The 115,343-nt window shown below is 61.8% G+C and carries 103 protein-coding genes, 2 tRNA genes and 1 pseudogene (1 of these 106 cut by a window edge); 75 read left to right on the top strand and 31 right to left on the bottom strand.

The features are described from left to right. Positions 1-50: 50 nt before the first annotated feature. The 11 genes from PI93_RS11540 (at position 51) to phoR (ending at position 12,766) form a co-directional block, all read left to right on the top strand. A complete protein-coding gene (locus PI93_RS11540; RefSeq protein WP_039368932.1) occupies positions 51-701 on the top strand; it encodes an RlmE family RNA methyltransferase in 651 nt (216 codons plus the stop codon). 119 nt (positions 702-820) lie between these two features. After that, complete coding sequence (gene ftsH / locus PI93_RS11545; RefSeq protein WP_039368931.1) at positions 821-2,695, top strand: ATP-dependent zinc metalloprotease FtsH; 1,875 nt, start codon at positions 821-823, stop codon at positions 2,693-2,695. A gap of 470 nt (positions 2,696-3,165) precedes the next feature. Then, complete coding sequence (folP, locus tag PI93_RS11550; protein WP_236105871.1) at positions 3,166-3,945, top strand: dihydropteroate synthase; 780 nt, start codon at positions 3,166-3,168, stop codon at positions 3,943-3,945. 189 nt (positions 3,946-4,134) lie between these two features. Next, entirely contained in the window at positions 4,135-5,478 is a 1,344-nt protein-coding gene (gene glmM, locus PI93_RS11555; protein WP_039368929.1) for a phosphoglucosamine mutase, read from the top strand. 496 nt (positions 5,479-5,974) lie between these two features. After that, a complete protein-coding gene (pstS, locus tag PI93_RS11560) occupies positions 5,975-7,009 on the top strand; it encodes a phosphate ABC transporter substrate-binding protein PstS (protein WP_039368927.1) in 1,035 nt (344 codons plus the stop codon). 136 nt (positions 7,010-7,145) lie between these two features. After that, positions 7,146-8,120 (top strand): phosphate ABC transporter permease PstC, encoded by a 975-nt coding sequence (gene pstC / locus PI93_RS11565; RefSeq protein WP_039368924.1) that lies wholly within the window; start codon positions 7,146-7,148, stop codon positions 8,118-8,120. After that, a complete protein-coding gene (gene pstA, locus PI93_RS11570; protein WP_039368922.1) occupies positions 8,121-9,017 on the top strand; it encodes a phosphate ABC transporter permease PstA in 897 nt (298 codons plus the stop codon). Between the two features lie 60 nt (positions 9,018-9,077). Next, positions 9,078-9,860 carry a phosphate ABC transporter ATP-binding protein PstB gene (gene pstB, locus PI93_RS11575; protein WP_039368919.1) on the top strand — a complete coding sequence of 261 codons (783 nt, stop codon included), beginning with the start codon at positions 9,078-9,080 and terminating at the stop codon, positions 9,858-9,860. A gap of 22 nt (positions 9,861-9,882) precedes the next feature. Next, positions 9,883-10,590, top strand: coding sequence for a phosphate signaling complex protein PhoU (gene phoU / locus PI93_RS11580; protein ID WP_039368915.1), 708 nt, complete (start codon positions 9,883-9,885; stop codon positions 10,588-10,590). Positions 10,591-10,626: 36 nt separating this feature from the next. Next, on the top strand, positions 10,627-11,328 hold the full coding sequence (gene phoB / locus PI93_RS11585) for a phosphate regulon transcriptional regulator PhoB (RefSeq protein WP_010805263.1): 702 nt from the start codon (positions 10,627-10,629) through the stop codon (positions 11,326-11,328). 97 nt (positions 11,329-11,425) lie between these two features. Next, the gene (gene phoR, locus PI93_RS11590) at positions 11,426-12,766 is read left to right on the top strand and encodes a phosphate regulon sensor histidine kinase PhoR (RefSeq protein WP_039368907.1); all 1,341 of its coding nucleotides are present in this window, start codon (positions 11,426-11,428) and stop codon (positions 12,764-12,766) included. Between the two features lie 52 nt (positions 12,767-12,818). On the opposite strand, the gene ppk1 is transcribed toward phoR, so the two are convergent. Then, positions 12,819-14,933 carry a polyphosphate kinase 1 gene (gene ppk1 / locus PI93_RS11595; protein ID WP_052240579.1) on the bottom strand — a complete coding sequence of 705 codons (2,115 nt, stop codon included), beginning with the start codon at positions 14,931-14,933 and terminating at the stop codon, positions 12,819-12,821. 152 nt (positions 14,934-15,085) lie between these two features. Here ppk1 and ppx point away from each other — a divergent pair, with 152 nt between their 5' ends. Further along, the gene (gene ppx / locus PI93_RS11600; RefSeq protein WP_039368900.1) at positions 15,086-16,615 is read left to right on the top strand and encodes an exopolyphosphatase; all 1,530 of its coding nucleotides are present in this window, start codon (positions 15,086-15,088) and stop codon (positions 16,613-16,615) included. Between the two features lie 141 nt (positions 16,616-16,756). Here the strand turns inward: ppx and PI93_RS11605 are convergent, their stop codons facing one another. Together PI93_RS11605 and PI93_RS11610 are read right to left on the bottom strand one after the other, a co-directional pair. Beyond that, on the bottom strand, positions 16,757-17,584 hold the full coding sequence (locus PI93_RS11605) for a GNAT family N-acetyltransferase (RefSeq protein WP_039368897.1): 828 nt from the start codon (positions 17,582-17,584) through the stop codon (positions 16,757-16,759). A 188-nt stretch (positions 17,585-17,772) separates the two neighbouring features. Then, positions 17,773-18,249, bottom strand: a complete 477-nt coding sequence (locus PI93_RS11610; protein ID WP_039369071.1) for a SixA phosphatase family protein — start codon at positions 18,247-18,249, stop codon at positions 17,773-17,775. A gap of 179 nt (positions 18,250-18,428) precedes the next feature. Here PI93_RS11610 and PI93_RS11615 point away from each other — a divergent pair. Next, positions 18,429-18,505: transfer RNA gene (locus PI93_RS11615), tRNA-Pro, on the top strand. 112 nt (positions 18,506-18,617) lie between these two features. Here PI93_RS11615 and PI93_RS11620 read toward each other — a convergent pair. The 6 genes from PI93_RS11620 to PI93_RS11645 form a co-directional block, all read right to left on the bottom strand. Further along, positions 18,618-19,229, bottom strand: coding sequence for a site-specific integrase (locus tag PI93_RS11620; protein ID WP_039368894.1), 612 nt, complete (start codon positions 19,227-19,229; stop codon positions 18,618-18,620). Positions 19,230-19,398: 169 nt separating this feature from the next. Next, positions 19,399-19,848: a DoxX family protein gene (locus tag PI93_RS11625; RefSeq protein WP_052240578.1), complete on the bottom strand. Its 450-nt coding sequence runs from the start codon at positions 19,846-19,848 to the stop codon at positions 19,399-19,401. Positions 19,849-19,922: 74 nt separating this feature from the next. Continuing rightward, complete coding sequence (locus tag PI93_RS11630) at positions 19,923-20,972, bottom strand: porin (RefSeq protein ID WP_039368892.1); 1,050 nt, start codon at positions 20,970-20,972, stop codon at positions 19,923-19,925. Between the two features lie 101 nt (positions 20,973-21,073). Then, on the bottom strand, positions 21,074-22,291 hold the full coding sequence (locus PI93_RS11635) for an MFS transporter (protein WP_039368889.1): 1,218 nt from the start codon (positions 22,289-22,291) through the stop codon (positions 21,074-21,076). 102 nt (positions 22,292-22,393) lie between these two features. After that, positions 22,394-23,383 (bottom strand): fumarylacetoacetate hydrolase family protein, encoded by a 990-nt coding sequence (locus PI93_RS11640; RefSeq protein ID WP_039368886.1) that lies wholly within the window; start codon positions 23,381-23,383, stop codon positions 22,394-22,396. Continuing rightward, a complete protein-coding gene (locus PI93_RS11645) occupies positions 23,380-24,177 on the bottom strand; it encodes a cyclase family protein (RefSeq protein ID WP_039368883.1) in 798 nt (265 codons plus the stop codon). The genes PI93_RS11640 and PI93_RS11645 overlap by 4 nt, the downstream gene beginning before the upstream one ends. A gap of 141 nt (positions 24,178-24,318) precedes the next feature. Here PI93_RS11645 and PI93_RS11650 point away from each other — a divergent pair, with 141 nt between their 5' ends. Continuing rightward, positions 24,319-24,987, top strand: coding sequence for a GntR family transcriptional regulator (locus PI93_RS11650; RefSeq protein WP_039368880.1), 669 nt, complete (start codon positions 24,319-24,321; stop codon positions 24,985-24,987). 155 nt (positions 24,988-25,142) lie between these two features. On the opposite strand, the gene PI93_RS11655 is transcribed toward PI93_RS11650, so the two are convergent. Further along, positions 25,143-25,574: a MarR family winged helix-turn-helix transcriptional regulator gene (locus PI93_RS11655; protein WP_039369066.1), complete on the bottom strand. Its 432-nt coding sequence runs from the start codon at positions 25,572-25,574 to the stop codon at positions 25,143-25,145. Positions 25,575-26,063: 489 nt separating this feature from the next. Here PI93_RS11655 and PI93_RS11660 point away from each other — a divergent pair, with 489 nt between their 5' ends. Both PI93_RS11660 and PI93_RS11665 read left to right on the top strand, forming a co-directional pair. After that, a complete protein-coding gene (locus PI93_RS11660; RefSeq protein WP_052240576.1) occupies positions 26,064-27,443 on the top strand; it encodes an MFS transporter in 1,380 nt (459 codons plus the stop codon). An 11-nt stretch (positions 27,444-27,454) separates the two neighbouring features. Further along, positions 27,455-28,024, top strand: coding sequence for an isochorismatase family protein (locus tag PI93_RS11665; protein WP_039368874.1), 570 nt, complete (start codon positions 27,455-27,457; stop codon positions 28,022-28,024). A 32-nt stretch (positions 28,025-28,056) separates the two neighbouring features. Here PI93_RS11665 and PI93_RS11670 read toward each other — a convergent pair. Next, positions 28,057-28,269, bottom strand: a pseudogene (locus PI93_RS11670) (IS3 family transposase); the annotation flags it as partial. 165 nt (positions 28,270-28,434) lie between these two features. Between PI93_RS11670 and PI93_RS11675 the strand changes: the two are divergent. Then, positions 28,435-29,268, top strand: a complete 834-nt coding sequence (locus tag PI93_RS11675; RefSeq protein ID WP_080759122.1) for an FCD domain-containing protein — start codon at positions 28,435-28,437, stop codon at positions 29,266-29,268. A gap of 85 nt (positions 29,269-29,353) precedes the next feature. Here PI93_RS11675 and PI93_RS11680 read toward each other — a convergent pair whose 3' ends face one another. Together PI93_RS11680 and PI93_RS11685 are read right to left on the bottom strand one after the other, a co-directional pair. Beyond that, entirely contained in the window at positions 29,354-30,535 is a 1,182-nt protein-coding gene (locus tag PI93_RS11680; RefSeq protein WP_052240575.1) for a porin, read from the bottom strand. A gap of 104 nt (positions 30,536-30,639) precedes the next feature. After that, complete coding sequence (locus PI93_RS11685) at positions 30,640-31,572, bottom strand: alpha/beta hydrolase (protein ID WP_052240574.1); 933 nt, start codon at positions 31,570-31,572, stop codon at positions 30,640-30,642. A gap of 189 nt (positions 31,573-31,761) precedes the next feature. Between PI93_RS11685 and PI93_RS11690 the strand changes: the two genes are divergently transcribed. From PI93_RS11690 to PI93_RS11730, 9 genes are all read left to right on the top strand, one after another. Next, a complete protein-coding gene (locus PI93_RS11690) occupies positions 31,762-32,760 on the top strand; it encodes an NAD-dependent epimerase/dehydratase family protein (protein ID WP_052240573.1) in 999 nt (332 codons plus the stop codon). Between the two features lie 3 nt (positions 32,761-32,763). Then, positions 32,764-33,174: a RidA family protein gene (locus PI93_RS11695; protein ID WP_039368871.1), complete on the top strand. Its 411-nt coding sequence runs from the start codon at positions 32,764-32,766 to the stop codon at positions 33,172-33,174. A 47-nt stretch (positions 33,175-33,221) separates the two neighbouring features. Beyond that, on the top strand, positions 33,222-34,577 hold the full coding sequence (locus PI93_RS11700; protein WP_080759121.1) for an MFS transporter: 1,356 nt from the start codon (positions 33,222-33,224) through the stop codon (positions 34,575-34,577). 36 nt (positions 34,578-34,613) lie between these two features. Beyond that, a complete protein-coding gene (locus tag PI93_RS11705) occupies positions 34,614-35,366 on the top strand; it encodes an SDR family NAD(P)-dependent oxidoreductase (RefSeq protein ID WP_052240572.1) in 753 nt (250 codons plus the stop codon). Between the two features lie 534 nt (positions 35,367-35,900). Further along, a complete protein-coding gene (locus PI93_RS11710; protein ID WP_039368869.1) occupies positions 35,901-36,977 on the top strand; it encodes a porin in 1,077 nt (358 codons plus the stop codon). 168 nt (positions 36,978-37,145) lie between these two features. Next, positions 37,146-38,480: an MFS transporter gene (locus PI93_RS11715; RefSeq protein WP_080759119.1), complete on the top strand. Its 1,335-nt coding sequence runs from the start codon at positions 37,146-37,148 to the stop codon at positions 38,478-38,480. 204 nt (positions 38,481-38,684) lie between these two features. Beyond that, positions 38,685-39,485 carry a 2-keto-4-pentenoate hydratase gene (locus PI93_RS11720; RefSeq protein WP_039368862.1) on the top strand — a complete coding sequence of 267 codons (801 nt, stop codon included), beginning with the start codon at positions 38,685-38,687 and terminating at the stop codon, positions 39,483-39,485. Between the two features lie 116 nt (positions 39,486-39,601). Further along, positions 39,602-40,375, top strand: a complete 774-nt coding sequence (locus tag PI93_RS11725; protein ID WP_080759118.1) for an alpha/beta fold hydrolase — start codon at positions 39,602-39,604, stop codon at positions 40,373-40,375. A gap of 205 nt (positions 40,376-40,580) precedes the next feature. Then, a complete protein-coding gene (locus PI93_RS11730; protein ID WP_052240570.1) occupies positions 40,581-41,294 on the top strand; it encodes a GntR family transcriptional regulator in 714 nt (237 codons plus the stop codon). Positions 41,295-41,324: 30 nt separating this feature from the next. Here PI93_RS11730 and PI93_RS11735 read toward each other — a convergent pair whose 3' ends face one another. Then, positions 41,325-42,029 carry a GntR family transcriptional regulator gene (locus PI93_RS11735; RefSeq protein ID WP_158453292.1) on the bottom strand — a complete coding sequence of 235 codons (705 nt, stop codon included), beginning with the start codon at positions 42,027-42,029 and terminating at the stop codon, positions 41,325-41,327. Between the two features lie 281 nt (positions 42,030-42,310). Between PI93_RS11735 and PI93_RS11740 the strand changes: the two genes are divergently transcribed. The 6 genes from PI93_RS11740 (at position 42,311) to PI93_RS11765 (ending at position 47,947) form a co-directional block, all read left to right on the top strand. Beyond that, a complete protein-coding gene (locus PI93_RS11740) occupies positions 42,311-43,552 on the top strand; it encodes a Rieske 2Fe-2S domain-containing protein (protein ID WP_224786234.1) in 1,242 nt (413 codons plus the stop codon). Positions 43,553-43,613: 61 nt separating this feature from the next. After that, positions 43,614-44,837, top strand: coding sequence for an NAD(P)/FAD-dependent oxidoreductase (locus tag PI93_RS11745; protein WP_158453293.1), 1,224 nt, complete (start codon positions 43,614-43,616; stop codon positions 44,835-44,837). 63 nt (positions 44,838-44,900) lie between these two features. Beyond that, entirely contained in the window at positions 44,901-45,323 is a 423-nt protein-coding gene (locus PI93_RS11750) for a VOC family protein (RefSeq protein WP_039368854.1), read from the top strand. An 8-nt stretch (positions 45,324-45,331) separates the two neighbouring features. After that, positions 45,332-46,273 (top strand): 2-hydroxyacid dehydrogenase, encoded by a 942-nt coding sequence (locus tag PI93_RS11755; protein ID WP_039368851.1) that lies wholly within the window; start codon positions 45,332-45,334, stop codon positions 46,271-46,273. A gap of 18 nt (positions 46,274-46,291) precedes the next feature. Next, the gene (locus PI93_RS11760; RefSeq protein ID WP_039368850.1) at positions 46,292-46,609 is read left to right on the top strand and encodes a non-heme iron oxygenase ferredoxin subunit; all 318 of its coding nucleotides are present in this window, start codon (positions 46,292-46,294) and stop codon (positions 46,607-46,609) included. 3 nt (positions 46,610-46,612) lie between these two features. Next, entirely contained in the window at positions 46,613-47,947 is a 1,335-nt protein-coding gene (locus PI93_RS11765) for a Rieske 2Fe-2S domain-containing protein (RefSeq protein ID WP_236105591.1), read from the top strand. On the opposite strand, the gene PI93_RS11770 is transcribed toward PI93_RS11765, so the two are convergent. Further along, positions 47,911-48,900 carry a LysR substrate-binding domain-containing protein gene (locus tag PI93_RS11770; protein WP_052240567.1) on the bottom strand — a complete coding sequence of 330 codons (990 nt, stop codon included), beginning with the start codon at positions 48,898-48,900 and terminating at the stop codon, positions 47,911-47,913. The genes PI93_RS11765 and PI93_RS11770 overlap by 37 nt on opposite strands. Before the next feature lie 269 nt (positions 48,901-49,169). Here PI93_RS11770 and PI93_RS11775 point away from each other — a divergent pair, with 269 nt between their 5' ends. The 10 genes from PI93_RS11775 (at position 49,170) to PI93_RS11820 (ending at position 57,979) form a co-directional block, all read left to right on the top strand. Next, the gene (locus PI93_RS11775) at positions 49,170-50,156 is read left to right on the top strand and encodes a DODA-type extradiol aromatic ring-opening family dioxygenase (protein WP_039368845.1); all 987 of its coding nucleotides are present in this window, start codon (positions 49,170-49,172) and stop codon (positions 50,154-50,156) included. 89 nt (positions 50,157-50,245) lie between these two features. Further along, positions 50,246-51,070: an aspartate dehydrogenase gene (locus PI93_RS11780; RefSeq protein ID WP_039368844.1), complete on the top strand. Its 825-nt coding sequence runs from the start codon at positions 50,246-50,248 to the stop codon at positions 51,068-51,070. Between the two features lie 9 nt (positions 51,071-51,079). Beyond that, positions 51,080-51,379 (top strand): hypothetical protein, encoded by a 300-nt coding sequence (locus PI93_RS11785; RefSeq protein WP_144400436.1) that lies wholly within the window; start codon positions 51,080-51,082, stop codon positions 51,377-51,379. Continuing rightward, positions 51,363-52,181 carry a DODA-type extradiol aromatic ring-opening family dioxygenase gene (locus tag PI93_RS11790; RefSeq protein WP_039368838.1) on the top strand — a complete coding sequence of 273 codons (819 nt, stop codon included), beginning with the start codon at positions 51,363-51,365 and terminating at the stop codon, positions 52,179-52,181. Before PI93_RS11785 ends, PI93_RS11790 begins: the two co-directional genes overlap by 17 nt. A 55-nt stretch (positions 52,182-52,236) precedes the next feature. Then, on the top strand, positions 52,237-53,085 hold the full coding sequence (locus PI93_RS11795; RefSeq protein ID WP_052240565.1) for an alpha/beta fold hydrolase: 849 nt from the start codon (positions 52,237-52,239) through the stop codon (positions 53,083-53,085). Positions 53,086-53,312: 227 nt separating this feature from the next. Further along, complete coding sequence (locus tag PI93_RS11800) at positions 53,313-53,960, top strand: hypothetical protein (protein WP_144400437.1); 648 nt, start codon at positions 53,313-53,315, stop codon at positions 53,958-53,960. 432 nt (positions 53,961-54,392) lie between these two features. Further along, positions 54,393-55,022 carry a hypothetical protein gene (locus PI93_RS11805; protein ID WP_052240564.1) on the top strand — a complete coding sequence of 210 codons (630 nt, stop codon included), beginning with the start codon at positions 54,393-54,395 and terminating at the stop codon, positions 55,020-55,022. A 486-nt stretch (positions 55,023-55,508) separates the two neighbouring features. Then, positions 55,509-56,684, top strand: a complete 1,176-nt coding sequence (locus PI93_RS11810; RefSeq protein WP_039368835.1) for a porin — start codon at positions 55,509-55,511, stop codon at positions 56,682-56,684. Positions 56,685-57,145: 461 nt separating this feature from the next. After that, positions 57,146-57,358 (top strand): 30S ribosomal protein S21, encoded by a 213-nt coding sequence (rpsU, locus tag PI93_RS11815; RefSeq protein WP_010806331.1) that lies wholly within the window; start codon positions 57,146-57,148, stop codon positions 57,356-57,358. A gap of 147 nt (positions 57,359-57,505) precedes the next feature. Further along, positions 57,506-57,979, top strand: coding sequence for a WbuC family cupin fold metalloprotein (locus PI93_RS11820; RefSeq protein WP_039368823.1), 474 nt, complete (start codon positions 57,506-57,508; stop codon positions 57,977-57,979). 57 nt (positions 57,980-58,036) lie between these two features. Here the strand turns inward: PI93_RS11820 and PI93_RS11825 are convergent, their stop codons facing one another. The 4 genes from PI93_RS11825 to PI93_RS11840 form a co-directional block, all read right to left on the bottom strand. Continuing rightward, positions 58,037-59,035: a hypothetical protein gene (locus PI93_RS11825; RefSeq protein ID WP_144400438.1), complete on the bottom strand. Its 999-nt coding sequence runs from the start codon at positions 59,033-59,035 to the stop codon at positions 58,037-58,039. A gap of 474 nt (positions 59,036-59,509) precedes the next feature. Then, positions 59,510-60,376, bottom strand: coding sequence for a CsgG/HfaB family protein (locus PI93_RS11830; protein ID WP_052240563.1), 867 nt, complete (start codon positions 60,374-60,376; stop codon positions 59,510-59,512). Positions 60,377-60,776: 400 nt separating this feature from the next. Further along, positions 60,777-60,851 (bottom strand) — tRNA-Arg (locus tag PI93_RS11835). A gap of 366 nt (positions 60,852-61,217) precedes the next feature. Then, positions 61,218-62,075, bottom strand: coding sequence for an alpha/beta hydrolase (locus PI93_RS11840; protein ID WP_039368816.1), 858 nt, complete (start codon positions 62,073-62,075; stop codon positions 61,218-61,220). 125 nt (positions 62,076-62,200) lie between these two features. Between PI93_RS11840 and PI93_RS11845 the strand changes: the two genes are divergently transcribed. The 5 genes from PI93_RS11845 (at position 62,201) to PI93_RS11865 (ending at position 67,186) form a co-directional block, all read left to right on the top strand. Beyond that, on the top strand, positions 62,201-62,983 hold the full coding sequence (locus tag PI93_RS11845) for an AraC family transcriptional regulator (protein WP_039368813.1): 783 nt from the start codon (positions 62,201-62,203) through the stop codon (positions 62,981-62,983). A 111-nt stretch (positions 62,984-63,094) separates the two neighbouring features. After that, on the top strand, positions 63,095-63,559 hold the full coding sequence (locus PI93_RS11850; RefSeq protein WP_052240562.1) for a RidA family protein: 465 nt from the start codon (positions 63,095-63,097) through the stop codon (positions 63,557-63,559). Then, positions 63,556-64,947, top strand: coding sequence for an adenylosuccinate synthetase (locus PI93_RS11855; RefSeq protein ID WP_039368809.1), 1,392 nt, complete (start codon positions 63,556-63,558; stop codon positions 64,945-64,947). The genes PI93_RS11850 and PI93_RS11855 overlap by 4 nt, the downstream gene beginning before the upstream one ends. Next, entirely contained in the window at positions 64,937-65,557 is a 621-nt protein-coding gene (locus tag PI93_RS11860) for a pyridoxamine 5'-phosphate oxidase family protein (RefSeq protein WP_201278437.1), read from the top strand. Before PI93_RS11855 ends, PI93_RS11860 begins: the two co-directional genes overlap by 11 nt. Before the next feature lie 255 nt (positions 65,558-65,812). Further along, positions 65,813-67,186: an MFS transporter gene (locus tag PI93_RS11865; RefSeq protein WP_039368806.1), complete on the top strand. Its 1,374-nt coding sequence runs from the start codon at positions 65,813-65,815 to the stop codon at positions 67,184-67,186. Positions 67,187-67,323: 137 nt separating this feature from the next. Here the strand turns inward: PI93_RS11865 and PI93_RS11870 are convergent, their stop codons facing one another. Further along, the gene (locus PI93_RS11870; protein WP_039368803.1) at positions 67,324-68,169 is read right to left on the bottom strand and encodes an MBL fold metallo-hydrolase; all 846 of its coding nucleotides are present in this window, start codon (positions 68,167-68,169) and stop codon (positions 67,324-67,326) included. A gap of 49 nt (positions 68,170-68,218) precedes the next feature. Beyond that, the gene (locus PI93_RS11875) at positions 68,219-68,764 is read right to left on the bottom strand and encodes a hypothetical protein (protein WP_039368800.1); all 546 of its coding nucleotides are present in this window, start codon (positions 68,762-68,764) and stop codon (positions 68,219-68,221) included. Between the two features lie 166 nt (positions 68,765-68,930). Between PI93_RS11875 and PI93_RS11880 the strand changes: the two genes are divergently transcribed. From PI93_RS11880 to PI93_RS11950, 15 genes are all read left to right on the top strand, one after another. Then, positions 68,931-69,824, top strand: coding sequence for a LysR substrate-binding domain-containing protein (locus tag PI93_RS11880; RefSeq protein ID WP_039369014.1), 894 nt, complete (start codon positions 68,931-68,933; stop codon positions 69,822-69,824). A gap of 542 nt (positions 69,825-70,366) precedes the next feature. Continuing rightward, positions 70,367-71,551, top strand: coding sequence for a porin (locus PI93_RS11885; RefSeq protein WP_052240561.1), 1,185 nt, complete (start codon positions 70,367-70,369; stop codon positions 71,549-71,551). Positions 71,552-71,730: 179 nt separating this feature from the next. Further along, positions 71,731-72,528, top strand: coding sequence for a GntR family transcriptional regulator (locus tag PI93_RS11890; RefSeq protein ID WP_039368796.1), 798 nt, complete (start codon positions 71,731-71,733; stop codon positions 72,526-72,528). Between the two features lie 20 nt (positions 72,529-72,548). Further along, positions 72,549-73,760, top strand: a complete 1,212-nt coding sequence (locus tag PI93_RS11895; RefSeq protein ID WP_039368794.1) for an ABC transporter substrate-binding protein — start codon at positions 72,549-72,551, stop codon at positions 73,758-73,760. 4 nt (positions 73,761-73,764) lie between these two features. Further along, on the top strand, positions 73,765-74,637 hold the full coding sequence (locus PI93_RS11900; RefSeq protein WP_039368791.1) for a branched-chain amino acid ABC transporter permease: 873 nt from the start codon (positions 73,765-73,767) through the stop codon (positions 74,635-74,637). 16 nt (positions 74,638-74,653) lie between these two features. Continuing rightward, the gene (locus PI93_RS11905) at positions 74,654-75,670 is read left to right on the top strand and encodes a branched-chain amino acid ABC transporter permease (protein WP_052240560.1); all 1,017 of its coding nucleotides are present in this window, start codon (positions 74,654-74,656) and stop codon (positions 75,668-75,670) included. After that, complete coding sequence (locus tag PI93_RS11910) at positions 75,663-76,421, top strand: ABC transporter ATP-binding protein (protein WP_039368787.1); 759 nt, start codon at positions 75,663-75,665, stop codon at positions 76,419-76,421. The genes PI93_RS11905 and PI93_RS11910 overlap by 8 nt, the downstream gene beginning before the upstream one ends. Further along, positions 76,418-77,128, top strand: coding sequence for an ABC transporter ATP-binding protein (locus tag PI93_RS11915; RefSeq protein ID WP_039368784.1), 711 nt, complete (start codon positions 76,418-76,420; stop codon positions 77,126-77,128). Before PI93_RS11910 ends, PI93_RS11915 begins: the two co-directional genes overlap by 4 nt. Before the next feature lie 4 nt (positions 77,129-77,132). Next, positions 77,133-78,401 carry a 3-isopropylmalate dehydratase large subunit gene (locus PI93_RS11920; protein WP_039368781.1) on the top strand — a complete coding sequence of 423 codons (1,269 nt, stop codon included), beginning with the start codon at positions 77,133-77,135 and terminating at the stop codon, positions 78,399-78,401. Positions 78,402-78,424: 23 nt separating this feature from the next. After that, positions 78,425-78,973 carry a LeuD/DmdB family oxidoreductase small subunit gene (locus tag PI93_RS11925; RefSeq protein ID WP_039368776.1) on the top strand — a complete coding sequence of 183 codons (549 nt, stop codon included), beginning with the start codon at positions 78,425-78,427 and terminating at the stop codon, positions 78,971-78,973. Continuing rightward, positions 78,967-80,661: a hydantoinase B/oxoprolinase family protein gene (locus PI93_RS11930; protein WP_039368773.1), complete on the top strand. Its 1,695-nt coding sequence runs from the start codon at positions 78,967-78,969 to the stop codon at positions 80,659-80,661. The genes PI93_RS11925 and PI93_RS11930 overlap by 7 nt, the downstream gene beginning before the upstream one ends. Beyond that, on the top strand, positions 80,658-82,730 hold the full coding sequence (locus tag PI93_RS11935) for a hydantoinase/oxoprolinase family protein (protein ID WP_039368768.1): 2,073 nt from the start codon (positions 80,658-80,660) through the stop codon (positions 82,728-82,730). Before PI93_RS11930 ends, PI93_RS11935 begins: the two co-directional genes overlap by 4 nt. 22 nt (positions 82,731-82,752) lie before the next feature. Beyond that, a complete protein-coding gene (locus tag PI93_RS11940; protein WP_039368766.1) occupies positions 82,753-83,370 on the top strand; it encodes a cysteine hydrolase family protein in 618 nt (205 codons plus the stop codon). Continuing rightward, the gene (locus PI93_RS11945; RefSeq protein WP_052240559.1) at positions 83,367-84,791 is read left to right on the top strand and encodes an FAD-dependent oxidoreductase; all 1,425 of its coding nucleotides are present in this window, start codon (positions 83,367-83,369) and stop codon (positions 84,789-84,791) included. The genes PI93_RS11940 and PI93_RS11945 overlap by 4 nt, the downstream gene beginning before the upstream one ends. Continuing rightward, positions 84,788-85,651, top strand: coding sequence for an isocitrate lyase/PEP mutase family protein (locus PI93_RS11950; protein WP_039368763.1), 864 nt, complete (start codon positions 84,788-84,790; stop codon positions 85,649-85,651). Before PI93_RS11945 ends, PI93_RS11950 begins: the two co-directional genes overlap by 4 nt. Positions 85,652-85,764: 113 nt before the next feature. Here PI93_RS11950 and PI93_RS11955 read toward each other — a convergent pair whose 3' ends face one another. Continuing rightward, positions 85,765-86,988, bottom strand: coding sequence for a CaiB/BaiF CoA transferase family protein (locus PI93_RS11955; RefSeq protein WP_039368760.1), 1,224 nt, complete (start codon positions 86,986-86,988; stop codon positions 85,765-85,767). Between the two features lie 242 nt (positions 86,989-87,230). Between PI93_RS11955 and alaS the strand changes: the two genes are divergently transcribed. The 5 genes from alaS to PI93_RS11980 all read left to right on the top strand — a co-directional run bounded on the left by alaS (position 87,231) and on the right by PI93_RS11980 (position 93,851). After that, the gene (gene alaS, locus PI93_RS11960; RefSeq protein WP_039368757.1) at positions 87,231-89,855 is read left to right on the top strand and encodes an alanine--tRNA ligase; all 2,625 of its coding nucleotides are present in this window, start codon (positions 87,231-87,233) and stop codon (positions 89,853-89,855) included. 369 nt (positions 89,856-90,224) lie between these two features. Then, positions 90,225-91,469: a YbfB/YjiJ family MFS transporter gene (locus tag PI93_RS11965; protein ID WP_052240586.1), complete on the top strand. Its 1,245-nt coding sequence runs from the start codon at positions 90,225-90,227 to the stop codon at positions 91,467-91,469. A 93-nt stretch (positions 91,470-91,562) separates the two neighbouring features. Then, positions 91,563-92,333: a class II aldolase/adducin family protein gene (locus PI93_RS11970; protein ID WP_039368754.1), complete on the top strand. Its 771-nt coding sequence runs from the start codon at positions 91,563-91,565 to the stop codon at positions 92,331-92,333. 98 nt (positions 92,334-92,431) lie between these two features. Beyond that, positions 92,432-92,626, top strand: coding sequence for a 4-oxalocrotonate tautomerase (locus tag PI93_RS11975; protein WP_039368751.1), 195 nt, complete (start codon positions 92,432-92,434; stop codon positions 92,624-92,626). A 91-nt stretch (positions 92,627-92,717) separates the two neighbouring features. Next, on the top strand, positions 92,718-93,851 hold the full coding sequence (locus tag PI93_RS11980; RefSeq protein ID WP_080759114.1) for a threonine aldolase family protein: 1,134 nt from the start codon (positions 92,718-92,720) through the stop codon (positions 93,849-93,851). A 31-nt stretch (positions 93,852-93,882) separates the two neighbouring features. On the opposite strand, the gene PI93_RS11985 is transcribed toward PI93_RS11980, so the two are convergent. Next, a complete protein-coding gene (locus PI93_RS11985) occupies positions 93,883-95,190 on the bottom strand; it encodes a chloride channel protein (protein ID WP_052240585.1) in 1,308 nt (435 codons plus the stop codon). A 225-nt stretch (positions 95,191-95,415) separates the two neighbouring features. On the opposite strand from PI93_RS11985, the gene PI93_RS11990 reads away from it, so the two are divergent. Next, the gene (locus tag PI93_RS11990) at positions 95,416-95,946 is read left to right on the top strand and encodes an NUDIX domain-containing protein (RefSeq protein ID WP_039368748.1); all 531 of its coding nucleotides are present in this window, start codon (positions 95,416-95,418) and stop codon (positions 95,944-95,946) included. Between the two features lie 105 nt (positions 95,947-96,051). Then, positions 96,052-96,279 carry a sulfurtransferase TusA family protein gene (locus PI93_RS11995; RefSeq protein WP_010806302.1) on the top strand — a complete coding sequence of 76 codons (228 nt, stop codon included), beginning with the start codon at positions 96,052-96,054 and terminating at the stop codon, positions 96,277-96,279. A gap of 85 nt (positions 96,280-96,364) precedes the next feature. Here PI93_RS11995 and galU read toward each other — a convergent pair whose 3' ends face one another. Further along, the gene (gene galU / locus PI93_RS12000; RefSeq protein WP_039368745.1) at positions 96,365-97,249 is read right to left on the bottom strand and encodes a UTP--glucose-1-phosphate uridylyltransferase GalU; all 885 of its coding nucleotides are present in this window, start codon (positions 97,247-97,249) and stop codon (positions 96,365-96,367) included. Between the two features lie 29 nt (positions 97,250-97,278). Further along, positions 97,279-100,140, bottom strand: a complete 2,862-nt coding sequence (locus tag PI93_RS12005; protein WP_039368742.1) for a valine--tRNA ligase — start codon at positions 100,138-100,140, stop codon at positions 97,279-97,281. Between the two features lie 111 nt (positions 100,141-100,251). Between PI93_RS12005 and PI93_RS12010 the strand changes: the two genes are divergently transcribed. Next, complete coding sequence (locus tag PI93_RS12010) at positions 100,252-102,573, top strand: UvrD-helicase domain-containing protein (RefSeq protein ID WP_039368739.1); 2,322 nt, start codon at positions 100,252-100,254, stop codon at positions 102,571-102,573. A 115-nt stretch (positions 102,574-102,688) separates the two neighbouring features. On the opposite strand, the gene PI93_RS12015 is transcribed toward PI93_RS12010, so the two are convergent. The 3 genes from PI93_RS12015 to PI93_RS12025 all read right to left on the bottom strand — a co-directional run bounded on the left by PI93_RS12015 (position 102,689) and on the right by PI93_RS12025 (position 105,001). Beyond that, positions 102,689-103,498: a BPSS1780 family membrane protein gene (locus PI93_RS12015; protein ID WP_039368736.1), complete on the bottom strand. Its 810-nt coding sequence runs from the start codon at positions 103,496-103,498 to the stop codon at positions 102,689-102,691. Positions 103,499-103,529: 31 nt separating this feature from the next. Then, a complete protein-coding gene (locus tag PI93_RS12020) occupies positions 103,530-104,501 on the bottom strand; it encodes a homoserine kinase (protein WP_039368733.1) in 972 nt (323 codons plus the stop codon). Positions 104,502-104,629: 128 nt separating this feature from the next. Then, entirely contained in the window at positions 104,630-105,001 is a 372-nt protein-coding gene (locus PI93_RS12025) for a hypothetical protein (protein WP_224786231.1), read from the bottom strand. A 356-nt stretch (positions 105,002-105,357) separates the two neighbouring features. Here PI93_RS12025 and PI93_RS12030 point away from each other — a divergent pair, with 356 nt between their 5' ends. Beyond that, positions 105,358-106,593: a YeeE/YedE family protein gene (locus PI93_RS12030; RefSeq protein WP_052240558.1), complete on the top strand. Its 1,236-nt coding sequence runs from the start codon at positions 105,358-105,360 to the stop codon at positions 106,591-106,593. A 105-nt stretch (positions 106,594-106,698) separates the two neighbouring features. Here the strand turns inward: PI93_RS12030 and PI93_RS12035 are convergent, their stop codons facing one another. Beyond that, positions 106,699-107,433 carry an LOG family protein gene (locus PI93_RS12035; RefSeq protein WP_039368723.1) on the bottom strand — a complete coding sequence of 245 codons (735 nt, stop codon included), beginning with the start codon at positions 107,431-107,433 and terminating at the stop codon, positions 106,699-106,701. On the opposite strand from PI93_RS12035, the gene polA reads away from it, so the two are divergent. The 4 genes from polA to PI93_RS12055 all read left to right on the top strand — a co-directional run bounded on the left by polA (position 107,434) and on the right by PI93_RS12055 (position 113,934). Further along, entirely contained in the window at positions 107,434-110,172 is a 2,739-nt protein-coding gene (gene polA, locus PI93_RS12040) for a DNA polymerase I (RefSeq protein ID WP_039368720.1), read from the top strand. A 209-nt stretch (positions 110,173-110,381) separates the two neighbouring features. Further along, positions 110,382-111,749 carry an NAD(P)/FAD-dependent oxidoreductase gene (locus PI93_RS12045; protein ID WP_039368990.1) on the top strand — a complete coding sequence of 456 codons (1,368 nt, stop codon included), beginning with the start codon at positions 110,382-110,384 and terminating at the stop codon, positions 111,747-111,749. Between the two features lie 231 nt (positions 111,750-111,980). Next, complete coding sequence (locus PI93_RS12050) at positions 111,981-112,856, top strand: dienelactone hydrolase family protein (RefSeq protein WP_039368716.1); 876 nt, start codon at positions 111,981-111,983, stop codon at positions 112,854-112,856. A 232-nt stretch (positions 112,857-113,088) separates the two neighbouring features. Further along, positions 113,089-113,934, top strand: a complete 846-nt coding sequence (locus PI93_RS12055; protein WP_236105589.1) for a ZIP family metal transporter — start codon at positions 113,089-113,091, stop codon at positions 113,932-113,934. Between the two features lie 116 nt (positions 113,935-114,050). Here PI93_RS12055 and PI93_RS12060 read toward each other — a convergent pair whose 3' ends face one another. Together PI93_RS12060 and PI93_RS12065 are read right to left on the bottom strand one after the other, a co-directional pair. Beyond that, positions 114,051-114,935, bottom strand: coding sequence for a sulfurtransferase (locus tag PI93_RS12060; protein ID WP_039371199.1), 885 nt, complete (start codon positions 114,933-114,935; stop codon positions 114,051-114,053). Positions 114,936-115,096: 161 nt separating this feature from the next. Next, positions 115,097-115,343, bottom strand: partial view of a DMT family transporter gene (locus tag PI93_RS12065; RefSeq protein WP_039371202.1) — the 3' portion only. 608 nt of this gene lie beyond the right edge of the window; the window shows 247 of its 855 coding nt (coding positions 609-855); its start codon lies beyond the right edge, outside the window; the stop codon is at positions 115,097-115,099.

Raw genomic sequence — 115,343 nt, forward strand, 5'->3', positions numbered from 1 at the left:
GGCGCGCAAGGGCGTATTATCCTGCAAATTCGCAGCGTTTTTGAAGAATTATGGCAAAAAACCGTTTCAGCCACGCGTGGCTGCACGATCACATCAACGATCCCTACGTCAAAATGGCGCAGCGCGAGGGCTATCGGGCCCGCGCGGCGTACAAACTCAAGGAGATCGACGAGCAGGACCGGCTGATCAAGCCGGGGCAGGTCATTGTCGACCTGGGCTCGACGCCCGGGAGCTGGAGTCAGTACGCGCGTAACAAGCTCGCGGGCGGCAAACGCTCCGAGGGCGGTATCGATGGCACGATCATTGCGCTGGATATCCTGCCGATGGACCCGATTGCCGACGTCCACTTCCTGCAGGGCGACTTCCGGGAGGATAGCGTGCTCGAGCAACTGGAAGAAATCGTGGCCGGCCGTAAAGTCGACCTTGTAGTTTCCGATATGGCCCCCAACTTGTCGGGTGTGGCGTCGGCCGATGCGGCGCGGATCGAGCATTTATGCGATCTTGCGCTGGATTTTGCTCAGCGACACCTGAAACCTGAAGGGGCGTTACTGGTCAAATGTTTTCACGGCAGCGGCTATAGCCAGATTGTCGAAAAATTCAAACACCAGTTCAAAACAGTGGCGCCACGTAAGCCCAAGGCGTCACGGGACAAATCTTCCGAAACGTTCATTCTCGGTCGCGGTCTGAAAAATCCGGGTTGATGCCCGTCAAACCGGCGCACTGGCGCTATGGTGGCGGTAAAGAATCACTATGGCGGTGCGCCTGCGAGTGGATTAGAATGAATTCCTGGCGCGAAGCGATTTCATGAAGGAGCAACGCTTTGAACAATAATATGTTTTCCAAAGCGGCGGTGTGGTTAGTCATCGCGCTGGTCTTGTTTACTGTGTTTAAACAGTTCGACAAGCCGCATGTCCAGGAGGGCGTGACGTACTCCCAGTTCATGGACGATGCCAAGAACGGCAAGATCAAGAATGTGGTGGTGCAGGGGCGTAATCTTCAGGTGACGCCAAGCGACGGCCAGAAATACTCCATCGTGTCGCCTGGCGACATCTGGATGGTGGGCGATCTCATGAAGTACGGCGTTCAGGTCTCGGGTAAGGCCGACGAAGAACCCAACGTGCTCATGACCGCGCTCTACTACCTCGGACCTACGTTGCTGATCATCGGCTTCTGGTTCTACATGATGCGGCAGATGCAGGGCGGGGGTAAGGGCGGTGCCTTCTCCTTCGGTAAATCCCGTGCGCGTCTCATCGATGAAAATGCCAATCCCGTCACGTTTGCCGACGTGGCAGGCTGCGACGAAGCCAAGTACGAAGTCGGCGAACTGGTCGACTTCCTGAAAGATCCTCAGAAATTCCAGAAGCTGGGCGGGCGCATTCCGCGTGGCGTGCTGCTCGTCGGCCCGCCGGGAACCGGTAAGACGCTGCTGGCCCGTGCTATCGCTGGCGAAGCCAAGGTGCCGTTCTTCAGCATTTCGGGTTCGGACTTCGTGGAAATGTTCGTCGGCGTGGGCGCTGCCCGTGTTCGCGACATGTTCGAAAACGCGAAGAAGCAGTCGCCCTGTATCGTGTTCATCGACGAAATCGACGCGGTCGGCCGTCATCGTGGCGCCGGTATGGGCGGCGGTAACGACGAGCGCGAGCAGACGCTGAACCAGATGCTCGTCGAGATGGACGGCTTCGAAGCCAACTCGGGCGTGATCGTGATCGCCGCGACCAACCGTTCGGACGTGCTCGACAAGGCGCTGCTGCGTCCGGGCCGTTTCGACCGTCAGGTCTACGTCGGTCTGCCGGACATCCGTGGTCGCGAGCAAATCCTGAAGGTGCACCTGCGCAAGGTGCCGATCTCGAACGACGTCGATGCTTCGGTCATCGCACGCGGTACGCCGGGCATGTCGGGTGCCGATCTGGCAAATCTGGTGAACGAAGCTGCACTGTTCGCGGCGCGCCGTAACAAGCGCATCGTCGAAATGCTCGACTTCGAAGACGCCAAGGACAAGATCTTCATGGGTCCGGAGCGCAAGTCGGCCGTGATGCGCGACGAGGAACGCCGTGCGACGGCATACCACGAGTCGGGCCATGCGGTGGTGGCGATGCTGCTGCCGGAAGCCGATCCGGTCCACAAGGTAACGATCATTCCGCGCGGTTGGGCATTGGGCCTGACGATGCAGTTGCCGGAGCACGACAAGTACTCGGAGTATCGCGACACGATGCTCACGCAGATCGCCATTCTGTTCGGCGGCCGCGCGGCAGAGGAAGTGTTCATCAACAAGATGTCGACGGGCGCTTCCAACGACTTCGAGCGGGCTACCAAGCTGGCTCGCGACATGGTTACCCGCTACGGCATGTCGGACGCACTGGGCCCGATGGTCTACGTCGACACGGAGCAGGACTCGATGTTCGGCCGGATGTCCGCCAAATCGGTGTCGGAAGCCACCCAGCAGAAGGTTGACGCTGAAGTTCGCCGCATTCTGGACGAGCAATACGCGCTGGCGAGAAAGCTGCTGGAAGACAACCGCGACAAGGTCGAGTCGATGACGTCTGCCCTGATGGAATGGGAAACGATCGACGGCGACCAGATTGGCGACATCATGGAGGGTCGTCCGCCGCGTCCGCCGAAGAACGGTTCGCAGAACGGTGGTGCGTCGGGGGGTAATCCGCCGCTCAAGCCTAGCAGCACCCCGGCGACCGTCTAAGCGCACACCAAGGCGGGCGAAAGCACTGCCATCCCGAAAAGGCCGGCCTCTCGCCGGCCTTTTTGCATTCTGGGCAGGTGGTTCCGGCGCACAAGGAAGGGGGAGGAGGCCCGTGCCGTATCCGGAACTCCCCCGTCACTGCGTCAGGACGTGCCGGAATTCGGTGTTACGGAGTGTTTCCGGCGTCGATCCGACGGGCGATTCCGGTAACATTACGGCCATACGCAGCGCTCGGTACCTCCGGGCGCGCAGGCCCTTCCCGGCGAACGGGCTGCAATCGCTGTCTCCGCTGTCCTACTACTGAGCTACGAGCTTTTCGAATGTCCTCCGAGCAGTCGCACCCCATCCCCGCTACGCCTTCCGATGCCGGCGACATCGTGGCGTCAGGCGTCGTATCCGATACCGCAGTCAAACCCGACTCGCTGGCATTCGGGCCACGTTTCCGGCTCGACGCACGGCGGGTCCATGTCATGGGCATTCTGAACGTGACCCCGGATTCGTTTTCCGACGGCGGCAAGTTCATCGCCCGCGACGCCGCACTGCGCCACGCCGAACAGTTGATCGCCGATGGTGCCGACATTCTCGACATTGGCGGCGAGTCGACGCGCCCGGGAGCCGAAGCGCTGCCGGAAGATGCCGAACTCGAGCGTGTGGTGCCGATTGTCGAAGCGTTGCGCGATTGCGGCGTACCGCTTTCGATCGATACCTATAAGCCAGGTGTCATGCGCGCGGTGCTTGCCGCCGGCGCGGACATGATCAACGACATCTGGGGATTCCAGCAGCCCGGTGCTATCGACGCGGTGCGCGACAGCGAGGCTGCGCTGTGCATCATGCACATGCTGCACGATCCCAAGACGATGCAGGATGCACCGATCTACACCGATGTCGTCACAGAAGTGGCGGCTTTCCTCGATGGCCGTGTCGACGCCATGCTTTCTGCGGGCGTTGCGCCTTCGCGTCTGTATCTGGACCCGGGATTCGGCTTCGGCAAGAATCTCGCGCATAATCTCGCCTTGCTAAAACATCTGAAAGTGCTCTCGCGCGATGATCTGCCGTTGCTCGTTGGCATGTCGCGAAAGCGGATGCTTGGCGAAATCACAGGGCGTCAGTCGCCGCAGGAGCGGCAGGTGGCAAGCGTTGCCGCCGCGATGTGCGCCGCGCAGCAGGGGGCGGCCATCGTCCGTGTGCACGATGTCGCCGAGACGGTCGATGCCCTCAAGGTCTGGCAAGCCGTGCGCGACGCCGAGTGACGCCGCGGCCAACGGCGCCGACAAACCACGGAGCCCTCCCAATCCGGGTGGGGACCATGCGGGGACGCACGCCGGGCAGAATGGCGTGCGCGAGCGACAACTGGCCAATAACGAGTATTCAAAGCGCAGAAAGACGCGCGCGTTCGGACCGTCAACCGGCGCGACGTATCAAATGGGAACGATGCAACGATGAAACGACGCTATTTTGGGACTGATGGGATTCGCGGTACGGTGGGCGAGAGCCCGATCACGCCGGAGTTCGTGCTGCGGCTCGGTTACGCGGCCGGTCGCGCCCTCGCCGGGAATCAGACGACGGGACGCCCGACCGTACTGATCGGCAAGGACACGCGCGTCTCGGGTTACATGCTGGAAGCCGCGCTGGAAGCCGGTTTCGCCGCAGCGGGCGTCGATACCATGCTGGCAGGCCCGATGCCGACGCCGGCGGTGGCGTATCTCACGCGGGCATTGCGTCTGGCCGCCGGGGTGGTGATCAGCGCGTCGCATAACCCGTACCACGACAACGGCATCAAGTTCTTCTCGGCCGACGGCAACAAGCTCCCGGACCAGACCGAACTGGAGATCGAAGCCGAGCTCGACAATCCCATGACGTGCGTGCGCTCCGAGCAGCTTGGCAAGGCGCGTCGTCTGGATGACGCAGCGGGCCGCTATATCGAGTTCTGCAAGAGCACATTCCCGAACGATTTCGACCTGCGCGGCATGAAGATCGTGGTCGACTGTGCCAACGGCGCGGCGTATCACATTGCCCCGCATGTGTTCCATGAACTGGGCGCGGAAGTCATTGCCATCGGCAACCAGCCGAACGGTTTCAATATCAATGAAGATTGCGGTGCGACGGCCCCTGACGCCCTGATGCGCGCCGTGCGGGCGAATCACGCGGATCTCGGCGTGGCGCTCGATGGTGACGCCGATCGCCTGCAGATCGTCGATGGGGCGGGGCGTCTCTACAACGGCGACGAACTGCTGTATCTGCTGGTCAAGGACCGGCTGGACAACGGCGGTGTCGCAGGCGCTGTGGGCACGCTGATGACCAACATGGCGGTGGAAGTCGCGCTCAAGGACCTGGGCGTGCCGTTCGTGCGCGCCAAGGTCGGTGACCGCTACGTGCTCGAACAACTGTATAAGCACGGTTGGCAGATCGGCGCGGAAGGCTCCGGCCACATCCTGTGTCTGGACAAGCACACCACGGGCGACGGCATTGTCTCGGCCTTGCAGGTGCTCGCCGCCATTCGCCGTGCGAACAACAAGCCGCTCGCGAAATTGCTCGACGGCGTGCGTCTCTTCCCGCAGCACATGATCAACGTGCGCACCCCGGCGGGGTACGACTGGCAGAACGATAGCCGTCTGGCCGCCGAGCGCGACGCCATCGAAGCCAAGCTGGGAAACACGGGACGCGTGCTTATCCGCGCCTCGGGAACCGAGCCGGTGCTGCGTGTGATGGTTGAGGCGCGCGAGGAATCGCAGGCTACCTCTTTCGCACAACAACTGGCGAACGTCGTCAAAACAGCGGCATGATCGGTCTTTGACGTATGCGGGCCGTCACTTTGCGTGTCCGGCCCGCAAACGCTTCCTCAGCGCGCAACGTTCCGAATCCGGCCTCGGATGGCGAACATTCTCACGGCATTGTCGCCGCGCGTCTTCCCCCCATTTCTGCTCGCCCCCTAGCTTCCCATCATGGGAATGACCGTCGCTGTCCATTCGCATTTGTGACATCGCTGCTCAGCGTTGTCGGAGCATTTCCGACACCTTTGCTGCCCTGTCACGGCGCTGACATGCGTACCGAACGGCCATATTGAGCCGCTAAAATTCCTTGGGAATGCTCCGAAACCCCCGCCAGTAAAGGATCTGGAGGAATCGGTTCGGCTGCCGGCAAGCGCATGCAATATGACGATTCCGAGGCGGCTTCGTGACACGAATATTGTGAGCTTTCTGAAATGACACATTACTGTCACATTCGGAATCTATTCTTCGAGCCATCCACACGCTGTACCACACCAACTCGGAGAGATCCATGAAGCTGATGAAGACTGCGATTGCCGGCCTGGCTGGCGTTTTGTTCGCCGCTGGCGCGATTGCGGGCGAGATTACGGGCGCAGGCAGCACGTTTGCCGCTCCGATCTACACCAAGTGGGCCGACGCTTATCAAAAGTCGACCTCCAACAAAGTCAACTACCAAGGCATCGGTTCGTCGGGCGGTATCAAGCAAATTCAGGCCAAGACCGTCGATTTCGCCGGTTCGGACGCCCCGCTGACGGATGAAGAGTTGGCCAAGCAGGGCCTGTTCCAATTCCCGACGGTGGTCGGCGGCATCGTGCCGGTGATCAACGTGCCGGGCGTGAAGCCGGGCGAGTTGGTGCTGTCGGGCGAACTGCTGGGCGATATCTACCTGGGCAAGATCAAGAAGTGGAACGACCCGGCCATCGCCAAGCTGAACCCGAAGGTCAAGCTGCCGGATACCGACATCGCCGTGGTCCGTCGCGCCGACGGTTCGGGCACGAGCTTCGTGTTCACGAACTACCTCTCGAAGGTCAACGCCGAATGGAAGAGCAAGGTTGGCGAAGGCACCACGGTCAACTGGCCGACGGGTACGGGTGGTAAGGGCAACGACGGCGTCGCCGCTTTCGTGCAACGTCTGCCGGGTGCCATCGGCTATGTCGAATCGGCCTACGCCAAGCAGAACAAGCTGACGTACACGGCGCTGACCAACGCGGAAGGCAAGGCTGTCGAGCCGACCGCTGAAACGTTCGCTGCTGCCGCTGCCAAGGCCGAATGGTCGAAGACGTTCTACCAGATCCTGACGAACGAGAAGGGCGACAAGTCGTGGCCGATCGTGGCGGCCACCTTCGTGCTCGTGCACCAGAAGGCTGACGCCGGCAAGGAAGCGCAAAGCGCCGACGTGCTCAAGTTCTTCGACTGGTCGTTCAAGAATGGTGTGAACACCGCCAAGGAACTGGACTACATCCCGCTGCCGGAAGATGTTCTGAAGCAGATCCGCGCTGGCTGGAAGGCGAAGGTTGCCGATTCGGCCAACAAGGCTGGCATCTAAAGCGCCTTGCAGGTACCGGGCAATGCATCGCTGCGTTGCCCGACACCTCAAAAACGGCAATATCCGCGCCGCCTGTTCCGACGCCCGAACTCTGATCTGGCAACGGCTGGCGGCGCGCTCACGCTGAGACGACATCATGGCAGAAGCCACCAGCCCCCTCGCAACACCGGGCGCGCAGCGCGCTCCGTCTTCCGTTGGCGACTTTCTCTTCGCGATGCTGACTCGCGGCGCCGCTCTCGTCACGTTGCTCCTGCTCGGTGGCATCATCGTGTCGCTGATCATCAGCGCACTGCCGTCGATTCAGAAGTTTGGCTTCGCCTTCCTGTGGACGAAGGACTGGGATCCTCCCGCAGAACAATTCGGCGCCCTCGTGCCCATTTACGGCACGATCATCACATCCGTGATCGCCCTCATCATTGCGGTGCCGGTGAGCTTCGGCATTGCCCTGTTTCTGACTGAACTCTCGCCCGTGTGGCTGCGCCGCCCGCTCGGCACGGCCATCGAGCTGCTCGCCGCCATCCCGAGTATCGTCTACGGGATGTGGGGCCTGCTGGTCTTCGCCCCGATCTTCAGCCAGTACTTCCAGAAGCCGCTGGGCGCGCTGCTCGGCAATGTGCCGATCATCGGTGCGTTGTTCCAGGGCCCGCCGCTCGGCATCGGTATTCTCCCCGCCGGCGTGATCCTCGCGATCATGATCATTCCGTACATTGCCTCGGTCATGCGCGACGTGTTCGAAGTCACGCCCGTGCTGCTCAAGGAGTCCGCCTACGGCATCGGTTGCACGACCTGGGAAGTGATGTGGCGCGTTGTGCTGCCCTTCACGAAGACGGGCGTGATCGGCGGCGTCATGCTGGGTCTGGGTCGCGCACTCGGCGAGACCATGGCCGTCACGTTCGTGATCGGTAATACGAACCTGCTCGACAACATCTCGCTGTACTCGCCGGGTAACAGCATTACCTCGGCACTCGCCAACGAGTTCGCCGAAGCCGGCCCCGGTCTGCATACGTCGGCCCTGATGGAACTCGGCCTGATCCTGTTCTTCATCACCTTTGTGGTGCTGGCGCTGTCCAAGCTCATGCTGCTGCGCCTCGAAAAGGGCGAAGGTAAATAAATGACCCAACAAGCGCTCGAATTGGAAACGCCCGCCGTGAAGCCCACCGACGCCTTTACGCGCGTGCGGTTGCAAGCCTACCGCCGCCGCAAGAACATCTTCGCGATCGCGATGTCGCTCGCGGCGATGGCCTTCGGCCTGATCTGGCTGCTGTGGATTCTCTACACCACGCTCTCGCTGGGCATCGGTGGCCTGTCGCTGTCGCTGTTCACCGAGATGACGCCGCCGCCGAACACGGCAGGCGGTGGCCTCGCCAACGCCATTGCGGGCAGTGTCGTGATGGTCGGTGTGGCCACGCTCGTCGGCACGCCGCTGGGCATTCTGGCCGGCGTGTATCTGGCGGAGTACGGCCAGAAGTCGTGGCTCGCCAGCATCACGCGTTTCATCAACGACATTCTGCTCTCGGCACCGTCGATCGTGATCGGTCTGTTCGTGTACGCGCTGGTCGTGGCGCAGATGGGGCACTTCTCGGCCTGGGCGGGCATCATCTCGCTCGCGCTGTTGCAGATCCCCATCGTGATCCGCACCACGGAGAACATGCTCAAGCTCGTGCCGAACAACCTGCGTGAAGCGGCCTTTGCACTGGGTACGCCGAAGTGGCGCATCATCGTCAAGATTACGTTGAAGGCGTCGATTGCCGGCATCGTGACGGGCGTGTTGCTGGCTGTGGCGCGTATCGCAGGTGAGACGGCGCCGCTGCTGTTCACGGCGCTGTCGAATCAGTTCTGGTCGATGAATCTGAACCAGCCGATGGCCAACCTGCCGGTCACGATTTTCAAATTTGCCATGAGCCCGTTTGCGGAGTGGCAGGCGCTTGCTTGGGCGGGCGTGTTCATCATCACCCTCGGGGTGCTGTTCCTGAACATTCTGGCGCGTTCGCTGTTCGCCAAGAAGTAACCGGCAATGCGAAACGACACCATGCTGAGACACGACGCAAACCTGACGGTTGAGACGAACATGACGAATCCGACGCAAGAAATCAAACTGCCCTCGAAGATTGAAGTCAAGAACCTGAACTTCTTCTACGACAAGTACCACGCCCTCAAGAACATCAACCTGCGCATTCCGGACCGCAAGGTCACGGCCTTCATCGGCCCGTCGGGTTGCGGCAAGTCGACGTTGCTGCGCACGTTCAACAAGATGTACGCCCTGTATCCGGAGCAACGCGCCGAGGGCGAGATCAACATGGACGGCGAAAACCTGCTCACCGCAAAGCAGGACATCGCGCTGCTGCGCGCGAAGGTCGGCATGGTGTTCCAGAAGCCGACGCCGTTCCCGATGTCGATCTACGACAACATCTCGTTCGGTGTGCGCCTGTTCGAAAAACTCTCGCGCTCGGAAATGGACGATCGCGTCGAGTGGGCACTGACCAAGGCGGCGCTGTGGAGCGAAGTCAAGGATAAGCTGCAACAGTCGGGCTACGGCCTGTCGGGCGGTCAGCAACAGCGTCTGTGCATTGCACGCGGTATCGCGATTCGTCCGGAAGTGCTTCTGCTCGACGAACCGTGCTCGGCGCTCGACCCGATTTCCACGGGCCGCATCGAAGAACTGATCGCGGAACTCAAGGACGACTACACGGTGGTGATCGTCACGCACAACATGCAGCAGGCGGCACGTTGCTCGGACTACACGGCCTATATGTATCTGGGCGAGCTGATCGAATTCGGCGAAACCGAAAAGATCTTTATCAAGCCGGACCGCAAAGAGACCGAAGACTACATCACCGGCCGTTTCGGTTGATGCCCACGAGGAAACCCGCGACATGAACGACAAACACCTTTCCAGCCAGTTCGACTCCGACCTGAACCAGGTTTGCTCGCGCGTCCTTGAAATGGGCGGCCTGGTCGAATCGCAGATCGTGACGGCCATGCAGGGCCTGAACACGTTCGACCGCAATCTGGTCGACGAAGTGATCGCCAACGAACACCGTCTGAACACCCTGGAAGTCGAGATCGACGACGAGTGCAGCAAGATCATTGCCCGCCGCCAGCCGACCGCGCGCGATCTGCGCCTGCTGCTCTCGATCTCGAAGACGATCACCAACCTCGAGCGCGCAGGCGACGAGGCCGAGAAGATCGCCAAGCGTACCCGTCATCTGCTCGAAGACGGCGCAGCACAAAGCGTGAACTTCGCGGAAATCAAGCTCTCGGGCGAGATGGCTGCGCAGTTGCTGCGTCGCACGCTGGACGCGTTTGCGCGTCTGGACATCGTGGCGGCAGCCGAAATCGTTCGCGACGACAAGGCCATCGACAATGAGTTTCGTGGCTTCGTGCGAAAATTGGTGACGTACATGATGGAAGACCCGCGCACCATCTCGGCTGGCCTCGATTTCCTGTTCATCGCCAAGGCGGTCGAGCGTATCGGCGATCACGCGAAGAACATCGCCGAGTTCATCATTTACATCGTCAAAGGCACTGACGTCCGACACATTTCGCGCGAAGATTTGCAGCGAAAAGTGCAGGGCGAATAAAAGGCCGGACATTACTGAAGGTTTGAGAGGGAACCGATGCCTAGCAGCATTCTGATCGTAGAAGACGAACCGGCGATTTCCGAGCTGATCTCCGTCAACCTGCAACACGCGGGTCATTACCCGATCCGGGCGTACAACGCGGAGCAGGCGCTCACGCTGATCAGCGACGTCCTGCCGGATCTCGTGCTGCTCGACTGGATGCTGCCGGGCAAGTCCGGTGTGACGTTCGCGCGCGAGCTGCGTGCGAACGAGCGTACCAAGCACGTGCCGATCATCATGCTCACCGCGCGTAGCGAAGAGCAGGACAAGGTGATGGGTCTCGAGATCGGCGCCGACGACTACGTGACCAAGCCGTTCTCGCCGAAGGAACTGATGGCGCGCATCAAGGCGGTATTGCGCCGCCGTGCGCCGCAGTTGACCGAGGACGTGGTCAGCGTGAACGGTCTGAAGCTCGATCCGGCCACGCATCGCGTGACGAGCCACCAATCGAGCGGCGACATCAAGCTCGATCTGGGGCCGACGGAATTCCGTCTGTTGCACTTCTTCATGACGCACCCGGAGCGCGTGCACAGCCGCTCGCAACTGCTCGATCAGGTGTGGGGCGATCATGTGTTCGTGGAGGAGCGCACGGTGGACGTGCACATCAAGCGTTTGCGCGCCGCGCTCAAGCCGGCAGGGCACGATGCTATGATCGAGACCGTACGCGGCAGCGGCTATCGTCTGACGAAGTCGGTCTGAGGCATCGCGCCTCGTCTCCGTCTCCGGCCGAGACCTGCCGAGCCAATGCCGCTCCTGCCCGATGGGTGGCGGGCGGCAATCCTCCTGTGCATCGTCTATGAATATCATCTGGGCCCGTGCGCTGGCGTTCCTGATCCTGCAAGCGGCCATTTCGGTGGCCGTTGGCTGGCTCTTTGGGGCGAGCGCAGGCTACGTCACCGCCATTGTCCTGCTGGTGATGCAGCTTTGTTTCAACGTCTACCATGCCCAGCGCCTCTGGCGTCTGCTCGACGCCCCGGTCTACGGCGAAGTGCCGAGCGCACTCGGGCTGTGGGGCGAAATCTACTATCGGCTGCACAAACTGGCCAAACGCTGGCATAACCAGGTCAAGCAGGTGGAACAACAGCACGCGCGTTTCATTCAGGCGATCCAGGCATCGCCCAACGGCGTGATCATGCTCGACGAGCAGAATCAGATCGAATGGTGCAATGCGATCGCCGAGGTGCACTTCGGCATCGATGCCAAGCGAGACCTGCGTCAACAGATCACCCATCTTCTGCGCACACCGGCCTTTGTGCACTACCTGTCCTCGGAGCGTTACGACGAAGCGCTGCTCATGCATCACATGGGTGAGAAGCGCAACAACGTGCTCTCCACGCAGGTGTTCCCCTATGGAGACAACCGCAAGCTCATCATCTCGCTCGATGTGACCGATCTGGAGCGCACCGACGCGATGCGCCGCGACTTCGTGGCGAACGTCTCGCACGAACTCAAGACACCGCTCACGGTGCTCTCCGGGTTTCTTGAGACGGTCGGTGAACTGCCGCTGTCCCCGGACGAGATCCAGCGCTATGTCGAGATCATGCGTCAGCAGGCCGGACGCATGCAGAATATCGTGAACGATCTGCTCACCCTGGCGAAGCTCGAAGGCAGCGGCAAACCGCCGCCAGACGACCGGATCGACATGGGTATGCAGATGCGCTCGCTGCGCGGCGACGCCGAGGGGCTCTCGCAGGGGCAGCATGTGATCGAGGTGAGAGGGGTCGAAGGACTCGATCTGCGCGGTGCCGAAGGCGAGTTGCATAGTGCGTTCAGCAATCTCGTGAGCAATGCGGTGCGCTATACGCCGCAAGGCGGCAAGATTCAGATCGAGTGGGCGGCCACGGACGATGGCGGCGCTCGCTTCGTGGTGATCGACTCCGGTTTGGGCATTCCGGCCGAACATATTCCGCGGCTCACCGAGCGCTTCTACCGCATCGACCGTAGCCGTTCGCGCGATACCGGCGGCACCGGTCTCGGCCTCGCGATCGTCAAGCATGTGTTGACGCGTCACCAGGCCGAACTGCGGGTGACGAGCGAGGAGGGGCGAGGTAGCACGTTTGCCATCCACTTCCCGCCTACGCGTGTGGTGCATCGCGCACCGATCGGGGTGGCGAGCGGCGTGACGGCGAACGAATAGATGGGCAAGCCGGACGAGATTTCCTGCTCGTCCGGCCTGTGCCTCCGGCCGCTCAGTTGCCGGTCTGCATGTGCTGTGCCACTTCCTGCATCAGGGCCATCTGACTGTTGAACGGCGTTTTACCGGGTTTGCGCCGCACGTAGCTGCCGTCCGAGCGCATCAGCCAGGCGGCCGTGTTGTCGCGCAGGTGAACCATCAGCCCTTCTCGAATCACGCGGGCCTTCAGGCGCTTGTCGCGCACCGGGAACGCCACTTCCACGCGGCGGAAGAAGTTGCGTTCCATCCAGTCGGCGCTGGAAAGCATGACTTGCTCGTCGCCGTTCGCGTAGAAGTAATAGATGCGATGGTGTTCGAGAAAGCGCCCCACGATCGAGCGGACGGTAATGTTCTCCGACAGTCCCGATACGCCGGCGCGCAATGCGCACACACCGCGCACGATCAGATCGATCTTCACGCCGGCGCGCGACGCCTTGTACAACTCGGCAATGATCGTTGGCTCGAGCAACGCATTCATTTTCGCGATGATGCGCGCCTTCTTGCCTGAGGCCGCCGCTTCCGTCTCGCGACGGATCGCCTCGAGCAGATGCGAATGCATGGTGAACGGCGACTGCCACAATGCGTGCAGATGTGTCTGACGGCCGATGCCGGTCAATTGCTGGAAGACGACGTGCACATCGGCACACAGGGCCTCGTCGGCCGTCATCAGGCCGAAGTCGGTGTACAGGCGGGCAGTGCGCGGGTGATAGTTGCCGGTGCCAAGGTGAACGTAACGCTTGAGGAACGTCTTCTTGCCCTGACGGGTGCGTCGCACCACCAGCAGCATCTTCGCATGGCACTTGTGGCCGACCACGCCGTACACGACGTGAGCACCGACGGCCTCGAGGCGGGCGGCCCAGTTGATGTTCGTCTGCTCGTCGAAGCGCGCCAGCAATTCCACCACCACCGTGACTTCCTTGCCGTTGCGCGCCGCTTCCATGAGGGCATCCATCAGCGAGGATTCGTTGCCGGTGCGATAGATCGTTTGCTTGATCGCCACGACATCGGGATCGCGTGCGGCCTGCAACAATAGTTCGAGCACGGGCTGGAAGCTGTCGTAGGGGTGATGCAGCAGCAAATCGCCCTGATCGATGAGATCGAAAATCGCGGGCGACGCGCTCATGCGCTTGGGCAGCGCAGGCACGAACGGTACGAACTTCAGGTCGGGGCGGTCGACCATCTCCGGCAACGGCATCAGGCGCACGAGATTGACCGGACCTTTCACGCGGTAGCAGTCCGAGTCGGACAGGCCGCACTCGGTCTGAAGGCGCCGCACCAGGCGTGCCGGGGCGCCGGCATCGACTTCGAGGCGGACGGCGTCGCCGAGATGGCGGGCCGGGAGTTCGCCTTGCAGCGCGGTACGAAGGTTGGTGATTTCGTCTTCGTCGACGAAAAGATCGCTGTTTCGCGTGACACGAAACTGGTGGCAGCCCTTGGCGGTCAGTCCCGGGAACAGTTCGCTGGCAAAGCGCAGCATAAGCGAGCTGAGCAGCACGAAGCTGTTCGGCAAGGGGGCGAGCGCCGCGGGCATGGGCACGAGACGGGGCAGGGCGCGCGGTGCCTGAACGATGGCGAGTTCGGCGTCGCGGCCGAAGGCGTCCTTGCCTTCGAGTTCGACGGCGAAGTTCAGGCTCTTGTTGAGTACGCGGGGGAACGGGTGAGCGGGATCGAGCCCGATGGGCGTGAGCACCGGTACGAGTTCGCGCAGGAAGTAGTCGCGGGCCCACTCGACCTGGGCGTCGTTCCACTGGCCGGAGGGGTGAAACGCGATGCCCTCGGCTTCCAGCAGGGGCAGGATGCTGTCGAACATGGCGTACTGCTTTTCGACGAGCGCTTGTGCCCGGGCGCACACTTGCGTGTAAACTTGCTGAAACGTCATGCCGTCGGGCGTGAGCATGCCCGGATTCTCGCGCATTTGCTCCTTCAGTCCGGCGACGCGGATCTCGAAGAATTCATCCATATTGCTACTCACGATACAGACGAAGCGCAGACGCTCTAATAGTGGCGTGGCCGGATCGGCCGCCTGGGCAAGCACACGTTCGTTAAACGCAAGGATGCCCAGCTCGCGATTGAGCAGCGGGTAATTCATAGTCGACGTGCGAAAGACATGGGATTGGCGTGAATTCTTCATCCGTATTGTTACAGTTATATGACATTCACATTTGTCAACGACGTGTCATATTCGATTTGTAACTTATTCGTCATTTATTTGTCGAGTGGACGTCATGCTTCTAAGGTGAAGCATCGTGCACTCCGGCACTCTTCGCTCAGGCGCATCCTCACATGAGTACCCCATCGCCCTTGCTTGCGGCCGTCGATCTCGGCTCGAACAGTTTTCGCCTGATCATCGGCCGTGTGGAGGAGACGTCCGCCGGTACGCAGATCTATCAGGTCGATGCACTGCGCGAGCCGGTCCGGCTTGCGGCTGGCCTGAACGCGGAGAAGTACCTGGACCATCCGTCGCAGCAGCGCGGCTGGGAGGTGCTCAAGCGTTTCGGGGAGCGCCTGCGCGGGTTTCATCCCGATCAGGTGCGCGCAGTCGCCACGAATACACTGCGTGTCGCAAAGAACGCGCAGGACTTTCTCGGTGAAGCACAACGCGCGCTCGGGTTTCCCATCGAAGTGATCGCCGGGCGGGAAGAGGCGCGTCTGATTTATGCCGGCGCGGCGCACTCGGTGCCCACGTGCCCCGGCAACCGGCTGGTGGTGGACATTGGCGGCGGCTCGACGGAGTTCATTATCGGGCAAGATTACGAGCCGCTGATTATGGAGAGCTTATATATTGGCTGCGTCAGTCACAGCCGTCTCTTTTTCCCCAGCGGTAATGTCGACGAATACGCGATGAAGCAGGCCGAATTGGCTGCTCGCCGTGAAATTCAGATCATTTCGGCGGCGTTTCGCGATGCCGGCTGGTCGCAGGCCATCGGCTCGTCGGGCACGGCACGCGCGTTGGCCGAACTGCTTGAAGCCAACGGCTTCAACGACGGTGGCGTGCACGGTCTCACGCGGGGCGGTCTTGAGCGGCTCAAGCGAGCGCTCATCAAGGCCGAGAACGCCAATCGTCTCAAGCTCGCAGGGCTCAAGCAGGACCGTATTCCGGTGCTGCCTGGCGGTCTGTCCATCATGCTCTCTGTCTTCAACGAACTCGAAGTCGATCATATGGAGACGACCGACGCCGCGCTGCGTCTCGGTGTGATGTACGACCTGCTGGGGCGAACGCAGCATCAGGATATGCGCGCCGTGACGGTGGAGCAGTTCGTGCGGCGTTACGGGGTGGACCGTGCGCAGGCTGAACGTGTCGGGAATCTGGCGATTTCGCTGTACCGTCAGTTGCCGGTCGATGCCGCCGAGGGCGACGAAGATGCCCAGGACGATGGCCGCGAGGAGGGCGAGGCGTTGCTCAACTGGGCATCGTCGCTGCATGAGATGGGCCTGTCGATTTCGCACAGCGCGTATCACAAGCATTCGGCTTATATCGGCAGCAACGCGGATATGCCGGGTTTTTCGCGTCCCGATCAGGCGCGACTGGCGGAGTTGTTGCTCGGGCACGTGGGGAAGCTGGGCAAGCTCGCATCACAGGCGCAGCAGGTCGATTGGCAGTTGCTCTTCTGTCTGCGGCTGGCGGTGTTGTTCTGTCGTCGCCGCACCGATGCACTGCCGGACAGCATTGAGGTAGAGCGTCTCGACGATGGCTTTCAGGTCTCGGTGCCGCGTGTCTGGATCGATGCCAATCCGCTCACCGATTACAGCCTGCAACGCGAAGCGCAGGAGTGGGAGAAGATCGGCATGCGTTACAAGGTCGTGTACGCCTGACGTATTGCGACGGCATCGTCTTTCAACTCGACCGCGGTGACGGGGTGGGAGCAGAAGCCGCAACCGCGAAATGAAAAGCCCGGCATCTGCCGGGCTTTTTTTGTCCTCGTTCGGAGGACGAAATACTGGGGGGATTGCCTGTCAGGCTTGTTTTAGCTTGTTCACGAGTTCCGGGCCGAGGAAATGGCGCGCGTAGCGCGGATTCATGTCGGCGAGGCGGAACAGCGTAAGGAAGTCGGCGGTATTGAAGTCGGGGTCCCAGGCCGGTGCGCCACAGATGCGGGCGCCGAGGCGCAGGTAGCCCTTGACCAGTGCGGGCGGCTCGACGTCGAGCGTCGATTGCAGTTCGTCGACCGGCAAGGCGATGCGCGGCACGGCGTGGTATTCCGACGGGGCCATGGCGGTATCTTGCAGCTTGCGATAGAGGCTGGCGGCATAGTGACCACCGTCGGCCATCGGTACGCTGGCGCAACCGAGCATCGTCTCCAGGCCATTGCGCAGCATGTACTCGGCCAGACCGCTCCAGAGCGCCATGATGACGGCGCCGTTACGGTATTCCGCGTGCACGCACGAGCGGCCGGTCTCGAGCATCTTCGGGCGCAGATGCTCGAGGCGCGAGAGGTCGAATTCCCCTTCGGAGTACAGGCGGCCAAGGCGTTTGGCCTGAGACGGGGGCAATACACGATAGGTGCCGACGACCTTGAGCGAGTCCTGATCGCGCACGATCAGGTGATCGCAATACTGGTCGTATTCGTCGACGTCCAGACCTGCGGGGCCCTTGACCGACGCACCCATTTCCTCTGCGAAGACCTGATATCTCAGGCGTTGGGCTTCCCGAAGCTCGCTTTCGTCGCGTGCCCACGCCACAGCCAGATTCGGTTTGACAGGCGTTTCAGGGCGAGGAAGACGCCTCCGAGACGTAGGGGTCAGCGAAGAGAGCGGCATGGTGGGGTTCGGCAGGTCGCGCATAAAGGCCCTTTTTTTGACGGTCGCGTTGCGACGTACTTTAAAAAGCATCAATGTCGATTCCGTGAACGGTAGGCGACAATTCTATGACAAAACGCGCGGTGTCATGGGTCAGGTCCCGCTTCGGATGCCTTTCAAAGCCCGTTCCATGCGGGTTAGCGCCGGATTCCCCGTGAGGTCAGAGGGGGCATTTACATCAGATCGGGATTGACGACGGCGCGCACGACGACCTGGCTTTCGTCTTCGCGGCGACGCGAGGAGAGCCACCAGATGCCTCCCTTCTTGATCGTCCAGTAGGCTTCCTGACCGCTCAGCAGCAGGGCGGCGAGTTGGCCGAGGGCGGGTTGGTGACCCACGATCACGACGCTCTGATTCGTGTTGGGCCAGCCGATGGCGCCAAGCAGGGTCATGGCGTTTGCGCCGGGCGCGAGATCGCGCACGATACGCGGGGTTGGTGTGAGCGCCTGAGCGGTCTGGACGGCGCGCACAGCCGGGCTTGAGAGGATGAGGGTGTCGTCGGGCAGGCGGGGGCGCAGCCATTGGGCGGCTTTGTCGGCCTGTTTGCGGCCACGGTCGGTGAGTTCGCGGGCCAGATCGGCTTGGGTATTGAGGGCGAGGGGGGCAGGCAGGTTTTCGGCGTCGGCGTGACGCCAGAGAATCAGGTTCATTGACACGGGTTCGGACATGGAGAACCTCCTACTATGGCGGGGCTTCGTGGCGATGGCGTGAAAGCGTGCGAAACCTCCATGGAGTCCCCATTGTGCCAGTCGCCGCTAGGAAAGCACCTGCGACGCGTGTGACTATTTGACGCGGCGAGCAGAACCCACTACAATCGCCCCTCTTTAGTCGGAGCGTAGCGCAGCCTGGTAGCGCATCTGATTTGGGATCAGAGGGTCGTAGGTTCGAATCCTATCGCTCCGACCAAAAATCCCTTGTAGTACAAGCAGTTGCGGAGCGCCCCATCGGGGCGTTTTTCGTTTGTCTGATATTCCGTCTAACGGCGTCTAATATCCAGTACACGTACAGTACTGCGATTTCATCCAGCCTTCGGCATATTCATGCGCACAACGCTCGTCAGTGTCAGGCGCGGCTTCAAATAAATTTCAGTCGTCTTGATATCCGAGTGGGCCGCCGCGATGCGGAGCTGCTCCATCGTGTACCCGGCGCGTTCGGCGTCCGTTAGTGCCTTGGCTCGAATGCCCTTGATCGTGTAGACGACGTTTCCAAGTCCGGCGCGTTCGCAAGCCCTATCCCAAGCGCTCCGAACCGCCGTGGCACCGTAAGGCTCGCCGCTCCGAATTTCCCTGCCGCCTTTCTCCTTTGCCAATGCATTTCTGATGGTAATAAAGTGCCCATCGGGGATGTACACATCCCACGCTTTCGGCTTCTTCAGCTTCACTTCTCGGCACGAATTTACCGACATGTGCCGCTTGATGAGGCACCAGGAGAAGAGGCCAGACAGGAACGCTCGCACTACACGTTGCATCTGCAGCTTTCCGTTCCAGTTGCTCGTCAGGAATTCGACCACGTAAGCAGGGTCGGCCTGATCAACGTCGACATCACGGAAAGAGGATTTGATGTATTCGGCGTAGTGCGGCCAAGCCTTCTCCTTGTGCTTCCTTTTATGCAGGTCGACATAATCATCCACGAGGCCCGGAATGTTTCCGGCCCCGGTAGCTGACTCCGCTTTTCGATGATGAGGCGCTCTAGTTTGAACCAGCAATAGCTCCCGTGATTCATATAGACGCGGCTTGGCAGCCCGTCGCAACTGAGCCGCGAGTACCGGAGAACGTTCGACGTGCCGTCGGGTCCGCACGCTATTCAGGTGCGGCAAGTGCAGTCGATCGCGAGCGCGTCCGCTCTGCCCGCGCTCGCATAACGCTCCACTTTCCGTCACCCAGTAGCGCCAGCACGACCAGTGCAACGATCCAGAGCGCGAGAAATTCCCATCCACCACCCTTGCTCGTGAAGAGCCAGCCGTTTTTGCCATGCACCATCACAATTGCACCAAGCAAGTCGGCGATGAGCGGGATCGCGACGAGGCTCACGCGATAACCGACGAGCAACGCTACGCCCCCGGCAACTTCGAGAGCAAGCACCGAATACGCCAACGCAGGCGGTAGCCCCAGCGAACCGAAGAAGCTGACGGTGCCGGGGAGCGTGAAAACGAGAATCTTGAGAAACGCGTGGGCGAGAAACAGCACGCCGAGCGCGACACGCAACAGCAACGCTGCCACATGAACGGAAGGTTGGGAGTTCAATTTCATTATCCTGAGTCGTAGGTCAAAAATTCGGCATCCAGTCACCGCACAGGCGGCTCGCCGTTTGCCGCAGCCATCTGTCAAAAGGCGACGCGCAAGCCAACGCCCAGCGCGTCGCCGCCGGACTGTCCGGAGAGTTGATCGTTGAGATATGCGGCATAGATATCGGTGCGTTTGGACAGCGAATAGTCATAGCCGATGGCCCACGAACGCCGGATGGCACCGCTGCCCGGGCCTCCGCTCTTCGAGTACGCATACGATGCGAGCACTTCACCCGGACCCAGCGGCACAGAGACGCCAGCTTGCCCCGTGTTGACCGAATAGCTGCCGCCGGCGAGCGTGTCGCCCACGTGCTGATACTGCGCAAACGCTTTCACAAAGCCAAAGTTGTAAGACAGCGCGAGTTGGGCCGCGTACTGACTCGTGAGACCAGGCGCGCCGCGCAGCGCGCTGCCAATGTCGCCCGGCGTCGCGCTGAAGTTTGTGTATTGATAGACCGCGCTCACCGACAGCGGCCCGTGCATCAGCAACTGTGCACTCCACTTCTTCGCACCGTTCTGCCCCGGCGTATTGCCGAGCGAGTACATCGCTTTGCCCACCACGTCGTAAAACGAAGGGGAGACGTATTGCACAGCGCTGTTCCAGCCGGTATCGCCAATCACGCCTTGGCCGCCCTGACCGAGATACGTATGGAGGACCATCGGCGAGAAGACGAAGGAGTCCTTGAACGGGTTGAACATGATCGTCGACAGAAACAGGTTGCTGCTCTGACGCCCGATCGTGAGCCGGCCATACGGCGATTCGACGCCGACATAGGCATTGCGGGAAAAGAAGACGTCGCCGGGGTAGCGGCCAATCGTGCCGTTTTGCGGCTGAAAGAAGCTCTCCAGCGCGAAGACGGCTTTCATGCCGTCACCAAGGTCTTCACTGCCTTTCATGCCCCAGTACGACGTCGACATACCGCCGCTTTGCACGACGCCGGCGCGCATGCCACCGATGGCGCGTTGCGTACCGCCCCAAAGATCGACTTGTCCATACAAATTCAGATTCGATTGCGCAAGGGCCGGTGTGCCGATGAGCGCGCAAGGGAGAGCGGCGAGCGAGATCGCGCGCAGATACCGTGACTTCATGATCATCTCCAGAGAATTTTTTTAGTTGTACTAATTTATTAATGCGTACTACCGGAATTCGCGAGACCTCCTTGCCTATCGAGTGATGGGTTCCTGGTGAGTTACAGAGCGCCGGACTGTTGCATCGCGGAGGTGGAGGCCGTTCGATGCGGTACCGGAGCAATCAGACCGAAGGCGGTGAAGACGATGGAAACTGCGCCGAGGAACTGCCATCCCAACCCAAAGCCGTAGTGGCTGACGATGAAGCCGAAGCCGAGCGGTACGAGAAATCCACCGACGGCGGCAATGGAGAGCATCAGACCGGATGCGGCGGGCACGTCGGGCAGCGCGATGCTGTCGCGATACATCGCCGGCAGGCTGAACCATGGTGTCAGACCGATCATCGTAACGAGTCCGATCGCGAGCGCCGCGAAGTGCATTTCGTCGGCGGAGAACAACGGCAACGCGATCATCACCAGGCCGCTGAGCACGAACGCGCCGCAGATCAGAGCGCGAATTTTCCCGAAGCGGTCGGTGATCCAGCCGCCGAATAGCGCCGCAGGAATGCCGCTGAGCAATAGAATCGCGCTGATGCGCCCCCCTTCGGCGGGCGTGAGACGCAGGGCATGTTCGACGTAGATCGGCAGAAACTGCGCGGTGGTGAAGAACGCACCATACGAGCCAATGATGCTGGCGCCCCAGAGCCACATCGGGCGGCTGACCAGCACGCGTTTGATGCTATCCAGACTCAGATGATGACCGGCGGTCGACGCGCCTTCGCTTGGCGGTTCCAGCGACGACACTGCGGCAACGACCAACACCGCCAGACCGACCAGACCGCTGGCGACAAATGCAACGCGCCAGCCGAAGGCACCGATCACGTAAGACCAGAGAAAGAGGCCGGTGGCCGCGCCGACGGCAAACGCCACGCCTGTGGTCATGCCAATGGCGAGGGACAGTTCGCGCTCGCGAAACCATGCGCTGACGAGTCCCACGGCCGCCCCTAGACAACATGCGCCGCCCGCTCCTGCCACGGCGCGCAGGGCGATGGCTGTCGCATAGCTATCGGTTGATGCGCTCGCCATCGTCCCCAGCGCTTCGATGGCAATGCCGACGAACAGTGCACGACGCATGCCGATGTGTGCGGAAAGCCAGCCGGCCGGAAGGTGGAACACGCCGTAGCCACCGACGAAAGCGGCGATTAGACCTGCGACCGCGGGAATCGACAACCCCCATTCACGGGCAATCGACGGAAATGCCGGGACGACGCAGAACCAGTTGAGCGTGAACTGAAACACGCAAAGACATAAAACCCAGAGGACTTTCCAGCGTTTGTCCATGAAGTGTCTCCAATTGTTGTTAGCTGTTTGATGCAAGTGAGCGCGCTGCCGTGCTGTAAGATCCTTCGCCCGGCAGAGCGGATGGTTCGCCGCTTTGATCGCTCAGTCCGTCGGGTGGAGCACGCGGTTGCGCAGTACGCCGATTTTCTCCACTTCGATCTCGATGTCGTCGCCGCTTTGAATCCACCGGTCGAGTTCGAGTCCACATCCATTCCCGACGGTGCCCGAGCCGAGGAATTCGCCGACGTGCAATGTCTCGTCACGAGAGACGTGTTCGATCATGATTTCGAAGCTATGGCGCATGTCGCGGGTCGAACCGCGCGACCACTCCTGACCGTTCACGCGGACGGCGATACTTAGGTCATATGGATCGGGGATCTCGTCGGCCGTGACAATCCACGGGCCCATGGCGTTACCGGTATCGAAGTCTTTCCCCTTTGCGGGGCCGAACGGGGCTTCCATCTCGTGCTCCTGAAGGTCACGCGCCGAAAAGTCGTTGAAGATCGTGAAACCGAAAATATGGTCGCGTGCCTGGCGCGCCGAGATATCGCGTCCGGACTTCCCGATGAACACGCCGAACTCCGCTTCGTAATCGAGCCGCACGGTTTTGCGCGGCCAGCGCACAACGTGGTCGGCGCCCACAACGTTGAAGCGATTGGCCTTGTAATAGATCGGCTGGTCGAAATAAACGCTCGGCAGCGCAATGTCCTGTGCGCGAGGGAGCGGCGTACCGAATTCGCCTTTGCGATGTGCGCGCAGCTTCGCCATCGCTGCGCCGGCCTGCTGCATATGCAAGTCGAAGGTCGAGAAGTCGCGAATTTGCTCCGGAACCGGCACCGGGGCCAAAAACCGAATGGTGGAGAACGGATGGACAAAGGGCTCGTCGCCGCTGACGGCTTGTTGGATGTCCGCTGCCCTGTCGAGTGCGACATCGCCAGCACGCATGAGCGCGAGCATATCGATGAAGGCCGGCAGCGGCTCGCCGCGCGTGGCCACATGCGCGGCCTGAAGATCGATGACCTGTTGCAGATCTGGCAACACGATGCCGATGACGGGTGTCTTGCCGGGGCGGGTGAATGTGGCGAGTTTCATGCGGTGGGTGCCTCGTCGAGAATGGCGACCGCGCGGGTGAAGCCTGCCGATGCGCCTTTGATCTTGTATGGGAAACAGCAGACCGTGAATCCGTGCGCAGGCAGCAAGTGCAGGTTGGTCAGTTTTTCAAGCTGTCCGTAACCGATGTCGCGTCCCGCCTTGTGGCCTTCCCAGATGATCGACGGATCACCCTCACGCAGAAATCGCGCTCGGGTATGGGAGAAGGGGGCGTCCCAACTCCAGCCATCGGTGCCGACTACCCGCACACCGCGCGAGAGCAGGTAAAGCGTGGCTTCGCGGCCCATGCCGCAGCCGGAGTCGATGTAGGCGGGCGTGCCGTAGGCCACCGCGGCGGCTGTGTTCACGAGCACGATGTCGCGAGGCTTGAGCGTGTGTTCGATGCGCGCGAGTTCCTGCGCAACGTCGTCTGCCGTGGCGACATAGCCGTCCGGGAAGCGGCGGAAGTCCAGCTTCACGCCCGGCGCCATACACCAGTCGAGGGGAATTTCGTCGATACCGATGGCTCGCTCGCCGCCATTCATCGTCGACGCGTAGTGCACAGGCGCGTCCATGTGGGTGCCGGCGTGCGTGTGCAACTTGATGTCCTCGACGGCCCAGCCTTCGCCGTCAGGCAACTGCTCGGGTGACAAGCCGGGAAACATCGATGCAATCTGCTGCGCGCCTTTGCGGTGATCGGTATAGGTGATCGTCGGGCGCAAACCCGGCGGATCGGCGGGGACGTCGTTCTCTAACGCGACCGACAAATCGATGAAGCGAAGGTGCTCTGTTTTCATGTAAGGCCTCCTGATGCCTGCATAGTGGTCGCCCGAGGCGTTCAATTCCATCGGTAAATACCATTATTATCGATAAAATAGGTTTTATTGACAAAAATGAAGTTGGCACCGCATCATGTCGTCATAACGACGATAGGAGTCATGAGTTCGACTATGGAAATTGCCGTCAAGGAGACATTGACCGAGGCGATTCTCGAGCGACTGGCGCAGGACATCGTGTCGGGCGCGCTCCCTCCGGAACAGAATCTGCGCATCGAACAGCTCAAGGAGCAGTATGGTGTGGGCGCGTCGCCGCTGCGCGAGGCGCTGACCAAGCTGACCTCGCTGGGCTTCGTCACGAATGAAACGCGACGCGGGTTTCGCGTGGCGCCATTGACCAAGAAAGATCTCGACGATCTGACGCGCGTGCGTCAGTTAATCGAGACAGAAGCTTTGCGCGAGGCGATGGCCGTCGCAGGAGCGAACTGGGAGATGGAGATTGCGGGGGCGTTTGCGAAGCTGTCGCTGGCCGTCACGCGTCAGCGCGATAGTGCGGGTGAGGCCCAGCGCATGATCGAGCAGGCGCACAAGGACTTCCATGTCGCGCTGTTGGGAGCGTGCACATCGCCGCGTCTGATGGAGCTCCAGTCGACGTTATACGATCAGGCGAGCCGCTATCGGCATGTGATTCTTGCAGGCGCGCACGAGCTGGACGGCTTCGTCGAGTGTCACGAAGCACTGATGCGACTGACGCTTGCCGGTGACGCCGACGTTGCTGCACAGGCGTTGCGCGACCATCTGGCGACGACGTCGCAAGACGTCTACGGTTGATCGGGCTATCCGATGGCGACCCAGGGGCGCGTGTCAGGCAACGTTATGTGTCCGACGAACATACGATGCAGATCGGCCGAGCGATGAAATGAGTTGAGTCGATGAGATCGAATCGGTTTGATTCCTTCGCTGGATAGCATGGGTGCGTCAGGATGTTACGAATTGCTTAGCCGCCGAATTAATTCGATGGCGGCGAGCAGTGTTTTCTGTTCGGATGGCGTGAATTGGGAGAACGCAGTGCTTAGCCACTCCTGTTTTGCGAGACGGACCTGACGGCGAGTTTCTCTCCCTTCCTCTGTCAGTGCGAACAGGACTTGCCGACCGTCACTTGGGTGCGGCTGTCTAGCGATGAGACCCTCGACTTCCATCGTGCTGAGCGTGGTGCCCATCGACTGGGGTTTGACTGCCTCCGCTCTGGCAAGATCTGCGGTTGTCATCGGCCCCGACTCCTCAAGACGGGCCATCACGGCAACCTGTGACCATGAAAGCTCACGCGTGTTCGTCATTGCGCGAAGTCGACGCAAAAGTTGGCCTGTGGCTGTCAGGAGGTCGGCAACAGAGGTTTCGAGATCGGTGGTGGATTTCATGTAGGAGACTTTAAACGGTAGCCAGCAACTTGAAAGCTTGGCTTGCAATTTTGCCTAATTTTCTCCTCGCTTGTGCACGAAGACGCGCTTGACCGGCGCTTCATTCCCTTCCTCCACGTCCAACCTGCTTGATCACGGTCAGAATCAGTCGGTGGTAACGCCTGCCGCATGAGCACCGGGGCTCGAACTCGGGCGCTCCCAGGACGCCTACGATCAATATCCCTCCCACTTCGAAGAATCCGACGCGCTCGCATACATTCTCCGTGCAGCGTGCTATCTGTCGGGCATCGATGTCTTCATCCGAAAATATTAGAAGATAAACTTGCAAGTTATTCTTCCGATATTCTATACTTCCCCTCACCGCGAGCGTGCGGGTGTTGACTTGGCGGGGCGCTCCCTGGAGCCAAAGCACACTGACAGCGCCGATCAAACCGATTCGACGTCGAACAATGCGCATGAGGCACGTCATGCGCCTGCCCGGAGAAAACGATGCAGGTCAAACAGGAGGCCAGTTTTGGCTATCGCCTCATCGCACCAATCGCGTTGGGCTCCATGCTCAACCCAATCAACTCCACGATGATTGCGACGGCGCTTGTCCCGATTGCCCGAGATTTTCAGGCGAACGTGGCGCAGACGGGCTGGCTGATTGCCGCGCTTTATCTTACGAGTGCCATTGCACAGCCAACAATGGGCCGCCTTGCGGACAGGTTCGGTCCGCGCCGCGTCTATCTCATATGCCTAATGTTGGTCGCCATCGCAGGCCTTCTCGGTGCGGTGATGTCCTCGCTCACGGGGCTCGTTTGTGTGCGAGTGCTGCTCGGCATTGGCACGTCCGGCGCCTACCCGGCCGCCATGCGCATCTTCCGCGTTCAGGCGGACAGACTTCGCGGCGAACCACCCCGGTCGGCAATGGGACTCCTTTCAATGGGGGGGACGGCCACTCTCGCCATCGGCCCATTCCTGGGGGGAGTGCTCACGTCCACCTTTGGATGGCATGCAATCTTTCTCGTCAATGCGCCATTCGCCCTCGCCATCATTGCGCTGGTTCTGCTTTGGGTGCCGCGCGATGAGCAGGCGTCGCGTGACTCACGACACTTGCTCGATGACGTTGATGTGCTTGGAATCGCGATCTTTACGGCATTCCTGCTCAGCTTGATGACGTTCCTCCTGAAACTCGATCACCCGAACTGGTTTGCGCTGGTAGCCGCAGTTTTCTTTTGCGCGGGATTGGTGAAGCACTCTCTCAAGCGACGTCGACCGTTCATCGATGTGAGAATGCTCACGGCCAATCGTGCGCTACGGATGACGTATCTACGAGCAGGTGCCATGCTCATGATGGTCTACTGCATTCTTTACGGCTTCGCACAGTGGCTGGAGAGCGCCGCAGGATTCAGCGAGCAGCGGGCGGGCCTGATCACCATGCCGATGTCCATCGTCGCAGCGCTGACGTCCTTCGCCGGCACGCGTCCGGGGCGCGTCCGGACACCATTCCTAATCAGTATCGGTTCGGGCATCGTGGGTTGCCTGTGTTTGCTGATGATCGACAGTGCTACCGATGCATGGCTGATCGCCGTGGCCGTGATCGGTTTTGCGGCGCCACAAGGCATGTTTTCTACCGCGACTCAGACGGCGGTCTACATGCAAGCACGCACCGAAGATATCGGCACGGCCGCTGGTCTGCAACGCACGGCCCAATACCTCGGCGCTATCGCCGCAACAAGCCTGCTTGGCCTGACCTATGGACAGCATGCGACGGATCAAGGGCTTCACCGTCTCGCCCTGATCATGGGCGTGCTCGGTGCCGTGCTCCTGGTTTGGACGCTATCCGACCGGACATTACGTTACTCCGCGTCTCAGCAAACCCCATAAGGAACCGCGAAATGCCGCTCTCACAACTCGACGACATGGCCGCACTTGTGGTCATTGACATGCAGAAAGGCGTGGTTGGATTGCCACTGGTTCACCCGGTCGACGCTATCGTTGCCAATAACGCAAAGCTCGCACACGCGTTTCGTGCATGGAACCTTCCGGTGGTACTTGTTAACGTGGCGGGCGTCGCGCCGGGTCGCATCGATAACGCGCATCGTGGTCCGGCACGGCGCCACGACTTCGCCGAGTTAGTGCCCGAGTTAGGGGAGCATCCCGACGACCACACCGTTACCAAGTTGCAATGGGGGGCTTTTCACGGGACGTCTCTCGACACGTTCCTGCGCCGGCGCGGCGTGACGCAACTGATTCTGACGGGAATCGCCACAAGTATCGGTGTCGAGTCCACGGCACGTAATGCGCACGATCACGGTTACCACGTTGGCGTTGTGGTAGATGCCATGACCGATCTCGATCTGGCTGCTCATGTTCACAGCGTGGAGAAGATTTTCCCTCGGCTCGGTGAGACGACCACGACGGCTGAGGTTCTCAAGCAACTCTCGCGTCGCAAACCGGTCGGTTGAGCTTGTCAGCGGGGCCAGGTGCCTGCGCCTCAATTGAAGTCGTCGATCACGTTGAACAGCCGGATAGCGCGGCCATCAGCCAGTTGGTCGTGCACGAAATCCAGCGACCAACTTTCATTCAACGCTGACGGGACTGCCAAGGGCTCAGATCGCTCGCGCACCAATCGCTTGCGCGGCTTGGTGCGAAGGTTCAACGCCAACCGTCGGTATATTCGACACGCACGCGTATGGTTCCGCCCTGCGCCCAACTTTTCACGAAAAAGAGAAAACGACGTTCTCACCGGGAGTCCTATCGAGCGCTGACGACGGACCCGGCAGGGACATTGGACATTCATGGTAAATTTAGAAAATATTAGCTATTTTCGAAAATCTTTCGGTATTTCTATTGCTTATGGGGGCATGGAGGTCAGATGCGACCGAAAACTGAACAGGATGTCCGGCAAGTCGCTCACGCATCGGGACGCGATAACGCCGATGGGCATACGTTGTCGGAGCGCGCCTATTGGCTGATGCATCGCGATATTCTTGCAGGCGTGCTGGCGCCGAATGAGAAGTTGCGCTTACAGGGGCTGCAGGAGCGTTACGGTCTGGGCATGAGCCCGATCCGCGAAGCCCTGATGTTGCTGAGTCGTGAAGGGCTGGTTTCGAATGAGGGGCAGCGTGGCTTTCGCGTCACGCCGGTATCCGTCGAAGACTTGCAGGACATCGTCTGGGCGCGACTGAACATCGAGACCATTTTGCTGGGGCAGTCGATTCGTCATGGCGACGCGGACTGGGGCGCTGAAATTTCGGCGGCATTTTATAAGCTCACGCACGCCCCCGTACCGGCCTCGCTCGACGACATCGAAAATCTGGAAGCATGGGAAGCCGCGCACCGGCGCTTTCATCGCGCCTTACTCGCCGGCGCCAAATCCCCTTGGTTGCATCGCGTTGACGCGCAACTTGTCGACCTCACCGAACGCTATCGCCGCATTCGCCTGGCGCGCATGGGATTCACAGCCCGCACGGACAGCATCTTCACTGAGCACAAGGCGTTGATGGAAGCGGCGCTCGCGCGCGATGTCGACACTGCGTGTGAACTGATGCGCGAACATCTGACGGCAACCTTCGATGCGCAGACGTGGCTCGACGACGGATTGGCCGCCACTGACGACGTGCCCGCCGCCGCGCCGGCAAAGCGTGCTCCCCGGAATGTCGCGACACCTCGTGCGCGCCGTTCGACGAAGGCGCTGGAAAAGGCCTGATCGGTGGCGCGGCGTCCCCATTGACTACGGCAAGCGCTCGCGCACTTTGAAGCGCGAGCCAGTCGCGCTTCGCCCCCCTTGGACGTCAGAACCGATGGCGCATGCCCAGCCCGACGACGATTTGCGTCGGCGTCGACGACTGGGCATAGCCGCAAAGGATAGCGTTTGCGAACGGCGTACCGGTACCGCCGATGACGTGCTGATAGACAGCGTCGATATAGACGTCGGTGCGCTTCGAGAAGTAGTAGGCCGCCTGCAGATTGACCTGATGCCACTTCGGGCTTGCGCTCGTCGTGGCGCTTTCATAACGCCCCATCGTGAACGCATAGGAGCCGATCAGCGTGATGTTGGTCGCGGCGTTGTAGGTCACGTTCACGTCGAAGTTGTCCATGCGCAGGCTGGCGTCTCCCATGGGCTTGTAGCCGAAGAGATTGACCGACGAGCCATTGCTGACGAGCGTGCGCGTCCATGTGGCGCCGTAGGTGCCTTTCCCCCAGATGTAGCTTCCCCCGAAACCGAAGACCGATTGCTTGCCCGCGACGAACGTCGAGTCGCCGGAGTTGCTGCTGCCATCGACCGCGCCGCCGGCGTTTGCCCCCACGTTGTTGATGACAATGAATGCAGCGCCCAGACTCAGCGGGCCGTTATCGTAACCGACCCCTGCACTGTAAGCTCGGTTGGCCGTGGCCGTGGCCGCGCCTGCCTGATTCGAAAACGCATACATGGTGCGCATCGACAGACCGTTCCACGATGGGCTCGTGTACATCACCGAATTGTCGATGCGAAACGAGTTACCCATGTTGTCGTTATCGAAGGGATGTGCGAACGCCGTGCCGCCCGTGAAGCCCCCCGTATGGACGGCGAGATACCAGATGGTCGGATCGTATTGACGACCGAGCGTGAGCGAACCGAACTGATTGTCCTTCAGGCCGAGCCAGGCCTGGCGTCCGAATTCGCGCGCGCCTTGTCCCTGCTTGCCGTTGAACAGATTGAACCCGTTCTCCAACTGGAAGATGGCGCTGGTGCCGCCGCCGAGATCTTCCGTGCCTTTCATTCCCCAACGTGTGCCGTTGATCATGCCGTTTTGCGCCTGATAGCTGTGAGCGCCATTTTGGTTGGACACGTAGTTGAGGCTCGCATCGATACTGCCGTACAGCGTGACGTTCGACTGCGCGTGGACGACGGATGCGCCAAACGCAAGAGGAATCGCGAGCGATGAAAGGGATTGTCGGGAAAGGCGTCTGGCAAGACTAGAGCTGCGCATCATGATGACTCCGTAGGGCGTAGTGACGGCGCTGATGGGGCGCCTGTTGAAAATTCATGGGCAGGGCGTCGCTCGACGCATGGCGTTGGCTCGCGTCGAGCGCAGGTTCAGTCGATCGGTACGGTGCCGTGATGGGCGATGCTCGCGAGACGCCGATACCAGGCATGCGCGGGATCGGCCAGGCGTGTGTGTGTCTGGAAGTGATCCGCGCCCGACTCGACGAAGGTGGCGCACGGGGCTCCTTGTGCATTGAGCAAGCTGGCCATGCGCTGATTGGAAAGGGCGACGCGAGCGCTGTCGTGTTCGCCCCAACTGAGCACCATGGGCACGCGATTGCCACGTGTCCAGCACAGCGGGCTCATCAGTGCATCGTCGGTATCGGGGCCGAGCACCATCTCGTAGACGCGCGCTTCGAGCGACCCGGTCGCCGGCGCCGGATGATGCAGGTCGAAGATGCCGGAGATCGGCAAGCACCCGATGATGTCGGCAGGGTTCGCCCCCGCGAGCGCAAGCACGTCGGGCCGCAACGTGAGCAACGCCGCGAGATGGCCGCCTGCCGAATGACCGGAGAGCACAACGCGTCGAACGCGGCGAGTGCGATGCTGTGCGCCCGCAGCCCAGTCGGGCAGAGCATCCGGTAGTGCCGCGAGCAGGGCCGCGCCATCGAGGAGTGCGGCAGGCAGGGCGGCCGCAGGCGCCAGCCGATAGCTGGGCGCGACCAGCACGCAACCCGATGCCACGACGTTCGATGCCATGAACGTCACGTATTCCTTGTAGCCGTTCGTCCAGCCGCCACCGTGGAAAAACACCACGATGGGAGCGTCGTCCGGCATGCCCGGCGCGGAAAAAACATCGAAGCGGTGCAGCGGGTCGTCGCCATAGGCGAGGTTCCGGGCGACGCGCAGTCCTTCTGTCGGACGTTGCGCCCAGTCGAGCACGAGGGCTTCGTAGGCGAGGGCGGCGGCGCTCGGGAGTGGGATTTGCGGCGCCAGGCTCAATGAGCCAAACGACGCGATCTGCTGCGAAATTTGTGACTTCATACGGGTAGATCAGGGAAAGTACGGATAAGTACGGCTCGCCATTGAGCGGCCGTGATGCGTTCATATAATTAACGTACAAATTTATAAAATCAAACATTTTTTGTATTGACACGAGAATTTTGTATTCGTAACTTGCGCTTCATGGACGGTCGGGCATCCGGTGCGGGTGCCCGCTGCAAGGAGAGCGAGATGACGGTTTTAGTGACGGGGGCCGGGTTGATCGGCCGATTGACGGCGGCGGCACTGCACGCGCAGGGCGAGGCAGTCGTGCTGGCGGATGTCCGCGTTCCGGAGGAAGTGTCCGATCTGAAGGTGCCGATCGTCGGCTGCGATGTGACCGACTTCGAGCGCTTGTCCGAAGTGGTAAAGGCGCATCGCGTGACGTCTGTCGTGCATACGGCGGCGCTATTGTCGAATGCGATCCGGCGCGATCCGCTTGCCGGTGTAAAGGTCAATACGCTCGGTACCGCAAATGTGCTTGAGGTGGCGCGCCGGCATGATCTGGCGCGCGTGGTGGTGGCGAGTTCGACCACAGTGGCATATGCCGCTTTCGGAACGTTGCCCGCAGCGCCGATCCCCGAAGACTTCGCGACCCATTCCGTGAGCGAAGCGCCGGCCAGCATCTACGCGGCAACGAAGGTCGCCAGTGAGCATCTTGCACTGGCCTACGGCGCGCTATACGACATGAGCGTGATCGTGCTGAGGTACGGCGCCGTGTTAGGCGCGGGTCGGGAGGCCTCGACGAGCGTACCCGGTCGATTGCTGGGCTGCCTGCTTGACGCAGGTCGCCGCGCAACGCCAGCGCGGCTCGACGATCCTGTCTTGCTGTGGAATGGGCGCGAAGAATTCGTCGACGCACGTGACTGCGCACTCGCCAACGTGGCGGCCCTGCGAGCGTGGGCGCCGGCGCAACGCGTCTTCAATATCGCCACCGGCGATTGGTTCACCGTCGAGGAGTTCGTGGGGGTGGTCCGGGAGCGGTATCCGGCGTTGCACGTTGCGGAGGTGACATTACCGGCGGGGGGCTTTGCCGCCTTCCCGCACCCCCGGCCTGCGCCGTCGGATGTCGGCGCGGCGAGGCGTTACCTCGGCTTCAGCGCGCAGTATGCGCTGCGCGATTCCGTCGAACACTTTGCCGCCGCACACGGCGAGCAGGGCGATGGCCTTGATTTGTCCCTGCGGAGTTGAGTGATGGCACAGGTCATTCCCAGCGATCTGCCGAGTCTCGGTCAGCCGTTCTCGTGGGCGACGCGTGCCGGTGGCATAACGTTCACCGCACATGGCCCCGTGCGGCCCGACGGAACCATCGACACGGGCAGCATCGAGGCACAGGCGCAACTGACGTTCGAGAATCTGCGCCGCACGCTGGCTGCCGGCGGGCTGACGTTGCATGACGTTGCACAGGTGCTGATCTATCTCACCGACGTCGAGGACATGCGTGTGGTGGACGCGGTATACCGGACGTTCTTCGATGCCCCCTATCCGAATCGGTCCACCGTCGTGGCGAAGGCATTGGTCGTGCCCGGCATGCGTATCGAGATCGTGGCTTATGCGGCGCCGGGCGGTCAGCCTGCGTGCGCGTCAACGAATTCCCAAGTCTGACCGGGCACACCCGGCGAGACCCTCAATCACAACAGGACAGATTCCTCATGAAGCCTACCGAGTCAAGTGTGAGTGCCGCCCCATGGGCGACGGCCGATGCTGACGTCGAGCGTGCCACGATCCGCCGCATCACGTGGCGACTGGTGCCGCTGATTTTTGTTGCGTGGTTCGTCAACTATCTCGATCGCGCGAATATCGGCTTCGCCGCATTGCAGATGAATCAGGAGTTAGGCATGGGGCCGGAGATGTTCGGCTTCGCTGCCGGCATTTTCTATCTCGGTTACATCGGCTTCGAGGTGCCGAGCAACATGATGATGCATCGGTTCGGAGCACGCGTCTGGCTTGCACGCATCATGGTCACGTGGGGCATCGTGTCGGCGGGGACCGCCTTCGTGCAGACCCCACAGCAACTCTACGTCGCTCGTCTTCTGCTCGGCGTGGTCGAGGCGGGTTTCTTCCCGTCGGTCTTGTACTACCTCGCGACGTGGTTCCCGAAGCAGCATCTCGGACGTGCGATCAGCCGGGTCTACTCCGCCAACATCTTCTCGCTGATCGTGGGGGCACCGCTCTCGGCATTGCTGATCGACCACTTTCATGAGGCAAGCGGATTTTCCGGATGGCGGTGGATGATGATGATCGAGGGGTTGCCGGCCGTTTTGCTGGGAGTGATCGCCTGGTTCGTGCTCGTTGACCGGCCGTCGGACGCGAAATGGTTGAGTCCCGCGCAACGCGATTGGCTGGTGAGCACGATGGTGAAGGAAGAGGCTGCTGCGGCGACGACTGGAACCGCGAGCTTCCGCAGCGCCATGCTCGCGCCGATGGTCTGGTTGATGGGGCTGCTGTATTTCTGCATCGGCATCGGTTTCTTCGGCATCTCCACGTGGCTGCCGCAGGTCATCCGTCAGATGAGCCATTTGTCGATCATCGAGATCGGTCTGGTCAGTGCCATCCCGTTCATCATGGGGGCCATTGCGATGTTTGTGAACGCCCGGCATTCGGATCGCACGATGGAGCGTCGCTGGCATCTGGCCGGCGCGCTCGTCGTAGGTGCCGCGGGACTGGCGGGCAGCGGATTGACCTCGACCATGCCGCTGGTGTCGTTCTTGTGCATTTGCGTAGCGGCTGCGGGCCTTGTCGGGTCGCTGAGCGTGTTCTGGACGATACCGCCGACATTTCTCTCTGGCGCAGGCGCCGCGGGCGGCATTGCGCTGATCAACGCCATCAGTGGTTTCGCGGGCTTCTTCGCGCCCTGGCTGGTCGGCGTAGCGCGTGGACGCTCCACCGACTTCACGCTGGCGTTGTATTGCCTGGCAGCGAGCGCTGTGGTGGCGGCGGTACTGGCTGCGATCTTGCCCTATGGCAAGCGCAAGTCAGGGAAGGACACCAGCGCATATGCGCACTGATCGAATTCATCCGGTGATATGTGAGGAGGAGGTTGTATGACGCAAGCACTGGCGAAAGCCGCGGCAAAGGAAGTGGCTTTCATCACGGGCGGGGCATCGGGGATTGGCCGGGCCACGGTGGAGCGACTGGCCTGCGACGGGTTTCATGTGGTGGTGGTCGATCGCAACGCCGACGCCGTGAACGAGACGGTGTCGCACTTCGGCGCGCTCGGGATGAGTGTGTCGGGCGCGCCGGCTGACGTTTGTGATCGTCAGGCGATCCGTGCGGTGCTCGACGTGCACGAACGTGTCGACGTGGTGGTGTGTGCGGCGGGCATCTACACGCCGCGACAGTTCGACGAGATCGACGACGAGGGTTTTCGTCGTACCCTCGATGTGAACCTGCTGGGCGTGTTCATCATCGCGCAGGAGAGCGCACGCCGCATGGGCCCGGGCGGACGTATCGTGACGGTGTCGTCGCGGGGGGCGTTGGGCGGGCGAGGTTTCGCCGACTATGTGGCGAGTAAAGCGGGGGTTATCGGCCTTACGCGCGCGATGGCCATGGAGTTGCGGGCGAGGCAGATTGCGGTGAACTCGATTGCGCCGGGCTTCACCGACACGCCGATGACGCGGACCATGCCCCCCGATCAATACGCGGCGGCCGTGGCGCTGGAGCCTTCGGGCGCGGCAGCGGCGCCGTCGGACATCGCTCAGGCGATTGCTTTCTTTGCGGCGCCGAGCACGCGCTTCATCACGGGCCAGACGCTCTTCGTCGACGGAGGTAAGTCGCTCGGCGGACTCGGTATCTGACGGGTTGATGGCGGCGTGACACTGCGGATGGCTCGACCTTGATGCCACGCCAGTCAAAAACGAGCCTGCTTTGCGCCGACGCGTGCGGCACAAAGCAGGACTCGCAGATTATTCCTATTCCGAGCTTCCCGAGTATTGCGACGCTGTTGCCAATCACGCAACTGCGCGGCCGTCCCTAACGCCCACCGCCTCGGGAAAATCCAACAACGCGCCGGCCGCTCTGGCCCGGAACCCGCGTGAATCGCCGATCTGCCCGCCTCGGGATAATGCGGCCGGGCATCTCCAATGGCTGTGCATGATTTTTCATCGTGCATACGCGTCGATTTTATCGATTGTAAGGAGAAAAATGGCTGCCTACCTTCTCCTCACCGATTCACACACATCAATACCACTCGAATTCGTCGCTACGTTCGGCGTCCACTCGTTGACGGCACTTGCTTTGACGTTGGCGACGATCGAGTGAACTCGAATCGTCGGCCGGACCCGTCATTCCCCCTGGTCTGGGAGATAAAGCCACATGGATTGGAGATCCAGATGAAGAAAATTGCCGTCGGCCTTCTCGCACTTTCCCTGATATCCGGCCCGGCGCTGGCGCAGTCGAGCGTGACGCTCTATGGCGCCATTGATGAAGCCGTCGTGTATTCGAACAATTCCGGTGGCGCCAGCATGGTGCAACTGCTCGACAGCTATCACTGGAACACGGCATTTGGCATTCGGGGCACAGAGGACCTCGGGGGCGGGCTGAAAGTAGTCTTCGATCTTGCGAGTTACTTCAATCTGTCCAACGGCAAGCTATTCCGATCGGATACGTTTTTCAGCCGCAGCGCATGGGTGGGTTTGTCCAAGGCGGAGTACGGCACGCTGACCTTTGGGCACCACAACGATTTCTCCGTATTGCTGTTAGGCAATTCGCCCGGCTTCAATTCAACGTTCTCCCAGACCCCCGCGAACGCAGACCATATGGCGGGCGGCTATGTCAACAACTCGGCTTCCTATCGATCTCCGACCATCGCCGGTTTTACCCTCTTTGCGCTGTATGCCCTGCCGGGCGGGGCGTCGGATACCTACAACCGCGGACGAGCGCTGAGCTTTGCGGTGTCGTATGCGGATGAGCGGCTCAAAGCTGCGGTGGTTGCTACCAAGATTAACGGTGTCAATTTCACGCCTACCCTGGCAGGCATGAAAACCTTCCTCGGACAGGGTGTAACTCCCTATCGGTCCTTCGCGGTTGACTCTCAAAACATCTACGGTGCCAGCGCGTCCTACAAGATCGCCGACAAGTGGACGGCAGGATTGAGCTATACCGACGTGGCGTTCGCCGGCTTTGGCCAATATGAGTCGATCCGTAGTGCGACGGCGGACGTCGTGTACGACTTCCAACCGGACCTCAAGCTCACATTGGGGTACGGACGTAGCGCGCTAGGTTCCGGGCGTCTCTCAAATTTCAGCTTCTTTGTCGACAAGTTCCTGTCGAAGCGCACGGACATCTATCTGGGCGCGAGTTTTGTTGTCTCCTCCGGGGCGACACAATCGGCCGTTCTGTTCCCACTGACACCGTCGACGACCAACCATCAATTTGCCGTGGCCACAGGGATACGCACATTTTTCTAGCCTGAGTCGCTCTCCCGATTCGGTCGCAAGGCGCGAGTCATCGTGAGCGAGATGGCAAACGCCGGTGCGCCATCCAAAGCGCGTGGGGACGGGAATTTGATCGAAAAGCCGGAAAATAATTAGTAGTACGTCAAGAATTAAAGCTCGCCTTTATCCCGGTGACCTTTCATGTCGTCGAATTCCGGGAGAGTGCGGCGAGTCAGAGCTATTTGGAGAACTTCGATGAAACAAGGATTCAGCACTTCGGGCGCGGGTGAGAAAGCAGAAGGCAAGCTCATCAATGAGCCTTGGCGGATGGTCATTTACGCGACAATCGGGGCCGCCGTGTGCAGCACGGCCGTCATTCTGATGACGGCGGGTGTGTTCATTCGGGCATTGGGCACAGCGCTCGGTTGGGACCGAGCACAGACATCCGGCGCGCTGTCCGTCTGCGCCCTCAGTCTGGCGGCGGCAACACCGGTGGTCGGTGCGCTGATCGACCGGTTTCGCCTTCAGGCGGTACTCGTGGCTTCGTTGCTGGGCTACGGAGCCACGATCCTGGCGCTTCCGCTGATGGTCAGGGAATGGGGGATCGCCGGATTTTATCTGGCGTTTTTCCTGATCGGCGTTCTCGGTGCCGGTTCCAACACCATTGTTTATTTGCGAATGATCTCCGGTTGGTTTGACCGGTCGCGAGGCCTCGCGCTGGGCATTAGCATGGCTGGGGTTGCGCTGGGTGGGGCGATTGCCGCGCCATTGGCCGCAGCGGTGATCCAGCGGTTTGGGTGGGAGGCCGGCTACTATGCGCTGGGCGTCATTCCGATACTGCTCGGGGTGCCGCTGGGCCTGTTTCTTCTGCGTGAGGCGCCTTCGCGGGCGGGCGAGAGCGGTGTTTCAGAAGGGCGGCGCGACGCCACCGGACGAACACTCTCGCAGGCATGCGCGAGTCCGGCATTCTGGTTGGTCGGCGTTTCAGCGTTTCTCATGGCGGTTGCGATCAATGGGGCCCAGATTCATTTGGTCCCGATGTTGCTCGATCGCGGTGTTGCGCTCTCATCGGCCGCTTTCGCGACGACGGTGCTGGCGGTCGCCGCCCTTATCGGACGCGTCGTGGCGGGCTATCTGTTCGATCGCGTCTTTGCACCTCGCGCCGCGATTGCCATTTTTGCTTTGTCCTGCGTCGGTTGCGCCGGGCTGTTGGCGACCAATGCACCAGCCTCCGTCTATCTGTGCGCGGCATTGCTTGGCTTTGGGGCCGGCGCCGAATCCGATTTGTTGGGCTACCTGATTGGTCGATATTTCGGCCTGGACCACTTCGGGAAGATCTTCGGCTGGGTCTTTGCCTCGTTCATGGCGGGGTCGGCCGTCGGTCCGGTGTTGTTCGGCATGGGATTTGACGCGTCGGGCAGCTATGTCCTGCCGCTCTATTCAGCGTGTGCGGCCCTGCTGGCTGTCTGTGCATTGTGCGCCATGATGCCTCGATTTCATCCCGTTCCGGAGGCTCGCCTGGAAGGCGCTACCTAATGGGCTTGTAAGGAAGCGCGCGAATGCCGCTGTGCTTGCGAGGGCAGCGGCGCGCGCATGCATGACGGAAACTGAGGCAAGTACTGCGAACAAACCGTGCATGGCGCGTTGACACATTGCATACAGTGCACAAAACTATCGCTTCCCAATCAGACGAACTCGCACATGGCGGTTCGACATGTCAGAACGCGTTTCGGAGACAAGATGAAAGAAGTCGAGCTGGAAGGGTTGATTGCATCGAGACTGCGCGAGGCTTACACGAGCGGTCCGATTGCACCATTTGCTTCCTGCATCAACGGCGATATCGACGCTGCGTACCGGATTCAGCATCGCAATACCGATCATGCGCTGCAAGTGCAAGGCCGACGCATCGCGGGTCGAAAGATCGGTTTGACCTCGCCGGCGGTCCAGAAGCAACTTGGCGTAGATCAGCCCGACTATGGCGTTTTGTTCGACGACATGGCGGTTGTGAACACCGGAATCGTCGGTATGGCGTCCCTTTTGCAGCCAAAGATCGAGGCGGAGATTGCGTTCGGCTTCTGCGCAGATATTGACGACCCATCACTCGACATGTCCGCCCTCTTCGAGAGGATCGAATGGGTGGCGCCTGCGCTCGAGATTGTGGATAGCCGTATTGCGAACTGGAAAATCGGGATCGTCGAAACGATCGCGGACAACGCCTCGTCAGGCCGCTTCGTCATTGGCCGTAAGGTGGCATTGACGCCTGAAATCGAGCTTGTGAATTGCCAGATGCGTTTGCAGGAGAACCGGCAAGTCGTATCGACAGGAAGCGGGGCAGCGTGTTTGGGCCATCCTCTGCATGCGACGCTTTGGCTGGCCAGGAAGCTGATTGAGGTCGGGCATCCCATCAGGGCAGGGGAGCTGGTACTCAGCGGCGCACTCGGGCCCATGGTGAACGTCAAGCACGACAGCACCTATCTCGCGGCCATCGAGGGGATCGGCGAAGTCTCCGTTCGGTTCGGATCCAGCCCCGAATCACGATAGGAGGCCATATGATCGGTTCGTCCAGACGTTATTCGGGCTGAATGGGCCGGGCCGCAAATCACGACGTGGTTGGACAGATCATTTGATTCAGAAGATTCAGAAATCGGGAGGGGAGTTTGCCATACCTAGATCATCGAGAAAGCCGGCTGTATTACGAGGTGCACGGTAGCGGTTCGCCCGTGGTGCTACTGCATGGGGTAGGCGGAAATCACGCGAGTTGGTTTTATCAGGTCGCGGCGTGGCGCGCGGAATTTCAGGTCATTCTTGTGGATGCCCGAGGTTTCGGAAAATCCACGGATGCCGAACTCGCCGGACGCACTGAGTTCACCAACGATCTCCTCGCCGTTTTGGATGCGCTCGATTTGCAACGAGTGTCGATCGTCGCCCAGTCGATGGGGGCCGGCACCGGCATCGATTTCGCTTGTCGCCATCCTGAGCGCGTTGCCTCTCTTCTGATTGCCGATTCTCTGGTGGGCATTGCGTTGCCTGAGCCGATTGCGCGGCGAATGGCGAAGGTGCAGAGCGAAACGAGCGGACTTTCGCAGGCGGCACGCGTGCTTGGTCGGACGTATCTGTCCCATTCTCCCGCGATGACGGAGTTGTACCTGCAGATTGCCGGATTCAATCGCTACACGGTCAAGACGCTGGTGGGTGTCCAGCCGTCCTACTCGCCCGAACGGATCGTCGCGACAGGCACACGTATCGGCTTTCTCGTCGGCGAGGAGGATGTGCTATTTCCGGCGGGAATCGTGTCCGACGTTTGCGAGTGCTTTGCCGGCGCGGAACTGATCACGCTGGCGGGCGCCGGTCACTCGGCATACTTCGAGGCACCGGATGCGTTCAATTCGCGTGTCGCCGATTGGCTCAGAAAGTGTCCGGCAATCAAGTGAATGGCAGTAGGCAAAGCGCGCTTGCGGGATTGACCGGGGTCCGAGCTGCCGGGGGGCAACTTTCTGTTACCCCGGTCAATCTCGCGGCGCACCCGGCCGAGCACATCACTGCGGTCCGCGTCGAGCCGTTGACGCAACGAAGGAAGGGAGGCGTCGACGGGTTCATTCGCCTCAAGGCGTCATTCAACGTAGGTTTCTGGCGGCTATGGCAACTTCACAGGACCTCGGGCAGCGACTGCGAGACAGGATCTATGACGCAATCAGGGATCTCGTCGAGCGTGGTCAATTTCAGCCCGGTCAACGATTGACGGAAGTACACCTGGCCGAGCGGTTTGGCGTGTCGAGGACGCCTGTGCGCGAGGCGCTGTTTCAGCTAGCGCGAGAAGGTCTTCTGGAGCCATTGGAGCGGGGTTATGGGCTTAGAGACATGCCAATGTCGGCGCTGCTTGCCCGACTGGATGTCAAGTATCTTCTTGATCCCGTGGTGGTATCCCACGCGATTGAAACCGGATCTCGCGCGCAGATTGGGCGTCTCTGCACCTTGGCAAACGATGCAAGACATTTGCTCCTCGCCGGACAATCGTTGTCTGCTTCGGCCAGCGCCGTTCATGACTTGCAAAAATGCCTGGGTAGCGCATGCAAGAACGAGGTACTTGCACGGTGTTTCGGGGTTGCCGAGGACGATTTTCTCGCTGCCCGGCCGCTATTGTTGCGCCCGGTGAAGAATCGTTTGATTACCGCAGATTATCTGGAATTGCTCCTTCGAGACCTGGCCCGGCGGGACGGGGTGGCAGCCGCGGCGGAGACACGCACCTATATCACCAGACTAGAAAAATCCTGCCGCATGCAAATAGGGGCCGTTCCGGACATTCCCAATGCAGAGCCGACCGACGCGGGTACGGCCCACCTTGGCGTTTGAGGCTGGGGTGGGGCGACGGCGAAAAATGCTTTATGTCCGCTTGGCGGAGGTCGCTTTCGCGCTTGGCTTTCGGGGCGCACGTTCCGGTGCCTGAGCATGCGTTTTAATCAGCATCTCGACGTAGTCCTTGGCGGCGCGTCCCGCACCTTTCACATCGCGTGAGCGAATGGCGTCGAGCAGCAAGCCGTCGCGATGGACTGAGATAGCCCGATTCCCTTCATCCTTGTAGTGTTCGTTGCGCACCAGCAGGAACTGGTCCTCGAGCACGGCGCACACGCGCGTGAGCGCAGTGTTGTGGCTCATGTCGAGCAGCAGGGTGCGGAACTCGTGTGCGGCCGAGACAAACGCCGAATACTTTGACGACGCTTCGGCCTTCTTCATCTTCTCGTAAGCACTCGCCAGTGCCTCGATCTGCTCGTCGGACCCATACTTCGCAGCATGTTCGGCGAGAGGCGGGTCGAGCAGGAGTCGGACCTCCATTCGCTGCAAGAAGTCCTTGGGCGTATCCGTCATGAGCGAATACCCGCGATCGGTCCGCACAACCAGGCCTTCCCGTGCCAGTTGGAACAGCGCTTCTCGCACGGGCGTGCGGGAAACACCGTATCGCTCGGCCAGGTCCAACTCAACGAGGCGCGATCCCGCAGGGATGGCGCCTCCGTGCAAATCTTCCCGGAGCAACTGATAAATCTGATCGCGCAGCCGATCGCTCTGTACGACTCTACGGGTAGCACTCATGAGGTTGTGAAATTGGTGGGTTCGCAGCGATTCTACGACGAAATCAGCGCGCATATCGGGGTATGAGACGGGATTCCGTGTCATTCCCTCAACACATTCGCTGGGCTCATGCATAGGTGAAATTCAAATCGTTTGTTGAGCGCAGAACGTCGCACTAGGATGACAATCGCATTGAGTCGCAGTATTGACGTCGCCCGCACGCAACGACAAGTTTAATTTTCATTGCATACGGAATGCAATAAGGCGATGAAACCGTCAAACGACCACCAGGCCTAGTCGCCATGCGGCAGAAGGTGGCAGCGGTGATTGACCATGATTCATTGCATACAGTACGCAAACAACCTAGATTGGAGACGCCCACAATGAGTGAGCAGGCACATTTTGTAGACGAAAGTCTGCTGAACAAGGTACCCCGCTGGCGCAACTATCTCGCCGCGAAGCTGGGTTTCCGGAACCATTGGTATCCGGTGAAACTCTCCAGCGATGTTCTTGAGGGGAAAGTGAGCCAGGCGACGGTGTGTGGCGAGGAGATACTTCTCAAGCGGGTTGACGGGGAAGTCAAAGCGATTCGTGACCGGTGCCTGCACCGTGGCGTGAAGTTCTCCGAGAAGATCGAGTGCTATACGCCGGACACCATCACCTGTTGGTACCACGGCTTCACCTACAAGTGGAACGACGGCAAGTTGTGCGACATCCTGGCGTCGCCCGACAGCAAGGCCATCGGCCGACGCAACGTAAGAAGCTACCCGGTCCAGGAGGCCAAGGGGTTGGTTTTTGTCTTCGTGGGCGATGAAGGGTTCGAGGCGCCGCCGCTCTCGGAGGACGTGCCCCCGACGTTCCTCGACGACGATTTGGAACTGCATTGCGCGATTTACGAGGTCGAGTCGAACTGGCGCGTAGGGTGCGAGAACGGCTTCGACGGCTTGCATGTGTACATTCACCGTGCCTCGGAGCTTGTCCCCGACACCCAACGATCGCTGCCGATCGGGCATCTCGCGAAGTCGGGCGATGTGGTGGTGCACGAGCAAGACGGTGCCCCGAAAGGCGTCTATGACGCGTTTGCCAACCATACGAGCATTTGGGAAGGGAAGGTCGATGGCCAGGTCGTCGTCACCGGCACGAAACGGGTGTCGGAAAAGCCGACCCGAACCACGGCGGCGTCGCTTTGGATGCCTTGTGGGCTACGCGTGGACGATTTTCCGGATCAGGACATCACGCAATTCGAGTTCTACGTTCCGGTGACCGAGTCGCAGCATCTCTACGTCATGCTCGTCGGCAAGCGCGTCTCGACCGAAGATGAGCGAGCGCACTTCAATCATGAGTTCTGGAATCGATGGAAGCCCATTGGTTTCGAGAACTTCAATGCTCAGGATATCCAGGCGCGACTGGCCCTGCAGACATTCTACAAACGCGATTCTGCCTGGCTCGACGAGATGCTGATCGAGGGCGATTCTCCGCTTATCAAGTGGCGCGAGCTTTGTCATCGCCACGCGCGAGGCATTCAGAAGCCGGAACACATGTGAGCGATCGAGACTCCATGGCGCGAGGTAAGCAATGACAAATACACATGAGAACGAGCCGATTGTGATCATCGGCGCGGGAATCGCCGCTGTCTACGCCGCCGAAAGCGCGCGAAAGGCAGGCTTCGACGGCCGAATCATCCTCTGCGGAGATGAGGGGGAGGCGCCTTACGATCGTCCCCCGCTTTCCAAAAAGGTGTTGCAGGAGACGGGGGAGGCAGATCGCATTTCGTTGCGCGACAGCGCCTTCTACGATGCCCATGACATCGATCTCCGCCTGGGCAATGCAGCTCAACGTATTGACCGGGAGGCGCGTCAGGTCACGTTCTCGGACGGCACGTCGCTGGGATACGGCACGCTTGTCCTGGCGACGGGATCGTCGCTGCGCACACTTGCACAACTTCCTCCGGAGATGCCGCGCGTGTTTTATCTGCGCCGGATTTCCGATGCTGTCGCATTGCGAGACGCGCTGCCGAACCTGCGCAAACTGGTAGTGGTTGGCGCGGGGGTCATCGGCCTTGAAGTGGCGGCTGTGGCCAACGGTATGGGGATTGAGGTGACCGTACTTGAAGCGGGTCCGCGGCCGATGGCGCGAGCGACCTGCGCCGAGGTTTGTGAGTTCGTGGTGAAACAGCACGAACAGCGAGGGGTGCGCATTCGCACCGGGATCTCGATCATGGAGGTCACCGAACTGCCCTCGGGCTATCGCCTTGGCTTGTCCGGTGGCGAATCCATCGATGCCGATGCGGTCATCGTCGGCATCGGCGTCGTCCCCAATGTTTCGCTCGCCAGTTCTGCGGGGCTTGAGACCTGCGCGTCCGGGATCTGCGTCGACGGGCAGGGGCGAACATCCGATGAGCACATCTATGCCGCGGGCGAAGTGGCTTTTCACTTCAACGCCCGTATGGGTCGGGCGGAGCGGCAAGAGAACTGGCATCACGCGGTGGCGCATGGCGAGCATGTAGGGCGGTCCATCGTGTGCGGAGGCCCCGATTACGAGGAAATCAGCGGCTATTGGTCCGATCAGTACGACTTCAGCCTCCAGTCGTTTGGCGTCTCGATCGGCGAGCGGAATATCGTTCGCGGTGATCCGACGGCCGGGCGATTCATCGTTTTTCATATGGAAGGCGACGTGGTGGCCGGCGTCAGCTCGGTGGGCGCACCTCGCGAAATGCGGGTAGGCAAAGCACTCGTGAGATCGGCGGCCAGCGTTCCTGTCGCTGTGCTTCAGGATTCAAGCATCGACTTGGCCAAGTGGCAGTCAGCCGTTGAGCACAGTGCGCCTTAGTTCGCGCGCGACGACGGTTCGATATTTCTCACAGCCGACCTGTAGATCATTTGGAGAACACAGATGCAGTCTGAATTGAGGCCTTTCCACCTTGCGTTTCCCGTCGACGATCTTCAAAAAGCCCGCGAATTTTATGCGGGCGTGATGGGGTGCCCGGAAGGGCGGAGTTCCGATCACTGGATCGACTTCGATTTGTTTGGGCACCAGATCGTCACTCACCTCACCCCGAAGCATGAGCCTGCCGCTTGCAACGAGGTGGATGGAACCGCCGTTCCCATTCCCCATTTCGGGGTGGTGCTTTGCATGAGCGAATGGACCGAACTGGCCGAACGTCTGCGCGATAGCGGGGTGGAGTTCATTGTCGAGCCTCAGATCCGCTTTCAGGGACAGGTGGGCGAACAGGCCACGATGTTCTTCCTTGATCCGTCCCGAAACGCGCTGGAGTTCAAGGCGCTCGCGGACTTGGGCCAACTCTTCGCAAAGTAGGGGGCGCAATGCGAATTCTGTTCGGGATGACCGGCAAGGAGACCGGCCCCTGGCTCGACGCGTTGCGAAACGCGTTGCCGGATGCCGACGTGCGGGAGTGGCGCGTCGGGGATGGGGGGCCGGCCGACTATGCGTTGGTCTGGAAGTCGGCCCCGGATGTCCTGCGTCATCGGCCCGGTCTGAAGGCCATCTTCAACGTCGGAGCGGGGGTCGACTGGATTCTCGCCGCCGTGGCGAGCGATCGGCATCTGGTGGACAGCGACACGCCCGTTTACCGAATCGAGGACGCGGGAATGGCGTCGCAGATGGTTGAGTACGCCACCTATGCGACGTTGCGGCACTTTCGGCGTTTCGACGAGTACGAGCGACAACAGCGCGAGGGCGCTTGGAAGCCGTTGGCCGTTCACGCGCCCGGCGACTTCATTGTCGGGGTTCTGGGTCTCGGTAGTCTGGGCGCGGCCGTCGCGGGGCGACTGGCGTCGTTTGGATTTCGTGTGCGTGGCTACAGCCGGTCGCCGAAATCGCTGGACGGGGTGCAATGCTTCAGCGGCCAAGGCGACTGGGAGCGGTTCGTAGATGGCGCGCATGTGATCGTCAATCTCCTCCCGAATACGCCGCAGACCCGCGGGGTACTGAACGCCCAGACATTCGCACGACTAGCGAAGGGCGCGCACGTCGTGAATCTGGCTCGGGGGGAGCATCTGGTCGAGAGGGATCTTCTCGCGGCGATCGAGCAAGGACAACTCTCAGGGGCGACCCTCGATGTGTTCATGCAAGAACCCCTTCCCAGTGACCATCCCTTCTGGAAGGAGCCACGTATCTCCATAACGCCGCATATCTCGGCACAGACGCGGATGGTGGAGAGCGTTGAGCAGATGGTGCGGAAAATCGGTGAGATCGAACTCGGCGCCACGCCTACGGGGCGAGTGGATCTGCTTCGCGGATATTGAACGGAATAGGTCAGTCTTATGGAAAAGAAGATTTTTTTGTGTCGCAAGGCCGATGTGCCGAGCGAGAGTGTGATCCAGGTCTGTCCGAAAGAGGTCGACGATGGGCTCGCGGTCTATCACGTCGACGGAAAATTCTACGCGACGGAGGATCTCTGCACGCATGGGATGGTCGCCTTGTCGGGGGGCGATCTGCAAGGCACCACCATTTTTTGCCCGCTCCATGGCGGGGCATTCGACATCTGTTCAGGGAACGCGGTTGAAAAGCCGTGCACGGTGCCGCTCAAAACCTACCGCGTCATCGAGGAAGGCGAGGCGCTATTCGGTCTTATTGAATGACATATGGCCTTTGGCGAACGCCAGGCAGGAAGCATCGGTTCAATTTCTGAGGGGAAACGTATGTTCAGTAAGGAAGACAACGAGCGGTTGTGTCGAGTGGGCGCGGACACGCCGATGGGCAAGACATTCCGAAGCATGTGGATGCCGTTCCTGATGCCGGAGGAGTTGCCCGGGCCGGACTGCCCGCCAATTCGCGTTCGTTTGCTCGGGGAAGATCTGGTGGCGTTTCGCGATACCCAGGGCAAGATCGGCTTGCTGGATCGCTATTGCCCTCATCGTCGAGTCGATCTCTTTTTCGGACGTAACGAGGAGTGCGGACTTCGCTGCGTGTACCACGGTTGGAAATTCGACGTCTCCGGTGCGATCGTCGACATGCCGGCGGAGCCGGAAAATACGCGGATGAAGGCCGATACGCGGATCAAGAGCTATCCGGTCATCGAGTGGGGCGGCGTCATCTGGGCATATATGGGGGACCCCGAACATATGCCGGCGCGGCCGCCCGAACTTGAGTGGGGATTGGTGCCCCCCGATTTCCGCTTCATCACGAAGCGCTTGCAACGCACCAATTACGCTCAGGGCGTGGAAGGGGGGATCGATTCCAGCCACGTCGGCATTCTCCACAGCCACCTCGACGCGGCGCACCCCGAATTGCCGTTTCGTCAGCGGCAGGTTTCCCCGAACCTCGCCATTCCGTATCTGGCATCGGACACGGCGCCGAAATTCTTCGTTCGCCCGACGGACTATGGCATGGCCATCGGCGCGCGGCGCAATGCGGGCGATACCTCGTACTACTGGCGCGTGACGCAGTTTCTGGCACCGTTCTATACGATGATTGCGCCGATTAAAGAGGGACGCGCCTATATGGGGCACGCGTGGACGCCAATTGACGACGACAATTGTTGGGTGTTCACCATGACATGGAACAGCGACCGCCCGTTGAGTCAGGAGGAGCTGGACCACGGGGCCGTCCATTCCGATGTGATGAACGACGGGTCATATCGTCCCCTGGTATCCGCGGATACGGACTACGGCATTGACCGCCTGCGCCAACGCCTTCATAGCTCCACGGGCATCGAGGGGATCGGCATGCAAGACACGGCGGTTCAGGAAAGCATGGGGCCTATCGTGGATCGCTCGCGCGAGAACCTGGGTTCAGGCGATGCCGCCATCGTCGGGTTCCGTAAGGCACTGCTCAAGTTGGCGACGCAGTTGGAAACGGCAGGCGTGCTCGATGTCGCGCATCACCCCGAGTGGTATCGGGTTCGTTCGACTGCCGCAATTCTTGAACATGGCGTCGACTTTCAGGCCGGCACCGCCGCCGCCACGACGGTTGCCTGATCGATTTCGTTGCGCAAGCGACTGGCTTCGCGTACAAGCCAGTCGCACAGCAAGCGAACCGCCTCATCTTCCTGCGCCCCTTCGCGCATCAGCAAGTGATAGGCCCCCGCGCTAGGCACCTCGCCAAGCGCAGGGACCACCAGTTCATCACGTCCCTCGAAGTTCTCAAGGAGGGCCCTGGGTACCAGGGCCACGCCCTTTGCATCCTTCACGGCCTGAAGGGTGATGAAGAAGTGCCCAAAATCAAGCGGGTTTGCGTCGTCCGGGACCCGCAGTCCATGGGCCGCTAACCAGTCCGGCCACGCGTGCCTGCGGCTCGCCGTATTGATCAGACGGTATTGAAGCAGGTCGGCAGGCGCGTTGATCGGGCCCACGGCGTCTATGAGGCGAGGTGACACGACGGGTACGAGAATATCCGGGAACAGGGGTTCGACATAAATGTTCTTCCAGTTCTCGGTCATGTCGAGATCGATGCGCGGCGCGTGCCGCTCGTATCGTTGTCCGGGAAGTTTTCCGACGCGGATGGCAACGTCCACCTTCTCGCTATGGAGATTCACGGGTTCGATCGACGAAATCAGCCGGACTTCGATATCGCGATGCGCTTCGGTGAATTGCGCGAGTCTGGGCATGAGCCAGCAGGTAGCGAGGGTTGGCAGGACATCGAGCGTGACGACGCGGTGCGTGTCCCGCACCGCCCGACGCGTCGCCATCGAGATGATGTCGAGCGCCTGTTGAACGGATCGAAAGTACTCCAGTCCAGCCGGTGTCATCTCGATTTTTCGCGTCAGTCTGACAAACAGCTTCTGTCCGAGAAAACTCTCGAGCAGCCGAATCTGCCGGGAGATTGCCCCCTGGGTCAGATGCAGCTCTTCTCCGGCTTTGGTAAAGGACAGATGCCGCGTGGAAGCTTCAAACGCGCGCAGGGCTAGCAAGGGGGGGAGACGATAGCTCATATGACGTACCAGGTTCGATGTGCTTGAAGTGGGGCTCCGAGGCAGCTTCTTTTCACATGACGCATTACCAAATGCACGCCCCCGACGCAGAAAAAATCGTTTGTTGAGGGGACGGCGTGCTCCTACCATCGAGACTCGTATTCGACAGGCCTCGCGGGTTCGAAATACCAAAAACGAGCATCGGCGATGGTCTTGGGCCTTGATTTACCGGCCACTTACGGATCCCACTGTATACAGTACTCAATGGTCTTGATACTAGAGAAAACGCTATGGCAAAAATTGTGATGGGCATTGGTTCCTCCCATAGTCCGACCCTGCTGATGAAGCCTTCCGCATGGCTGGCGCGTGCGGCGACCGACGATCAGAACTTCTTCGTGCTTCACGATCATTCCGGCGCCCGGGTGAGCTATGGCGAGCTGCTTGAAAAGGCCGACCCGGCGATCCTGGACGAGATCACGCCTGCCAAGCTCGAACAGCGGCACCAGCAGAATCAAGCGGCGGTGGCGCGTCTCGCCGAGGTGCTTAACCAGGTGAACCCTGACATGGTTGTCATCATCGGCGACGACCACAAGGAAGTGTTCCACGATGACAACATGCCGGCACTTTCCGTGTATTGGGGCGAGACCATTCCCTATCGCCCGACGGGGATCATGAAGTGGAAATACGACCCCGATCTCGACCAGGCGCTTTGGTATCCGCAGGATCACAGGGACTATCCCGTGGCGTCTCAATACGCCGAGCGTTTGATCCGCGGCATGATGGATGACGGGTTCGATGTCGCGCAGTCAAAGTACTTCAAAGATCAGCAGGCAATGAGCCATTCGTTCGGCTACGTCTATTACAAGCTGATGACCGAGAAGATCTACCCATCGATTCCGGTCAGCATCAATACCTATTACCCGCCAAACAACGTGTCGCCGTTGCGCGCCTATCGGATCGGACAGTCGATCCGCCGCGAAATCGAATCATGGAGCGAAGACCTTCGGGTCGTTGTCATGTCGACGGGCGGGCTCAGTCACTTCGTTGTCGACGAAGCGTTCGATCGACATTTTCTGGAACGGCTCGCCGCCGGCGGTCCCGAGATTCACGCGGAACTGCCGTTGCAAAAGCTGCAATCGGGGAATTCCGAGTTCCGTTGCTGGTCGGCGCTGGCCGGTGCCGTCGACGGCATGACAATGGATTTGATTGATTACATCCCGTGCTATCGGAGTCCTGCGGGAACCGGTTGCGCGATGGCCTTTGCGACCTGGTCGTAAAGCGACGTGCTCAGGTCGGGTCGCGCAAGACATGCCATCGGCACGACCCGTCGTATCTCCCTTGAATAAGAAGATTTGGACAAATAGCGATGCAAGCAAGGACAAGCGGTCAGACAAGACGAGTGGGCGTGGCTGTGCTGGGAACCGTAGGAAAGTCGATAGCGAAGGCGCTTGACGAAGGCATTCCGGGAATCGAGTTGGTCGCCGTTGCGGCACGGGATGTCAAAGTCGCTGCCGAATGGGCGGCTTCCTTACGGAGCCGTCCCGCCGTCACCGGCTTTGGTGAGATGGCCGAAATCTGCGATGTCGTGATCGAATGCGCGCCCGCGCATCTTTTGCCGGAGATCGCAGCGCCTGCGCTCAGATTGGGAAAGCAGGTTGTCGTCCTCAGTTGTGGCGCACTTCTCGACAACGATGATCTCATCGACATCGCGCGTGAGCACGGTGGGCAAATCGTGATTCCCACCGGCGCTTTGCTGGGCCTGGATGCGGTGACCGCCGCGGCCGAAGGCCGAATCATGTCGGTGAATATGGTGACGCGCAAGCCGGTCAAAGGGCTGTTGGGGGCGCCTTATCTTGCCCAACAGGGGATCGTGCTGGACGGCATCGCCGAGAAGACGCGCATCTTTTCCGGCACGGCGAGAGAGGCGGCCAAGGGCTTCCCGGCGAACCTGAATGTCGTGGTCGCGCTTTCGCTGGCGGGTATCGGGCCGGACCAGACGAAGTTGGAAATCTGGGCCGACCCGGACATTACCCGAAACATGCACACCATCACGGTTGAGTCGGATGCGGCGCTGCTGTCCATGTCGATCGAAAACATACCGACCGACAATCCCCGGACGGGGCGGATTACCGCGCAAAGTGTCCTGGCACTCCTGCGCAAGATGACGTCGCCGATGCGCGTCGGAACGTGAGGCATCACGATGAGTGCTCTACGCCGTCCTCCTGTGGAACTGCACCGGCTCATTAGCGAACTCGTGCATCGTCCCGAACTGGTCGCCGCATTGCGTGAAGATCCCGACAAGGTGCACGAGGCGTTCGGCATTCCGTCAGATCAACGCGTGCAGTTGAGCGCCGATCCACGCAAAGCCCTCCGTGATCTTGAGGTCCACCCGAACTTGCAGTTCAAGTACCTCGGCGCGCGCGGTCTGTTGACGCTTGCCCCGGCGTCGATGGCTCCATTTCTTGAAAGACGAGGTTTTGGTGATGGGAAAGATTGTTAGCGCGGCGGCAACCTCTCATACATTTGGTGTGGCAGATGGGGTAGAGGCTCAGGCGCAGCGCATATTCGACGGCATTGACCGAATCGGTCATGCCATTCGGGCGTCAAGGCCGGATGTGATTTTGATGGCGACCAGCGACCATCTCGTCAATTTCTCTCTGGATTTTCAGATTCCGCTGGCCGTGGGGATCTCGGATGCGTGGTGCCCTTATGGCGATCTTGGTGTGCCCCGGGAGCCGTTCCCCGGACACCGCGAGTTCGCCACCGAGCTTGTCGCGTTTGCGGCAACAAAGGACTTCGACCTTGTTGCCGTGGAGAACGTCAAGCCGGATCACGGGCTCGCCATGCCGAACGCGATCATCAATCGCGGGATGCATATCCCTGTGGTGCCCATCTACATCAATACGGTGATGGCCCCGTCTCCGACCTGTGCGCGCAGTTACGCGTTGGGAAAGGCGGTGCGCGAATTTGTGGAGACCGCTCGGCCGGAGCAGGAGCGCGTTGCGATTGTCGCGACGGGAGGGCTGTCCCACTGGATTTGTTTGCCCGATTCGGGACGCGTGAATGCGAAGTGGGACCTGGCGTTGATTCAGCAGATCGTTACCGGTCGTGGCGCCGAGCTAGCGGGGTTGTCCTTCGACGCGATCATGAAGGACGGAGGGAACGGGGGGCTCGAGATGGCCACGTGGGCCTTCATGGCCGGTACCACGGGAGAGAGCGTGGGTGAACTGGTCTATTACGAGGAAATGACTGCCTGGTGGACCGGAATGGGGGGCGTACTCATGCATCTGGATGATGCTTGATGTGCATCGATAGACAACATTGTGTCCCACTGAAATCTAGGAAGAAGATCTGATAATGAGCTACCCCAATCTGCCTGCGGACGTTCAGGCTGCAAGTCATGTCGTCGACGTTGATGGAATCAAGACCCACTATCTTGACGTTGGGCACGGCGACCCACTCATTTTGATTCATGGTGGCGGCGCCGGCGCGGATAGCTGGGGCAACTGGCGAGGCTGCCTGGCGGCTTATGCCAAGCACTTTCGGGTGCTGGCATACGATATGCCCGGCTTCGGTCGTTCCGCCAAGCCATCGCCCGACGCGTATGAATACACGCAGCAGAACCGCAATCGTCACCTGCTTGGATTCATCGACGCGCTGGGTCTCGGCCGTGTCAACGTCATTGGAAATTCAATGGGCGGGGCGACTGCGCTTGGTCTGGCCATCGACCATCCGGAGCGGGTCGAAAGACTGGTGTTGATGGGAAGCGCCGGACTGAATATCGCCAACCCGGATCCGTCGTACATCAAGAACCTGCAAGGCTACGACTACACGCTTGAGTCCATGCAGCGCATCATGCGCGCGATGGTCGGATCTCGCCACGTCGTCGATCCGGAGGTGGTGCAGTATCGTCACCAGATCATGCAGAACGAAGACGCTCGGATCGCGATTCAGCACATCACCCGATCAAAGCTTACGTATGAGCGCGAGCAGATCGCCTCCGTCAAGACGCCAACGCTCGTTGTCGGTGGCAAGGAGGACAAAGTGGCCGTGCTTGCGCGAACGTATGGTTATCTGGAATTGCTTGAGAACTCCTGGGGATTTGTCGTACCTCACGCAGGGCACTGGGTGATGATCGAAGCGCCGCAGGCGTTCGCGGCAGTCACGCTGAACTTCTTGTTGGACGACGCGTTCGGTGCGTGCTGATCTTTGGGAGGCTAGGCTGATCTAACTGCGTTGGACATCATGGCCGCGAGGCAATGGGCGCTTAGTGCACAGGTCCTGGCGCTGACATTGCAGGGGCGAGGCGCCTGACTGTCATCCGTCAAATCATGGATATCGGAACGCGCTCACTTGCCATAATATTGGGCGAAATCCAGTGAGGGGAACCGATGCGCAGAGCGATATTCCTAAGTTTGCTTGCTGTGTCGACAGTGGCATTTGCTCAAGGTAACAATTGCGATTGCCAGCAATACGTCGGTTCGTGCGAGGCAGCGATCAATGTCGTGCCGACATCGGCGACGAAGGGCTCATACGGCGCCGAATTGCAGATACGTTCCACGGCGCCGCAATGCTCGAAGGTCGACTATTACGTTGATGGGACGCCCTACTTCACCATTCTGAGTCAGGGAAATCAGGCGGAAGATCGAATCTTCGGACAAAAGCCGCTCTCGCGCGCAAATGTCTCAGGCGTGAGCTGTCGGCTATGCCGGCGTACCGATGCGTCGGTGCCCAGTCAGGGAGGTGCGCCGACGTCAGCCACATTGGCCATTGCTGGCCGTTGGCATGCGCCGGCGTGTCCAGGGGCCGCAGGCTGGTGGGGTAGCGGCGGGGCACCGCGCGATGTGACGGTGTCATTGGCGCTGAACGGCACGATGGTCTCAGGCACGTTAAATGAACACAGCGCGGATTACTCGTATTCGGCGTCCTTGTCCGGATCGCTGTCGTCAGGCACGGCAAAGTTGACCAGTAGCGTAGGCAGCACGCACGACATGACCTTGTCCTCCGATCAACAGACGCTGACCGATCGTTGGTGTAACAAGGATGGCGGGTGTGAGGCGTGTCAAATGACGCGGCAATGATCGGTCAAATGTGCAGACAGGCGCGCCACTGTGAGTCGATCACGACGACGACGCTCGGTTCGGCGATTACGCGTGGCGTTTTCCGGTGCCGGTTCGCCTTGCGCGCGGCCTTGAAACCTCCGCGATTTCCTCCGCTTCGCGGCCATCGAGCCGCAGGGCACCCGTCTTGCAACGGTGAGAGATTTCGGCCAACGCACGCTCACCTCGCTGAGAGGCTTCGAAGGTGTGTCGTCGGCCGACTGGGGGCAGTATTTTGCACTGGCGCCTGAGCTTCCCGAGGTCGCATCCGCTACACACCAGGCGCTCGCGGGGCGTTGGGCTTGCTGGCATAAGCTTTGCGGCGTGGTACGATCATTCGCATCCACGGGATTCAGATTCGTGGCTTCGATCCAATCCGGGCCCGTCGAGAGACGGGGATATCAGGAGGCCAGTATGTCTGTAGAGCAGAAGACGTCGCATCGCGGGTTCACCATCATCACCGTTCTCGAGCGCCTTTCGAAGGGACGTGCGCGGCTCTCCGCCAAGGTGCTCGCCAGCGACGAAGATCACAAGCGACGCCTCGGCGGCAAAAAGCTCCTGCAGGCCAAGCGCTGGTTCGATCACTTTGCGGACGATCTGGCCGCACCGGTGATCGCTGGACTCAAGCACACCATCGATCTGGAATTGGCCGCTGCCGCAAAGGCCGCGCCGAAGACGCCGGCCAAGCCGACTGCCGCCAAGCCCGCCAAAGCGGCCAAGCCCGGGAAGGCAGTGAAGGCCGCGAAGCCGGAAAAAGTGGCGAAGGCGACCAAGGCGGACAAACCCAAGAAGGCGGCGAAGCCGGGCAAGACAGCCAAGACGGCCGCTGCCACAAAGCTTGCCCAGGGACCGAGAGTCGGCAATGGGGCGCCTGCGGCTGTTGGCGCTGCCAACGGTGTGGCGTCGGAGACGTCAGCCAGCAGGGCCAGGCCGGTGGCCTCCGGCAGTGTCGCGAAGACGCGTAAGCGGGCCGCGCCCTCGGCACCTGTCGGAACGCCGGCACCCAAGCCGCTCAAGACAACGGCGCGTCGCAGCACGACCTAATAGCGATACGGCTCCACGCAGGCGAGCGGCGCATATCGGGAATGATTGCCGCAAGGTCTCAAGACTTACATCGAACGGCGCGCGCCAGTCTGGCGACGCGCCGTTTTTCATGGGGTCGATGAATCGAAGGCGATCGGATGGGTGAACGGGGGGCGGGCGGCGTTTCGCATATTGCTCGCATGATGGCGGTTATCACGGTCACCGAATCGTTTCCCATAGCCGCGTCATATGCCGCAAATTTCATGTGTTGCAAACGCACCACGCGCGTGCGGGATGCGTCACAGACATGTCAAAATGCCTCCGCTTCCCGATCACTAGCGGTGCTTTTTCCTTCGCAGGAAAGCACCGCTAGTCATTTGGTAAGCACTCCATTGCATATGCGGTTGCAGCAAAAACTGTCCTGGGGGACAAGCGCAATCGATATTGTCAGGAGATGTCCGCCGTGGCGGACCCCAAAAGTATAAGACCACAATCAAAGAGGAAACTATGAAGCGCTTCCAACTCACGGCGCTGGCTGCTGCCAGCTTTGCCGTCGCCACGCCGGCGATGGCCCAGAGCAACGTCACGCTCTACGGCGTGATCGACGCAGGTATCGGTTACGTCAACAATGTCGCCAGCGGTCTGAACGGCAAGGGCGCACACAATATCCAGGCCGTGAGCGGTATTGGCCAGGGCAACCGCTGGGGTCTGAAGGGTTCGGAAGATCTGGGCGGCGGTCTGAAGGCCGTGTTCGTGCTGGAAAACGGCTTCAGCCTGACCAACGGTGGCCTTCTGCAGAACAGCCGCATGTTCGGCCGTCAAGCATATGTGGGTCTGCAGAGCGCGCAGGCCGGCACCGTGACGATCGGTCGCCAGTACGACTCTGTGGTGGACTTCGTGAGCCCGATCACGTCGGCCAAGCAATGGGCGACGCAATACGGCGCGCACGTGGGCGACATCGACAACCTGTACAACTCGTTCCGCGTCAACAACTCGATCAAGTACACGAGCGCGAACTACAGCGGTTTCTCGTTCGGTGCGTTGTACGGCTTCAGCAACGAGCCGAACACGGGCAACGGCACGGGCTTCTCGCACAACAATGCGTTCAGCCTCGGCGCGTCGTATGCCAACGGCCCGCTCACGGCTGCCCTTGGTTACATGCACCTGGCAAGCCCGGGTACGGCCAACGGCAACGGCGCCGTGACGAACGATTACTCGAGCGCGACCGACATCTTCTATACCAGCGCTGTCGACAAGCATGACATCGCCGCCGCTGGCGTGTCGTACCAGATTCAGGCGGCTACGCTTGGCTTCGTTTACAGCTACGCCAAGGTGCGCTACACGAACCAGTCGTCGATTCGCGTGAACACGTTCGAACTGAACGGCAAGTACCAGGTGACGCCGAACCTGCTGGGCGGCGTGGCCTTCATCTACAGCGATGGCAGCGTGGGTGGGGCGACGGCGCTGTCGGGGATCAGCAAGGGCACGAAGCCGCGTTGGTTCCAGGTCAATCTGGGTGGGGTGTACGCGTTCAGCAAGCGCACGGAGTCGTACCTGACCGGCGTTTATCAGCGCGCGACGGGGGATGCCGTGGTGGCGGCGATCGATAACGTTGGCGGCCCGACCGGCGACGGCGGCCAGTCGCAGATCGCGGTTATTGCTGGCCTGCGCCACAAGTTTTAAGTTGGTTTTTCGGCTTGACCGGGGGATCGGCCGAAGCCCTTCCCACGGTGGCAACGGGCCCCGTCGGCAGCGGCGGGGCCCGTTGTGCATTGGGACGGGGCAAATCGTGTGCATTTCGCACACTTTCTGTGTATAATCACGACCTTGTCCAAAATATGGGCAGTGCGGGGAGTGGCGCTCACTGACGAACGATGAGTAGCCGCTTCGCCATCAATCAACCGTTCAGCCAGTCTGGAAGGCGCGATGCAGGGTTCGCGGTAGCGAGCGAGGCGTCGAATGCCAATCGGGAGATCGCAGAGGAGGTGAGTCGCGGTCCCGCCGGATGTGGTGTAGTGCAGTCCGTAGCAAGTCCGTTCGTCGCGCCTGGCAGGAGAAGTCTCCGGCAGGGCGGGGAAGGGTGTCTTTGCTCGGTAAGTTAAATGTCCGGCTCGTATGAGCCGAATCACTATTCGAGATATTGCATGACCAAGATCGTTATCAAAGACGGGGAACCCGTTGAAGTCGCACTGCGTCGTTTCCGTCGCGCTATCGATGGCACGGGCCTGATCAAGGAAGTCAAGGCACGTGCGGCTTACGAAAAGCCGACGGCTGAGCGCAAGCGCAAGAAGGCTGCTGCCGTGGCCCGTCTGCGTAAGCGTCTGCGCAGCCAGACCCTGAAGAAGAAGATGTACTAAGCACGTTGCTGCGCCATTGGTGCAGTGAAGTGTGAAGTCAAAAACCCGCCGCGAGGCGGGTTTTTTTATGACCGGAAGCGGCGTATCAGTTTGCTACACTCGTGGCCGTCGCGATCGCTTCGTCCCCTGACTCCCCAAGATTCCCATATGAAAACGCTGACCTTCGCTGCTCTCGACACGTTGACGCAACAAGCCGAGCAGTCCCCCCGTGCCCGCATGAACCAGAACTTGCACGAGTCGCTGGACGATCCGATTCAGCGCCTGGCGATTGCGATGGAGCCGGCAACCTATATTCGTCCGCACCTGCATCGTCAGACGTGGGAATTGCTGACGGCGTTGCGTGGCTGTTTTGTCGTTTTGACGTTCGATGAAGCGGGCATCGTCACCGATCGCAAGGTGCTCGGTGAGGACACGAGCGTGACGGAGACGGCAGCGGGTACCTATCACACCGTGCTTTCGCTGGACCCGGGGGCTGTGATTTTCGAAGTGAAGCATGGCCCGTACCGGCCGTTCGTCGAGTCCGACTACGCGAGCTGGTCGGCGCCGGCAGACACCCCGGAAGCGGCTGCCTTCATGGAATGGGTCAAGACGGCACAAGTTGGCGATCGCTGGGCCGCCTGAGGTCACGCGTAGCGACATCGTTTCAGGGGCGCGTTGTTCGGTGGCGTCGATGAGGCGTCAGCGCGTCCAGCCTTGAAATTCGATGGCCATTGCGAATAGCGCTTTGGTCGTCGCATCGACATCGGCACGCCGGCCGCCGCCTGAGACGTGGCGCACGGCCGACACGTCGGCAAGGCGTTCGGGACTGAAGCGCATGTCGCGGCGGGTGTCGTGTCGAAACGACGCGGGCGCGGCAGCCTGCAATTGCCAGACCGGCACGCCCAGTCCTTCGGCCAGATGGACATGGACGGCATCCAGCGAGATCACCAGATCCAGATTGTCGATGAGGGAAGCTTCGTCGGCGAGATCGTCACAATCCGTTCGCCAGTCGATCCAGTCGACGATTTCGGGAGGGATCGCGTCCGACCGAGGGGTGACGGGGCGTCCCAACGGCACCCATGAAACGCCGGGCACCCGAAGAAGCGGTGCCAGCGTGCTGAATCCTGATGCACTGGACGAGGTTGCTGCCTCGGCGGTGCAATCGAGGGCGTCCAGTCCGGCGAGGCCCACACAGAAGCCATGTTGAGCGGTGGCTGCCAGGCGATCGCGCCAGTGGCGCGAATGAGTGGTGGCAACACGAAGAAACGGGCGACCTGCATGTGCGGCGACGGCTTGCGGTCCTAGCACGTCTGCTAGCGTGCCAAGAGGGCATCGCAGGTCCCAGTCGGAGACGTCGCGGGGCATGCGTGAGAGCACGACAAGGCGTTCTCCTATCGACCATTCCACGAGTCGGCGCATATTCGCTGGGCCGATAAATCCGACTTTTCCGAAGCGCGCGGCCGCGACCTCAAGGTGGCGGAGCTGGCTCACTCTTCGTGCATCGTCGGCGGCTCCGATGATCAGGAGGTGTTGGTGGAGCGTGTCGCCGCCACCGGTCCAGGTGGGCAGAGGGCAATCCGGGTGAGGGCTAAGCGCAGCACCGACCTGTGCCCAGGCGTGGGAGATGGCGTTGGCGGCAGGACTGACTCCGGCATTGGACGGCGAGAGCTGAGAGGCGCGCTGCGAAGGCTTCGTCATGCGAATCCTGGCATCGAGAGGAGAAGAGGGGGCAGAATTCACCGCGAATGAAAGTGGACGCGGAGCGCAGCGCCTACAAAGGACAATGGGGCGTGTTGAAAATGATAGAGGAGCGTGGGTGGAGGCGTCGCACGGTACTTTTGCCTGCGGGAACGATCCATTTGCCGGACGGCAAAATATTTGAAGTGCGAGGCGGAAGCGGAGGAGATCCACGGGTGCGCGGGCACGAACCATGGCGCTAACCACGAGATGAGACGGCAGAGGAGGGAGGAGGTGTTCAGGAGAGGATGGAGGCGGACCGGGGCCCCTTCCTGCTGCGAGTTGGGTCTATGTCTGAGTGGCGGGAAGGGGCCCCGGTCCGCCTGGAGGACGGAGGGAGAGGCACCGCCCCCGGCAACTGAATCACCGATATCGCAAAAAACTAACCCCAAACCCGCGCAAAAACGCGGGTTTGGGGCGAGACAATCCGCGAAATTACTTCTTCTTTTTCGTGGACTTGCGGGCTGGTGCCGGCGCGTCGTCGTCTTGCACGGCGAGTTGACCGCCTGTGCCGAGGCCACCGGCGACGGTTTGTTGCTTGTAGTTCTTCACCGCGCGAACAACGTTGTTGTACGAGTCGGTGAAGGCGGCAACGATAACCTTGCCTTCGGCGGTGTTCGAATAGCCGCCGAGCGAGCCGCCGGCCGAGCTACCGATGATACGGCCGAGTGCGCCGAAGTCCATGCTGGTGGCGCTGCCTTCGGCGGCGGCGATCTGGACACTGGAGCGGTTATCGATGACGGTGAGAAGCGTGCTGGCTTCCTTCGAGTTCATGCTGCCGGCGAGTGCGCCGATGGCCGAACCGATGCCACCCGGCAGGAGGCCGGCGATGCTGGCACCTGCACCACCGGCGTTATTGTTCGTGAACGTGATCGACGGGCTGATTGCGTAGTCTGCGGCGACCATCTTGCCCTTGCCGAAGTTCGACTTGTTGCGCAGTTCGCCGGAGTCTTGCAGGGCACGCTCACCCATGATCGTGTTCATACCGCGACCGCGATCCACGACGACGAAGCAGTTCGACTGTTGCACGAGCAGTTTGAGGACTGGCACGGTCGAGCCGAGCTTGTACTGGCCGGTGAGCACGCCATACCAGGGGGCAGTCGTGTCTTCGATCACGGCGATCGTGCCCAGCGGGCGGTCGCACTTTTCAAGCGAAGGGTTGGCGTTGTCGGAGTTCGCGCCGCCGGCCGAACCGGTCGCCGCGGTCTTGGCGCTGCTGCTCCCCATGTTCATGGACGAGCAACCCGCCATGATGCCGGCCGCAAGCAGCAGGCCCGTGATTTTTACGAGATGGTGTGCCATTTTCCTAGTTCTTTAGAATGTTGTTCTGGAAATTGGCGGCGTTGCCTGCCCGGATTCACTCCGGGTTTCGGCCAAGTCGGTGACGCCGCCGTATGCCAGGAGTCCAAAAAAGCAGGAGTAAGAAGCGAACTACGGTAGGACTCCTATGCTGAAATGCTCCGTAAGAACATTCCGCGCCGCATGCTAGCACGGGGATAAATCGCCAGTCCCCTATCAAAAATCATGGGGATTACGAATGGATTAGGGCGCCGCTTTCATGGGGATTAAGCGAGGATTAGGTGGAAACCATGAGTATGGTGTGAGACTCATGACGTCCAGCCGCTGACGGACGTAAAAAAGCCCCGTCAGGCAAAGGCCGAGCGGGGCATTTCGATCATGCTTGGGTGCTGGGTGAAAATCTTGGTCCCCCCGACAGGAATCGAACCTGTATCTAGCGCTTAGGAGGCACTCGTTCTATCCATTGAACTACAGGGAGAGACTGCATTCTATCCATTGACGCGACGTCCTTTGAAATCAAGGGCATCGCCTTATTCCGCGAGGTTTCCCGGACAATGGCGATACCCCTAACGTATCACCCCGAACCACCCCGCAACCTGCTGCTTCGCGCCTTTCCTGCTTCAAATTTGCTTCCGAACGTAGGGCTGATGCCATCCATTCCGCAAATCTGCGCATGTCGGCCGTTCAGGCCCAACGCGAGCGCAAGAGTATAGCAAAAACGTGTCGCTGCCCCTACTCCCCTGGACGGAGAGGCGCGTTGGGGTGCATGTTGGGGGGCGGGTACGTTCCCTCCGACTGGACTTGTCCCTCGGTGGGACGTACACGTAATCCCGCAATCGCGCGATCAGCCCTTTCTGATCATCTCGAGAATCGCCGTGGATAGGGCGCTGCCCGCCTCGCCGACCCGATCGACGGCGTCGAAATGGTGGCCATCGCGTTGTCGCACCACTTGTACGTCCAGGCCGTGGTCGTCCAGCAGTGTTTGAAACTGTGCCTGCAGGCGGTGGAATTCATCCGATTCATCGCCTCCCACGCTGAGGATGTACGGCAGAGGCGCACGCGGAAGGTGATGAATCGGGCTGAAGTCGGCTACGTCGTCCCTGTCGAGCTGAACCGCCCGATTCAGATAGCACAAGCGAATCGGCTCAAGATCGTAGAGTCCGCTGATCGCACATGCCCCTTTCACCAGATTCGGGGGCGCATCGTGAGGCACCCAATCCGTACCGGCCAGTGCGGCCGTCAAATGCCCACCCGCAGAACTGCCGCAAACATAAATCGCATCACGGTCGATCTCCAGGGCTGCGGCGTTGCGATACAGATGCAAGACGGCCTGACGATTGTCTTCGACGATATCCGCCATGCGGACATCGGGTGCCAGTCGATAATTCACAACGACAAAATTAATGTCGTGCGCCTGATACAAGCCGGCGAGCGAGCTGAAATCGGATTTGTCGAGCGATTGCCAGTAGCCACCGTGAATGAACACCAACGTCGGTCTGCCCGGCCCCTTGGCCGGGAACAGGTCGTACGTCTGCTTCGCGTCTTCGCCATAGGCGACGTCTGCCCTGTAGACGTTGGCGCGACGAAACGCTTCGCCTGTGCGAGCCCAACGCGCAAAGATCTCCAGATGATCCGGAATGCCTGCGCGAACGTTGTACTGACGGTCCAGTGCCTCTTGATCAAATGAACGGTAAACCGGCATGCTAGCCTCACTAATCGGAATTGAAATCAATGTCGCGCCGCCTACTGACGACGCAACTTCCGAATCTAAAAGAGGCGCGGTGAAACGACGCGCGAACAAGTGTCAAGATATGCAGAGGTTACGCCATGTTCGGAAAGAGTGAGGACCGCAACGACTACCAGAACATTGCGCGTCCCGTCGGTGGTATGGCGCGCGATTTGCCAGATCGATTCTTCATCGATTTTCACGAACACGTCCGCGGACAACTCGTCTACGCAATCACGGGGTCCATCGTCGTCACCACGTCGAAAGGTACCTGGGTGGTGCCGCCTCTTCGTGCCGTTTGGGTGCCGCCTGGCGTGAGGCACTGCATGCAGGCGGTGGGCGCCATCGAGATGCGCACCCTCTATTTCGCCGCAGATCGTTCGCCGCTGAGTACCGACGATTGCTGCGTCATCTCGGTGTCGCCGCTGCTGCGCGAACTCATCACCGCCGTGGCTCGCATGCCCGTCGAATATGCGCTGGGAAGCCGGGATGCCGTCGTAGTGGAGTTGCTGTTTCACGAGATTCGTCCGCTGAGCATCGAGCCGTTACACCTTCCAATGCCGCAGGACGAACGCATCGCACGCATTTGCCGGTGGATTCTTGCGAACCCGGCGGAGGAAACCTCCGTGTCGGCCTGGAGCAAGGTCGTTGGCGCGAGCGATCGCACCATCATCCGACTGTTTCCGGAACAAACCGGCATGACATTCACACGCTGGCGACAACAAGCGAGACTGCTCGCCGCCGTTCAGATGCTGAGCGCGCAACGCTCTGTCACCGACATCGCCTCATCGCTCGGCTACGACAGCACCAGCGCATTCAGTGCCATGTTCCGCAAGGCACTGGGCTGCACGCCGACGGAATTTTTCCGCCCCGCAGACGCCTGATTTCGATTGGCGTAATCGCGACAAACGTCTGCGTGAGCGCTACATTTTTCCCGCATTCGATCCTCCAGAATAAATGGACAGCCGCACCCGCGGTTGCCTACTGGAGATCCTATGAACCTCTATGAACGTATCGGTGCCGCTGGATTTGAACTGCCGAATCTGACGGTCGGGGCGGCGCCGTTCAAACCTTTCAAAGTCCACGGCAACACGTTGATCGTGTCCGGCCAACTGCCAGTCAAGGCGGGGGCGCCCGTCTGGGTCGGCAAGGTGCCGTCCGACGTATCCGTCGACGATGCACGGCACGCCGCAAGGCTCTGTGTCATGAACATTCTCGGATGGGCGCACGTGGCGACTGGCGGGCGGCTCGAGCGCATTGAGAGCGTGCTGCGTGTCGGGGGCTTCGTGGCCACCTCCGAAGGGTTTGCCGACGCACCGTCGATCGTCAACGCAGCGTCGGAACTGCTGACCCAGATTTTCGGTGAGGCCGGTGAGCATGCGCGAATTGCAATTGGCGTCGCCAGCCTGCCGTTCAACGCACCGGTCGAGGTGGAAGCGACTTTCGCGCTCGCCTCATGAGCACGCGCGACGGATACGCCGACGTCCTCGTCGGCCTGCAATACGGGGATGAAGGGAAAGCGAAGGTCGTCGACCGACTCGCTGCCGGCTACAACATCATCGCCCGGTTCAACGGAGGGGCCAATGCCGGACACACGGTCGATACGCCACAGGGCCGCGCCCGGCTCGCGCAAGTGCCGTCGGGTGTGTTTCATCCGGAGGCGCTGCTCTACATCGGGTCGGGGTGCGTGGTCAGTCTGATCAAACTCGCAGACGAAATTGAGTCGCTTCGACGCATCGGCGCCCGGATAGCCGGGCGCTTGCATCTGAGCGAATTGTGCCCGGTCATCCAGCCGGCGCATCTCGATTTCGACGTCGCCCACGGTGCAGGGATCGGGACGACCGGAAACGGCATCGGGCCGTGTTACGCCGGTCTGTCGATCCGTTGGGAACACGGCACGCGAGCGGTGGTGCAGATTCGCGATCTTGTGGCGGACGAGGAGGGCGCGTTCGCGCAGATGGCCCACTACGCGTCGCTGCATGCCAACATACCTTCGGCTCAAGTGGCTGCGGCTTCCCGCATCGCCGACATGAGAGCCGCATGGCATGCGATCCGGGACACGGTCGACATCGTCGATTCACGATGGATGACGCAGAACGTCAAGCGGGGCGCACGTGTGCTCTTTGAGGGAGCGCAGTCCGTCATGCTCGATGTCACCGCAGGACAACAGCCGTTCGTGACCTCAAGTCATACAGTGCCGGCGTTTGCCTACGTCGGCGGGGATCTCTCCCACCGGTATCACCGCAAGACCATCGGGGTGGCCAAGGCGATCGTCTCGCGTGTCGGTGCCGGGCCCTTTCGTGCGGAGTTCGGCGGTGAACGGTCGTCCCGCTATTGCGCAGACGCCGCGCTGCGTGGGATCGGTTGGCGCGAGGAGCGGGATCGCTTCGAGCCCGAAGAGATGCTCGGGTCGGAAGACGCGTTCGACGTTGGCGTCGCCCTTCGCATGTTGACCGGAGAGTATGGAACGGGCAGCGGGCGGCCCCGGCGCTTGGGGCGGCTTGACATTGCAGCGCTTGCCGACGTGGTCGAGCGTCACGGCATCGACGAGATTTACCTCAACAAGTGCGATTGCCTTGCTTGGTTTGCGCGCACGCGCGACGGCACGATTCCCGTACTGATCGGACCCGTCGGGGACGATGGCGGCGAACCGGCGATTCGTGATTTTCCGGCGTTCGATGCCCTCGCGGACAACGTGCCCGACTTCGCCGCACTGCCGGCGCCGCTACGACAGTTCGTCCTCGCGCTTCAGGAGGCAATGGGATGCCGCATCGCCGGCATCGGGATCGGTCCGCAGCGAGACCAACTACTCACCCTTTCAGAAGAGGATGTCAGGCATGGCACCTGATTATTTCGATACGCAAATGCGCCGGACCGACCTGGCGTGGACCGATTGGCCCGCCGTCGAAACGTTCTTGCGCGATGAGCTGATCTGCCGCGTGGCGGTGAACGACACGCCGTTTCCCTACGTCGTGCCGCAAAGCTTCACCTTCACGGGTGACGCATTTCTGATTCACTGCTCGCGGTTCGGCAGGTTCTCCCGGCTGCTCCATGAAGACCCCCACATCGGCATCGCGATCGATCGGCCGGTTGCTTTGCTCAAGGCGCCTAAAGGACAAAACACCAGTCTCGAGTACTACAGCGTCATTGCGCGATGCAAGGCGATCACGCGTCTGGACACTCAGGACGTCATCGCCCATCAGAACGAAGCCTTGGGCAAGTTCCGGCCAGAGAAGGACTACACCGCTATCGAACCGGGCGCGGCGAATCAGATCGTTGCCATTCGGTGCGAGATCGAAAGCCTCAGCGCGAAGAAGCGAATCCTGGCGGACGGGCAGTATTCGCCACCAGGGCAACCGCAGGTGCCTTACCTCCGGTATCCGTTCGAGCGCGGTGCGAGCGTCTCCGGTCTGCCGGAAGAGGCCTTCGATCCGCATCGCTTCAGTCGTGTGAAATAGGCACGAACAGGCACAACTAGGCACAAATAGGCCTGTCGAGTTGCGACCGCGAATGCACTCGAGCATTCGCGGGGTAAGGACAAAGGCAGGAACAAGCGCTGGCGGATGTCGCGTCGTTGCATCTTGGCGTAACTGCGATTGCGGACGACATTTTCCAGCGCGCCCTCCTAGTTTTGGCGCCCGATATTGATGCAGCCGGTACCGATTCGCGGTCCCGGCGTGTTCAACGGGATGGGTCGAAACTTGGGAGGGTGTATGAAAATGCATTCGATTGAAGTAGGCCGTGCTACGGCTGCGCAGCGCCTTGAGCGCTTGCCTGTCTGTGGGTATCACCGATGGTTGTTTCTCGTGATTGCGCTGGCGTTCTTTTTCGACAATATCGATCTTGCGACGATGACGTTCGTGCTCGGCTCGATCAAATCGGAGTTCGGTCTTTCCAATGTGCAGGCCGGAATGATCGGGAGCGCGAGTTTTGTCGGCATGGCTATCGGGGCAATCTGCTCCGGCATGGCCGCCGACCGGTTTGGACGCAAGCCCGTGTTCCAGATCAGCATGGTGGTCTGGGGACTGGGCAGTCTGCTGTGTGCGACCGCATCGGGGCCGGCGGAACTGGGGGTGTTCCGTTTGCTGCTGGGCATTGGCATGGGAATGGAACTGCCCCTCGCGCAAACGCTGCTGTCCGAGTTCATCCCGGCCGAGCGACGCGGCAAATACCTCGCCCTGATGGACGGCAATTGGCCCATTGCGTTTATCAGCGCCGGACTGCTTTCGTATGTCGTGCTCGCGCACCATGACTGGCGAGTCTTGTTCGCGCTTGAGGCGGTGCCCGCCCTGTTCCTGTTCATCGTTCGACGTTATGTGCCGGAGTCCGCCAGGTGGCTGGAATCGCAGGGGCGATACGAAGAGGCAGACGCCGTTGTCTCGAAAGTGGAGCGCTCGGTGATGCGCCGCCTCCAATTGGAGACGCTGCCCGCGATCACGCCCTGCGAACCCCACGCGCCACCTGAAGCGCGTGGCATGCGTGTCATCTGGTCGTCGAGCTATCGCCAGCGGACCCTGGTCGTCGGGGCGCTATGGTTTTTCGCACTGCTCGGGTTCTACGGTCTGAATACGTGGCTCGGTGCGTTGCAGCAGGCATCGGGCATCGTGGTGACCCAGTCCGTGCTCTTCACGGTGTACATCTCGCTTGGCGGTATTCCGGGATTCCTTGTCGCCGCGTGGGCCGTCGAGCGGCTGGGGCGAAAGATGACCTGCGTTGGCACGCTCGTAGGCGGCGCGTGTGCGACCTATGTATTCGGATGGGTATTGCAGGCGGGGGCGGCGCAATGGTCGATCTATGCTGCCGGGGCCAGCATGCAGTTCTTTGCTTTCGGTATGTGGGCAATTCTGTATGCCTATACACCGGAACTGTTCCCTTCACGGGCCCGTGCGACCGGCTGCGGCTACGCCTCGTTCTGTGGCCGGATCGGTGCGCTGCTGGGGCCGACGCTCGTGGGCGTTATCGTGACCTGGTCAAGTCGCGATGCGGTGTTCCTGTTCGGCGCCATTTGCTTTGGCATTGCCGCCGCGTGTGTCTGGCGCTTCGGTGTGGAAACCAAGGGCGTTCATCTGGAGGCCGTGTCGAAATAAGCCGCAGGCGTGACGGTGTGACGGCGTGACTTCCGGTCGCGCCTGCTTTTCAAGACGTCCCATAGCGCGATGATCGTCTCGCGCATGGGCCCGTCGAGCGAGTCTGCGATCGTCAGCAGGTCACGCCGCCTGCGTGGCTATACCTCGCTCACATAGTGCAGACCGTAGTCGCCCCGAGTCCGCCTGATTTGTGCAAAGCCGAGTTCCCCCAAATGCATGCCAGCGATCAGAACTCCCTCTGAACTGACCATGTCCAGCAGCCTTGATCGTGTGGTGGCCGCCATCGTCGGGTCTTGATCGAACGCAATCGAGACGTCCGGGCGCTCGATCTGGATGTGCGGAAAGTGAACGACGTCCCCCCAAACCAGCAGGCTCCGGTCACGCGATTCCACGAGATAGCCGGTGTGGCCGTCGGTGTGTCCCGGCAGCGACATCGCGCGGATACCGGGAAGCACCTCGCCGTCGTCGAAGGTACGCAGCCTGTCGCGGTAGCTATCGAATACCTGACGGGCGATCTGAAAGTTGCCACGTGCCCGTTCGCTGGCACGGCTGAGATTGCCGTCGTCTTGCCAAAACCTCACCTCTCGCCGATGCGCGACGAGCGCCGCGTTTGGGAAGGCAATCTGCCCGGCGGCAGTCACGAGGCCACCCACGTGATCGGGATGCGCGTGGGTGAGCAGGATCGTGTCGATGGACGCGGGTTCGATGCCGGCGAGCAACAGGTTCTCGCGCAAACGGCCACCCCACTGTCTGATGCCGCCGGCCCCAGCGTCGATGAGGACGGTGCGTTCCGCAGTGCGCACGACGTAGCAGTTGATGTGCACCGCCGAGGGCGCCGTCTGTCCCGCATCCCGCTGCATTCTCGCAGCCTCGGTCGCATCGATGTTCGACAGGAAGTCGAGGCTGGCGTTGAGGTAGCCATCGCTGATGGCGGTAATCGTGAAGTCGCCAACTTGTTGGCTTGGAAAGACAGGCGTGGACACAACACTTCTCCGGATCGACGGGGTTCGGACGGGAATGCCCGGTGAGGGCTTAGGTTGTCGGCGTACCCGAAAGCGGGGCGGCGCTCGTCAGTTGTGCCGTCATGGGTTCATAGAGGTGAATGCCGTCGACGGCATTCTCAATCCGCTGCGCGTTGGCCCGAGGCAATACGGCAAGCCAGCGACGGGCCGGGAATTTCTCCAGCGCAACAGCCTGCATGGCCAACGGCTTGAGACCTTCCTTGATCAAGGCATCCGGGCCGGTAGCGCAAAGCACGAGCAGTTCGTCGGCCTTGACTGCGGGGGCGAGCCCGATATCGCCATAGAGATTGCGGTGCCAGTCGGTGATGTGCTGTTGCCACCGTGCGAAGTTTCCGCCGCCTTTCTGGCGATATTCCTCACTCGTCAGCACGTCGAGACCGTCAATCGTATGGATGGCGAGGTAGACGGGGCAGTCGCCGCCGATCGCGCGAAAGCGTTGCGACGCGCGGAAGCCCGTTACGGAGATCAGGGCAGGCAGCTTTTCAAGGCTGTAGAAGGCGTTCCATGCGGCTTCACTGTCGGGGTCGGCGAAGCTGCATTCCACGGTGTAGATCATCGAATTGTCCTTGAGGCTCTGCGAGTCTTATCCAGCAAGAAACGCAACATTAGTGCGGTAACGTAATGGTAGTCTGCCAATTCCAGCACTGAAATCGAATAAAAGTCAGTCTTCAGTGATGTTTGCTCAAGCTGGCTTCGAGCGCATATTGATCGGTGAGATTCCCATGACACGCAAGATTCCCAGCAACTCCGCGCTTCTGGCATTCGAGGCGGCGGCGCGACACGGCAGCTTCGCCCGGGCTGCCGAGGAGTTGGCGCGTACCGAGGGGGCGGTCAGTCGTCAGATCGCGCGGTTGGAAGCATTTTTGGGCGTGGCGTTGTTCGAGCGCGTGGGCAATCGCGTGCGTCTGGCGCCCAACGGCACGAGATACGCCGTGCAGGTTCGGGAGATTCTGGATCGGCTGGAACGAGACAGCCTGTATCTGATGGGACAACCCGCTGAGGGAGCGAGCATCGATATCGCGGCCAGTCCGACCTTCGCTACCCGTTGGCTGATTCCCCGATTGAAGCGATTTCAGGCAGCGCATCCGAACATCACCGTGCATATTGCCGAGCGCATGGAGCCCTTCCTGCTTGCCGGTAGTGGCTTCGACGCCGCGCTGCATTTCGAACATCCGGCATGGACGGGAATGCACTTGCATCGTCTGCTGGAAGAGATTCTGGTGCCGGTCTGTAGCCCGACGTTGTTGCGCGAGGCAGGCGCAACAACGTCGCTCGACGCGCTGCCACTGCTGCACAGGCGGCAGAATCCGGACGCCTGGCAGCGGTATGCACAGGCATCGGGTATCGTACTCAGCAACCCGGCGGTCGGTGCGCGTTACGATCTCCATTCCATGTTGATCGAAGCGGCGCTGGCGGGTTTGGGCGTGGCGTTGGTACCGCGTTTTTACATTGACGCCGAGCTTGAACAAGGCCGTTTGGTCGCCCCTTGGCCGGCGGGGACAACGATTATCAAAAACTTCTGCCTCGTCCTTCCCGAGCCGATCGAATTAAGCGGGCGGCCGGTTCAGGCATTCGCAAGGTGGATTCTGGAGGAAGCGTCGAGCGCGGCGTGTTGAACGACAACGTCTCAACGAGACGCGTCACCGTGCCGTCCGGCGACGTAAGGCGACGTAAGGCGGCCCGACGACAGCGGCTCGCGCAGATCGGCATCGGTGCCGACGCATTGCGCCTGGTCCCGAATATCAGCGACGGTGCGACATGATCGTGCCAGCCGATATCGAACTCAGGAATTTCCCGATAGAACAACCGCACGCGGCATTTGTTCCATTGACGCTACAAATTGGCGCTCCTAGAGTCGTCGCCATGATGACTTCTTCTTTTCCAACGCCGATGAAAACGTTCGCCACCAAGCGCGCAACGTATCGCGTTCTGCGCGAGTAAGCCGCTTTTGCCCCCTGGCACGCGACGCATTGCGATATCGATCGCGTCAGCGTGCTCTCCCAACTTGCCCTTGCCGTACGACGTGCGCCGCGTGCTCACGACGCGGCTTCGTGCGCCCTCGCGTTTGTTTCGCCCGCCAAGCGTTTTGCTCGCGGTGCCGACAAGTGCCCGGCGCACTGGGGAACTGCTTTCCTCAACAAAAGAAGGACGCACGTCAATGCCTCAAATCACACGCAAAACGTTACCTCTCGCTTACCCCGTCTCGGCAGCCTGCGCTGCATTTTGGCTCGCCACGGCGGCGACGCCGGCACTCGCTCAATCGAGCGTCACGCTCTATGGCGTGATCGAGGCGGCCGTTGTCTCGCAGAATCACGCGAGCCCCGATGGTGGTCGCATCTACTCCGTCAATCAGGCCGGGGAGGGGTTCCTCTCCGCGAGCCGTTTCGGCCTGCAAGGCGTGGAAGATCTCGGCAGCGGCATGAAGGCGCGCTTCGTACTGGAGAACGGTTTCAACTCGCAAGCCGGAACGTTCGACCAACAGGGGCAACTCTTCGGCCGGCAGGCATTCGTCGCCTTGCAAGGCGGCTGGGGGGAGTTCGCGCTTGGCCGTCAGTACACGGGCGCCGTGGTTGCGATCTCGATGGTCGATCCGATCTTCATCGGCGCACCGCCCACGAACTCGTGGCTCGTCTTCCTGACGGGGCAGCGTTACAACAACGCACTGACATGGACAAAGAAGTTCGGCCCCTTCGGTGTGAATCTTCAATATGCGTTCGGCGGCATTGCAGGGCAGGGCTCGGCACGTTCGTCGGCATCGGGCGGGGTGTCGTGGGAGCAAAACGGCAACGTCTTCACCGGTCAGGTGCAACAGACGCACGATTCGCAGAGCCGCCTTGCAAAGACGTGGTCGCTTGGCGCCAAGGTGAGCTACGGGCAGTGGAAATTCCACGCCGACTATCTTCAGAGCCAGCGCGATGCCGGATTCGATGTGTCCAACGGCGGTACCGATTACGCGTCGATCACGAACATGAGCACCGCGGCGACCCCCACGACTGTGGCGGCCATCGGCTCCGTGTTCTCTGCGTCGCGACGCGACCAGTTCTTCACGCTCGGCGCGAGCTACCTGCTCAACCCGGCGTGGCAATTCATCGCGGCGTATATGTACGACAACACCAGCGCGGTGAATTTCAGCGGCAAACGGCAAACGCTCTACGGTGTGATCGACTACTTCCTGTCCAAGCGCACCGATGTCTACTTCGCTACCGCTTACGAGCGAGTCGATGGCGGGTGGTCCGGACTCTTCGGCACGTCGACGACCAACTGGACGGGGGGCAATGGCGTGAAGCTCAACGGGTACGACAATCAGATGAGCTACTACGTCGGCCTGCGTCACCGCTTCTGAAAACGGTTGCGGCGCAGCATCGAAACCTGTTGCGCCGCAATCCGAAAACCCTTGTGCCGCCTGCGCGCGCAGGTCATTTGCCCGGTAATTTTGAATATCTTAGGTGTTTTCCCGATAGAACATTTTGTCTGTCACTTTGTTCTATTGACCGGACATTATGACACTTACAGAATCGCCGCATGGATACCCCACTACCGCTTCCGAAGTACCACCAGATCTACCTCGTGCTGCGCGAGCAACTGCAGGAGGGGCGCTTCGATCGTGATGGCGTGCCCGGCGAGCATGTGCTGGCCGATCAGTTCAGCGTGGCACGCATCACCATTCGCAAGGCGATGGAAATGCTGGTGGCCGACGGCCTTGTCGTGCGCCGCCCTGGACTGGGAACGTGGCCGCTGCACGCAGGGCAACGCACCGGCGGCAAGACGCCTGGCTTCTCTCGCGAGAAGGCGCACCTGACCGGCCTGCTCGAGAACATCGTCAACATGGGGTTGCGCACGAACGTGTCGGTGCTCGAATCGAGCGTCGTGGGCGCGAGCGATGCCGTTGCCGACGCATTGGCGCTCGAACCCGGTGCCCCGGTCTTCAAGAGCATTCGTGTGCGCAGCACGCAGGCAGGTCCCTTGTCGTACATCACCACGCATGTGCCGCAAGGGATCGCCGAGATCAATCGCGAAGAGCTTGAACGCAAACCGCTGCTGATGCTGCTCGAAGAGGCCGGTGTCGAACTTGGCGGTGCGACGCAGACGATTTCAGCGCGTCTGGCCGATGCTGTCGTGGCGCGCCATCTCGATATCGCTGTCGGCTCCGCGTTGCTGGCGGTCACGCGTCTTGTGCGCGATGTGTCCGAGCGTCCCGTGCAACTGCTGCAAGGTCTGTATCGCCCCGATCGCTACCAGTACCAGCTTCAACTCTCTCGTGTCGGCGACATCGACGCGAAGGTCTGGGTCAGCGAAGAACTGTCTGCCCAATTCCACTGATCATGTCCGGAGAATCGTCAATGAGTTCGCGTCGCACGTTCCTGCGCCAGTCCACTGCCATGGCTGCGCTTGCCGCCACTTCCAGCGCGCCCTGGCTTGCGCATGCTGCCGGGAAGCCGGTCAAGATCGGTGTGCTGCATCCCGTCACAGGGGCGCTGGCCTACTCCGGCCAGCAGTGCCGTCTCGGCGCGTTGCTCGCCATTGACGATATCAATGCCGCTGGCGGCATCAAGTCGCTCGGCGGCGCGCCTATCGAGGCGGTGCTCGGCGACGCACAGTCGCGCCCGGAAGCCGGGTCGGCAGAAGTCGAGAAGATGAACGAGGCGGGCGTATCGGCCATTGTGGGCGCTTATGCGTCGGCGATTTGTCTGGCGACGACGCAAACGGCTGCGAAGTATGGCCTGCCACATGTCGTCGACGTGGGGGTGGCCGACCAGATCGTGGAGCGCGGTCTGACGAACACGTTCCGCTTCGGCCCGGGCTATCGCATGTGCTCGCTGCGCGCGGTGGATGATCTCGCCGCGCTCAACAATGCCGCCGGCAAGCCCGCCAAGACAGTGATGATCGTGCACGAAGAGTCGCTCTTCGGCACGGGTACGGCGGCGTTGCTGCAAAAGGAATTGCCCGCGCGTGGCTTTGAGATCAAGGAAGTCATCAAGCACGCCAACCCGACGCGCGACTTCAACAACATCGTGCTGCGCATGCGCTCGGTGAATCCGGACATCGTGATTCCCGCGAATTACTACAACGAGTACGCGCTGCTGTTGCGTGCGATGAAGCAACAGAAGGTGCAGCCCAAGGCGATCTATTCCGTGCTCGGCGGTGCGGCGTCGAGCTACAAGTTCCTCAAGGAGTTTCCGGACATCGCCGACGGCATCATCGACTGTAACCACTGGTTCAATCCGAAGGACCCGCGCGTGGCGGCGCTCAAGGCGCGCACGCAAGCCAAAGGCGCGTTCTTCAGCTACGAGGTTTTCATGACCTACACGGCCATGATGTTGCTGGCCGATGCGATCGAGCGCGCCAGGTCGGTCGATCGTGCCGCCATCACGGCGGCGCTGGCCTCGAGTTCGTTCAAGGATCACATCATGCCGTATGGGCCGACGAAGTTCGTCAACGGTCAGAATACCGGCGCTCAGCCGCTGCTCACGCAGGTCTCGCATAGCGACATCAAGGTGATCTTGCCCGACACGTATCGTCAGATCGCGCCGGTCTTCCCGCTCAAGGCCTGATGCGATGCTCGACCCGGTCATTCTTCTCTCGGCCGTACTCAACGGGCTCACCACGGGGGCGGTGTATGCACTCATCGCCCTGGGCCTCACGCTCGTGTACGGCGTGCTGCACATCATCAACTTCTCGCACGGGGCGGCGCTGATGATCGCGCTGTACGCCGTGTGGCTGCTCAAGGAAAAGCTCGGTATCGATCCGTACGTCGCGCTGCCGTTCGTCACACTGGGCATGTTCGCCCTGGGCTACGCGTTGCAACGCTGCGTGATCGAGCGGGCGAGCCACGGCAAGGACGAGAACATTCTGCTCGTCACGCTCGGGTTGGCGATCGTGCTGGAGAACCTCGCGCTGGTGTGGTTCAAGTCCGATACGCACACCATCGACACGCCTTACACGCTCGCGACCGTCGATGTCGGTCCGGTCATGCTTTCGGTGCCGAAGCTCATCGCCTTCGGCGGTGCGCTGAGCGCGGCAGCACTGCTCTTCTGGATCATGCGAGCCACGGATCTTGGCCGCGCGATTCGTGCCGTTGCCAAGGAGAAGCATGGCGCGAAGCTCATGGGAATCGATGTCGAGCGGGTCTACGCGCTGTCGTTCGGTATCGGCATGGCGTGCGTGGGCGCGGCAGCGTGTTTTCTGATGCCTTCGTATTACGTCAATCCGCAAGTCGGCAGTGGCTTCGTGCTGGTGGCTTTCACCATCGTGGTGCTCGGCGGCATGGGGAGCTTCACCGGTGCACTCGCAGGCGGGTTGCTTATCGGGGTAGTCGAGTCGCTGGGCGGGCTGTGGCTGGGCGATTCGCTCGGGCAGATGGGCATCTTCGCCATTTTCATCATCGTCGTGCTGCTGCGTCCGCAGGGCTTGTTCGGTGCGCGGGCATGAGGAGCGGGAGCAAACGATGAGAGACCTTCGTTGGATCGTGTTGTTTGGTGTCGTGATGGCGGCGCTGCTGATCACGCTGCAATCGGGTGTGTGGCTGTCGTTCGTCATGATGACGCTCTATACCGTGCTGCTCTCGCAGTCCTGGAACATTCTGGGCGGGTTCGGCGGGCAGTTGTCGTTCGGGCATGCGCTCTTTTTCGGCGTTGGCGCCTATGCGCAGGCCATTGCCCAATTGCAGTGGGGCTGGAACCCCTGGCTGGCGATGCCGTTCGCCATTGCAATGGGCACCGGGGTTGCCATCGTCATCGGTGCGGTCACATTTCGCTACGGCCTCAAGGGTTCGTACTTTGCGCTGGTGACGTTGGCATTTGCGGAAGTCTTCCGAATTCTCGCCGTGTCGCTGCCGTTCACCGGCGCCGGTGTGGGCCTCATGGTGCCGTTGCGCCAGAGCGTGGCGAATCTGCAATTCGCGTCGCCGCGCGGCTACGCCACGTTGCTGCTCGTGTTTGTGATGGCGGCACTGCTGGTCACGGCCTGGCTGCGGCATTCGCGCTTCGGCGCGTGGCTGCAAGCGGTGCGCGACAACGAGAACGCCGCTCGCGCGGTCGGTGTGAATCCGCTGCGCGTCAAACTCGGCGCGATTGCCTTGTCCGGCGCGTTCATGAGCGCCGCAGGCATGTGTTACGTGCAGATGTTCCAGTACATCGATGCAGGTATCGCGTTCGGCTCGACGATCTCGGTCGAAGCGCTCGTCGGCGTGATCGTGGGCGGTATGGGCACGCTTTGGGGACCGGTGCTGGGCGCGACCGTGCTGTACGCGCTGGGCGAGTTCACGCGCAACCTGTTCGGCGAGTTGCCGGGCCTGTCGATGGTGATCTACGGCGCGGTGCTGATTCTGATCGTGATGTTCCTGCCGCGCGGTATGACCGGCGCAGGGGCATCGGTGCGCCGCCTGCTGGGCATGGACAAGAAGACGGTGACTGCGCCCGACGCGCAGGCGGCCGCCACGCATGAGGAGAACGCCCGTGTCTGAGGTGCTGTTGAAGGCCAATGGCCTGTCCATTACGTTCGGCGGCCTCAAGGCGGTGCAGGACGTGAGTCTTGTCGTCAAGCCGGGCACGTTGAGTGCACTCGTGGGCCCGAACGGTGCCGGTAAAACGACGCTGTTCGGTCTGCTCTCCGGATTCCTGACACCCACGGCGGGCCGCGTCGAGTTTCAGGGGCGGGACATCACGGGCCAAGCCCCGTTCGAGACGGCGCGCCAGGGGCTGACGCGCACCTTCCAGATCGTGCAGCCGTTTGGCGCGCAGACGGTGCGCGAGAACATTGCCGTGGGCGCGCATCTGCACCAACGCGATCGTCGTGCGGCGTTGCGCGAGGCCGAGGAGGTTGCCCTGCGCACGAACTTGCAGGCGCAGTTGGACAAGCCTGCCGCCGATCTGACCGTGTGTGGGCGCAAGCGGCTCGAACTCGCACGTGCGCTGGCGACCCGCCCGCGGCTGTTGTTGCTCGACGAAGTGCTCGCCGGCCTGAACCCGAGCGAGATCGACGAGATGATTCCCGTGGTGCGCGAGATCGCCGACAGCGGCGTGACGGTGTTGATGATCGAACACGTGATGCGCGCGGTCATGAGTCTTGCCGAGCATGTGTGGGTGCTCGCACAGGGCAAGCTGATTGCCGCCGGCACGCCGCGTGAAGTCACGTCCGACGCTGCCGTGATCGAAGCCTATCTGGGGCACGGCACCGCAGCGCGGCTCGCCGCCCAATCGGGAGGTGCGCAATGAGCCATTTGCTGGAAGTGGAAGGCTTGCGCACGGGCTATGGTCGTGTCGAGGTGCTGCGCGGTGTCGACCTGACGGTCGGTGCGGGCGAAATCGTGGTGCTGCTCGGCAGTAATGGCGCTGGCAAGTCCACGCTGAACAACACGCTCTCGGGCATCAATCCCGTCTGGGCGGGGCGCGTGCGGTTCGACGGACACGACCTCACCGGACGCCATTACCGCGACGTCGTGAAGGCCGGGTTGATTCAGGTGCCGGAAGGCCGGCGAATTTTCCCGAACCTGAGCGTGCGCGAAAACCTGGTGCTTGGCGCATTTGCCCGGGGACGTGCATCGCGTGAGCAAAGTCTGGAGCGCATGCTCGACCTGTTCCCGCGTCTTCGCGAACGTATTGCTCAGCCGGCCGGCACGATGTCAGGTGGCGAGCAGCAGATGCTGGCCATCGGCCGCGGGCTGATGGCCCAGCCAAGGTTGCTCATCCTCGACGAACCTTCCCTGGGTCTCTCGCCCCTGATGGTCGAAGAGCTCTTCACGCTGATCGCCCGTCTGCAACACGACGGCCTGTCGATTCTGCTCGTGGAACAGAACGTGGGCCAGTCGCTGGAAACCGGACAGCGCGGTTATGTCCTGGAGAACGGGGCGATTCGTCACAGCGGCACGTGCGCCGAGTTGCTGGCGAGCAGCGACCTGCGCCGCGCCTATCTCGGAATGTAAGGCAATGACCAAGGCTCAAACTCTGACGCAAAAACTGCTGGCGGCGGCCTGTGGCCGCGACGAAGTGGCCGTGGGCGAGATCGTCACCTGCCGCGTCGACCTCGCGATGTTTCACGATTCCAGTGGCCCGCGCCGACTGCAACCGATGCTCGAATCGCTGGGGGCGCAGTTGTGGGACAAGTCGAAGGTGGTGCTCGTCATCGATCACTATGTGCCGGAGTCCGACGACGAATCGCGGCGCATCGTTCGCATTGCGCGCGACTGGGCGAGCGCACAGGCGTTGCCCAACGTCTACGACTCGGTCGGCATTTGCCATGTGGTCGTGCCGGAGCATGGGCATCTGCGCCCCGGCATGTTCTGCGTGGGTGGCGACTCACATTCGCCCACGGGCGGTGCGTTCGGTGCCTACATGTTCGGTATCGGCAGCACGGAAATGCTGGGCGTGGCCGTGTCAGGCGAAATCTGGGTGAAGGTGCCGGAAACCCTTCAGATGCGCTGGGACTCATGCCTGACCGACGGCGTCACCGCGAAAGACATGATGCTGCACATGATCGGCCGCTTCGGCATGAACGGCGGACGCTATCAGGCGATCGAGTTCTGTGGCGAGGCCGTGCGGGCGCTCTCGATGCAGGAGCGCATGACGCTCTCGAACATGAGCGCCGAACTGGGCTCGCAGGTCGGACTGATTGCCCCCGATGAGACCACGCTCGACTACTTGCGCTCGGTTGGCGTGACGCAAGACATCGACATTCGTCGCTGGCAGGGCGATCCGGGCGCCGTGGCCGAAGTTCACACGTTCGACGCCACCGCGCTTGCCCCGCAAGTGGCCGCGCCGCACAGCCCCGCGAATACGCGCGGCGTCGACGAATTCGCCGACGTGACGGTGGATGTCGCTTATCTGGGCGCCTGCACGGGGGCGAAGCTCGAAGACTTGCGCGCGGCAGCCCGCGTGCTGCAAGGCAAGCGCGTGGCCAAGGGCATGCGCTTTGTCGTCGCGCCGGCGTCGCAGCGCGATCAGGCACAGGCGGCTCGCGAAGGCGTGATGGACGTTCTTACCGCAGCCGGCGCGCAGGTGCTCGCCACGACCTGCGGCGCTTGCGCGGGATACGGCGGCTCGATTCCCGAAGGCGCCACCGTCATGTCGAGCACCGCCCGCAATTTCAAGGGACGCATGGGATCGGAGACTGCCCAGGTCTATCTCGGCTCGCCCTATACGGTGGCGGCTGCCGCGCTCACGGGGCGCATTGCCGACCCGCGCGACATGCTCGTCTGAGACTTCGTTTGTCACACTTGTCCATGACCACCCCAACTACGACTGTTGATCCACGCAGCACCTTGCATCGCGCCTGGGTAGTGGGCGCCGATATCGATACCGACGCGCTCGCGCCGGGCGCCTATATGAAGTTCGGCATCGACGAGATCGCGCGACATTGCCTGCATCGCGTTCGTCCCGAGTTCGCCGCCAACGTGCAGGCTGGCGATGTCCTCGTCGCCGGCCCCAACTTCGGCATCGGCTCCTCGCGCGAGCAGGCCGCAGCGGCGCTGGTGCATCTCGGCGTGCGTGCCGTCATCGCGCCGTCGTTCAACGGCCTGTATTTCCGCAACGCCTTCAATGTGGGGCTGTTGCTGCTCACCTGTGCCGACGCACATCGCATTGCCGAGGGCGACGCCCTGCGGCTCGCGCCGCGCGAAGGCTTCGTCGAACGCGCCGACGGCAGCCGGCTCGCCTGCGAGACCGTGCCGGGCTTCCTGCTCGACATGGTCGACGCGGGAGGGCTGCTCAATCTGCTCAAGCGGCGCGGTACGGCACCTCAAGCGACATCCAACGGAGTTTCTTCATGCTAGATCCCGTCACTCTGGCGGTCCTCAAGGGCCGTCTGGAGCAGATCGCCGACGAAATGGACGCGACGCTCTACCGCAGTGCGTTCAACCCCATCATTGCCGAGGCGCACGATGCTTGCCACGGCATCTACGACGCAGCCACCGGCGCCACGCTGATTCAGGGCAAGTCGGGCCTGCCCGTCTTCGTCGGTGCGATGGCTTTTGCCGTGCAGGCGGCGGCGCGCGCCGCCGCCGAGCGTGGCGGCATGGTCGATGGCGATGTGTGGCTCTTCAACGATCCCTACGAAGGGGGCACCCACGCCAACGACTTCAAGCTCGTGCGCCCGGTGTTTCGCAACGGCCGGCTTTATTGCTTTCTGGCGTCGGCGGCGCACTGGCATGACGTGGGCGGCGCAGTACCCGGCAACTACAATCCGGCGGCTACCGAGTGCTGGCAGGAAGCCGTGCAGATCCCGCCCGTGCGCATCGTTCGCGGTGGGGTGCTCGACGCCGACGTGCTTGCCATCCTCAAGGCGAACACGCGACTGCCCGACAGTCTCTGGGGCGATCTGAACGGCCAACTGTCGGCGCTGACCCTCGGCGCGCGACGTCTGACGGATCTGCTCGACGAATACGGCGACACCACAGTGCAGGAAGCGCTTGGTCAACTGCGCGAGCGGGCCGTCAAGCTCATGCGCGCGCATGTGGCAGCGTTGCCCGACGGCGAGTACCTCTATCAGGACATGCTCGATAACGACGGCGTGCGCGACGAGCCGCTCACGATTGCCCTGCGCATGCGGGTGCAGGGTGAGACGCTCACGCTCGACTTCACGGGCACGTCGCCCGCGTGCATGGGGCCGGTGAATATCTCCCGGGCGACCGCCATTGCCGCTTGTTACGTGGCGCTCAAACATCTGTTCCCGGATGTGCCCGCCAATGCGGGCGTGCTGGACGCCGTGCAGTTCGAACTGCCGGAAGGGTTGGTGATTTCGGCGCAGCGTCCGCGCCCTGTCGGCGGTTACACGGAAACGATTCTGCGCATGATCGACGTGATCTTCTGCGCCATGGCCAAGGCCGCGCCGGAGCGTGCGATGGCCCAGGCATACGGCACGATCAATGCGCTGTCGATTGCGGGTTACCGAACAGACGAGGCGCGTCGCGGCCAGCGATGGGTGATGTTCAGCTTCTTCGGCGGCGGTCATGGCGGCCACATGGATGGCGATGGTCTGTCGCACGGCAATGCGCCGATTTCGACGGCCACGATTCCCCCCGTCGAGATTCTCGAGGCGGCCTATCCCGTGCGTTTCACGCAGTGGGCGCTGCGTCCCGACTCGGCAGGCGACGGCGAACACCGGGGCGGCCTGGGTGCGATCTACGAGATCGAATTGCTGGAAGACAGCGCAGAAGCGTTCGTGTTCGGTGAGCGGGGCCGCTCGGCACCGCAAGGCATTGCCGGCGGTCAGGCATCGGTGCCGAACGTTTTCCAATATCAGAACGAAGGCGAGTGGCACACCCCGCCGATGGCATCGAAGATGCTCGGTATCAAGCTGGCGCGAGGTGAGCGCGTGCGGCTTCAGACGCCGGGCGGCGGCGGCTACGGCGATCCCGCACGGCGCGACGCGGCGGCGCGCGCCCATGACCGGGCGATGGGGTATGTGACGCAGGCGGCCGACGCCGCGAGCGGCAAGGCAACGAAGGAGCAACAGGCATGAGCACAGCAGCAACGACCGGAGCCCCGCTGATCGTGGGTGTCGATGTGGGCGGCACGTTCACGGATTTGTTCGTGCTCGACGAAGCGGCCGGTGCGGCGCGTATCGTCAAGGTGCCGTCGACACGCGGCGAAGAAGCGCGGGGCTTCATGAACGGCATCGAACGGGTGGGCGACACCGCCGGGACGGCGGGGGCAGGCGCCATCGCAACCATTGTGCACGGTACGACCGTCGGCACGAATGCGCTGTTGGAACGTAAGGTGGCCCGCACTGGCATCATCACCACGACCGGTTTTCGCGACGTGCTGGAGATGCGCCGGCGCGACCGTCCCGCCACATGGGGACTGCGCGGCGACTTCACACCGATCGTGCCGCGCGACTTGCGCCTGGAAGTCGATGAGCGCGTGCTCTCGGACGGCACGATCCACACCGAGGTGGACGTCGCTCAGGTCGAAGCGGCAGCGCGCGCGTTGCTCGAAGCCGGTTGCGAGGCGGTGTGCGTGTTTTTCATCAATGCCTATGCCAATCCGGTCAACGAACAACGTGCGGTCGCAGCCGTGCGTGCGCTGTGGCCCAACGGCAATGTGACGGCGGCAACGGAGGTGTTGCCCGAGATTCGCGAGTTCGAGCGATGTTCGACCGCCACGCTCAACGCCGCACTGCAACCCGTGGTCGGCGGCTATCTCACGCGGCTTGAGCGCGATCTGAAGGCGCAGGGTTTTGCGGGGGAACTGCTGGTCGTGCAAAGCAACGGCGGCATCATGTCGCGCCAGACTGCGAGCGACGTGCCCGTGCGTACCGCGCTCTCGGGGCCGGCAGCGGGCGTGATCGCCTGCGCTGCGATTGCGCGTGCGGCCGGTTTCCCCAACGTGGTGACAGGGGATATGGGCGGCACATCGTTCGATGTCTCGCTCGTTGCGGGCGGCGAAGCGTCGCTCTCTGCGCAGACATCCATCGAATTCGGCATGGTGGTGCGCTCGCCGATGATTCAGATCGAGACGATTGGCGCCGGCGGCGGCTCGATTGCGTCGGTGGACGCTGGCGGCTTGCTGCAAGTAGGGCCGGAATCGGCGGGCAGTATTCCGGGACCGGCCTGCTACGGACGTGGCAATTTGCGCCCGACCGTGACCGATGCCAACGTGCTGCTCGGCCGCATTGCGGCAGACCGGCCGCTGGGGGGCGGCTTGCTCGACAAGCTCGACGCGGGGCTGGCGGCACAAGCCATCGGCGAGCATGTCGCCGAGCCGTTGGGGCTGGAGGTGCATGCGGCTGCCGAAGCGATTCTGACGGTGGCCAATGCCAAGATGGCAGGGGCCATTCGTGTGGTGTCGATCGAGCGGGGGCACGATCCGCGTCAGTTCGCCTATATGCCGTTTGGCGGCGGCGGCGCCTTGCATGTCTGCGCCATGATGCGCGAGGTCGGTACGACCACCGGGATCGTGCCGCGCTATCCCGGCGTGACCTCGGCACTCGGCTGCGTGATGGCCGATATGCGCCACGACAGCGTGCAGACACTCAATCAGCCGCTTGCGGCGCTCGACGTCGAAGATCTTGTCGCGCGTGTCGAGGCGCTTGCACAGGCTTGTCAAACACGTCTGGATTCGGCCGGCGTGCGTTTCGAGTCGGTGCGCGAAGTCATCGAACTCGACATGCTCTACGTCGGGCAGAGCCACACCGTGCGGGTGCCGGTGTCGCGCGACGCGTTGCATCGCGATGGCATCGCTCAGGCGTTTGAAGCTGCCTATCGCGAGGCCTTCGGTCGCGCGCTCGACGGCATTGCGGTGCGCATCATGAATCTGCGCTACGCCCGCATCGGTGTGCGTCCGAAATTCGATCTCGCGGTGCTGGCACCGCAAGCGAGCGCTATGCCTGCGCCGCTGGGCACGCAACGCGTCTATCACGCCGGGCAGTGGTGGGATGCCGTGCGTTATGCGCGTCTCGATTTGCCGGTAGGGGCAACGGTGGCCGGCCCCGCGATCCTCGAACAATCGGATACCACGATATGGCTGGAACCGGAATTCGCAGGACGTGTCGACGCGCTGGGCAACCTGCTCATCACGCGCAGTGCCTGAGCATCGCGACCGGAGAGACGATATGAGTCAAACCCTCAAGCTCGACAGCGTTCGCACAGCGCTGGTCATCGTGGATTTGCAGAACGACTTCATCACCTCGGGCGGCGCGTACGATCGTGGCGGTGCAGCCACTCCACAGGCGCAAGCGCTGCCTGCGCGGGTGGCGCCGGTCGCCGAGGCGCTCAAAGCCGCGGGCGGTTACGTGGCGGCGAGCCAGTTCACGCTCTGGCCCGATGCGAATGGCGAGCCCATGATTTCTCCGCATCTGAAGCAATTGCGACCCTTCCTGCGGCGCGGTGACTTCGTGGCCGGCACACCGGGGCACGCGACGGTGGATGCGCTCGCGCGCCACGTCGATATGTCGGTGTGGAAGGTGGCTTACTCGGCGTTCTTCAACACGCAGCTCGACTGGGTGCTGCGACGCGCAGGCATCGAGACGGTGGCGGTATGCGGCATTGTGACGAACGGCGGCGTGGCAAGCACTGCGCGCGACGCGCACATGCGCGACTATCGTGTGCTGATGCTCTCGGACGGGTGCGCTGCTCCCACGCCTGCCGCGCATGACGCCGCGCTCGCCGATCTGTGCACCGTTGGCGAAGTCGTGACTTGCGAGGCCTTCATGGGCCGTATTTCATCATGAGCGCGCCGGTGATTCGCCACGGCTTGCCGCCGACGGACGATCTGCCTCACGTCAGTGTCGTGATCGTGGGCGCGGGCGCTTGCGGACTGACGGCCGCACTGGTTCTGCAAGAGGCCGGCATCGACTGCGTGCTGCTGGAGCGCGACGCGTTGCCCAGCGGTTCCACGGCGCTCTCGTCGGGGTTCATCCCGGCAGCCGGGAGCGAAGTGCAACGTGCGGCAGGTATCGACGACAGCCCGCGCCGATTCGCCGACGACATTGCGGGCAAGACCCGGGGTACGGCTGCCACGCATCTCGTGCGCGCCTATACGGAGGCCTCGGGCCCGGCGATGGACTTGCTGGCACGCCACGGCCTGCGCTTCGAGATTCTCGACGGCTTTCTTTATCCGGGACACACGGTGCGACGCATGCACAGCCTGCCCGAGCGCACCGGCGCTGCGCTGATGGCGGCGCTGGATCGTGCCGTGCAGGCGACCGATGCCGCTGTTCTCACGCGCACGCTGGTTCGCGAGTTGTGGGTGGACGAGGCCGGGCGTGTGCGTGCCGTGGGTGGCGTGCGTCCTGACGGTTCGATGGAGTATCTCGGCTGCGACGTGCTGCTGCTGGCGTGCAACGGGTTCGGCGGCAATGCCGCGCTTCGCGCCGAACTGTTGCCTGAGATGGCGAACGCGGTGTACGGCGGACATGAGGGCAACGACGGCAGTGCGCTGCTCTGGGGGCGCGAGCTGGGCGCGGCACAGGCCGATCTCGGTGGCTATCAGGGACATGGCTCGTGGGCGAGCCCGCACGGTGTGCTGATTTCGTGGGCGGTCATCATGGACGGCGGCTTCCAGATCAATCGGGAAGGGCGGCGCTTCCACGACGAGACACATGGCTACTCCGAGGCGGCTGTGCATGTGCTGGCGCAAACGGATGGCATTGCGTGGAACGTGTTCGACGGACAGACGCTGGCGCTAGCCCGAACGTTCCCCGACTTTCAGGACGCCGAGGCCGCCGGGGCGCTCAAGACCTGTGCGGACATCGACGCGCTCGCCCGAGTCGTCGGCTGTGACGTCACGACCCTGCGCGAGACCCTCGATACCGTGTCGCGCGGCGCCACCGCGGGCGACGGACGGACGTTCGCCCGAGCCATCGCCGCGCCGTATTACGCAGTGAAAGTGACCGGCGCGCTGTTCCACACGCAGGGCGGACTCGATATCGACGCCCATTGCCGCGTGCTGACGCCCGACGGCAAGCCATTCCCCAATCTGCTGGCTGCCGGGGGAGCCGCGCGCGGCGTGTCGGGCAACGCGGTCTGGGGCTATCTATCGGGCAATGGCCTGCTCTCGGCTGTGGCGGGCGGTTTTATCGCGGCACATACGGCGCATACGACGCTCGACGCGCTTGCCGCCAAATCCTCTTCTCAGGAGACATCCGCATGACGACTTCGTCGTCTCTCAAACAACGTCTCGGTGGCGGCGTGTTGCTCGCGCCGGGCGTCTACGACGCGCTGTCCGCGCTCATCGCCGCACAGGCGGGCTTCGAGGCACTGTATTTGTCAGGGGCGTCGATTGCCTACACCCGACTGGGACGTTCGGACATCGGGTTGACGACCTACCCGGAGGTAGAAGACACGCTCGCACGGATTGCCGAGCGCGTAGAGATTCCTGTCATCGTCGATGCCGACACCGGCTTCGGCAACGCGCTGAACGTCAAACGCACCGTGCGAGGTTTCGAGCGTGCCGGGGCGGCAATGATCCAGTTGGAGGATCAGACCTTTCCGAAACGATGCGGTCATCTCGACGGCAAGGGGGTGGTGCCGGTGCAGGAGATGGTCGGCAAGGTACGTGCAGCGCTCGATGCACGTCACGACGCCAACACCCTGATCCTGGCGCGCACAGATGCCGTGGCCGTCGAAGGCCTCGATGCGGCGCTCGATCGTGCCGAGCAGTATCTGGAGGCAGGGGCCGATGCATTATTCATCGAGGCGCTGCGCAGCCCCGAGCAGATGGCGGCGGCGTGCGAGCGATTCGCGCAGCGCGTGCCGTTGCTCGCGAATATGGTCGAAGGAGGCAAAACCCCGGTGCAAAGCGCACAGACGCTCGCCGACATCGGCTTTCGTATCGTGATCTTTCCGGGTGGGACAGCCCGCGCCGTGGCCAATACCCTGCAGGGGTATTACGCCAATCTGCACGCGCAAGGCACCACGGCGGCATGGGGCGATCGCATGCTCGATTTCGATGGCTTGAATGCGGTGATCGGTACCCCGGCGCTGCTTGCCGAAGGCAAGCGATACGAATAGACGGGCAACGTAAGCGCGGGGGCGCCCGCGCAATGAATCGGCGCGTAACGTGGGTCGCGCCGGTGGCCGGGCCTGTCGCGATTGGTTTCGCGTCAGGCCCTTTTCCATCGGCGTCAGACGATCTTGTCCCCGCGTAGTTGTGCGATCTTTGCGTCGTCGAAACCAAGCCGCTCGCGCAGAATGTCGTCGCTGTGCTGACCCAGCGTGGGCGGGGCGCTGCGCGCAACCGTCGGCGTTTCGCTCATCTTCATCGGGCTGGCGACCAAACGGGCGACGCCCCCGGACGCATGCGGCAATTCGACGGCCATCTCGCGCGCGACGACCTGCGGATGCGCAAACACTTCCGGCAACGTGTTGATTGGCCCGCACGGCACGCCGGCGGCTTCGAGCTTGTCGATCCAGGTGTCCTTGCCGAACTTGCGCACCATCTGCGCAAGGATCGGCACGAGCGTGTCGCGGTGACGCACGCGTGACGGGTTGGTCGCGAAGCGCACGTCGTCGGCAAGCGCAGGTTCTTCACCCGCTTCAACGAATTTGCGGAATTGCCCGTCGTTGCCCACGGCCACGATGATCCAGCCGTCGTCGCCCGTCTGGAACGTCTGGTACGGCACGATGTTCGGATGTGCGTTGCCCCAGCGCACGGGGGCTTTGCCGCTTGCGAGATAGTTGGTGTTCATGTTGGCGAGCATGGCGACCTGCGTGTCGAGTAGCGCCATGTCGATGTACTGACCTACGCCCGTGCGGTCGCGATGGGTGAGGGCGGCCATGATCGCGAGGCTCGCATACATGCCCGTCATCAGATCGGCAATCGCCACGCCTGCCTTTTGCGGACCGCCGCCCGGCAGACCGTCGCGCTCGCCGGTGATGCTCATGAAGCCGCCGATGCCTTGCACGATGAAGTCGTAGCCGGCGCGCGAGGCATGCGGGCCGGTCTGGCCGAAGCCCGTGACCGAGCAGTAGACGAGATCCGGTTTGATGGCTTTGAGCGAGGCGTAGTCGAGGCCGTACTTGGCGAGTTGTCCGACTTTGTAATTCTCGACGACGACATCGCTTTGCGCCGCGAGCGCCCGCACGATCGCCTGACCCTCCGGACGCGAGATGTCGAGCGTGAGCGAGCGCTTGTTGCGGTTGGCCGCGAGATAGTACGCGGCCTCCTGCGTGTCGTTGCCCTCGGCGTCGCGCTGATACGGCGGGCCCCAGCTACGGGTGTCGTCGCCCACGCCCGGGCGCTCGACCTTGATGACATCGGCTCCCAGATCCGCCAGGTTCTGCGTGGCCCACGGCCCGGCCAGTACTCGCGAAAGATCCAACACCCGGATATGGCTGAGCGCGCCCATCGATTTCTCTCTCCTGTGCATTCGTCGTGATAGGTGATTGCGCATTGCGCGGAACGATGTTTTGCAATGCGGAACTTGTGTCGAAGAGTTTATGTCCTGTCATTTGCCTCTGACCAGTGTCGTTTCGCACTGCGGTTGGTGGCACGACGCGGTGACGGGGGCGATTTCCCGTATAATCAAAAGTTTGCAAAACACCCACCAGGCTTGGCTTAGCTCGCCCGGTCCCCACGCTCACGCACCCTATGAAAGTCGCAGACATTCGGGAAAAATTCCTCAACTTCTTCGAGTCGAAGGGGCACACCATCGTGCGCTCGTCGAGCCTCGTGCCGTCCAATGACCCCACGCTGCTGTTCACGAACTCCGGCATGGTGCAGTTCAAGGACGTTTTCCTCGGTCTCGAGACGCGTCCGTACACGCGCGCGACCACGGCCCAGCGCAGCGTGCGCGCGGGCGGCAAGCACAACGATCTGGAGAACGTCGGCTACACGGCGCGTCACCACACGTTCTTCGAAATGCTGGGTAACTTCTCGTTCGGCGACTACTTCAAGCGCGAAGCGATCCAATATGCGTGGGAACTGCTGACGGAAGTCTACAAACTGCCGAAGGACAAGCTCTGGGTCACCGTCTATCAGGAAGACGACGAGGCCTACGACATCTGGGCGAAGGAAGTTGGCGTGCCGACCGAGCGGATCATCCGCATCGGCGATAACAAGGGAGCACGCTACGCCTCGGATAACTTCTGGCAGATGGCCGACACCGGCCCGTGCGGCCCGTGCTCGGAGATTTTCTACGACCATGGCGCCGATGTCTGGGGTGGCCCCCCGGGATCGCCGGAAGAAGACGGCGACCGCTATATCGAGATCTGGAATCTCGTGTTCATGCAGTTCAACCGCGACGAGCAGGGCAACATGACACCGCTGCCCAAGCCGTGCGTCGATACCGGCATGGGACTGGAGCGTATCGCGGCGGTGCTGCAGCATGTGCACAGCAACTACGAAATCGATCTGTTCCAGCACCTGATCAAGGCTGCTGGCCGTGAAACCGGTGTGACCGATCTCACGGCGAACTCGCTCAAGGTGATTGCCGATCACATTCGCGCGTGCTCGTTCCTGATCGTCGACGGTGTGATCCCGGGCAATGAAGGCCGTGGCTACGTGCTGCGCCGTATCATCCGCCGTGCCATCCGTCACGGTTACAAGCTCGGTTGCAAGACTCCGTTCTTCTACAAGCTGGTGCCGGATCTGGTCGCCGAAATGGGCGTCGCCTATCCGGAACTCGCACAGGCGCAGCAACGCGTGACCGATGTGCTCAAGCAGGAAGAAGAGCGTTTCGGTGAAACCATCGAGAACGGCATGGAGATTCTCGAAGGCGCACTGGCCGATCTGGCCAAGCGCGGCGTGACGACACTCGACGGCGAACTCGCCTTCAAGCTGCACGACACGTATGGCTTCCCGCTCGATCTGACGGCCGACGTTTGCCGCGAGCGCAGCATCACGGTCGACGAAGCGGCGTTCGATGCCGCCATGGCGCGTCAGCGCGAACAAGCCCGCGCTGCGGGCAAGTTCAAGATGGCAACGGCACTCGAATACACCGGCGACAAGACCCGCTTCCAGGGCTACGACAAGCTCGTGCTCGAAGGTGCGAAGGTCACGGCGCTCTACCTCGACGGCACCAGCGTGGGCAAGCTCAGCGCCGGTCAGCAAGGCATCGTCGTGCTCGACACCACGCCGTTCTACGCAGAGTCGGGCGGTCAGGTGGGCGATCAGGGGCTGATCGTTGCTGGCGGCGCACGTTTCGGTGTGTCCGACACGCAGAAGATTCAGGCCGACGTGTTCGGCCACTACGGCACGCTGGAGTCGGGCGAGCTGAAGGTGGGCGAGGCGGTCACGGCGCAGGTCGATGCCGTGCGTCGCGCACGCACCGTTCGCAACCACTCCGCCACGCACTTGATGCACAAGGCGCTGCGCGAAGTGCTGGGCGCTCACGTGCAACAGAAGGGCTCGCTGGTCGACGCCGACAAGACGCGCTTCGACTTCGCACACAACGCGGCGATGACCGCCGATGAAATCCGTCGTGTGGAAGACATCGTCAACGCGGAAGTGCTGGCGAATGCACCGACGCAAGCGGCGCTGATGTCGTTCGACGATGCCGTCAAGGGGGGCGCGATGGCCCTGTTCGGCGAAAAGTACGGCGACGAAGTGCGCGTACTCGATATCGGCTCGTCGCGCGAACTGTGCGGTGGTACGCACGTGACGCGCACCGGCGATATCGGTCTGTTCAAGATCGTGATGGAAGGCGGCGTCGCTGCCGGTATCCGCCGCGTGGAAGCCATCACCGGCGACAACTCGGTGCGTTTCGTGCAGAAGCTCGACGATCAGGTCAACGAGGCTGCCGCTGCGCTCAAGACTCAGCCGGCCGAGCTGACGCCGCGTATCGCGCAGGTGCAGGAGCAGGTCAAGTCGCTCGAGAAGGAACTGGCGGCGCTCAAGTCGAAACTCGCGTCGAATCAAGGTGACGAACTGGTCGAGAAGGCTGTCGATGTGAACGGTCTGAAGGTGTTGGCCGCACAGCTCGAAGGCGCCGACGTCAAGACCCTGCGCGAAACGATGGACAAGCTCAAGGACAAGCTCAAGAGCGCAGCGATCGTGCTCGCCGCAGTCGACGGCGGCAAGGTCAGCCTGATCGCTGGGGTGACGGCCGACGCGACCGGCAAGGTCAAGGCCGGCGAATTGGTCAACTTCGTCGCGCAGCAGGTCGGCGGCAAGGGGGGCGGTCGTCCGGACATGGCGCAGGCGGGCGGTACCGATCCGTCGCAACTGCCGCAGGCGCTGGCCGGCGTGCAGGGTTGGGTTGCCGGCAAGTTCTGACGAACCCGGTAAGGGCGGCGGCTTAGGCTGCCGCCCGGGTCCGACGCGCTATCTACGGCAATTTGCCCGGATCGCCCGGATGGCTCAAGCAAAACGCGCACTTCGGTGCGCGTTTTGCATTGGCGAGCCGGAGGATATCTTGAGCACCGGTGGCCTGACGACAGGGCAGTACAGTTTCAGTATTCGAAAGGATACCGAAGCGAAGGCCGTCAGTATTTCTCGGACGTGAAGCTATGGACTGGCCCGAGCGCCCGATATTGCGCATTGCCCTTCACAGCGCAGGGGCACCCCCGCTTCCCGTAATGGTTTGCATGTAAAGTATTCGAAAAGTTGCGCGCACCGGTGCACATCTCCCACAACGCTATCGCCATGCCAGCCATACTCGCCGATTCCGACAGAACCGACTCGTTGCGTCAGCCCTCGCCCGAACGCGCTGCATGGCGCATTGCGCTGTCCTGCATGCTGGCTCTGGCCATTGCCATGGGCATTGGCCGCTTCGCCTTCACGCCCATGCTGCCGCTGATGCTGCACGAGCGGCTCACCGACATTCAACATGGCAGTTGGCTTGCTTCGCTCAATTACGCGGGGTACTTCATCGGGGCGCTGTCCTGCATGTGGCTGCGTCTCACGCCGACGCTCATCATCCGTTTCGCCCTTGCCTCGACCGTCGTGCTGACGCTGGCGATGGGGCTGCTCGAGTCGTTTGCCGTGTGGGCCGTTGTACGCACGCTGGCCGGGGTGATGAGTTCCTGGGCGATGGTGTTCTCGGCCGGATGGGGGTTTCGCAGACTCGCCGAGCTTCGCATGCCGAGTCTGGGCGGCGTGATCTTCGCGGGACCCGGTGCAGGCATCGTGGTGACGGGCTTGCTTGCGAACCTGAACAACACGCTGGCGTGGCCCGCACGCGGCGGCTGGTTGCTGTGTGGTGTGCTGGCGCTGGCGTTGCTGGTGGTCATCTGGCGCACATTCGTTGCCGACGCTCCGGCGGAAGTCGCCCGGTCCACGAAGCCCGCGGACACGGCCAGCGCCTCGGCGCATGCCGTCAATCACGGCAGTGGCGAAAGCGTCATTCCGGTCACGGTGCTCTATGGCTTTGCCGGGTTCGGTTACATCATCACGGCGACCTTCCTGCCGGTGATCGCGCGTCAGGCATTGCCTGGCTCACCGTGGCCCGACCTCTTTTTCCCATTGCTCGGCTTGATGGTGATACCGGGGGCGATCATCGGCGCGCGTGCGCCGCTTGCCTGGGACAATCGACTGCTGCTTGCTGCCTGCTACGTCATGCAAGGCGCGGGGGTGGGGATCGGTATCGTGCTGCCGAACGTGGTGGGCTTCGCGTTGGGCAGTGTGCTCGTCGGACTGCCATTCACGGCGATCACCGTGTATGCCGTGCGCGAGTGCCGACGCCTGCGTGGGGACAATGCCAATGGCCTGATCGGACTGGTGACGGCATCCTACGGGATCGGTCAGATCGTCGGGCCACTGGTGGCCGCGCCGCTGGTCGAAGCGACCGGCAGCTTTACGGCGGCGCTGCTCTGCGCGAGTGGCGTGCTCGTGTTGGGTGCCATCGGCTTCGTGTGGGATTGGCGACGTTCGCTCGAGCGCGCGCCCTGAGATTTGCCATCGGTGTTGCTGCCGGCGCGCTTGTTGCCCTCATCACGCGAGACGTTTGCCGAACACCGACACCTCCATCCTCTGGAACCCTCTATGTCTTTTACCCTGCAGGCGGGCAGAAAGGCCGCCACCGCCGTGAGCGAAGCCGAGCGTCAGATGCGCGTCGATCTTGCCGCCTGTTACCGGCTCGTTGCGCTGCACGGCTGGGACGATCTGATCTACACCCACATCTCTGCCATGGTGCCCGATGAGCCGGGGCACTTTCTGATCAACCCGTTCGGTTTGGCCTTTGACGAAGTGACGGCATCGAATCTCGTCAAGATCACGATGGCCGGTGAGATCGTGGGCGAGAGCGAGCACCCAGTGAACGTGACCGGGTTTGCCTTGCACGGAGCCGTGCACGCTGCGCGCGCAGACGCGGTGTGTGTCATGCACCTGCACAATACTGCGGGCATTGCGGTGTCGATTCAGCCGCATGGGCTACTGCCGATCTCGCAGCACGCGCTGCGATTTCACGAGCGTATCGGCTATCACGACTATGAGGGGCTGGCCTTTTCACCTTCGGAAGGCGAACGGCTTGTGGCGTCGCTCGGCGCGCATCCGGCCATGTTGCTGCGCAACCACGGCACGCTGACGACCGGCCGCACGGTCGCCGAAGCCTTTGTGCTGATGGCCACCCTGATCAAGGCATGTGAGATCCAGTTGCAGGCGTTGGCGGGCGGTGTCGCCCCGCATTTGCCCAGCGTGGCGGTGCAGGACAAGACCGCCATCCAACTCGAGGATGGCGGCGCCATCGAAGGCGTGCTGGAGTGGCCTGCGCTGCTGCGCAAACTGGATAGAATAGACGCCTCGTTTCGCGATTGAGCGCCATTGAGGTGCGAGGTCGCGAACGTGCGGCAAGCCCGCAGGAAGGACGCGGCGGCGCTGCCGATTCTGAAAACAACACAGGGAGAGAGACTGCAATGCCAACGTTTCACGTCGAGATGTTCGAGGGGCGCACGGTCGAGCAAAAGCGCGCATTCGTCAAAGCCGTTACGGAAGCGGCGGTGAACACGATCGGCTGCAAGCCGGAGTCCGTGGACATCATCATTACCGACGTCAAGCCCGAGAACTGGGCTACCGCAGGCAAGCTCTGGTCGGATCCGCGGCCAGAGTAAAACCGAGTGAGCCGATGGCCGCTGCTTGGGGCTGTCGGCAGGTCTGAGGCGGGGCGTCTCGCGGCGTCCTCGCCGTATCGATGAGGTTGTCATGTCGCAAGTTCCGTCCCCGTCCCTGTCCCCATCCGCATCGAAGCTCCATGCCGCCGCCCAGGCGGCCAACGGCAGCGAAACGCCGCAAACGCCACAACACTTTGCGTCGGACAACTACGCCGGGATTTGTCCCGAGGCGCTGCATTACCTGATCGAGGCCAATGCCAGCGGTCATGAGGTTGCCTACGGTGACGATACCTGGACGCAGCGCGTGTGCGACGGTATTCGCCAACTGTTCGACACGGACTGCGAGGTGTTCTTCGTGTTCAACGGCACGGCCGCCAACTCGCTGGCGCTAGCCTCGTTGTCGCAGTCGTATCACTCCGTGATCTGCCACGAACTGGCGCACGTCGAAACCGATGAGTGCGGGGGCCCCGAATTCTTCTCCAACGGCGCGAAACTGTTGACCGCGCGTGGCCGCGAGAACAACGGCAAGCTCACGCCGGATGCCGTCGAGTCGGTCATCAACCGACGCTCGGACATCCACTTCCCGAAACCCAAGGTCGTCACGCTCACGCAGGCGACGGAAGTCGGTACCGTCTACACGGTCGATGAAATCAAGGCGATCTCGGCGGTGGCCAGGCGGCGCAATCTGCGCGTGCACATGGACGGCGCTCGATTCGCCAATGCGGTGGCGACGTTGGGGTGCCATCCGGGCGACGTGACCTGGCGGGCAGGTGTGGATGTGCTTTGCTTCGGCGGCACGAAGAATGGCCTGCCGGTCGGCGAGGCCGTGGTGTTCTTCAATCGCGCGCTGGCGGAGGATTTTGCGTATCGAGTGAAGCAGGCAGGGCAGTTGGCGTCGAAGATGCGCTTCATTTCCGCGCCGTGGCTTGGCATGCTGGAGCACGACACGTGGTTGCGCAATGCACGCCACGCCAATGCCATGGCGCAATTGCTCGCCCAGCGCATTCGCGACGTGTCGGGCGTGTCGCTCATGTTCGAGACGCAAGCCAATGCCGTGTTCGCCGAATTACCGCTGCATGTGATCGAAGCGTTGCGTGCCCGGGGCTGGCGCTTTTACACGTTCATCGGGGCGGGCGGTTGCCGTTTCATGTGCGCGTGGGATACCCGTGTGGAAACGGTCGAGCGTCTCGCGGCGGATATCCGGGAATTGAGCGCGAAGGGCTGAGCGGGGCTTCCGTCGGGCTCGACAGAGGGATTCACGCCTGACGCGGCGCCGGCACCGTCGGGGTGAGGAAGCGGTGCGCCAACGTGTGATAGAACGACGGCGCAATCGCTTTCGACACCTGCGTGGAGAGCAGGGCAACGGCCATGAGCGGAATCACCATCTGATGGCCGTCGATCATCTCCATGACGATCACGAACGACGTAATCGGCGATTGCGTGACTGCCGCCAGATACCCGACCATACACAGCGCAGCCATGGCTGGTAGCGGTATCACTGACGTGATGTGGGCCATCACATTGCCGAGCCCGGCCCCGATGGCGAGCGACGGCGCGAAGATACCGCCCGGAATTCCCGACAGATACGACACGCACAGGGCCGCGAACTTCAGCAGGGCGTAGAACGGCGAGAGTGCCGCATGCGACTCGAGCAGGCCGCGCGCCTCGGCATAGCCGCTGCCGAACGTGGTGCCCCCCGAGACCACGCCGATCACCGCGATGGCCAGCCCGCACAGAAGTGCGAAGCGTACCGGATACGTTCGGCGAAGGCTCACGAGCGACGCGGGCATCCAGCGCGGCACGTTGAGCATCAGCCAGCCGAACAGGCCGCCCGCCACGCCTGTGAGCAGGCTGGCGGCGATGAGCACGGGGATCAGCGCCCAATGAAACTCGGTGAGTGCCTTGATTTGCCCGAAGTACAGGTAATTGCCCTGCAGGCCGAGCGCCACGACGCCGGAAAAGATGATGGCGGTGATGAGCGTGCCGCTGTTCCGGGCGACGAAACTCCGGCTCAATTCCTCGATGGCGAACACCACGCCCGCGAGCGGCGTGTTGAACGCCGCCGCCAGACCTGCCGCCGCGCCGGCCAGTGTCAGTTGGCGCTCAATGTGCACGCTGCTACGGCGGTAGCCGCGCCGCATGGCGTACATGAGCGATGCGCCGATCTGTACGGTTGGCCCTTCCCGGCCAATGGTGAAGCCGCAAAGAATACCCAGAAACGAGATCGCGATCTTGCCGAACATGATCCGCAGCGAGAGCAGCGACTTCGACAGCCGCGAGTCTTGCAGCGTGGCGATGACCTGCGGTATGCCACTCCCTTCCGACCCCCGGAAAAATTTCTGCGTCAGCCAGATCGCCAGCGCGGCGCCCAGCGGTGTGACGATCAGTGGTAGCCAGGCGCCGTGCGAGAGCATGCGCTGGAACAGCTCGAAGCCGAAGTCGATCAGTTTGGCGTAGGCGACCGAGACGAGGCCCACGAGCACGGCACCAAGCCAGAACACCCCGTAGTTGTGCCAGAGTCGGCGTGAGCGGGTGACGCCCCGTTTTGCCAGGCGAGTCGACAGCGAAGGCGACGCAGGCGGAGGTGTCGGCGAAGGCGGCGGGGCAGACGAAGCGGACTCGGTGTTTGGCGGGATGGCGGACACGGGGTCGTGTGGAATGAGAGGAAGACGTCGGTCGATTATACGCCCCGGCCCTCATGGGCTTGGTCCGCAGACGTCCCGGAATCTTCCGAATGTGCAGCGCGTCATGAGTTCATTTAAGATATTCGGATTCGCGGAAGAACCCTCATGAACGAACTCATTTTCTGTCCCCGCTGTGCCTCGCCGCTCGACTCACGTGATGTCGCCGGGCGTATTCGCCGTGCTTGTCCGGATGCGGCTTGCGGCTTCGTCCACTGGGACAATCCGCTGCCGGTCGTGGCCGGTCTCGTGGAGTATCGCGGCCAGATCCTGCTGGCACGCAATGCGGCATGGTCCGAGGGCATGTTCGCGCTGATTACCGGCTTTCTGGAGCGCGACGAAACGCCGGAAGACGGTGTGCGGCGCGAGATCAAGGAAGAGACCAATCTGGAAACCGACGCGATTTCGCTGCTCGGTGTCTATGAATTCATGCGCAAGAACGAGTTGATCATCGCCTATCACGCGGTTTGCGACGGCGATATTCGTCTCTCGGAAGAGCTTGCCGAGTTCCGTCTGGTGTCGCCGGAGCGGGTGCGCCCGTGGCGTGCCGGCACCGGACACGCGGTGGCCGAGTGGCTGCGACGACGCAATTTGCCGATTGAGTACGTGGACTCGGCAAAGTTGTCGATTGCCGGCTGACGGCTGACGGCCGGCGGCAGCGACTACGGTAGAATCGCGGTTTGCGGGGCGAACCCGGCACAAGATTCGAACAAGACTGACAGGACTGACGAGAGGGACATGAGCATGGAATTTCAGAAAGAAGTCGACGCGAGCGGTCTGAACTGCCCGCTGCCGATCCTGCGTGCCAAGAAGGCACTTGCCGAAATGCAGAGCGGTGAAGTGCTGCACATCATCGCCACCGATCCCGGTTCGGCGCGCGACTTCAGTGCGTTTGCCAAGCAGACCGGCAACGAACTCATCGAATCGCGCGAAGAAGGCAAGACGTTCCACTTCCTCATGCGCCGACGCTGATCGCTCGGTGTTGCGGGCATAAAAAAAGCCGACGGCCATGCCGTCGGCTTTTTCTTTTGGCGCAGTATTGGCGCCGTACTGACGCTTACACCAGATCGCCGTGCGATTCGCGCAGGTACTCTCGGAATGCGTCCTTCAGCTCCGGGTGGCGCAGCGCAAACTCCACCGTCGCCTTCAGATAGCCGAGCTTGCTGCCGCAGTCGAAGCGCTTGCCCTGATAGCGATACGCCAAAACGACCTCGTCCTGCATCAGCTTCTGAATGGCATCCGTCAATTGGATCTCGCCACCCGAGCCCGGATCGATCTCGCGGATGCAATCGAAGATGCGCGGACGCAGCACGTAGCGACCGACAACGCCCAGATTCGACGGGGCGTTTTCCGGCGCGGGCTTCTCGACGATATGGGTCAGCTTGACGATGTCCTTCTCGCCCCATTCGTTGCCCGCGACGATCCCATAAGAGCGGCTTTGCTCGATGGGGATCTCTTCCACGCCAATGATCGAGTTGTGATACTGGTTGTACAGATCGACCATCTGCTTGAGCACCGGCGGCTCGCCGTCGAGCAAGTCGTCGGCGAGAATGACCGCGAACGGCTCATCGCCCACGAGCTTTTCCGCGCACAGCACCGCGTGTCCCAGACCCAGTGCCTTGGGCTGACGCACATAGAAACAGTCGATATGCGGCGGCTTGATCGAATGCACGACGTCGAGCAACGCCTGCTTGTTCTTCGCCTCCAGCTCCGCTTCGAGTTCGAAGGCCGTGTCGAAGTGATCTTCGATCGCGCGCTTGTTACGGCCCGTCACGAAGATCATTTCCGTGATGCCGGCGGCCGCCGCTTCTTCCACCGCGTACTGGATCAGCGGCTTGTCGACGACGGGCAGCATTTCTTTCGGGCTAGCCTTGGTCGCCGGCAGGAAGCGGGTGCCGAGGCCCGCAACGGGGAACACGGCTTTGGTCACGACGGTTTTCATTGATATCTCCCTGGTGGATGTCGAGCGTCTCACGCGGGCAGGCGGGACAACTGGGCCTGCAACTTACCGAGGACGGCTTCAAAGTCGACCAATCGTTGCTTCTCGAGTTCCACGACGTTGGCGGGCGCGCGGGCCACGAAGCTCTCGTTGGAGAGCTTGCCGTGGCACTTCGCGATCTCGCCTTCGAGACGTTTGACTTCCTTGCCGAGGCGCTCGCGCTCCGCTGCGACGTCGATCTCGACCTTCAGCGCCAACTTGTTCGCGCCTACCACGGCGAGCGGCGCGCCGGCGGCCTGCGCGTCGAGTGTGGCTTCGTCGGCCAGTACCTGCACTTCGGAGAGTTTGGCGAGCGTTTGCAGATACGGCGCGATCGACGTCAGGAATTCCACATCGCCTGCGACCAGCAGCGGCACGCGTTGCGCCGGCGACAGGTTCATTTCGCCGCGCAGGTTGCGGCACGCGTCGACGGCAGCCTTCAACTGCTGCATCCACGCTTCGTCGCCCTCGTCGATCTTGCTCATATCCGCGACCGGATACGGCTGCACCATGATACTGGCTTCGCCTGCGGCCTTGTCCGCCGGGTAGCGGCCGGCCAGCGGCGCCACCTTCTGCCACAGGGCTTCGGTGATGAACGGAATGATCGGGTGGGCCAGACGCAGTACCGTTTCCAGCACGCGCAACAGCGTGCGGCGCGTGGCGCGCTGTTGCGCCGGGGTACCGTTCTGAATCTGCCACTTGGCCAGTTCGACGTACCAGTCGCAGTACTCATCCCACACGAACTTGTAGATCGAGCTGGCGATGTTGTCGAAACGATAGTCGGCAAAGCCCTTCGCGACATCGGCTTCCACGCGTTGCAGCAACGACACGATCCAGCGGTCGGCGCGCGAGAAATCCAGTTGACCGTCGGGGCCGCAATCGCCCACGCACGGCGCCATGCCGCAGTCCTGGCCTTCGCAGTTCATCAGCACGAAGCGCGTGGCGTTCCACAGCTTGTTGCAGAAGTTGCGATAGCCTTCGCAGCGCGCGAGATCGAAGTTGATGTTCCGGCCGAGCGTGGCCATCGACGCGAACGTAAAGCGCAGCGCGTCGGTGCCGAACGGCGCAATGCCGTCCGGGAATTCCTTGCGCGTCTTCTTCTCGATGCTTGCCGCTTGCTTCGGGTTCATCAGACCCGTCGTGCGCTTGGCAAGCAGAGCGTCGAGCGACACGCCGTCGACGATGTCGATCGGATCGAGCGTGTTGCCCTTCGACTTGGACATCTTCTGGCCTTCGGCGTCACGCACGAGCCCGTGAACGTAGACGGTCTTGAAGGGCACCTTGCCGGTGAAGTGCGTGGTCATCATGACCATGCGCGCCACCCAGAAGAAGATGATGTCGAAGCCGGTCACGAGCACCGACGACGGCAGGAAATGCTTCAGTTCGGGCGTTTCCTGCGGCCAGCCGAGCGACGAGAACGGCACGAGGGCCGACGAGAACCATGTGTCGAGCACGTCTTCGTCGCGCTTGAGGGCGCCGGTGTAGCCCTTTGCGCGGGCCTTCTCGGCAGCTTCTTCTTCCGTGTGGGCGACGTACACATTGCCCGCATCGTCGTACCACGCAGGAATCTGGTGACCCCACCAGAGTTGACGCGAGATACACCAGTCCTGAATGTTCTCCAGCCACTGGTTGTAGGTCGTCGTCCAGTTCTCCGGCACGAACTTGATATCGCCGCTGCGCACGACGTCGAGCGCGGTTTCGGTGATCGACTTGCCCGGATGGAACGTGCCTTCCGGGGCGGGTTTGCTCATGGCGACGAACCACTGATCCGTGAGCATCGGCTCGATGACCGTGCCCGTGCGGTCGCTGCGCGGCACCATCAGCTTGTGCGGCTTGACCGATTCGAGCAGCCCCTGGGCGTCGAGGTCGGCCACGATTTGCTTGCGCGCGTCGAAACGATCCATCCCGCGGTACTTTTCCGGGGCGTTCTCGTTGATCTTCGCGTCGAGCGTGAGAATGTTGATCTGCGGCAGGTTGTGACGCTGGCCCACAGCGTAATCGTTGAAGTCGTGCGCCGGCGTGACTTTCACCACGCCCGTGCCGAATTCGAGGTCGACGTAATCGTCGGCGATGATCGGGATTTCACGGTCGGACAGCGGCAGCTTGGCCATCTGGCCGATCAGGTGCTTGTAGCGCTCGTCTTCCGGATGGACCATCAGCGCCACGTCGCCGAGCATCGTTTCCGGACGCGTGGTGGCAACCGTGAGCGAGCCCGAGCCGTCAGCCAACGGGTAACGGATGTGCCACAGCGAGCCTTCCTCTTCCTCGCTGACCACTTCCAGATCGGACACGGCGGTGAGCAGGGTCGATTCCCAGTTCACGAGACGCTTGCCACGATAGATCAGCCCTTGCTCGTACAGCGTGACGAACACGTCGCGCACGGCACGGGACATCTTGTCGTCCATCGTGAAGTATTCGCGGCTCCAGTCGATGGAGGCGCCCAGGCGACGCACCTGACGCGTGATCGTGCTGCCCGACTGTTCCTTCCAGTCCCACACACGCTCGACGAACTTCTCGCGGCCGAGGTCGTGGCGCGAGACCTTCTGGGCGTCCAGTTGGCGTTCGACGACGATCTGCGTGGCGATACCTGCATGGTCGGTGCCCGGCACCCAGAGGGTGTTGGCGCCCTTCATGCGGTGATAGCGGGTGAGGCCATCCATGATCGTCTGGTTGAACGCGTGACCCATGTGCAGCGTGCCGGTAACGTTCGGCGGCGGCAACTGGATGCTGAAATCTTCACGGGCGTCGTCGAAAGTCGGCCGGGCATAGCCTCGGCGTTCCCATTCGGGGCCCCAGTGGGCTTCGACGTCCTGCGGCTCGAAGCTCTTGGCAAGCGTATTGTCGCTGTCGCTCATGGATTGGATGGACCGTGTAATGCGTGAAACCCTGAATTATAAAAGATTCGGTGCCGTTTCCGCGCCGCAGCAGGATTTATAATCGGGCTTCACTCGAAATTCCCTCCCGACATGCCCGACCTGCTAGCCAACCTGAACCCCGAACAACTGGCCGCCGTGACACTCCCGGACGAGCCAGCCCTTATTCTCGCGGGCGCAGGATCCGGCAAGACGCGCGTGCTCACGACCCGTATCGCCTGGCTGATCCAGCAGGGCCATGTGGGTCCGGCGGGCATTCTGGCCGTGACCTTTACCAACAAGGCGGCCAAGGAAATGCAGGCCCGTCTGGGCGCGATGCTGCCGATCAGCACCCGGGCCATGTGGATCGGCACCTTCCACGGGCTGTGCAACCGCATGCTGCGCGCGCATTTCCGCGACGCCGGGCTGCCGCAGAGCTTCCAGATCCTCGATCAGGCCGACCAGCTCTCCGCCATCAAACGGATGATGAAAGCGGCAAACGTCGACGATGAGAAGTATCCGCCGAAAAACCTGCAATATTTCATCAATAACGCCAAGGAACAGGGGCTGCGCCCTCACGAGGTCGAGGCCAACGACGCCTTCAACCAGAAGTTCGTCGAGCTGTACACCGCCTATCAGGAGCAGTGCCAGCGCGAAGGCGTGGTCGATTTCGCCGAACTGCTGCTGCGCTGTTTCGAGCTGCTCAAGCATAACGAGCCGCTGCGCGTGCATTACCAGTCGCGCTTTCGTCATATTCTCGTCGACGAGTTCCAGGACACGAACAAGCTCCAGTACGCATGGCTCAAGATGCTTGCGGGGTCGAACGCGGCCGTGTTCGCCGTGGGGGACGACGATCAGAGCATCTACGCGTTTCGTGGTGCCAACGTCGGCAATATGGCCGACTTCGAACGCGAATTCCGTGTTCGGCACATGATCAAGCTGGAGCAGAACTACCGTTCGCACGGCAACATCCTCGATGCCGCCAATGCGTTGATTTCGAATAACGCGCGGCGTCTGGGCAAGAATCTGCGCACCGATGCGGGACATGGTGAGTTGATCCGTGTCTACGAGGCCGCGACCGACTTGCAGGAGGCGAGCTGGCTCGTCGAAGAGATCAAGGCGCTCGTCGCGCAGGGGCTGTCGCGGCAGGACATCGCCATTCTCTATCGCAGCAACGCGCAGTCGCGGGTGATGGAGCACGCGCTGGTCGGCGCCGGCATTGCGTATCGCGTGTACGGCGGACTGCGCTTTTTCGAGCGCCAGGAAGTCAAGCACGCCCTGGCGTACCTGCGTCTGATCGAGAATCCGAACGACGATACGGCATTCGCCCGCGTCGTGAACTTCCCGACGCGCGGGATTGGCGCCCGTTCGCTCGAACAACTGGCCGACGCGGCGCGTCTGTACAACTGCTCGATGTACGCCGCCGTGCCCTATATGACCGGCAAGGCTGGCACCAATCTGACGGCATTCGTCCGATTGATCGAGCAGATGCGTCAGGACACCGCGCGCCTCACGCTGCCGGAGGTCGTCACGCACATCATCGATGCGAGCGGGTTGATTGCGCATTATCAGACCGAGAAAGAAGGTCAGGATCGTATCGAGAACTTGCAGGAACTGGTGCACGCCGCCACGGCGTTCATCGCCGAGGAAGGCTATGGGCTCGACGCGCCGGCGCGTTTGATCGCCATGCGGCCCGCGTTGCCGGGCGCGCCTGACGTGCTGGCATCCCCCGACGGTGTGGTCGACGCCGACACACCGGTGGAGATGACGCCTCTGGCCGGCTTCCTCTCGCACGCGTCGCTCGAGGCCGGGGATAACCAGGCAGAGGCCGGGCAAGATGCCGTGCAACTGATGACGGTGCACGCGGCCAAGGGGCTCGAATTTACGGCGGTCTTCGTCACCGGGCTGGAAGAAGGGCTGTTTCCGCATGAAAACAGTGCGCTCGAACTCGACGGCCTCGAAGAAGAGCGCCGGTTGATGTATGTGGCGATCACGCGCGCCAAGGAGCGGTTGTATCTCTCGTTCACGCAGAGCCGGATGCTGCACGGCCAGACCCGTTACAACGTGCGTTCGCGCTTCTTCGAGGAAATTCCGGAGGAGGTGCTCAAGTTCCTGACGCCGCGCGCGCAACCGGGCGCACGTCTGGGACAGGCCGAGCCGGCGTGGGGGCGCGACTGGTTTTCGCGTCCGCAGGTGGGAGCGACAAAGCAGGACGAATGGGTGGCGACCAAGTCGGAACAGGCCCTTGCTGACCGTTCGCGCTCGTCGGAGACGGGCTTCAAGCTGGGGCAGGGGGTTTTCCACACCAAGTTCGGTGAGGGCAAGATCATCGGGCTCGAGGGGACGGGCGTGGAAGCGCGCGCACACGTGAAGTTTGGCCGTCACGGCGAGAAGTGGCTCGCGCTGGCCGTCGCGAAACTTCAGCCGATCGAGTAACGACGCTGACGTCGGCCATGACAAAGGGCACCCGCGGGTGCCCTTTGTTTTGCCTGCTCAGCCGTTTCTGCCTGGCGGATCCGTCGTTCGTCCGATCTGGGATCGCGGGGGAGGCTTATGCTTCCGGCGGTGCGACGTTCGGATCGATGGCGCCGATTTCCTGCACGCCGAAGCAGCCGCGATAGCTCGCATAGAACGAGCAGTACAGCACGGCCGTGAACAGGATCGAGTACGGCATGAGGACGAGCATGGCGTATTGATGGATGCCCATCGCGGCCATCGTCAACGCCACGATCAGCGGCAGTACCGTGGCGACGACGGCCGTGCACAGCCCGTAGACAAAGAAGGCGCGCAGGTTGCGCACGCACGCCGTCCAACTGAAAAAGAGCGCCTTGATGGGGGGGACGTCGTGCCATGCCACAAGCACCGGCGCGAACCAGAACATCATCGCGACCGGGATGTACGCGAGCCCCGCTGCCAGCATGGCCTGCCCCATCGAGCCGCTCGTGAGCGATTCTTCGCTGATACGGCCACCGAAGAGCATCTTGTTGAGCAGATCGCCGCCGTCGAAGAGCGCCGAGAACAGGAACACCACGGCCATCGCCACAATGTAGTAGCCGCCAAGGATCAGCAGCCGGCGCGAGACTTCCTTGCCGTGGCCACGAAAGCCATCGAGCAGCACGTTCGGCAGCACCTGTTTGCTTTTGATGATGTCGCGGCAGGCAGCCATGAAGCCGACCGATAGACCGGGGATGAACAGCAGCGGGAGGAACGCGCCCACCACCGGCAGGATCGACAGCAGCATCACGCCAAACAAATAGGCGAAGAGCAGCGTCAGAATGGCGAGCGGGTTCTTGCGGAACAGCCAGATGCCCTGGCGCAGCCACACATAACCACTCTTCGGCGGGACTTCAAGCAATTGCATAGGGTTCGAATGACTCCGATGGGACGTCAGGTTACAGCCAGGGAATGGAAACGGCTTCGATGCGTTCGCGCAGGATTCGTTCGAAATGCCCCGGATCGTGCGGCTTGAGCATTTCGGCCGCCCGCGGCAAGTGAAAATCATACAGGCGCGACACCCAGAAGCGCAGCGCCCCCGCCCGGAGCATATCGCGCCAGTGCGACGCTTCGATGTTCGTGAGCGGGCGCACTGTCTCGTAGGCACGCAGCATGGCGTGCACGCGCGCCTCGTCCAGCACGCCGGTCGAGAGGTCGCAGCACCAGTCGTTGACCGTTACCGCCAAGTCGAACAGCCACTTGTCGCAACCCGCGAAGTAGAAATCGAAGAATCCTCCCAGGCGGGGCGAGCCATCTTCGGCCTGGTCGAACAATACGTTGTCGCGGAACAAGTCGCAGTGGCACGGTCCCGCCTGCATCGCACGGTAGTCGCCTGATGCAAAAAACGCTTCCTGATGCGCCATCTCGCTTTGCAGCAGGGCGCGTTCCGCGTCGCTCAGGAACGGCATGACTTCAGGCGCCGCTTCGCGCCACCACGGCAGGCTTCGCAGGTTCGCCTGCTCGAGCGTGAAGTCGCGCCCGGCCAGATGCATGCGTGCGAGCATGGCGCCCACGTGCGCGCAGTGCTCGGGCGCAGGCGCCAGTTCGGAGCGCCCGGCCAGCTTGGTCACGATGGTGGCGGGTTTGCCGTTCAGTTCGCCAAGAATTTCGCCCGTGCGATCGGGGATCGGGTCGGGCACCGGTACGCTGTGGTGCGCGAGGTGCCCCATCAATTGGAGATAGAACGGCAATTGCGTTGCCGTGAGCTTCTCGAACAGCGTCAGCACGAACTCGCCGCGCTCGGTCGTCAGGAAGTAGTTGGTGTTTTCGATGCCGGAGCTGATGCCCCGGAAATCGAGAACATTCCCCAAATCGTAGCGTTGCAGCCATTGATCGAGCTGCTCGGGCGAGACGGAAGTGAAAACGGCCATGCGTGCGTTAAGTGGAGGTGTCTCAGACAAACGGCCCGTGCACGTGCAGCGGGCCGCTGGGTCGAGACATACAGGAAGCTGGCGCGCCGCCAGGTGGCGCGCGCGGGTGAATCAGATTACCAGAGACGTCAGAACTTCAGGCCGACGGACGGCAACCGGTCGTTTTGCGACGTGTTGTCGCGCGTGCGCGGCGAGTTGTCCGGCGGTGTCGTCAACTGATAGTTCGTGCCAAAACGGGAGTGGACGTCGATCTCCGTCGGCTTGCCGCGATCGCGGTACTCGGTCACGGTCGTGCCTTGGTCGTTGACGTAATAGCTTGGCTTGCGCTCCTGATTGACATCCACCGACGAGGTGCTGGTGGCGGCTGCGCGGGCGTCGGCCTCACGTTTGGCGGCTTGCGCGGCGGTTTCCTTGCCATCCTGAGCAAATGCGTGACCGGCAAGCAGCAGGCCGGCACCGAACAGCAGGGGCAGGGCACGGGAAAGGCGCGTTTTCATCATTATTCTCCGAGGGCGGGAACGCATCCGCGACGTGTGGGGCAAGCCGAACCGGCGCAGCGGGTTCCAATATGTCCATTCTATCAAACGTCCCCCACTTCGCATCGTGAAATCGCGTGGAATGCACCGTGCTTCCTTGTCTTTCGGGCGGCGGCACGTTCCGGTCGGTCGTTTCGGGGCACCGACGGGGAGGGGCTGGATCGGTCGCTTGCCTTTCGATGCGCGCGTCTATATTCCTTTGAGTAATAAGCGAATCACGAAACGGTCGTTTTCTTCATTGCGACAGTCTGGCATTCTTCCACGTTGTCTTAATGGGTGGCCGAGTGCCGCCCATCTGCATTCTGGAGTCCGTAAGTCCTATGTCCACTTCTGCCGCCTCGGCTGCCGTCAAAACGGTCCCGCCTTCGCCGTCTTCCTACAACGCCCGGCCCCTCGCCATTGCTCTGGTGCTGATTGCGATCGGCATTGCCTATCTTCAAGCCACCGTGGGTCCGAAACAAGCCGCGCTCGCCGGCGTCGGGGCGCTGCTCGGCGTGGCCCTGTACCACGCGGCGTTCGGCTTCACATCGGCCTGGCGCGTGTTTATCGCGGATCGTCGCGGCGCGGGCTTGCGTGCGCAAATGGTCATGCTGGCGGTTGGCGTGCTGCTGTTCTTCCCCGCACTGGCCGACGGCACGCTCTTTGGTAATAAAGTCGTGGGGCTGGTCTCGCCGGTTGGCGTGTCGGTGGCCTTCGGGGCGTTCATTTTCGGCATCGGCATGCAACTCGGCGGTGGCTGCGCGTCGGGCACGCTCTACACCGTTGGTGGTGGCAGCACGCGCATGGTCGTGACGCTCGCCGCGTTCATCGTCGGTTCGGTGGTCGCGACGGCGCATCTGCCCTGGTGGGAATCGCTGCCGCACATCAAGCCGGTCTCGCTGGTCAAGGTGTGGGGACTGTGGCCCGCGCTCATTGCCAATCTTGCACTGTTCGCCGCCATTGGTGTCTTCACACTGTGGGCCGAAAAGCGTCGCCATGGTCGGGTCGTCGGCGTGCCGATGACGCGCAGCGCGAAGGGCACGCCCGCATTGCTGCGTGGCCCGTGGCCGCTGTTGTGGGGGGCATTGGCGCTGGTGCTGCTCAACTATGCGACGCTCGCGCTGGCGGGCCGTCCGTGGGGCGTGACCTCGGCGTTTGCCCTGTGGGGCGCCAAGGCTTTCATGGCGCTTGGCGTTGACGTGGCGTCGTGGCCGTACTGGGCGAAGCAAGTCAATGTCCTGAACGCACCGGTGGCGCAAGACGTCACGACCGTGATGGACATCGGCATCATTCTCGGTGCGCTCGCCGCGGCGTCCATCGCAGGCAAGTTCGCCCCTGTGTGGAAGATTCCGTTGCGCTCGCTGCTCGCAGCCGTCGTGGGTGGGTTGCTGCTCGGTTACGGCGCGCGTCTGGCGTATGGCTGCAATATCGGCGCGTATTTCAGCGGCATCATTTCGGGCAGCCTGCATGGTTGGCTGTGGTTGGTGGCGGCGTTCTTCGGCAACGTGTTCGGCACGCGTCTGCGCCCGCTGTTCGGTCTGGAAGTGGAAACCACGCCGCGCGAAACCGGTTGCTGATCGGCGGCAGCGCGGAGTCTCCTGGCAGACTCGGTATCTGCCCAAAAGAAACGGCGCTCGCGATCACTCGCGGCGCCGTTTTTTCATGGACAGCGATGACGGCGATTACAGATAGAACATCTTCTCGCTGGTTTCCGTCTCCGGCTCGATGTGGCCGTCATAGAAAGCGAATACGGCCTTGAGGATTTCGTCGGGATCGTCGATGACCTGTACCAGATCGAGATCCTTTTCGCCGATGAGGCCCATCGGCAGCATCGTCGAGCGCACCCAGTCGAGCAGCCCTTTCCAGAACTCCGAGCCCACGAGAATCACGGGCACGTGGCGCGATTTCTGCGTCTGGATGAGGGTCAGGACTTCGGACAGTTCATCGAGCGTGCCGAAGCCGCCGGGCATGATCACGAAGGCGTCCGAGTTCTTCACGAACGTCACTTTACGCGTGAAGAAATGGCGGAAGCGCAGCGAGATGTCTTGATACTGATTGCCCTTCTGTTCGTGCGGCAATTCAATGTTCAGACCCACGGTGGGAGAGGCGCCGCCATGTGCGCCCTTGTTGGCCGCTTCCATGATGCCGGGCCCGCCGCCAGAGATCACCGCAAACCCGTTGTCGGAGAATTTGCGGGCGATGGTCATCGTCAGTTTGTAGAACGGCGATTTCGGCTTGATGCGCGCGCTGCCGTAGATGCTCACGGCCGGTCGGATCTCCGACAGGTACTCGGTGGCCTCGATGAACTCTGCCATAATCGTGAACATCTGCCACGATGCGCGCGCCTTTTTGGCAGTGGCGCGTTCATGGTCTGCCAGCATGCGCAGACTCGGTATCTCTTTTCTTCTCTTGGTCATATGTCGGAACAGCAAAGTCTGGAAGGTAAGACGCTCTTATTGGTCGATGGTTCGAGTTATCTTTATCGAGCCTATCACGCCCTGCCGGATTTGCGCGGCCCCAACGGCGAACCCACCGGGGCGCTGCACGGCATCGTCAATATGCTGCGCCGCATGCGTAAAGACGTACATGCAGAGTATAGCGCCTGCGTTTTCGACGCCAAGGGCAAGACCTTTCGCGACGATTGGTACCCCGAATACAAGGCGAATCGCCCTTCGATGCCGGAAGATCTGCGCGCACAGATCGAACCGATTCACGAAGCCGTGCGCGCCATGGGCTGGCCGCTGCTGATGATCGACGGCGTGGAAGCCGACGACGTGATCGGCACGCTGGCGAAACAGGCCGCCGAGCGCGGCATGCGCGTGGTGGTCTCCACGGGCGACAAGGATCTGGCGCAACTCGTGAACGATCGCGTCACGCTCGTGAACACGATGACCAACGAGACGCTCGACGCGGATGCCGTCACGGCGAAATTCGGCGTGCCCCCCGAGCGCATTGTCGACTACCTGACACTGGTGGGCGATACGGTCGATAACGTACCGGGCGTGGAAAAGTGCGGACCGAAGACGGCCGTCAAATGGCTCACGCAATACGGCGATCTCGATAACCTCGTCGCGAATGCGGCCGATGTGAAAGGGGCGGTGGGCGAGAATCTGCGCCGCGCGCTCGACTGGCTGCCGATGGGGCGCAAGCTCGTGACGGTCGCGCTCGATTGCGATCTCGCGCCGCAGGTGACCTCCATCGAGGCGAGCTTGCAGACGCAACCCGAAGACGTGGAGACGCTGCGCGATTTCTTCGCGCGCCACGGCTTCAAGACGCTGCTGCGCGAAGCCGAGACGGCCGTTGCCGCGCAGGCCGGAGAGGACGCGCCGGCACCGGTGGCCGACACGATCGAGCGTCAGTACGAAGCGGTGCTGACGTGGGAGCAGTTCGACGCGTGGCTGAAGATCATCGAAGCCGCCGAATTGACGGCATTCGACACAGAGACCACCTCGCTCGATGCCATGCAGGCGCAGCTTGTGGGCCTGTCGTTTTCCTGCGAGCCGGGGCGTGCCGCTTATATTCCCGTGGCGCATCGCGCGCCGGGCGAGGTCGAGCAATTGCCGCGCGACGAAGTGCTCGCGAGATTGAAGCATTGGCTTGAGAGTCCGGACCACAAGAAGGTCGGTCAGAACCTGAAGTACGACTCGCATGTGCTCGAGAATTACGGCATCTTGCTGGGCGGTATCGCCCACGACACGCTGCTTCAGTCATACGTGGTCGAATCGCACCGCAGCCACGATATGGATAGTCTGGCGTCGCGTCACCTCGGTGTGACGACGATCAAGTATGAGGACGTGTGCGGCAAGGGCGCCAAGCAGATCGGTTTCGACGATGTCGGTATCGAACAGGCCACGGCATACGCGGCGGAGGACGCCGATATCACGTTGCGTTTGCACCGCGCGCTCTATCCCGATGTCGCGCGCGAAGCCACGCTGGAATTCGTCTACAGCAACATTGAAATGCCGACGGCACGTGTGCTCCAGCGTATGGAGCGCAATGGGGTGCTCGTCGATTCGGCACGCCTCGCCGCGCAAAGCGACGAAATCGGCCACAAGCTGATTGCGCTGGAAACCGAGGCCTACGCCTTGGCCGGGCAGCAATTCAACCTGAATTCACCCAAGCAGATCGGGGATATCTTCTTCACGCAACTGCAACTGCCGGTCGTCAAGAAGACGGCCAGCGGTGCACCATCGACCGATGAGGAAGTGCTTCAGAAGCTGGCCGAGGATTATCCGTTGCCGAAGGTGTTGCTCGACTACCGAGGCCTGGCCAAGCTCAAGTCGACCTATACCGACAAGTTGCCGAAGATGGTGAATCCGTCGACCGGGCGAGTCCACACGAACTATGCACAGGCGGTCGCGATCACCGGACGTCTGGCGTCGAACGATCCGAATTTGCAGAACATTCCGGTGCGCACGGCCGAGGGGCGTCGTATTCGCGAGGCGTTCATTGCGCCGCCGGGCAGCCAACTGGTTTCCGCCGACTATTCGCAGATCGAGTTGCGCATCATGGCGCATATCTCGGGCGACGAAAGCCTGCTGCGCGCGTTTGCCAACGGCGAGGACATCCACCGGGCAACGGCGGCGGAAATCTTTGCCGTCACGCCGCTCGAAGTCTCTTCCGAGCAGCGTCGCTACGCCAAGGTCATCAACTTCGGTCTGATCTACGGCATGAGCGCGTTTGGCTTGGCCGCGAACCTCGGGATCGAGCGAGACGCCGCCAAGCAATACATCGACCGCTACTTCATGCGTTACCCCGGCGTGGCGCGTTATATGGACGAGACGCGCAAGAGCGCCAAGGCGCGCGGCTTTGTCGAGACGGTGTTCGGCCGCCGGTTGTGGCTGCCGGATATCAACGGTGGCAACGGCCCGCGCCGTCAGGCCGCCGAGCGCGCCGCCATCAACGCGCCGATGCAGGGCACGGCCGCCGATCTCATCAAGCTGTCGATGATCGCCGTGCAGCGCTGGCTGGACGATAGCGGCTTGCAGACGCGTCAGATCATGCAGGTGCACGATGAACTGGTGCTGGAAGTGCCTGATCACGAACTGGCCGAGGTTCGCAAGCGTTTGCCGGAACTGATGTGCGGCGTGGCAAAGCTGCGTGTGCCGCTCGTCGCCGAAGTCGGCGTTGGCGAGAATTGGGAACAGGCCCACTGACGCATTGGGCTGGGCTCACACCTAAAACACGGGCTGCGGCGCAAGCGGCAGCACGCTTTGACCGTCGCCACGAGCGCGTTCCTCAATAGCGGAAATAGGGATGCAGGCATACCCTAAGTCCGCACTCTGCGGTAAGGTAATCGCTATCGCCGGGCTGGCAGTTGCCGACCGGCCGGACGGTTTTCCAAGCACGGGGAGTTATCGTGAGTGTGCATCGAATTGTTGTGGTCGGCGGTGGCGCCGGCGGTCTGGAGCTTGTCACCCGGTTGGGCGACAAGTACGGGCGTGGCAAGGACGTTCAGATTACGTTGGTCGACCGTTCGCTGTCGCACATCTGGAAACCGTTGCTGCATGAGGTCGCCGCTGGTGTCATGGACACCGCGACGCACCAGCTTTCTTACGTCGCGCAGGCCAACTGGCACCACTTCGAGTTTGCTGCGGGCGAGATGATCGGACTGGATCGCACGGCCAAGACGATTCGGCTGGCTGCGGTGCCGGCGGCGGCCGACGAAGGCGAGGGCGACCTGCTGCCTGAGCGCACCTTGCCTTACGACACGCTCGTGCTCGCCATGGGCAGCACCACGAACTTCTTCGGCGTGCCCGGGGCGCAGGAAAATACCATTGCACTGGATACGGTCGAGCAGGCCGAGCGCTTCCGTCGTCGTCTGATGGCGGCTTGCGTGCGGGCGCAAAACGAGGCCGAAGCGCCGGCAGGGCAGAATGCCGCCCCGAGCGAAGGCACGCAGGGCGGCGGAGCGCTCGTGTCGGCATCGGCACGTCGCAAGGTCAATCTGGTCATCGTCGGGGCAGGGGCAACGGGCGTGGAGCTTTCCGCCGAGCTGCGCAACACGGCCGAAGTGCTTCGCTCTTACGGTCTGAAGCTCGATCCGCGCAAGGACGTGGGCATCACCATCATCGAATCGAGTCCGCGCATTCTGAAGGCGCTGCCCGAGCGCGTATCGGGTGCCGTTGCCGGGTTGCTTGGCAAGCTGGACGTCGACATTCTGTGCGGCGATTCGGTCGCCGAGGTGCGCAAGAACGAAGTGACCACCACCAGCGGCAAGGTGCTGCCGGCGGATATCACGGTCTGGTCGGCGGGGATCACGGCGCCGCCGGTGCTCGGTACGCTGGGGCTCGCCGTCAATCGCCTGAATCAGATCGAAGTCCTGCCGACGCTGCAAAGCAAGACCGATCCCGACATCTTTGCTTTCGGCGATTGCGCGAGTTGCGAGTGGCCGGAGCACGGCTTCGTGCCGCCGCGCGCGCAAGCTGCACACCAGCAGGCAAGTTTTCTGGTCAAGGCCATCGAGGCGAGGCTCAAGGGACAAAGCCTGCCGGCGTTCACCTATCGCGATTTCGGGTCGCTCGTCTCGCTGGGCAAGTTCAGCGCGGTGGGTAATCTGATGGGCGGGTTGATCGGCGGCAGCATGTTCATCGAGGGGCTCTTTGCGCGAGTGATGTACACGTCGCTCTATCGCATGCATGTGGCGGCGCTGCATGGTGTCTGGCGCATGATGCTCGATACGGTGGCCAACCGTCTGCGACGCTCCACCGTGCCGCGCGTGAAGCTGCATTGACGTTTGACGCGAGAGGAGCGAGTGCGCTGCCTCTCCCGTCAGAAGGCCTGACTCGGCGGGACGGTCGTGGTTTCGGAGGATTCCGACCACGAACGCGCCGGCGTCCGAGTGCAATGGCTTCCCCTCTCTAGTAATATCCGAACGTCCGGCCCCGGACCGACGGTTCTCCGTCGTTTCCGTTGGCGGTTATCCCGGCAATTCTTCTACCGACGCTTTTCTCTGGAGTGCGACATGTCGCAAGCGGATCTGGATAGTCTCGTGCCCGAAGTGGCGCCACGTAATCGACGCGATTTTCTGAAGACCGCAGTGGGTTCGGCGTTCGCGCTGGCCGTGCTGCCGGTGGCTGCGGAAACCATCACTACGGATACACAAGGCCTCGAGGCGGGCGAAGTCATGCTCGACGTGCCGGGTATCAAGATGCCGGTCTACTACGCGAAGCCGGCGGGCAAGACGCATTTGCCGACCGTGATCGTCGTCTCGGAGATCTTCGGGGTGCATCAGCATATTGCCGACATCTGCCGCCGCTTCGCCAAGCTCGGCTATCTGGCATTGGCGCCGGAACTGTTTGCACGCGCGGGCGATCCGCAGTCGTTGGGAACGATTGCCGAGATCCAGTCGCAAATCGTCTCGAAGACACCGGACAAGCAGGTGTTGAGCGATATCGACGCGACGCTCAAATGGGCGGTGGCCAATGGCGGCGATGAGAAGCGTCTCGGGATCACCGGTTTCTGTTGGGGCGGACGCGTGGCGTGGCTGTACGACGCCCATAACCCGAATGTGAAGGCGGCGGTCGCGTGGTACGGGCGCATCGTCGGCGACAAGAGCGCGAACTTCCCGCAGAACCCGATCGATATCGCGGGCAAGCTGCACGGGCCGCTGCTCGGTCTGTACGGCGGCAAGGACACGGGTATTCCAGTCGCAAGCGTCGAACAGGCGCGAGAGGCGCTGGCCAAGGGCAATGCGGCGTCGAAGGGCTCGGAGCTAAAAGTATTCCCGAATTCGGGGCACGCTTTCTTCGCGGACTACCGGGCGAGCTATGTCGAGGCCGATGCCAAAGAAGGCTGGACGCTGGCGTTGGACTGGTTCCGCAAGCACGGCGTAGCGTGAGTTGCCGATGTTGCCGATGGTCCGGCCGAACCGTCGGACGGAGTGAAGGCATCGGGCAAGTCCGGCACATTGTGCGTGTCGCGCCTATCGAGCGTGCCGGACGTTGTCGCGCTTTGTGGGCCGACGGTTTGCCTGTCACGGAAAAAGCTGGTTAAATCGCCGGCTTGCCTGCGGGAGAATCACCATCGACGCCATCTTCATATTCATCGTTATCGCCACGCTGGCTTCCGGCGTGCTGAGCCTTGCCGGGGCGGCATCGCTGTCGCTTGGCCTGCTTTCGAGGCTCATCGACAAGATGGTGAGTTTCTCGGCGGGCGTGTTGCTCGGCACCGCACTGTTGCATTTGCTGCCGGAGAGTCTGGAGTCGCACGTCGACGCTCACGTCATCACGCGCTGGCTGCTGGGTGGGCTGCTTGGGTTCTTCCTGCTAGAGAAGCTGGCGCTCTTGCGCCACAGCCACCATCACGAGGGCGACGGGCATCACCATGAACACGGGCATGACGCCCACGAAGCAGGCAAGGGCGGCTGGATGATTCTGGTCGGTAGCGCGATTCACAACTTTGCCGACGGTGTCGTGATTGCGGCAGCGTTTCTCACCGATCCGCGCCTCGGTGTGGCCGCAACGGTGTCGATCACCGTTCACGAGGTGGCGCACAAGCTCGGTGACTTCATGGTGCTGCTGAATGCGGGCTTCAAGCGTCGCAAAGCGTTGGTGCTGACGTTGGCGTCGAGCTTGACGGCCCTGGCCGGAGGCGTGCTTGGGTACTTCATGCTCGACCGTCTGCAAAGCCTGATTCCGTACCTGCTGGCGCTGGCGGCGAGCAGCTTTATCTATATCGCGGTGTCGGACCTGATGCCGCAAATGCAGCGCCGGACGTCGCCGCGCGATGCGCTGCCGCAGATTTTGCTGATTGCTGTCGGGCTGACGCTGGTGGTATGGCTCAACGGTCATGATCACGACCACGATCATGGGCACGACCATAAGGACGGCGGCAGCGCCCTCGCCATGTCGACGACGTCCCCGGTGATGGGGGCCGACGGCAGCGGCGTTGCGACAAATGGCAAGTCGCCACATTGATGGCGTCACGCGGTTCGCGACGATGATTGTCGGGGCCTGTCGCAATGAAGAAGGGCGTCCCTGCGGACGCCCTTCTTCATTTCAGCGGTGTCGACAGCGCAGATGCCATGGGCGACTTACGGCTGCGCTCCGGTGGCGACCGGGCGACGCTTGTCGGCACACCATTCACTCCACGACCCCGGATAGAGGCTGGCGCCGTGCAGTCCGGCCACCTCCATCGCGAGCAGATTGTGACAGGCGGTCACGCCGGAGCCGCATTGCGAGATGACCCGTTCCGGCTGGCGATCCTTGCCAATGACCTGGGTGAACTCTTCGCGAAGCGTGGCGGCAGGCTTGAAACGGCCATCAGGACCGAGGTTGTCCTTGAAGAAGCGATTGGCCGCGCCAGGAATGTGGCCGCCAATCGGGTCGAGGGTTTCGTTTTCGCCTCGATAACGATCCGGCGCGCGGGCGTCGATGACCAGACGTTCGTGAGACGTCAGATTGCGCTCGATGGCCGCTGCGTCTGCGGTCGTGGCGAGCGGCTCGCCGGGGCTGAAGTCGCCGGCCGGCGGCGTCTCGGGTGGAGCGGCATCGAGCTTGAACCCTGCGGCTTCCCAGGCTTGCAGGCCGCCGTCGAGCACCGCAACCGATTCATGGCCGAGCCAACGCAGCAACCACCACAGACGGGCCGCGTACATACCGCCCTGGGCGTCGTAAGCGACGGCCTGCTGGCCTTTCGAGAGCCCGCAGTCGGCCAGGTGCCGCACGAGTGCATCGCGATCGGGCAGCGGATGGCGGCCGTTCTTGCCGGTCGGCTTTCCGGACAGATCGCGTTCGAGGTGCGCGTAGAACGCGCCGAAGATGTGACCGTCAACATAGGCGGCTTCACCTGCCGCAGGATTGGCGAGGTCGAAACGGCAATCGAAGATGACCACCGGGGCACCGCCACCGGCGGCAGTTTGCATCAGCGCATCGAGATTTTGCGGACTGATGAGCGTGGTGAAATGCGTGTGAATCATGACGTCTCCGCAGACGGGCGTGGGGGAATCGTTCAGCGGGAACTGACCGAGCTGCTTGCCGGGCGGACGGTGCCCGCAACCACGTGGAGAGCACTGTCGGTGGCCGCGAGCGTTGCCGAGGGCGCTTGGGCGCCCTGGGGATACACATCCGGCGGCGGCCGTCAGGCCGGTGCCGACGGCCGGCGCAGTGCCGTCATGCCGCTCGCCACAATCAGCAGCATGCCGATCCAGCCGGCCAGTGCGGGCCAATCGCCCCAGACAAGCATGCTGATCAGTGTAGCGAAGATTACGCCGGAATATTGCAGATTCGCAGTGACAAGCGTGTTGCCCAGGCTGAAGGCGCGAGTGAGGGCGGTTTGCGCGATGAGCGCGGCAATGCCGATGCCGAGCATCAGTGCAGTGCCGCGC

The sequence above is a fragment of the Pandoraea fibrosis genome, from assembly GCF_000807775.2.
Lineage (GTDB): Bacteria > Pseudomonadota > Gammaproteobacteria > Burkholderiales > Burkholderiaceae > Pandoraea > Pandoraea fibrosis.

Bases quoted from the DNA above. Each gene is read 5' to 3' on its own strand.
- PI93_RS11860 (WP_201278437.1), top strand. From the start codon at position 64,937: ATGGCACCTGATTATTTCGATACGCAAATGCGCCGGACCGACCTGGCG.
- folP (WP_236105871.1), top strand. From the start codon at position 3,166: ATGGGCATTCTGAACGTGACCCCGGATTCGTTTTCCGACGGCGGCAAG.
- ppk1 (WP_052240579.1), bottom strand. From the start codon at position 14,933: ATGAAGAATTCACGCCAATCCCATGTCTTTCGCACGTCGACTATGAAT.
- pstB (WP_039368919.1), top strand. From the start codon at position 9,078: ATGACGAATCCGACGCAAGAAATCAAACTGCCCTCGAAGATTGAAGTC.
- PI93_RS11940 (WP_039368766.1), top strand. From the start codon at position 82,753: ATGAGTCAAACCCTCAAGCTCGACAGCGTTCGCACAGCGCTGGTCATC.
- alaS (WP_039368757.1), top strand. From the start codon at position 87,231: ATGAAAGTCGCAGACATTCGGGAAAAATTCCTCAACTTCTTCGAGTCG.
- PI93_RS11635 (WP_039368889.1), bottom strand. From the start codon at position 22,291: ATGGACAAACGCTGGAAAGTCCTCTGGGTTTTATGTCTTTGCGTGTTT.
- PI93_RS11920 (WP_039368781.1), top strand. From the start codon at position 77,133: ATGACCAAGGCTCAAACTCTGACGCAAAAACTGCTGGCGGCGGCCTGT.
- PI93_RS11915 (WP_039368784.1), top strand. From the start codon at position 76,418: ATGAGCCATTTGCTGGAAGTGGAAGGCTTGCGCACGGGCTATGGTCGT.
- PI93_RS12030 (WP_052240558.1), top strand. From the start codon at position 105,358: ATGTCCACTTCTGCCGCCTCGGCTGCCGTCAAAACGGTCCCGCCTTCG.
- PI93_RS11975 (WP_039368751.1), top strand. From the start codon at position 92,432: ATGCCAACGTTTCACGTCGAGATGTTCGAGGGGCGCACGGTCGAGCAA.
- PI93_RS11850 (WP_052240562.1), top strand. From the start codon at position 63,095: ATGAACCTCTATGAACGTATCGGTGCCGCTGGATTTGAACTGCCGAAT.
- PI93_RS11605 (WP_039368897.1), bottom strand. From the start codon at position 17,584: ATGCGCGACCTGCCGAACCCCACCATGCCGCTCTCTTCGCTGACCCCT.
- PI93_RS11935 (WP_039368768.1), top strand. From the start codon at position 80,658: ATGAGCACAGCAGCAACGACCGGAGCCCCGCTGATCGTGGGTGTCGAT.
- PI93_RS11865 (WP_039368806.1), top strand. From the start codon at position 65,813: ATGAAAATGCATTCGATTGAAGTAGGCCGTGCTACGGCTGCGCAGCGC.
- PI93_RS11750 (WP_039368854.1), top strand. From the start codon at position 44,901: ATGCAGTCTGAATTGAGGCCTTTCCACCTTGCGTTTCCCGTCGACGAT.
- PI93_RS11760 (WP_039368850.1), top strand. From the start codon at position 46,292: ATGGAAAAGAAGATTTTTTTGTGTCGCAAGGCCGATGTGCCGAGCGAG.
- PI93_RS11710 (WP_039368869.1), top strand. From the start codon at position 35,901: ATGAAGAAAATTGCCGTCGGCCTTCTCGCACTTTCCCTGATATCCGGC.
- PI93_RS12010 (WP_039368739.1), top strand. From the start codon at position 100,252: ATGCCCGACCTGCTAGCCAACCTGAACCCCGAACAACTGGCCGCCGTG.
- PI93_RS11930 (WP_039368773.1), top strand. From the start codon at position 78,967: ATGCTAGATCCCGTCACTCTGGCGGTCCTCAAGGGCCGTCTGGAGCAG.
- PI93_RS11790 (WP_039368838.1), top strand. From the start codon at position 51,363: ATGGGAAAGATTGTTAGCGCGGCGGCAACCTCTCATACATTTGGTGTG.
- PI93_RS11755 (WP_039368851.1), top strand. From the start codon at position 45,332: ATGCGAATTCTGTTCGGGATGACCGGCAAGGAGACCGGCCCCTGGCTC.
- PI93_RS11770 (WP_052240567.1), bottom strand. From the start codon at position 48,900: ATGAGCTATCGTCTCCCCCCCTTGCTAGCCCTGCGCGCGTTTGAAGCT.
- PI93_RS11675 (WP_080759122.1), top strand. From the start codon at position 28,435: ATGCGACCGAAAACTGAACAGGATGTCCGGCAAGTCGCTCACGCATCG.
- PI93_RS12025 (WP_224786231.1), bottom strand. From the start codon at position 105,001: ATGATGAAAACGCGCCTTTCCCGTGCCCTGCCCCTGCTGTTCGGTGCC.
- PI93_RS11955 (WP_039368760.1), bottom strand. From the start codon at position 86,988: ATGGGCGCGCTCAGCCATATCCGGGTGTTGGATCTTTCGCGAGTACTG.
- PI93_RS11855 (WP_039368809.1), top strand. From the start codon at position 63,556: ATGAGCACGCGCGACGGATACGCCGACGTCCTCGTCGGCCTGCAATAC.
- PI93_RS12005 (WP_039368742.1), bottom strand. From the start codon at position 100,140: ATGAGCGACAGCGACAATACGCTTGCCAAGAGCTTCGAGCCGCAGGAC.
- PI93_RS11780 (WP_039368844.1), top strand. From the start codon at position 50,246: ATGCAAGCAAGGACAAGCGGTCAGACAAGACGAGTGGGCGTGGCTGTG.
- PI93_RS11950 (WP_039368763.1), top strand. From the start codon at position 84,788: ATGACGACTTCGTCGTCTCTCAAACAACGTCTCGGTGGCGGCGTGTTG.
- phoB (WP_010805263.1), top strand. From the start codon at position 10,627: ATGCCTAGCAGCATTCTGATCGTAGAAGACGAACCGGCGATTTCCGAG.
- glmM (WP_039368929.1), top strand. From the start codon at position 4,135: ATGAAACGACGCTATTTTGGGACTGATGGGATTCGCGGTACGGTGGGC.
- PI93_RS11630 (WP_039368892.1), bottom strand. From the start codon at position 20,972: ATGAAGTCACGGTATCTGCGCGCGATCTCGCTCGCCGCTCTCCCTTGC.
- PI93_RS11540 (WP_039368932.1), top strand. From the start codon at position 51: ATGGCAAAAAACCGTTTCAGCCACGCGTGGCTGCACGATCACATCAAC.
- PI93_RS11650 (WP_039368880.1), top strand. From the start codon at position 24,319: ATGAGTTCGACTATGGAAATTGCCGTCAAGGAGACATTGACCGAGGCG.
- PI93_RS11995 (WP_010806302.1), top strand. From the start codon at position 96,052: ATGGAATTTCAGAAAGAAGTCGACGCGAGCGGTCTGAACTGCCCGCTG.
- PI93_RS11880 (WP_039369014.1), top strand. From the start codon at position 68,931: ATGACACGCAAGATTCCCAGCAACTCCGCGCTTCTGGCATTCGAGGCG.
- PI93_RS12015 (WP_039368736.1), bottom strand. From the start codon at position 103,498: ATGCAATTGCTTGAAGTCCCGCCGAAGAGTGGTTATGTGTGGCTGCGC.
- PI93_RS12020 (WP_039368733.1), bottom strand. From the start codon at position 104,501: ATGGCCGTTTTCACTTCCGTCTCGCCCGAGCAGCTCGATCAATGGCTG.
- PI93_RS11715 (WP_080759119.1), top strand. From the start codon at position 37,146: ATGTCGTCGAATTCCGGGAGAGTGCGGCGAGTCAGAGCTATTTGGAGA.
- PI93_RS11980 (WP_080759114.1), top strand. From the start codon at position 92,718: ATGTCGCAAGTTCCGTCCCCGTCCCTGTCCCCATCCGCATCGAAGCTC.
- PI93_RS11665 (WP_039368874.1), top strand. From the start codon at position 27,455: ATGCCGCTCTCACAACTCGACGACATGGCCGCACTTGTGGTCATTGAC.
- PI93_RS12050 (WP_039368716.1), top strand. From the start codon at position 111,981: ATGTCGCAAGCGGATCTGGATAGTCTCGTGCCCGAAGTGGCGCCACGT.
- PI93_RS11680 (WP_052240575.1), bottom strand. From the start codon at position 30,535: ATGATGCGCAGCTCTAGTCTTGCCAGACGCCTTTCCCGACAATCCCTT.
- PI93_RS11610 (WP_039369071.1), bottom strand. From the start codon at position 18,249: ATGAACCTGATTCTCTGGCGTCACGCCGACGCCGAAAACCTGCCTGCC.
- PI93_RS11660 (WP_052240576.1), top strand. From the start codon at position 26,064: ATGCAGGTCAAACAGGAGGCCAGTTTTGGCTATCGCCTCATCGCACCA.
- PI93_RS11645 (WP_039368883.1), bottom strand. From the start codon at position 24,177: ATGAAAACAGAGCACCTTCGCTTCATCGATTTGTCGGTCGCGTTAGAG.
- PI93_RS11785 (WP_144400436.1), top strand. From the start codon at position 51,080: ATGAGTGCTCTACGCCGTCCTCCTGTGGAACTGCACCGGCTCATTAGC.
- PI93_RS11830 (WP_052240563.1), bottom strand. From the start codon at position 60,376: ATGGCACACCATCTCGTAAAAATCACGGGCCTGCTGCTTGCGGCCGGC.
- phoR (WP_039368907.1), top strand. From the start codon at position 11,426: ATGAATATCATCTGGGCCCGTGCGCTGGCGTTCCTGATCCTGCAAGCG.
- PI93_RS11705 (WP_052240572.1), top strand. From the start codon at position 34,614: ATGACGCAAGCACTGGCGAAAGCCGCGGCAAAGGAAGTGGCTTTCATC.
- rpsU (WP_010806331.1), top strand. From the start codon at position 57,146: ATGACCAAGATCGTTATCAAAGACGGGGAACCCGTTGAAGTCGCACTG.
- pstA (WP_039368922.1), top strand. From the start codon at position 8,121: ATGACCCAACAAGCGCTCGAATTGGAAACGCCCGCCGTGAAGCCCACC.
- PI93_RS11970 (WP_039368754.1), top strand. From the start codon at position 91,563: ATGTCTTTTACCCTGCAGGCGGGCAGAAAGGCCGCCACCGCCGTGAGC.
- PI93_RS11810 (WP_039368835.1), top strand. From the start codon at position 55,509: ATGAAGCGCTTCCAACTCACGGCGCTGGCTGCTGCCAGCTTTGCCGTC.
- PI93_RS11765 (WP_236105591.1), top strand. From the start codon at position 46,613: ATGGCCTTTGGCGAACGCCAGGCAGGAAGCATCGGTTCAATTTCTGAG.
- PI93_RS11720 (WP_039368862.1), top strand. From the start codon at position 38,685: ATGAAAGAAGTCGAGCTGGAAGGGTTGATTGCATCGAGACTGCGCGAG.
- PI93_RS11740 (WP_224786234.1), top strand. From the start codon at position 42,311: ATGCGGCAGAAGGTGGCAGCGGTGATTGACCATGATTCATTGCATACA.
- PI93_RS11990 (WP_039368748.1), top strand. From the start codon at position 95,416: ATGAACGAACTCATTTTCTGTCCCCGCTGTGCCTCGCCGCTCGACTCA.
- PI93_RS11795 (WP_052240565.1), top strand. From the start codon at position 52,237: ATGAGCTACCCCAATCTGCCTGCGGACGTTCAGGCTGCAAGTCATGTC.
- PI93_RS11690 (WP_052240573.1), top strand. From the start codon at position 31,762: ATGACGGTTTTAGTGACGGGGGCCGGGTTGATCGGCCGATTGACGGCG.
- PI93_RS11655 (WP_039369066.1), bottom strand. From the start codon at position 25,574: ATGAAATCCACCACCGATCTCGAAACCTCTGTTGCCGACCTCCTGACA.
- PI93_RS11845 (WP_039368813.1), top strand. From the start codon at position 62,201: ATGTTCGGAAAGAGTGAGGACCGCAACGACTACCAGAACATTGCGCGT.
- PI93_RS11735 (WP_158453292.1), bottom strand. From the start codon at position 42,029: ATGAGTGCTACCCGTAGAGTCGTACAGAGCGATCGGCTGCGCGATCAG.
- PI93_RS11685 (WP_052240574.1), bottom strand. From the start codon at position 31,572: ATGAAGTCACAAATTTCGCAGCAGATCGCGTCGTTTGGCTCATTGAGC.
- PI93_RS12035 (WP_039368723.1), bottom strand. From the start codon at position 107,433: ATGACCAAGAGAAGAAAAGAGATACCGAGTCTGCGCATGCTGGCAGAC.
- PI93_RS11825 (WP_144400438.1), bottom strand. From the start codon at position 59,035: ATGACGAAGCCTTCGCAGCGCGCCTCTCAGCTCTCGCCGTCCAATGCC.
- PI93_RS11905 (WP_052240560.1), top strand. From the start codon at position 74,654: ATGAGAGACCTTCGTTGGATCGTGTTGTTTGGTGTCGTGATGGCGGCG.
- PI93_RS11965 (WP_052240586.1), top strand. From the start codon at position 90,225: ATGCCAGCCATACTCGCCGATTCCGACAGAACCGACTCGTTGCGTCAG.
- PI93_RS11820 (WP_039368823.1), top strand. From the start codon at position 57,506: ATGAAAACGCTGACCTTCGCTGCTCTCGACACGTTGACGCAACAAGCC.
- PI93_RS11730 (WP_052240570.1), top strand. From the start codon at position 40,581: ATGGCAACTTCACAGGACCTCGGGCAGCGACTGCGAGACAGGATCTAT.
- phoU (WP_039368915.1), top strand. From the start codon at position 9,883: ATGAACGACAAACACCTTTCCAGCCAGTTCGACTCCGACCTGAACCAG.
- PI93_RS11700 (WP_080759121.1), top strand. From the start codon at position 33,222: ATGAAGCCTACCGAGTCAAGTGTGAGTGCCGCCCCATGGGCGACGGCC.
- PI93_RS11895 (WP_039368794.1), top strand. From the start codon at position 72,549: ATGAGTTCGCGTCGCACGTTCCTGCGCCAGTCCACTGCCATGGCTGCG.
- PI93_RS11640 (WP_039368886.1), bottom strand. From the start codon at position 23,383: ATGAAACTCGCCACATTCACCCGCCCCGGCAAGACACCCGTCATCGGC.
- PI93_RS11900 (WP_039368791.1), top strand. From the start codon at position 73,765: ATGCTCGACCCGGTCATTCTTCTCTCGGCCGTACTCAACGGGCTCACC.
- galU (WP_039368745.1), bottom strand. From the start codon at position 97,249: ATGAAAACCGTCGTGACCAAAGCCGTGTTCCCCGTTGCGGGCCTCGGC.
- PI93_RS11925 (WP_039368776.1), top strand. From the start codon at position 78,425: ATGACCACCCCAACTACGACTGTTGATCCACGCAGCACCTTGCATCGC.
- pstC (WP_039368924.1), top strand. From the start codon at position 7,146: ATGGCAGAAGCCACCAGCCCCCTCGCAACACCGGGCGCGCAGCGCGCT.
- PI93_RS11890 (WP_039368796.1), top strand. From the start codon at position 71,731: ATGGATACCCCACTACCGCTTCCGAAGTACCACCAGATCTACCTCGTG.
- PI93_RS11945 (WP_052240559.1), top strand. From the start codon at position 83,367: ATGAGCGCGCCGGTGATTCGCCACGGCTTGCCGCCGACGGACGATCTG.
- PI93_RS11885 (WP_052240561.1), top strand. From the start codon at position 70,367: ATGCCTCAAATCACACGCAAAACGTTACCTCTCGCTTACCCCGTCTCG.
- PI93_RS11625 (WP_052240578.1), bottom strand. From the start codon at position 19,848: ATGAAATTGAACTCCCAACCTTCCGTTCATGTGGCAGCGTTGCTGTTG.
- PI93_RS11840 (WP_039368816.1), bottom strand. From the start codon at position 62,075: ATGCCGGTTTACCGTTCATTTGATCAAGAGGCACTGGACCGTCAGTAC.
- PI93_RS11775 (WP_039368845.1), top strand. From the start codon at position 49,170: ATGGCAAAAATTGTGATGGGCATTGGTTCCTCCCATAGTCCGACCCTG.
- PI93_RS11875 (WP_039368800.1), bottom strand. From the start codon at position 68,764: ATGATCTACACCGTGGAATGCAGCTTCGCCGACCCCGACAGTGAAGCC.
- PI93_RS11695 (WP_039368871.1), top strand. From the start codon at position 32,764: ATGGCACAGGTCATTCCCAGCGATCTGCCGAGTCTCGGTCAGCCGTTC.
- pstS (WP_039368927.1), top strand. From the start codon at position 5,975: ATGAAGCTGATGAAGACTGCGATTGCCGGCCTGGCTGGCGTTTTGTTC.
- ppx (WP_039368900.1), top strand. From the start codon at position 15,086: ATGAGTACCCCATCGCCCTTGCTTGCGGCCGTCGATCTCGGCTCGAAC.
- polA (WP_039368720.1), top strand. From the start codon at position 107,434: ATGTCGGAACAGCAAAGTCTGGAAGGTAAGACGCTCTTATTGGTCGAT.
- PI93_RS11805 (WP_052240564.1), top strand. From the start codon at position 54,393: ATGTCTGTAGAGCAGAAGACGTCGCATCGCGGGTTCACCATCATCACC.
- PI93_RS12060 (WP_039371199.1), bottom strand. From the start codon at position 114,935: ATGATTCACACGCATTTCACCACGCTCATCAGTCCGCAAAATCTCGAT.